The sequence below is a fragment of the Pelagerythrobacter marensis genome (assembly GCF_001028625.1).
GTDB lineage: Bacteria > Pseudomonadota > Alphaproteobacteria > Sphingomonadales > Sphingomonadaceae > Pelagerythrobacter > Pelagerythrobacter marensis.
The window spans coordinates 1-108,661 of record NZ_CP011805.1; the positions used below are offsets into that span (position 1 = coordinate 1).

117 protein-coding genes, 3 tRNA genes and 1 riboswitch (1 of these 121 cut by a window edge) are annotated in these 108,661 nt (G+C 64.6%); of the genes, 61 read left to right on the plus strand and 59 right to left on the minus strand.

The window, feature by feature from the left end:
• Window positions 1-294: 294 nt before the first annotated feature.
• Together dnaA and AM2010_RS00010 are read left to right on the plus strand one after the other, a co-directional pair.
• A complete protein-coding gene (dnaA, locus tag AM2010_RS00005; RefSeq protein WP_338047404.1) occupies window positions 295-1,704 on the plus strand; it encodes a chromosomal replication initiator protein DnaA in 1,410 nt (469 codons plus the stop codon).
• Window positions 1,705-2,002: 298 nt separating this feature from the next.
• The gene (locus AM2010_RS00010; protein WP_047805343.1) at window positions 2,003-2,782 is read left to right on the plus strand and encodes a HesA/MoeB/ThiF family protein; all 780 of its coding nucleotides are present in this window, start codon (window positions 2,003-2,005) and stop codon (window positions 2,780-2,782) included.
• A 144-nt stretch (window positions 2,783-2,926) separates the two neighbouring features.
• Here the strand turns inward: AM2010_RS00010 and AM2010_RS00015 are convergent, their stop codons facing one another.
• Both AM2010_RS00015 and AM2010_RS00020 read right to left on the minus strand, forming a co-directional pair.
• Complete coding sequence (locus tag AM2010_RS00015; protein WP_047805344.1) at window positions 2,927-3,226, minus strand: GIY-YIG nuclease family protein; 300 nt, start codon at window positions 3,224-3,226, stop codon at window positions 2,927-2,929.
• 46 nt (window positions 3,227-3,272) lie between these two features.
• Complete coding sequence (locus tag AM2010_RS00020) at window positions 3,273-3,971, minus strand: NAD-dependent deacylase (RefSeq protein ID WP_047807531.1); 699 nt, start codon at window positions 3,969-3,971, stop codon at window positions 3,273-3,275.
• 35 nt (window positions 3,972-4,006) lie between these two features.
• Between AM2010_RS00020 and dapB the strand changes: the two genes are divergently transcribed.
• Both dapB and nth read left to right on the plus strand, forming a co-directional pair.
• Window positions 4,007-4,762: a 4-hydroxy-tetrahydrodipicolinate reductase gene (dapB, locus tag AM2010_RS00025; RefSeq protein WP_047805345.1), complete on the plus strand. Its 756-nt coding sequence runs from the start codon at window positions 4,007-4,009 to the stop codon at window positions 4,760-4,762.
• A 25-nt stretch (window positions 4,763-4,787) separates the two neighbouring features.
• Entirely contained in the window at window positions 4,788-5,453 is a 666-nt protein-coding gene (nth, locus tag AM2010_RS00030) for an endonuclease III (RefSeq protein ID WP_047807532.1), read from the plus strand.
• A 231-nt stretch (window positions 5,454-5,684) separates the two neighbouring features.
• Here nth and dapE read toward each other — a convergent pair whose 3' ends face one another.
• Window positions 5,685-6,830 (minus strand): succinyl-diaminopimelate desuccinylase, encoded by a 1,146-nt coding sequence (gene dapE, locus AM2010_RS00035; protein ID WP_047805346.1) that lies wholly within the window; start codon window positions 6,828-6,830, stop codon window positions 5,685-5,687.
• A 53-nt stretch (window positions 6,831-6,883) separates the two neighbouring features.
• On the opposite strand from dapE, the gene AM2010_RS00040 reads away from it, so the two are divergent.
• A complete protein-coding gene (locus AM2010_RS00040) occupies window positions 6,884-7,351 on the plus strand; it encodes a cupin domain-containing protein (RefSeq protein ID WP_047805347.1) in 468 nt (155 codons plus the stop codon).
• 9 nt (window positions 7,352-7,360) lie between these two features.
• Here the strand turns inward: AM2010_RS00040 and AM2010_RS00045 are convergent, their stop codons facing one another.
• From AM2010_RS00045 to AM2010_RS00085, 9 genes are all read right to left on the minus strand, one after another.
• Window positions 7,361-8,257, minus strand: coding sequence for a S1/P1 nuclease (locus AM2010_RS00045; RefSeq protein WP_047805348.1), 897 nt, complete (start codon window positions 8,255-8,257; stop codon window positions 7,361-7,363).
• The gene (locus tag AM2010_RS00050; RefSeq protein ID WP_047805349.1) at window positions 8,218-8,883 is read right to left on the minus strand and encodes a glutathione S-transferase family protein; all 666 of its coding nucleotides are present in this window, start codon (window positions 8,881-8,883) and stop codon (window positions 8,218-8,220) included. Before AM2010_RS00050 ends, AM2010_RS00045 begins: the two co-directional genes overlap by 40 nt.
• 128 nt (window positions 8,884-9,011) lie before the next feature.
• Window positions 9,012-9,926 (minus strand): RDD family protein, encoded by a 915-nt coding sequence (locus AM2010_RS00055; protein WP_047805350.1) that lies wholly within the window; start codon window positions 9,924-9,926, stop codon window positions 9,012-9,014.
• Window positions 9,923-10,999, minus strand: a complete 1,077-nt coding sequence (locus AM2010_RS00060) for a stage II sporulation protein M (protein ID WP_047805351.1) — start codon at window positions 10,997-10,999, stop codon at window positions 9,923-9,925. Before AM2010_RS00060 ends, AM2010_RS00055 begins: the two co-directional genes overlap by 4 nt.
• The gene (locus AM2010_RS00065) at window positions 10,996-12,324 is read right to left on the minus strand and encodes a DUF58 domain-containing protein (RefSeq protein WP_047805352.1); all 1,329 of its coding nucleotides are present in this window, start codon (window positions 12,322-12,324) and stop codon (window positions 10,996-10,998) included. The genes AM2010_RS00060 and AM2010_RS00065 overlap by 4 nt, the downstream gene beginning before the upstream one ends.
• A 31-nt stretch (window positions 12,325-12,355) precedes the next feature.
• On the minus strand, window positions 12,356-13,312 hold the full coding sequence (locus AM2010_RS00070; RefSeq protein ID WP_047807533.1) for an AAA family ATPase: 957 nt from the start codon (window positions 13,310-13,312) through the stop codon (window positions 12,356-12,358).
• A 2-nt stretch (window positions 13,313-13,314) separates the two neighbouring features.
• Window positions 13,315-14,610, minus strand: a complete 1,296-nt coding sequence (locus AM2010_RS00075; protein ID WP_047805353.1) for a DUF4350 domain-containing protein — start codon at window positions 14,608-14,610, stop codon at window positions 13,315-13,317.
• Window positions 14,607-15,272: a DUF4129 domain-containing protein gene (locus AM2010_RS00080; RefSeq protein WP_047805354.1), complete on the minus strand. Its 666-nt coding sequence runs from the start codon at window positions 15,270-15,272 to the stop codon at window positions 14,607-14,609. The genes AM2010_RS00075 and AM2010_RS00080 overlap by 4 nt, the downstream gene beginning before the upstream one ends.
• A gap of 57 nt (window positions 15,273-15,329) precedes the next feature.
• The gene (locus AM2010_RS00085) at window positions 15,330-16,238 is read right to left on the minus strand and encodes a prephenate dehydratase (protein ID WP_047805355.1); all 909 of its coding nucleotides are present in this window, start codon (window positions 16,236-16,238) and stop codon (window positions 15,330-15,332) included.
• 123 nt (window positions 16,239-16,361) lie between these two features.
• On the opposite strand from AM2010_RS00085, the gene AM2010_RS00090 reads away from it, so the two are divergent.
• On the plus strand, window positions 16,362-17,024 hold the full coding sequence (locus tag AM2010_RS00090) for a c-type cytochrome (protein WP_047805356.1): 663 nt from the start codon (window positions 16,362-16,364) through the stop codon (window positions 17,022-17,024).
• Window positions 17,025-17,064: 40 nt separating this feature from the next.
• Here the strand turns inward: AM2010_RS00090 and AM2010_RS00095 are convergent, their stop codons facing one another.
• Window positions 17,065-17,730 carry an RlmE family RNA methyltransferase gene (locus tag AM2010_RS00095; protein ID WP_047805357.1) on the minus strand — a complete coding sequence of 222 codons (666 nt, stop codon included), beginning with the start codon at window positions 17,728-17,730 and terminating at the stop codon, window positions 17,065-17,067.
• Complete coding sequence (locus AM2010_RS00100; protein WP_047805358.1) at window positions 17,730-18,890, minus strand: Ppx/GppA phosphatase family protein; 1,161 nt, start codon at window positions 18,888-18,890, stop codon at window positions 17,730-17,732. The genes AM2010_RS00095 and AM2010_RS00100 overlap by 1 nt, the downstream gene beginning before the upstream one ends.
• Before the next feature lie 179 nt (window positions 18,891-19,069).
• Here AM2010_RS00100 and AM2010_RS00105 point away from each other — a divergent pair.
• The 9 genes from AM2010_RS00105 to AM2010_RS14500 all read left to right on the plus strand — a co-directional run bounded on the left by AM2010_RS00105 (window position 19,070) and on the right by AM2010_RS14500 (window position 26,109).
• Window positions 19,070-19,143: transfer RNA gene (locus tag AM2010_RS00105), tRNA-Gln, on the plus strand.
• Between the two features lie 158 nt (window positions 19,144-19,301).
• Complete coding sequence (locus AM2010_RS00110; RefSeq protein ID WP_269084057.1) at window positions 19,302-20,465, plus strand: tyrosine-type recombinase/integrase; 1,164 nt, start codon at window positions 19,302-19,304, stop codon at window positions 20,463-20,465.
• Between the two features lie 97 nt (window positions 20,466-20,562).
• Complete coding sequence (locus AM2010_RS00115; RefSeq protein WP_047805360.1) at window positions 20,563-21,264, plus strand: hypothetical protein; 702 nt, start codon at window positions 20,563-20,565, stop codon at window positions 21,262-21,264.
• A 152-nt stretch (window positions 21,265-21,416) separates the two neighbouring features.
• Window positions 21,417-21,602, plus strand: coding sequence for a MerR family transcriptional regulator (locus tag AM2010_RS00120; RefSeq protein ID WP_047805361.1), 186 nt, complete (start codon window positions 21,417-21,419; stop codon window positions 21,600-21,602).
• Window positions 21,603-21,605: 3 nt separating this feature from the next.
• Complete coding sequence (locus tag AM2010_RS00125; protein WP_150115299.1) at window positions 21,606-21,953, plus strand: hypothetical protein; 348 nt, start codon at window positions 21,606-21,608, stop codon at window positions 21,951-21,953.
• A 279-nt stretch (window positions 21,954-22,232) separates the two neighbouring features.
• Window positions 22,233-23,135: a DUF7146 domain-containing protein gene (locus AM2010_RS00130; RefSeq protein ID WP_047807534.1), complete on the plus strand. Its 903-nt coding sequence runs from the start codon at window positions 22,233-22,235 to the stop codon at window positions 23,133-23,135.
• Window positions 23,132-24,634, plus strand: a complete 1,503-nt coding sequence (locus tag AM2010_RS00135; protein WP_053043803.1) for a DUF3987 domain-containing protein — start codon at window positions 23,132-23,134, stop codon at window positions 24,632-24,634. Before AM2010_RS00130 ends, AM2010_RS00135 begins: the two co-directional genes overlap by 4 nt.
• Window positions 24,635-25,100: 466 nt before the next feature.
• Window positions 25,101-26,015, plus strand: a complete 915-nt coding sequence (locus tag AM2010_RS14085) for a hypothetical protein (protein ID WP_053043805.1) — start codon at window positions 25,101-25,103, stop codon at window positions 26,013-26,015.
• Window positions 25,954-26,109 (plus strand): hypothetical protein, encoded by a 156-nt coding sequence (locus tag AM2010_RS14500; RefSeq protein WP_420834963.1) that lies wholly within the window; start codon window positions 25,954-25,956, stop codon window positions 26,107-26,109. Before AM2010_RS14085 ends, AM2010_RS14500 begins: the two co-directional genes overlap by 62 nt.
• 223 nt (window positions 26,110-26,332) lie before the next feature.
• Here the strand turns inward: AM2010_RS14500 and AM2010_RS14090 are convergent, their stop codons facing one another.
• Window positions 26,333-27,145, minus strand: a complete 813-nt coding sequence (locus AM2010_RS14090; protein ID WP_150115300.1) for a hypothetical protein — start codon at window positions 27,143-27,145, stop codon at window positions 26,333-26,335.
• Window positions 27,146-27,280: 135 nt separating this feature from the next.
• Window positions 27,281-27,649, minus strand: a complete 369-nt coding sequence (locus AM2010_RS00155) for a PH domain-containing protein (protein WP_047805364.1) — start codon at window positions 27,647-27,649, stop codon at window positions 27,281-27,283.
• A 388-nt stretch (window positions 27,650-28,037) separates the two neighbouring features.
• On the opposite strand from AM2010_RS00155, the gene AM2010_RS00160 reads away from it, so the two are divergent.
• A complete protein-coding gene (locus AM2010_RS00160) occupies window positions 28,038-28,505 on the plus strand; it encodes a Panacea domain-containing protein (RefSeq protein WP_047807538.1) in 468 nt (155 codons plus the stop codon).
• Window positions 28,489-28,863, plus strand: a complete 375-nt coding sequence (locus AM2010_RS00165; protein ID WP_047805365.1) for a hypothetical protein — start codon at window positions 28,489-28,491, stop codon at window positions 28,861-28,863. The genes AM2010_RS00160 and AM2010_RS00165 overlap by 17 nt, the downstream gene beginning before the upstream one ends.
• Before the next feature lie 23 nt (window positions 28,864-28,886).
• Here AM2010_RS00165 and AM2010_RS00170 read toward each other — a convergent pair whose 3' ends face one another.
• From AM2010_RS00170 to AM2010_RS00185, 4 genes are read right to left on the minus strand one after another with little or no spacing between them, the layout of a single operon-like run.
• Window positions 28,887-29,459 carry a hypothetical protein gene (locus AM2010_RS00170; RefSeq protein WP_236699471.1) on the minus strand — a complete coding sequence of 191 codons (573 nt, stop codon included), beginning with the start codon at window positions 29,457-29,459 and terminating at the stop codon, window positions 28,887-28,889.
• An 11-nt stretch (window positions 29,460-29,470) separates the two neighbouring features.
• Window positions 29,471-29,743: a hypothetical protein gene (locus tag AM2010_RS00175; RefSeq protein ID WP_047805366.1), complete on the minus strand. Its 273-nt coding sequence runs from the start codon at window positions 29,741-29,743 to the stop codon at window positions 29,471-29,473.
• On the minus strand, window positions 29,743-30,081 hold the full coding sequence (locus tag AM2010_RS00180) for a hypothetical protein (protein WP_047805367.1): 339 nt from the start codon (window positions 30,079-30,081) through the stop codon (window positions 29,743-29,745). The genes AM2010_RS00175 and AM2010_RS00180 overlap by 1 nt, the downstream gene beginning before the upstream one ends.
• Window positions 30,078-30,482, minus strand: a complete 405-nt coding sequence (locus tag AM2010_RS00185; RefSeq protein ID WP_150115302.1) for a hypothetical protein — start codon at window positions 30,480-30,482, stop codon at window positions 30,078-30,080. Before AM2010_RS00185 ends, AM2010_RS00180 begins: the two co-directional genes overlap by 4 nt.
• 178 nt (window positions 30,483-30,660) lie before the next feature.
• Between AM2010_RS00185 and AM2010_RS14485 the strand changes: the two genes are divergently transcribed.
• The 4 genes from AM2010_RS14485 to AM2010_RS00195 all read left to right on the plus strand — a co-directional run bounded on the left by AM2010_RS14485 (window position 30,661) and on the right by AM2010_RS00195 (window position 32,491).
• Complete coding sequence (locus AM2010_RS14485; RefSeq protein ID WP_338047427.1) at window positions 30,661-30,858, plus strand: helix-turn-helix domain-containing protein; 198 nt, start codon at window positions 30,661-30,663, stop codon at window positions 30,856-30,858.
• 48 nt (window positions 30,859-30,906) lie between these two features.
• The gene (locus tag AM2010_RS00190) at window positions 30,907-31,122 is read left to right on the plus strand and encodes a hypothetical protein (protein ID WP_047805369.1); all 216 of its coding nucleotides are present in this window, start codon (window positions 30,907-30,909) and stop codon (window positions 31,120-31,122) included.
• A 137-nt stretch (window positions 31,123-31,259) separates the two neighbouring features.
• The gene (locus AM2010_RS13860; RefSeq protein ID WP_082132743.1) at window positions 31,260-31,610 is read left to right on the plus strand and encodes a thermonuclease family protein; all 351 of its coding nucleotides are present in this window, start codon (window positions 31,260-31,262) and stop codon (window positions 31,608-31,610) included.
• 167 nt (window positions 31,611-31,777) lie between these two features.
• On the plus strand, window positions 31,778-32,491 hold the full coding sequence (locus AM2010_RS00195; protein WP_150115303.1) for a hypothetical protein: 714 nt from the start codon (window positions 31,778-31,780) through the stop codon (window positions 32,489-32,491).
• Between the two features lie 64 nt (window positions 32,492-32,555).
• Here AM2010_RS00195 and AM2010_RS00200 read toward each other — a convergent pair whose 3' ends face one another.
• Window positions 32,556-32,909: a hypothetical protein gene (locus tag AM2010_RS00200; RefSeq protein WP_160325580.1), complete on the minus strand. Its 354-nt coding sequence runs from the start codon at window positions 32,907-32,909 to the stop codon at window positions 32,556-32,558.
• 552 nt (window positions 32,910-33,461) lie between these two features.
• Here AM2010_RS00200 and AM2010_RS00205 point away from each other — a divergent pair.
• The 6 genes from AM2010_RS00205 (at window position 33,462) to AM2010_RS14250 (ending at window position 40,876) form a co-directional block, all read left to right on the plus strand.
• Window positions 33,462-34,064, plus strand: a complete 603-nt coding sequence (locus tag AM2010_RS00205; RefSeq protein ID WP_047805371.1) for an SOS response-associated peptidase — start codon at window positions 33,462-33,464, stop codon at window positions 34,062-34,064.
• 157 nt (window positions 34,065-34,221) lie between these two features.
• Window positions 34,222-34,356, plus strand: coding sequence for a plasmid mobilization protein (locus AM2010_RS14505; RefSeq protein ID WP_420834979.1), 135 nt, complete (start codon window positions 34,222-34,224; stop codon window positions 34,354-34,356).
• A complete protein-coding gene (locus AM2010_RS00210) occupies window positions 34,353-34,763 on the plus strand; it encodes a hypothetical protein (protein ID WP_150115306.1) in 411 nt (136 codons plus the stop codon). The genes AM2010_RS14505 and AM2010_RS00210 overlap by 4 nt, the downstream gene beginning before the upstream one ends.
• Window positions 34,764-35,080: 317 nt before the next feature.
• Window positions 35,081-35,794 (plus strand): hypothetical protein, encoded by a 714-nt coding sequence (locus tag AM2010_RS00215; protein ID WP_160325582.1) that lies wholly within the window; start codon window positions 35,081-35,083, stop codon window positions 35,792-35,794.
• Window positions 35,791-40,668: a thermonuclease family protein gene (locus AM2010_RS00220; RefSeq protein WP_047805374.1), complete on the plus strand. Its 4,878-nt coding sequence runs from the start codon at window positions 35,791-35,793 to the stop codon at window positions 40,666-40,668. The genes AM2010_RS00215 and AM2010_RS00220 overlap by 4 nt, the downstream gene beginning before the upstream one ends.
• A 55-nt stretch (window positions 40,669-40,723) precedes the next feature.
• Window positions 40,724-40,876 carry a hypothetical protein gene (locus tag AM2010_RS14250; RefSeq protein ID WP_160325583.1) on the plus strand — a complete coding sequence of 51 codons (153 nt, stop codon included), beginning with the start codon at window positions 40,724-40,726 and terminating at the stop codon, window positions 40,874-40,876.
• Between the two features lie 151 nt (window positions 40,877-41,027).
• Here AM2010_RS14250 and AM2010_RS00225 read toward each other — a convergent pair whose 3' ends face one another.
• Window positions 41,028-41,552 (minus strand): MarR family winged helix-turn-helix transcriptional regulator, encoded by a 525-nt coding sequence (locus AM2010_RS00225; protein WP_047805375.1) that lies wholly within the window; start codon window positions 41,550-41,552, stop codon window positions 41,028-41,030.
• A 124-nt stretch (window positions 41,553-41,676) separates the two neighbouring features.
• Between AM2010_RS00225 and AM2010_RS00230 the strand changes: the two genes are divergently transcribed.
• On the plus strand, window positions 41,677-42,102 hold the full coding sequence (locus tag AM2010_RS00230; RefSeq protein WP_201784058.1) for a DoxX family protein: 426 nt from the start codon (window positions 41,677-41,679) through the stop codon (window positions 42,100-42,102).
• Window positions 42,095-42,307: a DUF4287 domain-containing protein gene (locus AM2010_RS00235; protein ID WP_047805377.1), complete on the plus strand. Its 213-nt coding sequence runs from the start codon at window positions 42,095-42,097 to the stop codon at window positions 42,305-42,307. Before AM2010_RS00230 ends, AM2010_RS00235 begins: the two co-directional genes overlap by 8 nt.
• Window positions 42,308-42,352: 45 nt before the next feature.
• On the opposite strand, the gene AM2010_RS00240 is transcribed toward AM2010_RS00235, so the two are convergent.
• The 5 genes from AM2010_RS00240 to AM2010_RS00260 all read right to left on the minus strand — a co-directional run bounded on the left by AM2010_RS00240 (window position 42,353) and on the right by AM2010_RS00260 (window position 49,919).
• The gene (locus tag AM2010_RS00240) at window positions 42,353-43,660 is read right to left on the minus strand and encodes a PepSY-associated TM helix domain-containing protein (protein ID WP_047805378.1); all 1,308 of its coding nucleotides are present in this window, start codon (window positions 43,658-43,660) and stop codon (window positions 42,353-42,355) included.
• 11 nt (window positions 43,661-43,671) lie between these two features.
• Entirely contained in the window at window positions 43,672-44,235 is a 564-nt protein-coding gene (locus AM2010_RS00245) for a hypothetical protein (RefSeq protein WP_047805379.1), read from the minus strand.
• On the minus strand, window positions 44,235-46,331 hold the full coding sequence (locus AM2010_RS00250) for a TonB-dependent siderophore receptor (protein ID WP_047805380.1): 2,097 nt from the start codon (window positions 46,329-46,331) through the stop codon (window positions 44,235-44,237). Before AM2010_RS00250 ends, AM2010_RS00245 begins: the two co-directional genes overlap by 1 nt.
• A gap of 237 nt (window positions 46,332-46,568) precedes the next feature.
• Window positions 46,569-47,555 (minus strand): DUF6607 family protein, encoded by a 987-nt coding sequence (locus tag AM2010_RS00255; RefSeq protein WP_047805381.1) that lies wholly within the window; start codon window positions 47,553-47,555, stop codon window positions 46,569-46,571.
• 18 nt (window positions 47,556-47,573) lie between these two features.
• On the minus strand, window positions 47,574-49,919 hold the full coding sequence (locus AM2010_RS00260) for a TonB-dependent hemoglobin/transferrin/lactoferrin family receptor (RefSeq protein ID WP_338047405.1): 2,346 nt from the start codon (window positions 49,917-49,919) through the stop codon (window positions 47,574-47,576).
• 225 nt (window positions 49,920-50,144) lie between these two features.
• Here AM2010_RS00260 and AM2010_RS00265 point away from each other — a divergent pair, with 225 nt between their 5' ends.
• A complete protein-coding gene (locus AM2010_RS00265; protein ID WP_047807542.1) occupies window positions 50,145-51,080 on the plus strand; it encodes an LOG family protein in 936 nt (311 codons plus the stop codon).
• Here the strand turns inward: AM2010_RS00265 and thiD are convergent.
• The 3 genes from thiD to glmM are packed head-to-tail and all read right to left on the minus strand — an operon-like array spanning window position 51,035 to window position 53,435.
• Entirely contained in the window at window positions 51,035-51,853 is an 819-nt protein-coding gene (thiD, locus tag AM2010_RS00270) for a bifunctional hydroxymethylpyrimidine kinase/phosphomethylpyrimidine kinase (protein WP_047805382.1), read from the minus strand. The two genes, AM2010_RS00265 and thiD, sit on opposite strands and share 46 nt — an antisense overlap.
• Window positions 51,850-52,074 (minus strand): DUF1272 domain-containing protein, encoded by a 225-nt coding sequence (locus AM2010_RS00275; protein WP_047805383.1) that lies wholly within the window; start codon window positions 52,072-52,074, stop codon window positions 51,850-51,852. The genes thiD and AM2010_RS00275 overlap by 4 nt, the downstream gene beginning before the upstream one ends.
• 23 nt (window positions 52,075-52,097) lie before the next feature.
• Entirely contained in the window at window positions 52,098-53,435 is a 1,338-nt protein-coding gene (gene glmM / locus AM2010_RS00280; protein ID WP_047805384.1) for a phosphoglucosamine mutase, read from the minus strand.
• Between the two features lie 80 nt (window positions 53,436-53,515).
• On the opposite strand from glmM, the gene AM2010_RS00285 reads away from it, so the two are divergent.
• Both AM2010_RS00285 and AM2010_RS00290 read left to right on the plus strand, forming a co-directional pair.
• Window positions 53,516-54,775 carry a dicarboxylate/amino acid:cation symporter gene (locus AM2010_RS00285; RefSeq protein ID WP_047805385.1) on the plus strand — a complete coding sequence of 420 codons (1,260 nt, stop codon included), beginning with the start codon at window positions 53,516-53,518 and terminating at the stop codon, window positions 54,773-54,775.
• A gap of 81 nt (window positions 54,776-54,856) precedes the next feature.
• Window positions 54,857-55,468, plus strand: a complete 612-nt coding sequence (locus tag AM2010_RS00290; protein WP_047805386.1) for a superoxide dismutase — start codon at window positions 54,857-54,859, stop codon at window positions 55,466-55,468.
• A 73-nt stretch (window positions 55,469-55,541) separates the two neighbouring features.
• Here AM2010_RS00290 and AM2010_RS00295 read toward each other — a convergent pair whose 3' ends face one another.
• From AM2010_RS00295 to AM2010_RS14100, 3 genes are all read right to left on the minus strand, one after another.
• Window positions 55,542-56,717, minus strand: coding sequence for an AI-2E family transporter (locus AM2010_RS00295; RefSeq protein WP_047805387.1), 1,176 nt, complete (start codon window positions 56,715-56,717; stop codon window positions 55,542-55,544).
• Window positions 56,718-56,783: 66 nt separating this feature from the next.
• Window positions 56,784-57,395 carry a sigma-70 family RNA polymerase sigma factor gene (locus tag AM2010_RS00300; RefSeq protein WP_047805388.1) on the minus strand — a complete coding sequence of 204 codons (612 nt, stop codon included), beginning with the start codon at window positions 57,393-57,395 and terminating at the stop codon, window positions 56,784-56,786.
• Entirely contained in the window at window positions 57,395-57,571 is a 177-nt protein-coding gene (locus tag AM2010_RS14100) for a NepR family anti-sigma factor (RefSeq protein WP_156178703.1), read from the minus strand. The genes AM2010_RS00300 and AM2010_RS14100 overlap by 1 nt, the downstream gene beginning before the upstream one ends.
• 255 nt (window positions 57,572-57,826) lie before the next feature.
• On the opposite strand from AM2010_RS14100, the gene AM2010_RS14445 reads away from it, so the two are divergent.
• A complete protein-coding gene (locus AM2010_RS14445) occupies window positions 57,827-59,494 on the plus strand; it encodes a CHASE domain-containing protein (RefSeq protein ID WP_269084054.1) in 1,668 nt (555 codons plus the stop codon).
• A 41-nt stretch (window positions 59,495-59,535) separates the two neighbouring features.
• Here the strand turns inward: AM2010_RS14445 and AM2010_RS00310 are convergent, their stop codons facing one another.
• From AM2010_RS00310 to AM2010_RS00320, 3 genes are all read right to left on the minus strand, one after another.
• Window positions 59,536-60,330, minus strand: coding sequence for a response regulator (locus AM2010_RS00310; protein WP_047805390.1), 795 nt, complete (start codon window positions 60,328-60,330; stop codon window positions 59,536-59,538).
• Window positions 60,331-60,683: 353 nt separating this feature from the next.
• Window positions 60,684-61,115 carry a response regulator gene (locus AM2010_RS00315; protein WP_047805391.1) on the minus strand — a complete coding sequence of 144 codons (432 nt, stop codon included), beginning with the start codon at window positions 61,113-61,115 and terminating at the stop codon, window positions 60,684-60,686.
• Between the two features lie 139 nt (window positions 61,116-61,254).
• A complete protein-coding gene (locus AM2010_RS00320; protein WP_047805392.1) occupies window positions 61,255-62,412 on the minus strand; it encodes a hypothetical protein in 1,158 nt (385 codons plus the stop codon).
• Between the two features lie 159 nt (window positions 62,413-62,571).
• Here AM2010_RS00320 and AM2010_RS00325 point away from each other — a divergent pair, with 159 nt between their 5' ends.
• The gene (locus tag AM2010_RS00325; RefSeq protein WP_047807543.1) at window positions 62,572-63,672 is read left to right on the plus strand and encodes a fatty acid desaturase family protein; all 1,101 of its coding nucleotides are present in this window, start codon (window positions 62,572-62,574) and stop codon (window positions 63,670-63,672) included.
• A 92-nt stretch (window positions 63,673-63,764) separates the two neighbouring features.
• On the opposite strand, the gene AM2010_RS13615 is transcribed toward AM2010_RS00325, so the two are convergent.
• From AM2010_RS13615 to AM2010_RS00350, 6 genes are all read right to left on the minus strand, one after another.
• Entirely contained in the window at window positions 63,765-64,052 is a 288-nt protein-coding gene (locus AM2010_RS13615) for a hypothetical protein (RefSeq protein WP_053043812.1), read from the minus strand.
• Window positions 64,053-64,120: 68 nt separating this feature from the next.
• Window positions 64,121-65,218 carry an LPS export ABC transporter permease LptG gene (gene lptG, locus AM2010_RS00330; RefSeq protein ID WP_047805393.1) on the minus strand — a complete coding sequence of 366 codons (1,098 nt, stop codon included), beginning with the start codon at window positions 65,216-65,218 and terminating at the stop codon, window positions 64,121-64,123.
• Window positions 65,219-65,227: 9 nt separating this feature from the next.
• On the minus strand, window positions 65,228-66,481 hold the full coding sequence (locus tag AM2010_RS00335; RefSeq protein WP_201784059.1) for an LptF/LptG family permease: 1,254 nt from the start codon (window positions 66,479-66,481) through the stop codon (window positions 65,228-65,230).
• A gap of 75 nt (window positions 66,482-66,556) precedes the next feature.
• Entirely contained in the window at window positions 66,557-66,952 is a 396-nt protein-coding gene (gene clpS / locus AM2010_RS00340) for an ATP-dependent Clp protease adapter ClpS (RefSeq protein WP_082132744.1), read from the minus strand.
• 210 nt (window positions 66,953-67,162) lie between these two features.
• Complete coding sequence (locus tag AM2010_RS00345) at window positions 67,163-67,990, minus strand: phasin family protein (RefSeq protein WP_047807546.1); 828 nt, start codon at window positions 67,988-67,990, stop codon at window positions 67,163-67,165.
• Between the two features lie 232 nt (window positions 67,991-68,222).
• Complete coding sequence (locus AM2010_RS00350) at window positions 68,223-70,082, minus strand: PHA/PHB synthase family protein (RefSeq protein WP_047805394.1); 1,860 nt, start codon at window positions 70,080-70,082, stop codon at window positions 68,223-68,225.
• A gap of 142 nt (window positions 70,083-70,224) precedes the next feature.
• Here AM2010_RS00350 and AM2010_RS00355 point away from each other — a divergent pair, with 142 nt between their 5' ends.
• The 3 genes from AM2010_RS00355 to AM2010_RS00365 all read left to right on the plus strand — a co-directional run bounded on the left by AM2010_RS00355 (window position 70,225) and on the right by AM2010_RS00365 (window position 72,809).
• Complete coding sequence (locus AM2010_RS00355; protein ID WP_047807547.1) at window positions 70,225-71,430, plus strand: LL-diaminopimelate aminotransferase; 1,206 nt, start codon at window positions 70,225-70,227, stop codon at window positions 71,428-71,430.
• 134 nt (window positions 71,431-71,564) lie between these two features.
• A complete protein-coding gene (locus tag AM2010_RS00360) occupies window positions 71,565-71,939 on the plus strand; it encodes a winged helix-turn-helix domain-containing protein (protein ID WP_053043814.1) in 375 nt (124 codons plus the stop codon).
• Window positions 71,940-72,002: 63 nt separating this feature from the next.
• The gene (locus AM2010_RS00365; RefSeq protein ID WP_082132939.1) at window positions 72,003-72,809 is read left to right on the plus strand and encodes a crotonase/enoyl-CoA hydratase family protein; all 807 of its coding nucleotides are present in this window, start codon (window positions 72,003-72,005) and stop codon (window positions 72,807-72,809) included.
• A gap of 28 nt (window positions 72,810-72,837) precedes the next feature.
• Here AM2010_RS00365 and AM2010_RS00370 read toward each other — a convergent pair whose 3' ends face one another.
• Entirely contained in the window at window positions 72,838-73,647 is an 810-nt protein-coding gene (locus tag AM2010_RS00370) for an acyl-CoA thioesterase (RefSeq protein ID WP_338047406.1), read from the minus strand.
• 144 nt (window positions 73,648-73,791) lie between these two features.
• On the opposite strand from AM2010_RS00370, the gene AM2010_RS00375 reads away from it, so the two are divergent.
• The 7 genes from AM2010_RS00375 (at window position 73,792) to AM2010_RS13865 (ending at window position 81,633) form a co-directional block, all read left to right on the plus strand.
• Window positions 73,792-73,865, plus strand: a tRNA-Cys gene (locus tag AM2010_RS00375).
• Between the two features lie 60 nt (window positions 73,866-73,925).
• A tRNA-Thr gene (locus tag AM2010_RS00380) sits at window positions 73,926-74,001 on the plus strand.
• 191 nt (window positions 74,002-74,192) lie between these two features.
• On the plus strand, window positions 74,193-77,270 hold the full coding sequence (locus AM2010_RS00385) for a TonB-dependent receptor domain-containing protein (protein ID WP_082132746.1): 3,078 nt from the start codon (window positions 74,193-74,195) through the stop codon (window positions 77,268-77,270).
• A 55-nt stretch (window positions 77,271-77,325) separates the two neighbouring features.
• Complete coding sequence (locus AM2010_RS14105) at window positions 77,326-77,793, plus strand: hypothetical protein (RefSeq protein WP_047805396.1); 468 nt, start codon at window positions 77,326-77,328, stop codon at window positions 77,791-77,793.
• Window positions 77,794-78,018: 225 nt separating this feature from the next.
• Window positions 78,019-78,495, plus strand: a complete 477-nt coding sequence (locus AM2010_RS00395) for a hypothetical protein (protein WP_047805397.1) — start codon at window positions 78,019-78,021, stop codon at window positions 78,493-78,495.
• 256 nt (window positions 78,496-78,751) lie between these two features.
• Window positions 78,752-81,376 carry a TonB-dependent receptor gene (locus tag AM2010_RS00400; protein ID WP_150115308.1) on the plus strand — a complete coding sequence of 875 codons (2,625 nt, stop codon included), beginning with the start codon at window positions 78,752-78,754 and terminating at the stop codon, window positions 81,374-81,376.
• A gap of 71 nt (window positions 81,377-81,447) precedes the next feature.
• Entirely contained in the window at window positions 81,448-81,633 is a 186-nt protein-coding gene (locus AM2010_RS13865; protein WP_082132747.1) for a DUF1289 domain-containing protein, read from the plus strand.
• On the opposite strand, the gene AM2010_RS00405 is transcribed toward AM2010_RS13865, so the two are convergent.
• The 11 genes from AM2010_RS00405 to AM2010_RS00455 form a co-directional block, all read right to left on the minus strand.
• Entirely contained in the window at window positions 81,617-82,390 is a 774-nt protein-coding gene (locus AM2010_RS00405; RefSeq protein ID WP_047805399.1) for an ABC transporter ATP-binding protein, read from the minus strand. The genes AM2010_RS13865 and AM2010_RS00405 overlap by 17 nt on opposite strands.
• Complete coding sequence (locus AM2010_RS00410; protein ID WP_047805400.1) at window positions 82,387-83,370, minus strand: FecCD family ABC transporter permease; 984 nt, start codon at window positions 83,368-83,370, stop codon at window positions 82,387-82,389. Before AM2010_RS00410 ends, AM2010_RS00405 begins: the two co-directional genes overlap by 4 nt.
• The gene (locus AM2010_RS00415; protein WP_047807551.1) at window positions 83,367-84,242 is read right to left on the minus strand and encodes an ABC transporter substrate-binding protein; all 876 of its coding nucleotides are present in this window, start codon (window positions 84,240-84,242) and stop codon (window positions 83,367-83,369) included. The genes AM2010_RS00410 and AM2010_RS00415 overlap by 4 nt, the downstream gene beginning before the upstream one ends.
• A 168-nt stretch (window positions 84,243-84,410) precedes the next feature.
• Window positions 84,411-84,622, minus strand: a riboswitch (cobalamin riboswitch).
• 37 nt (window positions 84,623-84,659) lie between these two features.
• Window positions 84,660-85,379: a sigma-70 family RNA polymerase sigma factor gene (locus AM2010_RS00420; RefSeq protein WP_047805401.1), complete on the minus strand. Its 720-nt coding sequence runs from the start codon at window positions 85,377-85,379 to the stop codon at window positions 84,660-84,662.
• On the minus strand, window positions 85,376-87,529 hold the full coding sequence (locus AM2010_RS00425; protein ID WP_047805402.1) for a flagellar biosynthesis protein FlhA: 2,154 nt from the start codon (window positions 87,527-87,529) through the stop codon (window positions 85,376-85,378). Before AM2010_RS00425 ends, AM2010_RS00420 begins: the two co-directional genes overlap by 4 nt.
• Entirely contained in the window at window positions 87,526-88,392 is an 867-nt protein-coding gene (locus AM2010_RS00430; RefSeq protein WP_047805403.1) for a lysozyme family protein, read from the minus strand. The genes AM2010_RS00425 and AM2010_RS00430 overlap by 4 nt, the downstream gene beginning before the upstream one ends.
• A gap of 100 nt (window positions 88,393-88,492) precedes the next feature.
• On the minus strand, window positions 88,493-88,834 hold the full coding sequence (locus AM2010_RS00435; protein WP_047805404.1) for a hypothetical protein: 342 nt from the start codon (window positions 88,832-88,834) through the stop codon (window positions 88,493-88,495).
• A complete protein-coding gene (gene flgM / locus AM2010_RS00440; RefSeq protein ID WP_053043817.1) occupies window positions 88,831-89,121 on the minus strand; it encodes a flagellar biosynthesis anti-sigma factor FlgM in 291 nt (96 codons plus the stop codon). The genes AM2010_RS00435 and flgM overlap by 4 nt, the downstream gene beginning before the upstream one ends.
• Before the next feature lie 62 nt (window positions 89,122-89,183).
• On the minus strand, window positions 89,184-89,687 hold the full coding sequence (locus tag AM2010_RS00445; RefSeq protein ID WP_047805405.1) for a flagella basal body P-ring formation protein FlgA: 504 nt from the start codon (window positions 89,685-89,687) through the stop codon (window positions 89,184-89,186).
• 72 nt (window positions 89,688-89,759) lie between these two features.
• Window positions 89,760-90,188 carry a hypothetical protein gene (locus tag AM2010_RS00450; protein WP_047805406.1) on the minus strand — a complete coding sequence of 143 codons (429 nt, stop codon included), beginning with the start codon at window positions 90,186-90,188 and terminating at the stop codon, window positions 89,760-89,762.
• Window positions 90,185-90,922, minus strand: a complete 738-nt coding sequence (locus tag AM2010_RS00455; RefSeq protein WP_236699472.1) for a MotA/TolQ/ExbB proton channel family protein — start codon at window positions 90,920-90,922, stop codon at window positions 90,185-90,187. Before AM2010_RS00455 ends, AM2010_RS00450 begins: the two co-directional genes overlap by 4 nt.
• 101 nt (window positions 90,923-91,023) lie before the next feature.
• On the opposite strand from AM2010_RS00455, the gene AM2010_RS00460 reads away from it, so the two are divergent.
• Genes AM2010_RS00460 through AM2010_RS00520 form a run of 13 tightly spaced genes read left to right on the plus strand, consistent with a single transcriptional unit; the run spans window position 91,024 to window position 100,600 of the window.
• Window positions 91,024-91,371 (plus strand): flagellar basal body rod protein FlgB, encoded by a 348-nt coding sequence (locus tag AM2010_RS00460; RefSeq protein WP_047805407.1) that lies wholly within the window; start codon window positions 91,024-91,026, stop codon window positions 91,369-91,371.
• Window positions 91,372-91,385: 14 nt separating this feature from the next.
• Window positions 91,386-91,778, plus strand: a complete 393-nt coding sequence (gene flgC, locus AM2010_RS00465; protein WP_420834964.1) for a flagellar basal body rod protein FlgC — start codon at window positions 91,386-91,388, stop codon at window positions 91,776-91,778.
• Entirely contained in the window at window positions 91,775-92,059 is a 285-nt protein-coding gene (locus AM2010_RS00470) for a flagellar hook assembly protein FlgD (RefSeq protein ID WP_047805409.1), read from the plus strand. Before flgC ends, AM2010_RS00470 begins: the two co-directional genes overlap by 4 nt.
• Before the next feature lie 20 nt (window positions 92,060-92,079).
• On the plus strand, window positions 92,080-92,892 hold the full coding sequence (locus AM2010_RS00475; RefSeq protein ID WP_047805410.1) for a flagellar hook-basal body protein: 813 nt from the start codon (window positions 92,080-92,082) through the stop codon (window positions 92,890-92,892).
• Between the two features lie 49 nt (window positions 92,893-92,941).
• Entirely contained in the window at window positions 92,942-93,682 is a 741-nt protein-coding gene (locus tag AM2010_RS00480) for a flagellar basal body rod protein FlgF (RefSeq protein ID WP_047805411.1), read from the plus strand.
• A 39-nt stretch (window positions 93,683-93,721) separates the two neighbouring features.
• Window positions 93,722-94,510, plus strand: a complete 789-nt coding sequence (flgG, locus tag AM2010_RS00485; RefSeq protein WP_047805412.1) for a flagellar basal-body rod protein FlgG — start codon at window positions 93,722-93,724, stop codon at window positions 94,508-94,510.
• Window positions 94,511-94,518: 8 nt separating this feature from the next.
• A complete protein-coding gene (locus AM2010_RS00490) occupies window positions 94,519-95,214 on the plus strand; it encodes a flagellar basal body L-ring protein FlgH (RefSeq protein WP_082132749.1) in 696 nt (231 codons plus the stop codon).
• Window positions 95,215-95,222: 8 nt separating this feature from the next.
• A complete protein-coding gene (locus AM2010_RS00495; RefSeq protein WP_047805413.1) occupies window positions 95,223-96,320 on the plus strand; it encodes a flagellar basal body P-ring protein FlgI in 1,098 nt (365 codons plus the stop codon).
• Complete coding sequence (locus AM2010_RS00500) at window positions 96,317-96,628, plus strand: rod-binding protein (protein WP_047805414.1); 312 nt, start codon at window positions 96,317-96,319, stop codon at window positions 96,626-96,628. The genes AM2010_RS00495 and AM2010_RS00500 overlap by 4 nt, the downstream gene beginning before the upstream one ends.
• A 3-nt stretch (window positions 96,629-96,631) precedes the next feature.
• The gene (flgK, locus tag AM2010_RS00505; protein ID WP_047805415.1) at window positions 96,632-97,960 is read left to right on the plus strand and encodes a flagellar hook-associated protein FlgK; all 1,329 of its coding nucleotides are present in this window, start codon (window positions 96,632-96,634) and stop codon (window positions 97,958-97,960) included.
• A 4-nt stretch (window positions 97,961-97,964) separates the two neighbouring features.
• Window positions 97,965-98,873, plus strand: a complete 909-nt coding sequence (locus tag AM2010_RS00510; protein ID WP_047805416.1) for a flagellin N-terminal helical domain-containing protein — start codon at window positions 97,965-97,967, stop codon at window positions 98,871-98,873.
• Between the two features lie 27 nt (window positions 98,874-98,900).
• Entirely contained in the window at window positions 98,901-99,764 is an 864-nt protein-coding gene (gene motA / locus AM2010_RS00515) for a flagellar motor stator protein MotA (RefSeq protein WP_047805417.1), read from the plus strand.
• A complete protein-coding gene (locus AM2010_RS00520; protein ID WP_047805418.1) occupies window positions 99,764-100,600 on the plus strand; it encodes a flagellar motor protein MotB in 837 nt (278 codons plus the stop codon). The genes motA and AM2010_RS00520 overlap by 1 nt, the downstream gene beginning before the upstream one ends.
• A 33-nt stretch (window positions 100,601-100,633) precedes the next feature.
• On the opposite strand, the gene AM2010_RS00525 is transcribed toward AM2010_RS00520, so the two are convergent.
• From AM2010_RS00525 to AM2010_RS00540, 4 genes are all read right to left on the minus strand, one after another.
• Window positions 100,634-101,482, minus strand: coding sequence for a PPC domain-containing protein (locus AM2010_RS00525; RefSeq protein WP_047805419.1), 849 nt, complete (start codon window positions 101,480-101,482; stop codon window positions 100,634-100,636).
• A 78-nt stretch (window positions 101,483-101,560) separates the two neighbouring features.
• On the minus strand, window positions 101,561-101,863 hold the full coding sequence (locus AM2010_RS00530; protein WP_047805420.1) for a polyhydroxyalkanoic acid system family protein: 303 nt from the start codon (window positions 101,861-101,863) through the stop codon (window positions 101,561-101,563).
• Window positions 101,863-102,603 carry a hypothetical protein gene (locus AM2010_RS00535; RefSeq protein WP_047805421.1) on the minus strand — a complete coding sequence of 247 codons (741 nt, stop codon included), beginning with the start codon at window positions 102,601-102,603 and terminating at the stop codon, window positions 101,863-101,865. Before AM2010_RS00535 ends, AM2010_RS00530 begins: the two co-directional genes overlap by 1 nt.
• A 7-nt stretch (window positions 102,604-102,610) precedes the next feature.
• The gene (locus AM2010_RS00540; protein ID WP_047805422.1) at window positions 102,611-103,825 is read right to left on the minus strand and encodes a toxic anion resistance protein; all 1,215 of its coding nucleotides are present in this window, start codon (window positions 103,823-103,825) and stop codon (window positions 102,611-102,613) included.
• Between the two features lie 146 nt (window positions 103,826-103,971).
• Between AM2010_RS00540 and AM2010_RS00545 the strand changes: the two genes are divergently transcribed.
• Window positions 103,972-105,519 carry a TIGR00341 family protein gene (locus tag AM2010_RS00545; protein ID WP_082132750.1) on the plus strand — a complete coding sequence of 516 codons (1,548 nt, stop codon included), beginning with the start codon at window positions 103,972-103,974 and terminating at the stop codon, window positions 105,517-105,519.
• 9 nt (window positions 105,520-105,528) lie between these two features.
• Here AM2010_RS00545 and AM2010_RS00550 read toward each other — a convergent pair whose 3' ends face one another.
• Window positions 105,529-107,283 carry a fatty acyl-AMP ligase gene (locus AM2010_RS00550; protein WP_047805423.1) on the minus strand — a complete coding sequence of 585 codons (1,755 nt, stop codon included), beginning with the start codon at window positions 107,281-107,283 and terminating at the stop codon, window positions 105,529-105,531.
• Between the two features lie 135 nt (window positions 107,284-107,418).
• Here AM2010_RS00550 and AM2010_RS00555 point away from each other — a divergent pair, with 135 nt between their 5' ends.
• The 3 genes from AM2010_RS00555 to AM2010_RS00565 all read left to right on the plus strand — a co-directional run.
• Window positions 107,419-107,988, plus strand: a complete 570-nt coding sequence (locus tag AM2010_RS00555) for a regulatory protein RecX (protein ID WP_047805424.1) — start codon at window positions 107,419-107,421, stop codon at window positions 107,986-107,988.
• 13 nt (window positions 107,989-108,001) lie between these two features.
• Window positions 108,002-108,493 carry a DUF192 domain-containing protein gene (locus AM2010_RS00560; RefSeq protein WP_047805425.1) on the plus strand — a complete coding sequence of 164 codons (492 nt, stop codon included), beginning with the start codon at window positions 108,002-108,004 and terminating at the stop codon, window positions 108,491-108,493.
• Window positions 108,494-108,554: 61 nt separating this feature from the next.
• Window positions 108,555-108,661, plus strand: the beginning of a protein-coding gene (locus AM2010_RS00565; RefSeq protein WP_047805426.1) for an NADH:ubiquinone oxidoreductase subunit NDUFA12. The gene runs 292 nt beyond the window's last position; only the first 107 of its 399 coding nucleotides appear in the window; the start codon lies at window positions 108,555-108,557; its stop codon lies beyond the right edge, outside the window.

Sequence of the window (108,661 nt, forward strand, 5' to 3'; positions counted from 1 at the left end):
CCGAGTCAACTTGTTTATTTCGGATTTTTTGCAGGGCCGCCTCTTGCGACTCACGCGAACCCCTTCAATAAGGGGAACTTCGGCACGGGGCGGGACAGCTGGTGCCTCTAAAAGCATTGGTCGCATGTCATGCAGCGCGGGAGGAAGGCGATTCCCGGGCGGGGGCAGGCTTTGTCCAGTGCACGTGATCATGGTGCCGGCCCCTATGTGGGGGATCGGGAGCGACAAGGCGGGATAATGGCGAGTAAAGTCGGCGAAGCGAGCGCTCGGTCTGGGAAGGGACAAGGGGATTCGATGGAAGATCTTGAAGCGGTAAACCTGGCTGCGGATTGGTCGGACATCAGCCAGGGTCTGCGAAAGGATCTGGGGCATCAACTCCACAGCCAGTGGATCAGGCCGATCCAGCTTGGCGGGTTCTGCGAAGACACCGGCACGCTCGACCTCTATCTGCCGACCGAATTTTCGGCCAACTGGGTTCAGGACCGTTTTGCCGACCGGCTTTCGCTGGCGTGGAAGATCGCCCGCAGCGAAGTGCGCAACGTGCGGATTTCGGTCCATCCCGGACGGCGCAAGCTGCCCGATCTCAGCCTGGGCGGCGACGGGCACCGCGCGGCCAACGATGCCGATTCCTCGATGATCGCGGTTGCGGCGGGCACCATTGGCGAACAGGGTTTCACATCCTCCGTCGGGCTCGACCCTTCGCTGACGTTCGCCGCATTCGTGACCGGCGAATCGAACGTGCTCGCCTGCAATGCGGCGCAGCGCATGGCGGCGAACGAGGAACCGCAGTTTTCGCCCCTCTATCTCAAGGCCGCGACCGGGCAGGGCAAGACGCACCTGCTCCACGCGATCGGCCATGCCTACCTGTCGAGCCACCCGCGTGCGCGGATCTTCTACTGCAGCGCCGAACGCTTCATGGTCGAATTCGTCCAGGCACTGAAACAGAACCAGATGATCGAATTCAAGGCGCGGCTGCGCAGTTTCGATCTGCTGCTGGTGGACGATATCCAGTTCATCATTGGCAAGGCGAGCGCGCAGGAAGAACTGCTCTATACGATCGACGCGCTGCTGGCCGAAGGCAAGCGGCTGGTCTTTGCCGCCGATCGCGCGCCGCAGGCATTGGACGGGGTCGAACCGCGCCTGCTCTCGCGCCTGTCGATGGGCCTCGTCGCCGATATCGCCCCGGCTGATATCGAGCTGCGCCGCTCGATCCTCGAATCGAAGCTGACGCGCTTTGCCCCGCTTTCGGTGCCGGAGGATGTGATCGATTTCCTCGCCCGCACGATTACGCGCAACGTGCGTGAGCTGGTCGGTGGGCTGAACAAGCTGGTCGCCTATGCCCAGCTGACCGGGCAGGAGGTGTCGCTCCAGCTCGCCGAAGAGCAGTTGACCGATATCCTCTCGGCCAATCGCCGCCGGATCACGATCGACGAGATCCAGCGCACCGTGTGCCAGTTCTACCGCATCGACCGCGCCGAAATGTCGAGCAAGCGGCGCGCCCGCGCCGTGGTCCGTCCGCGTCAGGTGGCGATGTATCTGTCGAAGGTGCTCACGCCGCGCTCCTACCCCGAAATCGGGCGCAAGTTCGGCGGGCGCGATCATTCGACCGTAATCCACGCCGTCCGCCTGATCGAAGACCTGCGCCAGCGCGACGCCGACATGGACGGCGACGTGCGCAGCCTGCTGCGACAGCTCGAGAGTTGAGGAATTTCTGTGGTTCGAGCGGCCATCCGGCCGCTCGTCCTCGCGGCTGCTGATCCCTTCGGTCGGGCCGCTGTGGTCGGCCTTGCGGTCCGCTGATCGCGAACCGATCCATCGCGATACCGTGTTGGCGAGGAAGGGTTCGGTCGGCGACCAGCCGACTGCAAGCGCGACTGCGCGCCCGCAGCGACCGAAGGGAGCAAGGATAGCCGAGGCCGCGGATGCGGCCGCCGGCGCTTGAGGCGTAAACAAAGAACACCCCCGCTTGAGAGCGGGGGCAAACAGTGCCAACAGCCTCCTCATGGCTCTGCCCCCCGACCGCATCGACCGCTTCGCGCGACACATCGTCCTGCCCGAAATCGGCGGGGCCGGGCAGGTCGCGCTGGCACAGGCGCATGTGGCGCTGGTGGGCCTGGGCGGGATCGGCAGCCCGGCGCTGCAATATCTCGCGGGGGCCGGGGTCGGGCGCTTTACTCTGATCGACGACGGGCGGGTGGAGCGGTCCAATCTCCAACGCCAGACGATCTATGCCGAACGTGACGAGGGGCATGGCAAGGCCGTGTCGGCACGCCGTTGGCTGGCCAATTTCGACCAGGCGATCACGGTCGAACTGGCCGACCGCCGGGTCGAGGCGGATACGGCCCGCGCGGCGATCGCCGGGGCCGATCTGGTGCTCGACGGCACCGACAACTTCGCCACTCGCCTGGCGATTTCGGATGCCTGCGTCGCCAGCGGCATTCCTCTGCTCTCCGCCGCGGTCGGGCGGTTCCAGGGGCAAGTCGGCGCCTTCGCCGGCCACCTGCCGGGGGAGGCATGCTATCGCTGCTTCGTCGGCGATGCTTTCGATGCCGACGATTGCGACACGTGCGCCGAAGACGGAATGCTGGGCGCGATGTCCGGCTGGACCGGCACGTTCGCGGCAATGCAGGCCGTGCGCGTGCTGCTGGACGGCAAAGCTGCCTTTGGCGATTCGCAGTGGGGCCAGCTGCACCTGCTCGACGGCCTCAAGCCCGCAATGCGCAGCCTCAAGATCGCGAAAGACCCGGCATGCCGAGGCTGCGGCACACCGCCGGACGCCTGATCTCGCACCGATCCGGTCATGCCCTGGATCCCCGCCTTCGCGGGGATGACAGGCAGGTGTGGTTCGACGATCGTTACTGCGTACCGTTGCTGAGTTTGTCATTCCCGCGAATGCGGGAATCCATGGCCCGCCCTGCCAATCGGTTCAGCGGTTCAGGTCATGCCAAAGGTCGCGCCAGTCCGGATTGCCGGCCTCGATCAGCGCGATCTTCCACGCACGGCGCCATTTCTTCAACGCCTTCTCGCGCGCAATGGCCTCATGAATATCGCTGAACGGTTCGAGATGGACCAGTCGCCTCACCCCGTATTGCCGCGTGAAGCCGGGAACCCTGCCGCTCCGGTGCTCCTCGATCCGTTCGGCAAGGCGGGACGTGAGGCCGATGTAGAGCGTGCCGCGCTTCTGACTCGCAAGGATGTAGACCCAGCAATATGGCTCGTCGGTCATGCCCTGGATCCCCGCTTTCGCGGGGATGACAGGCTATCGGCGGATGTCACCCCAGCATCTCGTCCACCCAGGCCGGGACCAGCTCGCTTGCCGGGCCGAGGCGGGTTTCGTCGAACCAGGTTGAACCCTGGCTGCGTTCGAGGTTGAGTTCCAGCGTCTGCGTGCCCAGTTCGCGCGCGTCGCGCACGAAGCCTGCCGCCGGATAGACCGCACCCGATGTCCCGACGGATACGAACAGGTCCGCCGACCGCAAGGCGCCGTAGATCCGCTCCATCCCGTAAGGCATCTCGCCGAACCAGACGACGTCGGGCCGCAGGGCCTGCGCGTCGCAGGCGGGGCAGGGCGGTCGGTCGATCAGCGGGCCGGTCCAGCGCGAGCGCGCGTCGCAGGCCGCGCACCAGGCATTGAGATGGGTACCGTGCATGTGCAGCACCCGCCGCGCGCCGGCGCGTTCGTGCAGGTCGTCGACGTTCTGTGTCACGATCAGCAGCTCACCCGGCCACTCGGCATCGAGCCGCGCCAGCGCCGCGTGCGCGGGGTTGGGTTCCTTTTCCTGAATCGCGGCGCGCCGCATGTCGTAGAAGCGCAGCACGAGGTCGGGATCGCGGGCGAACGCTTCGGGCGTGGCGACGTCTTCCACCCGGTGCTGTTCCCACAGGCCCCCGCCGCCGCGGAAGGTGTCGATCCCGCTTTCGGCGCTGACGCCTGCGCCGGTGAGGATGACGATGTTGCGAATGTCTGCCATGGCGGCCATGAAGCACGCGGTTTCGGGGAGGCGCAATGGTACGCATCGGCATTATCGGCAGCGAAGGGCGCATGGGGCAGGCACTGGCCCGCGCGGTAACGGACGGCGGGCACGAACTCGCTGGCGGGATTGACCGCGGCGGCGACCCGGCGGCGCTGGCCGACCGCAGCGACGTGCTGGTGGATTTTTCCGCCCCCGTCGCGCTGGAGGCGAACCTGCACGCCGCGATCGGCGCGGGCATTCCGATGGTGATCGGCACCACCGGGCTGGAGGATCGCCATCACGTCGCGATCGACAATGCCGCGCGCCAGCTGGCGGTGCTGCAGACGGGCAATACCTCGCTCGGCATTACCCTGCTCGCGCGGCTGGTGCGCGAGGCGGCGGCCAGCCTCGGCCCCGAATGGGATATCGAGATCGTCGAAATGCACCACCGGATGAAAGTCGATGCCCCTTCGGGCACGGCCCTGCTGCTGGGCGAGGCGGCGGCGGCCGGGCGCGGGATTGAGCTTGCCGGCAACAGTGAGAGCGGGCGCGACGGCCACACCGGCGCGCGGCAGCAGGGGGCGATCGGCTTTGCCGCGCTGCGTGGGGGCACGGTCGCGGGCGAGCACAGCGTCATCGTTGCGGGGGAGGAAGAACGCCTGACCCTTTCGCACAGCGCCGAAAACCGGATGATCTTCGCGCGCGGGGCGGTCAAGGCGGCGCAATGGCTGATCGGGCGCGATGCCGGGCGCTATGCGATGGACGACATCCTCGCGCCGGACCCCGCTCCCGCCGCCACTGGCGCGTGACCGGGCCGGGGACCGCGTCCGTTCGATGACCAGGGACCAGATTTTCGAGTTCTTCCGCCGCCTGGCAGAAGACAATCCCGCGCCCGAAACCGAGCTGGAATATGGCAATGCCTACCAGCTCGTGGTTGCGGTCGCGCTGTCGGCCCAGGCGACCGACGTCGGGGTGAACAAGGCCACCCGCCGCCTGTTCGCCCAAGTCGAGACGCCCGAACAGATGCTGGCGCTGGGCGAGGACGGGCTGAAAGCGCATATCAAGACCATTGGCCTGTTCAATTCCAAGGCAAAGAACGTGATCGCCCTGTCGCGGATGCTGGTGGAGGAATACGGCAGCGAAGTGCCCGACCGGCGCGAGGACCTGGTCCGCCTGCCCGGGGTCGGGCGCAAGACGGCCAATGTCGTGCTCAATTGCTGGTTCGGGCAGGAAACTTTCGCGGTGGACACGCATATCCTGCGCGTCGGCAATCGCACCGGCCTCGCCAGCGGCAAGACGCCCGAACAGGTCGAGGCGAAACTGGAAAAGCGCGTCCCCGCGCCCTTCCGCCTCGGCGCGCACCACTGGCTGATCCTCCACGGCCGCTACGTTTGCAAGGCGCGCACGCCCGAATGCTGGCGATGCCCGGTGGTCGACCTGTGTTCGTTCCGCAAGAAAGTGCTGGAGCCGCCCCCCTCGCGCCGGAAAGCCGCAGGGTAGGGGCGCAGTTTGCACGGCTGAGGAATCGTCGCCCTGGACGCTTTTCGGGGCTCATTCCTCCTCCCGCGCTATAGGTGCCGGGCTGCACGATGGATGCTGAAACAAGTTCAGCATGACACGGGGGGCGGTCAGGACCAGCCCGCGCGCGATCCCCCGCGCAGGCGGGGGCCTCAGGCCGCAGGCGCTGTACCCGATAGCCCGAAGCCCCCGCCTTCGCGGGGGCGGGCCAGCTTACCCCGCGCGAATATGGAGCGCGGCCAGCGCGATGCGGGCGTAGATGCGGGACAGGGCGTGGAGATCGTCGACCGCCACGGCCTCGTCGCGCTTGTGCATCGTCGCGTTGCACAGGCCGAATTCGATCACCGGGCACAGGTCTTTCAGGAAGCGCGCGTCGGAAGTGCCCCCGCTGGTTGAGGCTTCGGGCTCGATACCGGTTTCGGCCGCGATCGCGCTGGCGACGAGCCGCGAGAAAGCGCCCGGCGGGGTCAGGAAGGGCTCGCCCGAAATCACCGGCCGCGCCGCGCCGCCATGCCGTTTCGCGATGTCCGAAATTGTCTCCGCCAGCGAGGCGCCACTGTGCCGATCGTTGAAGCGGATCGAAATGCGCGCGGTGGCCTTGGCCGGGATGACGTTGTGCGCCGGGTTGCCGACTTCCAGATCGGTGATCTCGATATTCGACGGCTGGAACCAGTCGGTCCCTTCGTCCAGCGTCAGCGCGTCGATTTCCGCCAGCATGGCGACCAGGCGCGGTATCGGGTTGTCGGCATTCTGCGGATAGGCGACGTGGCCCTGTGTTCCCTCCACCTCCAGCCAGATGTTGACCGATCCGCGGCGCCCGATCTTCATCATGTCGCCCAACCGGTTCACGCTGGTCGGCTCGCCCACCAGGCACAGGTCGGGCCGGATGCCGCGTTCGCGCATGAAGGCAATCAGCGCGCGCGTGCCGTGGATCGCGGGGCCTTCTTCATCGCCGGTGATGATGAAGCTGATCGTCCCCGCTTCGGGCGGGACGGCGACGACCGCCGCGACCATCGCCGCGATCGCCCCCTTCATGTCCACCGCGCCGCGGCCATAGAGCAGCTCGCCGCCCGGCGCGTCGCGCCTTTCGGGGGCAAAGGGGCCGCTGGTCCAGCCATCGCCCGGCGGCACGACGTCGAGATGGCCGGCGAAGGCGAAGTGGCGTGAGCCGGGCGGCCCCTCGCGCACGGCGAACATGTTTTCCACCGGGCCATCGGGCGCATCGCCGGCGATGAAGCGGTGGACGGCGAAGCCCAGCGGCTCCAGCATCGCCTCCAGCACATCGAACACCGGCCCGGTGGCGGGGGTGACGCTGGGGGCGGCGATCAGCTTTTCGGCAAGCAGGCTGGCGTCTGTCATGGCAGGCGGAGTAAACCACCCCGCGCGCACTGACCAGCCACCGGAGACGGCCCATGCCCCGAATCGACCTCGACGCCCTGCCGCAGACCAATGCCACCGGCTATCCCGCGCCGCATGATCGCGCGGTCGAGGGGCGCTGGTATCGCCGGCTCGCCCCGGCCAGCGGGCTGACGGCGATGGGCGCGAGCCATGTCGTGCTGAAGCCCGGGGCATGGTCGTCGCAGCGCCACTGGCACGCGGCGGAAGACGAACTGCTGGTCATGCTTTCGGGCGAGGCCGTGCTGGTGGAGGACGAGGGCGAGACCGTCCTGCGCGCAGGCGATGTCGCGGCCTGGCCGATGGGGATGCGCAACGGGCATCACCTGCAGAACCGGGGGGCGCAGGATTGCGTGTTCGTGGCGATCAGCGCGGGCGACCGTGCCGCCGATCGCGGCGAGTATCCCGATATCGACATGGTCTTCGCCTCCGAAGGCTATGCCCGCAGGGACGGCACGCCTTACGACGCGAAACGCACGCCCTAAGCGGCACCTTCAGGGAATGCGGTCGAGCTTCCCGGGCGCGAACGCGGCATCGAGCAGGTCGGCGATCCGCAGACCTGCCTGGGCCACGCGGCGCTGCGCCACGGGGACCGCCGCAACGATGTCGTCCTGCGTCAGCGCGGTTTGATCCGGCAGGTCGCCATCGCAGGGCGCGCGGTCGAACGCGTTGGGATAGACGAAATCGCGCGCGATCTGCCATGATTCGCGCCCCCAGTCGGCCGGCTGCCCGCCCGCCAGCGCCTGCCGCTCCGCCGCGGTATAGCGCCGCACCAGCGGCGGTTCGGCCGCCGTGATCGCGCGTTCGGCCAGCGCGGTGTCCCAGATCGAATGGAGGTTGAGGCCAGGCACGATGCCATAGGCGGTTTCGCGGTCGTTGCCGCCGCGATCGTCCTTGTCGCCCGAATGGAGCGGCATGTGCACGTCGCCGGCGAAATGGACCATGAAGGCCAGCGCTTCCAGCCGGACGTTCGCGGGCAGGCTCTCGTCCGACAGGATGCGGAAATTGCGTTCGACCTGCGCGGTCACGCAGTTGCCGCTGGGGCAATTGGCGCGGGCATCGTAAGGTTCGCACACCGGCGCGGTGCGATAGTGCCAGGCGGCGGTATAGCCCCAGCGCCAGTAATCGCGCCGCACGCAGTCGGGCCAGGTCGAGGCGTCGGCCAGGTCGCGGATGCGGCATTCGGGCGTGCCCAGCTCCGCATCCTGCGCGACGAGGCGCGCGATCGCCGCGCGCGTTTCGGGCGAGACATTGGCCAGCGCCACCTGCGCCGTCGTCCGGTGGCCGTAATAGCCCCACGCACCCGCGACTTGCGGGGCCAGCGCGGCGACCAGCAGCGCGAGCGCCGCGATCAGACGCGCGGTGCGGTTTCGTACTGTTCGATGATCCATTGTTCGTCTTCCGCCCCGGCGACCCACGCCTGCAACCATTCGTGTTCCCACATCGCCTCCATATAGGCGCCGGCGAAGCCGGGGACCGCGATCCCATATGTGATGAAGCGCGAAACGAGCGGGGCGTAGAACACGTCCGCCGCGCCGAAGGTGCCGAACAGGAACGGCCCGCCCTGGCCGAACCGCGCGCGCGCCTCTGCCCAAAGCTGCAGTACGCGCACGATATCATCGCGCGCGGCGTCGCTCAGTTGCACGCCATCGAACCGCTTGCGCACGTTCATCGGGCATTCGCTGCGCATCGCCATGTACGAACTGTGCATTTCGGCGACCATCGACAGCGCCATGCCGCGCGCGGTATCGTCCTTGGGCCAGAAGCGTTCGCGCCCGACCTTGTCGGCCAGATAATCCATGATCGCCAGGCTGTCCCAGATCACGGTTTCGCCGTCCCACAGCACGGGGACCTTGCCCGACGGCATGATCTCGCCCGATTCGCGCTTGAGCGCGGCCCAGTCGTCGCCGCCGATATTGACCGTCAGCTCCTCGAACGAGAGGCCCGACTGCTTGAGCGCGAGCCAGGCCCTGAGGCTCCAGCTCGAATAGTTCTTGTTGCCGATAATCAGCTTCATGCGCGCCCACCTTGCTTGCCGCGCGGAACTAGGGGCTTGGCGATGGCAAGTCGAGGGCGAAGCGGTGTGTGGCACCGTTCGGATTCGTTTTCATTCGGGTCGGTGCCGCTTCAGCCTTGCGACAGCGCCTAGCCGAACTTGTCCGCCTTGCGCTTGCCGAAGCGCATGTCCCCCTCCAGCCGGGCGCGCAACTGGGAATAGAACGCTTCGAGAAAAGCCCGTTCGTCGCCGTGCCCGGGGTTCCAGCCGATCTTGCGGCAGATCGCTTCATGCACCGATGCCAGGGTTTCCGGCTTGTCGTCGCGCAGGACGCGTTCCAGCGTCTGCAATTCGTAGGTGCCGTATATCGACAGCTCCGCATCGCCGAAGCGGTATTCCGCCCCGGTGACTGCGCTGGCCCCTTCGCGCGCCGCGCCTTCGGCCGACAGCGCACCGGCCAGCTTGGCCCGCGGCGCTTCGACCACCCATGTGCCCGCGATCAGGTCGCCGGCGCGCAATGCGTCGCGATTGAAGCAGGGAAACAGGACGAAGATGAGGAACCACGCCGCTGCGGCCAGCCCGGCCATGCCCATCGCGCCGCTGGGCGCGTTGAGCAGGAAAATCAGGGGCAGGAACAGCTCGATATCGCGCAGGAGGTTGCGCGCGACCACGGCCTCCGGCGTCAGGCGTCCGCCGCCTCGCGCAGCGACGCGGATTCCGGCGGCACGCTTGCCCAGCGTCGCGCCGCGCGGCCCCATTTCCAGGATCATGAAGTATCCGTTCCACAGCAGGAACCAGAACAGAATCCAGAACACCGCAAGGAACTCGCTGGCACCGCTCATTTCGGCGAATTCCCCGCGGAAAAGGCCGCCCGCGATCCAGACCAGCGCCAGCGTGACTCCCAGCCCGACGACGAACATGATGACGAGGTCGAGGATCAGCGCACCCGCCCGCGCGCTGCGGCTGGCGACGGTGAACGGCAGGGCGATCCCTTCGGGCGTCACCACATCGCGCCGGCGTTTCGTTCGGTGGGCCAGGTGGGGGGCCGTCCGTGCAGCGGTCATGCAGCGTCCCCGTGTCCCGTGCCCGTGGCGCGCTCGCGGCCATAGGCGAAGAAATAGGCGAGCCAGAACAGAAGCATCGTCACACCGATCAACAGCCGCCCTTCGGTGCCGAGCAACTGGCGGGGAAAGGCCTCCAGCACGGCGGCGGCAATCAGCATGAAGACGACCCCGACCACAACTTGCGCCCCGCGGCGCCCGCTTTCGGCCGCCGCGGCCAGGATCGAGCGGTCGCCGGGAAAGGCCATCGATCGCCCGATATGCAGGCCCGCCGCCCCCGCCAGCAGGATCGCGAACAGCTCCGTCGTTCCGTGAACACTCAGCCAGGCGGAGAATTCTAGCGTCAGCCCAGCGTCGTGATACAGCCACAGCATTGCGCCCAGCAGCGCCATGTTGTGCATCAGCAGCATCAGCGATGGGATTCCGAAGGCGAAACCCAGCGCGAATGCGAGGATCGCGACCCCGGCATTGTTGCTGAACAGATAGGCGGCGAAAGCCGACAGGCCCTGCGCATCCTTTTCCACCTGAAGGCTTTCCAGCAAAACCTCCCGGCTGGCGCCCGGAACCCGCGTATCGGAAAAGCCCGAGGGGACGAGGGCATAGAACCATTCGCTATCGCGCGTGACCAGCAGCCAGCCGACGATCGTGCCCGCGACCATCACCGCCAGCGCGACGCAGATGTCGAGCCAGATCGCCCTGACCGCGCGGCTTAATCCGCCGCCTAGGAACTGGCGCAGCCAGGCGATGAACCCCTGACGCGGGCCATAGACCTGGAACCAGGCGCGCTGGACCAGGGCATCGAGATAATCGAGCGTTGCCGTGTCGAGCGAGGTTTCGCGCGCGACCGCAAGGCTGGATGCCGCCGTGCGGTAGAGCGCGGGCAGGGCCAGCACGTCATCGTCCGACAGGCCGCGCAGCCGCCCCTTTTCCATCCGCGTGACGATGGCGTCGAGCCGGCGCCAGTCCCCCTCCCGCTCCAGCCGGAAACGGTCGGAACGCAGGGCCGCCGCCTCGACATCGGCGGGCGGCGCCACTTCGGCGCTGGAAAACAGGGTCTTGAGTATCGGGGCCTTCATCCAATGGCCTCCGCCCGCTTGATTTCGAGATACCGGTCGATCAGGCGATAGCTGATGCGGTTCCAGGGCGCTTCGATAATATCGACCCCCATCTGGCGCAGCCGTTCCAGCACCAGCGCGCGCTGGCGCAGCAGGGTATCGGCGGCCACCGCCGTGGCCAGCGCATCCAGCGTGTCGGGCTCGGTGCCGGACAGGCCGGCGAGATCTTCGTCCTCCATCGTCACGAACAGCACCAGATGCCGGTCGACCAGCCGGCCGATGCTTTCGATCATCAGTTCCGCCCCGGTCGGGTCGGTGAAGTCGGAAAAGAGCACGATCAGCGATCGGCGCTGAAGGCGCGAGGCGAGCGTCGCCAGCGCCAGGGTGAAGTTCGGTTCCTGCGCGTGATAGTCCAGCCCGGCGGCGGCCCGCTGGAGCCGGTGGAAATTGCGCGAATCGCCGATGAAGGGCGTCGACAGTTCGGGCCGCTGGGCAAAGCCGAACAGGGCCACCCGGTCGCCGCCCTTCAGCGCGACATAGCTGGCGGTCAGCGCGGCGGTCACCGCCCGGTCGATGCGCGGCAGACCGCCCACGGCCTCGCACATCGCCTGCCCGCAGTCGAAGGCGAAAACGATCTGGTTGTTGCGTTCGCTTTCGTTCTCGCGCGCATAGAGGCGGGTGTGGCGCGCGCTCGCCTTCCAGTCGATCCGGCGGCGATCCATGCCCGGTTCGTATTCGCTCAGCGCCTCGAACTGCGTGCCTTCGCCGCGCAGGCGGCGGGCGATCAGGCCGAACTGGGCATCGCGCAGAAACGTCTGGAGTTCGGGGCTGCGCACCGGCGCCAGATCGGGCCAGACGCGCACTTCGTCGTCCAGCGGATGATCCGCCTGCCGCGCGCCCAGCCCGAGCGGGCCGGTCCAGCGCAGCCAGACCCGGCTGACTGCCGCCGTTCCCCGGCGCGAAGGCGTAACCTCCGCCGATCCCTGCCACACGCCGGTGCCCTGCGCGACCGGCGCGGCGAAACGCACGCTTCCCGCCGGGTCCAGCCGCGGGTCCAGCGCCAGTGCAATGTCGACCGGTGCCTGCGATGCCCGCCCGGAAATTTCCGCGATGGCCAGCAGGGTCAGCGGCTCGCCCACTTCCGCATCGGCGGGAACGTGGATGCGCCAGTCGATCAGCCGCCCGGCCAGAACCCCGTCGAGCAGGACGATCACCAGCAGCGCCGCCCCCGCGGCGGGCGCCACCACCCACGCCTGGGGCGCGGCGGCCGCGATTACGATCGCCAGCGGGGCCGCCAGCGCGGCCAGCAGGGCGGCGCGCGCGGTGGGGACGATCGGAAACGTCACCGTGCGCCCCGACCCGGTTGGCAGGGTTTGCTCACCGCGGCGCCTCGGTATTTTCGACCAGTTCGTTTACGAGTGTTTCGACTTCGCGCCCTTCGATCTCGGCTGCGGGGCTGAGCACCAGGCGATGGCGCAGAACGGCGATGGCGAGGGCCTTCACATCGTCCGGCAGTGTATAGTCGCGCCCGTCGAGCGCCGCCCGCGCCCGCGCCGCGTTGGCGAGGATGACGGCAGCACGGGGGGAGGCGCCGCTCGACAAGTCGCCGCTTTCGCGCGTGGCCCGCACCAGCCGCACGACGTAATCGACGATCTCCTGCGCCACCGTCACGCCTTTCAGCGCGGCGCTGGCCGCGCCCAGCTTCGCCGCGTCGGTCACCGCCGTAACGCCGAACTCCGCCGGACGCGGGGGGCCCTGACGTTCGCCGAAACGGGTAACGATCGCGGCCTCTTCCTCTGCGCTGGGGTAAGGGACGAGGAGCTTGAACATGAACCGGTCGAGCTGCGCCTCGGGCAGGGGATAGACGCCCTGGTTCTCGATCGGGTTCTGTGTCGCCACGACCATGAACCGGTCGGGCAGGGCGTGCGTCTCGCCATCCAGCGTGACGCGCCGTTCCTGCATCGCCTCCAGCAGCGCGGCCTGGGTCTTGGGCGGCGTGCGGTTGATCTCGTCCGCCAGCAGAAGATCGCAGAAGATCGGCCCGCGCGTCAGCGTGAACTGGCTGGTCTGGAAGTTGAACAGGTTGGAACCCAGGATATCGCCGGGCAGAAGGTCCGGCGTGAACTGTATCCGCCCGTAGTCGAGGCCGAGCGCATTGGCGAAACACTGCGCCAGGAACGTCTTGGCGGTGCCCGGTGGCCCCTCCAGCAGGACGTGCCCTTCGGCAATCAGGGCGACCAGCAGGTGATCGACCGTTTCTTCCTGGCCGACAATCGCCTTGCCCACCTCTGCACGGATCGCCTGCGCCATTGCGCGGACATCGTCGAGCGTCATCGTCATCGGACCAGCTTCCTTTCGAGAGACTTCAGCGCGCGCGCCGCGCGCAGGATTTCGTGGGGTTTCCGCGCCTCGTGCAGCGCAGCGGAGAGCGCGGCGAAAGACGGTGCATCGGGCACGCGCCGGGCAATCGCGCGGTCGAGCGTTTCATCGTCCGCCCGGCGCAAGTGCAGGGCGGCGGCGATCCGCTGGCGGGCACCCTCGACATATGGGCCGGTCAGCAGGTGCAGCCGCCGCGTGCGCAGGGTGAAGGCGGCGCTGTTCGCGACCAGCCGCCTCTTGCCGAACGCGATCGCGCGCGCTTCCGCGAACGGCGGGCCGAAACGGCGGAAGGCGCGCCAGGCGACGACCGCCATCGCCATCAGCAGGCACAGCGTGGCGGCGATGAACGGCGGTTCGAAAGCCAGCGTGAGGAGGTTCTTGCTCCGCCCCAGACCATTGAACGTGAGGTCGAATACGATCGAAAGATTCTGCCCCTCCATCGCGATATCCACAAGCTCGCGCGCCATCAGCGCGCGATCGCGGTCGGCCATCGCGTAATTGTTCAGCAGGTCGGGATCGGCGACGACGATGACGCCCCAGCGGCTGTGGTCCAGCCCCTCCGGGTCAGCGGGCCGCAATCCGGCTGCTTCGTCGAGCACCGGGTAATAGCCTTCGTCGTCGTAATATCCGGCAAGGATGGTGCCATCGCTCGCGCTGACCAGCGGGATCATGGTCGCGTTTGCGATCGTCTGGACGTTGTCCGGGTCCGGCATCGCCCCGCGCCGCGAACCCCATTCCCAGTCGAAACCCTGCCTGCCTTCCAGCGGCCCCCTTTCGATTTCGGTGGCATATTGCCCTGCGAACTGGTCGATCCATCCGGGCTTGCCGGCACCGCCCAGAATGACCCAGCCTTCTTCCGCCTCGACCGGCAATTGGGCCGGCGCCTGAAAGGCATACCATTTCGGCAGGACCAGCAGCGTCGGCCCCAGGTGACGCCTCTGATCGATCAGGTCCGCGATCTCTTCCCCATCGGCCCCGTGCGGCGGGGTCAGGATCAGCAGGCTCTCGTCGTCGAGCGTCGCTTTGCTGCGCGACAGGGCGATTTCATGGCCGTCGCTTTCGAGCATTTCGACCAGGGCGGCATATCCGGTGAGCCCGCGCGACGCGGCATGGCCGCCGCCATCGTTTTCGCCGCTCGACGTTTCGCCCGCGCCGATGAAATAGAGCGTCGCGACGAACGCCAGCGCCCCGAACAGCAGCATCCCCAGCACGACCCGCGGATTGAACGTGGCGTTCGCCGGAGCGGCCGTCATTCTGCACCTGCCAGCGGTTCGAGTGCGAAACGGGCATAGGCCTCGCGCGCGGCCTGCCAGTCGTCTTCGCCCAGGCTGTGCAGCGCGAACAGGCTGCGTTCCACCCGCTCTGCAATCGCGGCGAAGGCCTGGCGCGCCGCGCTGGGCAGGGCGGCCAGGGCGGCCAGTTCGCGCGCGGTGCTGGACGGTTCCACCCAATCGGGCCGGGCAGCGGCGATCTGCCCCACGCTACGCCTGAGAAGGAGGTGCGTTGCCTGATCGTAATGCCCCTCCGCCGCCAGCCGGTCGGCATCTTCCAGCAGCGCGAGCGCCTCTTCACGTTGGGGCGTCCAGGATGGTTCTGCGCCGTTATCCGCGCCCGGCGAACCGCGATCGAACGCGGGAGCGAGAAGGCGCCAGAGGAGATAGCACAGCAGCGCAATCGCGATCGCCAGCAGGACCCATTTGAACACCGGCCACGACATGCCGAGCGCCCGCCCGACAGGGGCGAACAGGTTACTCAGGAACTGGAGCACGCTCTCCAGCCATTCCGGCGGCGGATCGCGTTCGGGAGAAAATTCGAGCGGGGCGTACTGGATCGTCTCGTCCGCGCGCACGCTTTCCCAGGCGTCCTGCGCCGGTCGCTCGCCGGCGTTCGCGATATCCCCTGCCGAAGTGGTCACCGGGGATGTGGTGGCAGGTCGCGCCGGGGCGTGCAAGTGCGCAGGCCCATTGGCAGGTCAGCCGCGCGGGCGGCCCTGGCGATAACTGCCGAGCAGACGCAAGGCCTTGCAGTGAAAGGCAAGTTCTTCCAGCGCGCGGTCGACCGACGGATCGCCGGGCGCCCCGACGATATCGGCATAGAACATCGTGGCGGCAAAGCTGGCACCCTGCTGATAGCTTTCCAGCTTGGTCATGTTCACGCCATTGGTGGCGAAGCAGCCGAGCGCCTTGTAGAGCGCGGCGGGCACGTTCTTCACCTCGAACACGAAAGTGGTCATCGCCGTATCGCCGTCGAAGGCCGCGGGGTCGAGCGGCGCGCGCGACAGGATCACGAAACGGGTGGTGTTGTCGGGCGCGTCCTCCACCCGGTCTTCCACCACCTGCAACCCGTACAGTTCCCCGGCGAGGCGCGGGGCGATGGCGGAGAGCCGGGGATTGTTCTTCTCCGCAACGAAGGCCGCGGCACCTGCGGTATCGGCATGGCTCAGCGGCACGATCCCCCGCTCGCGCAGGAACAGCCGCGACTGGCCCAGCGCCTGGGGGTGGCTGTACGCGGCCTCGAACGGGCCGAAGCTGCCATCTTCGTTGGGTACCGCCATCAGGGCGTGGGTGATGCGCATGAAATGTTCGCCCACAATCGAAAGCCCGCTGTGCGGCAGCAAGAAATGGATGTCCGCCACCCGGCCATGCTGGCTGTTTTCGATCGGGATGATGGCACTGCCCGCCCGGCCATCCTTCACTGCCTCCAGCGCGTCTTCGAACCCGAAACAGGGCAGCGGCAGATGGTCGGGGGCTGCCTCGCACGCCGCACGATGGGAATTGGCGCCGGGGGCGCCCTGGAACGCAATCGCGCGGCTCGGGTCCTGCGCGGCGGCGGCGCGCATCTGCTCGACCATGGCGAGCGCGGGAGTGGGAAAGCTGTGCATAGCGGGGCAGCGCGTAGACCGGCGCCGGGGGCACGGCAAGACATATGGCTTGCGCTTGCCGGGGGTGCCGACTAGAGCGGCGCGCGAAAACCGCCACAACCGTATTCCTCGGATTTTTGACGCATGACCGATCGTTTCAACACCGCCGCCGGATGGGTGCTCTTCGCAGGGATCGTGGGCCTTGGCCTGTCGAGCGTGAGTTCGCGCTACTTCGCGGCTCATTCCCCGGAAGAAGGGGGCTACCCGATCGAAGGTGCCGCGGAAGACGGTGACGGGGGCGAAGAAGCGCTCGATATCGGGGCGCTGCTCGCCAATGCCGATGCGACGATGGGCGAAGCGGCGGCGACATCGCGCTGCGGCACCTGCCACACCTTCAATTCGGGCGGAGCGGACGGGCAGGGCCCCAACTTGTTCGGCGTCATGGGCACGCCGATCGGCCAGCACGCACCCGGCTTTGCCTATAGCGAAGCGCTGTCCGGCCACGGCGGATCGTGGACGTATGAAGACATGTTCGCATGGCTGGAAAGCCCGCGCTCTTTCGCGCCCGGCACGAAGATGAGCTTCGCCGGCCTTTCCAGCCCCGAAGACCGCGCCAATATCATCCTCTACATGTACCAGAACGGCGGCGGCCCGGCTCTGCCCGAACCGCTGCCGGAAGAAGAGGAAGCGCCCGAAGGCGGCGAGGCTGCCGAAGACGCGGAAGCCGCTGCCGTTGGCGACGCCGATACGCCGGAAGCGGACATGACCGTTCCGGGCGACGATCAGACCAACCCGGTCGGCGAATAATAATTCCCTCGTAACAATTCGGGGGCGTTCCGCCGCGCGGTTAACCGCGGCCCTTGAACCCCTGCGCCACGACGTACCATTCCGACGAACCCTTGCGGCTTGCGGGCGGTTTCGCGTGCTTGACCGTGCGGAAATGCTTCTTGAGCAGCGCCAGCAGCTCGCTATCGGTGCCGCCCGCCAGAACCTTGGCGACGAAGGCCCCGCCTTCGGCTAGGTTTTCGACCGCGAACCAGGCGGCGGCCTCGACCAGGCCCATCGTCCGCAAGTGATCGGTCTGCTTGTGGCCAACGGTGTTGGCCGCCATGTCCGACAGCACCAGATCGGGCTCTCCATCGAGCGCGGCGGTCAGCGCGGCGGGTGCCTCGTCGGCCATGAAATCCATTTGCAGGATCGTGACGCCTTCGATCGGCTCGACTTCGAGCAGATCGATCCCGACGATCGCCGCCCGCGGCGTCTGCCGGCGCACGGCCTGGCTCCAGCCGCCCGGCGCGATTCCCAGGTCGACGACCCGGCGAACGCCGCGCAGCAGCCCGAATTTCTCGTCCAGCTCGACCAGTTTGTACGCTGCCCGGCTGCGGAACCCGTCGGCCTTCGCCTGCCGGACGTAAGGATCGTTGAGCTGGCGTTCGAGCCAGCGGGTGGACGACGCGGTGCGCCCGCGCGCGGTCTTGACCCGCTTGTCCGGATTGCGGCCTGAACGCGCCATCAGCCGCGCGCCTGCCGGCCGGCCGCGGCTGCGGTTTCGGAGGCCATGAGACTGCGCAGAATGCCCTCGCGAATGCCGCGATCGGCAACCCCCAGTCGCTCCGCCGGCCAGATGTCCAGAATCGCCTCCAGTATTGCGCACCCGGCAACCACCAGTTCCGCCCGGTCGTTGCCGATACAGGGCAGCCCGCCGCGTTCCCGGGGGGACATCGCGGCCAGCCGGGCGCTGACAGCGCGCATTTCGGTGGACGGCACGATAAGGCCATCGACCGCGCGCCGATCATATTGCGGCAGTTCCAGGTGCACGCTGGCCAGGGTGGTCACGGTGCCGCTGGTGCCCAGCAGGCGGATGTCGGTGCCGGTCGCGGCGACCGGTGCGATCCGTTCGGCAAAGGCTGCGAAGCTCTCCGAAACGACCCGGCGCATCTCGGCATAACGGGCGCTGCGCACTTCGCTTTCGCCTTCGACCCGGCCGACCGTATCGGTCAGCGAAACGACGCCCCAGGGCACGCTCTGCCAGTCGAGAATGCGCGGAACGCGCCCGCCCGGTTCGATCAGCACGAGTTCGGTCGAACCGCCGCCAATGTCGAATATCACCGCCGGGCCTGCGCCGTCTTCCAGCAGGACATGGCAGCCCAGAACCGCCAGCCGCGCCTCCTCCTCGGCAGAAATGATATCGAGCACGATCCCCGTTTCCCGCCGCACCCGTTCGATAAAGTCTTCGCCGTTGACCGCGCGGCGGCAGGCTTCGGTTGCGACTGAGCGGGCGAGGTGGACGTTGCGCCGGCGCAGCTTGTCGGCGCAGACATGCAGCGCACCCAGCGCGCGGTCCATCGCCTCGTCGCTCAGTCGCCCGGATTTGGCGAGGCCTTCGCCCAGGCGGACGACGCGGCTGAAGGCGTCGATGACGGTGAAATTCTCGCCCGAAGGGCGGGCGATCAGCAGGCGGCAGTTGTTGGTGCCCAGATCCAGCGCGGCATAGGCCTGGCGGCGATGCGGCTGCCCCTGACGGGAATCGCCGCGACGCGCCGGGCGCTTGCCCGGGGATTTCTTGTCGGTCGGCGCGGGGCGCTTGTAGCGGAAATCAGCTACTTTGCCGGACGTCTTGCCCTTGTGCGCGCCTGATCTCCTGTCTTTGTCCGGCGGAGAAAGATCCGCCATAATCCCAATGCTTTCTTTATCCTCCCGCGCAAGATCGCGCGGGGACCTGACACGATGCTAGCGCGCGCGCGAGGTGGGGGCAAGCGCGGCACCGGGCCGGTCATGAAGGGAGCACGCACGGGCTTGACCTGAGTGGCGGGTAAAACTAGATGCGCCCCCTCGCGAAAGCACTCGCGCAATGCCCCGTCGTCTAATGGTAAGACTACGGACTCTGACTCCGTCAATTGAGGTTCGAATCCTCACGGGGCATCCAAACTCTAGTTCTCCGACATTCGCCATCCTTCGCTTGGCCCTAGGGATTCCGCCGAGGTTCTCAACATGTTCTTCGCTGGCGCTCGTTGACATTCGCCCAAAGTCGCGAGATATTGTGGGAGTGATTGAGGGAGCGCTCCCCTGCCTAAGCTAACTGCCCTGAAGATCAAGAATGCTAAGCCCGGTCGTCACGGCGACGGCGAAGGCCTTTATCTGTTGGTGTCACCGACCGGCGCAAAGTCCTGGGTGCTGCGTGTCAGCGTTAAAGGAGGGAAGCGCCGGGACATCGGGCTCGGCGCTGTGTCCGACCTCTCGCTGGAGGAAGCGCGGGAAAAGTCGCGCAAGCTTCGCAAGGTGGCCCGCGTCGGTGGTGATCCTATCGCTGCCCGTGATAAGCGGGAAACTGCGCCCCCGTCCTTCAAGGAAGCCGCTCAGGCGGCGCACGAAGCATTGTCCCCCGGCTGGAGCGACCGCCACGCAGGCGCTTTCCTCTCTACGCTCAAACTGCACGCCTTCCCCAAGATCGGCGGGCTGCGCGTGGACTCCATCGACGAAAAAGATTTGCTCACTGTCCTGTCGCCCATGTGGTCGCGGACACCCTCGGCAGCGCGCAAGATGCGCCAGCGCCTCGGGGTGGTTCTTGACTATGCGAAGGGGATGGGATGGCGCTCGACCGGCGCGCCTCGCGATGGCCTGCGTCCGCTGCTGTCCCGGCAGGCCAAGGCGGGCAACTTCGCCTCTATGCCGTATCAGGAATTGCCGCCCTTCGTCTCGAAGCTGGAGGTTGGCCCGGAAACGATGGGTCGCCTCGCGCTGCTGCTGACGATCTACACCGCCGCCCGGCAAGGCGAGACGCGGCAAACGCTGTGGTCCCACATCGACCTTGAGGCGGGGGAATGGCGTCGGCCCGGCTCGATCATGAAGAACGGCGAGCCGCACATGGTCACACTCTCCCCGCAGGCCTTGGCTGTCCTCGAAAGGGCAAAGGCCCTGCGGACCTGTTCGCGTGATAGCCTTGTGTTTCCCGGCAAGGGTGGTGCGCCTCTCTCCGATATGACGCTGGCGAAGATGGTTCGCCCTCTTGGCTACACCGTCCACGGCTTTCGCTCGACGTTCCGCACTTGGGCCGCCGAGCGTATGCCAAGCGTGCCGGAAGCGGTGTCGGAAGCGGCCCTGTCGCATACGATCCCCGACAAGGTGATACGCGCCTACAACCGCGCGAAGTTCAAAGATATGCGCCGAGCGCTGCTTGATGCTTGGGGGCGCTATGCTGCCGGGCAGTCGGGCGATGTGGTCCAACTCCCGCTTAGGCTGGGAGCATGACGGGCGGGGCGGCTAGGGTAGCTCCCGAACGGTCGGCTTCCGCCCGACCCGCCGCCCCGCTTTCATTTGCTGCGGAAGCCCTACGGAGGGGCTGATTATGGATTTTGAGTTGATCGAACGCGAGGCCCGCCTTGATGGTGAGGTATGGCTTCGGGAGTTTGCCGAGGCGAAAACGCGCGAAGCGCGGGTGTCCGCGGCGCGGCGGGCCCTGTCCTATTTGATCGAGGCCGCATGTGCGAAGGCTGGCCCTGACGTTCTGGCTGCAGCTTGGGGTGAAAGCCCCGCCGAGACGGACGATAGGGCACGTCTTGAGTGCATGGCGGATCGCGTGGAATTGTTCGCGCCCCCGCCAGCCGCTGTTCCGCAGGATCGCCTTTCCCTCTTGTCGCTGGCGTCGGAGCTTCGGGCCATTGCCCTAGGAGATAAGCCGCAGATAGTCGCGCCCGCCCCCTACCACGGCCTCAAGAACAACAATGCGATACGGTTGGCCAAACACAGGCTCCGGGCGCTTCAATGGGATGCGTTCCTAGAAGCCAACGGCAACAAGCCCTTTGAGCGGCATAACGCCGTGTCGTCTGCCTACGGGCAGGACTGGACGACGATCAAAGCATGGAAGGCCGCTGTCGTGAACGCTCTTGGTGAGCAAGAGCTTCAAGTGGCGATGAAGGTCGCGTCCTGCCGTGTCAGGCATCCCAATCGAGCATTCCCATACTCGACCGGAGAGGAGGCGCTGGCCGCGCTGGCCCTTGATGGTCAGGACTTCAAGGACGAAATGCGGCGACAATTCGTAGTGGTATGAAAAAACCGTCGCCCCCGTTTTTACTAAGACAAAAGTGAGCCAATTTCAAAAGTAATAGAGCCTCTGTTTGATTGGCAAGTGCGTGGCTTATTCGCCTACTTACTCTGTCACCCGCTGGCCTTCGCGGCCACTATGGTGACGGAGAATAAGAAATGGAACCACTGGCTTTAGCACCCAAGGATGCCTTCGCCGCAATCGGTGTGGGCGTCACCAAGGGATACGAACTCATCAACGCTGGCGAGCTTCAGACGTTCAAGATCGGGCGCGCCACCCGCGTAACCACTGATAGTGTTCGGGCATACGTCGCCCGCTGCGTCGAACAGCGCGAGGCCGCGTGAACGGTGGTCTGCATCAGAGATGGTTATTCGGCCAGCCGTAAAGGCCGAAGCCGTCCGATCCTGACCTTGAAGACGGGATCGAACGGCTCCGATAAGAATGCTCTGCTTGGCGGCGAGGAGCAACGCGAAGATAGCGGAGATCGCAGCGAATTACAACGCTTCGAAGATGCGTTGTGGGATGCGCGGAACCGCTGGGACATATCCCGCCGCGCCCTTCCTTCCGATGCTGACGGATGGGTTCGTGGGGTCGGTTTGTTCGGGCGGGGACGTATCAAGCCCGCCGATGCCGACAAGCTGCTTCGGCGGGCGTTCGCTGCTCTCGACGACGAATTCCAGGCAGGTGCAGCATGAGTGGCCTGGATCCCCAAGCCCGCGCCCGGCTTGCTGCTGCACTCGGCCCGCTGGCGGCTCACATGGCCGTCGCTCCCAAACATCGCCCTCTGCCTTTCTGGCGCGGAGGCGAGAACAAGCATCAACGTCTAGCCCGCTGCTTGCTGCAAACGAACTTCAGTTGGAGGCGATGCGACAATCTTTTTCTGCGCCAAGCGGTGAACGATCCAAACCCTTCGCGTGAAAGCAAACTTCGTCTCGCGGCGCTGCGGCACCGCTTCTGGCATCGGGGGGCCGTACATGATTGACATAGAAGCGGTGAAGCAAGCTCACTGCCTGCCGGAAGTTGTCGGGGCCGTGGTGAATCTCCAGCGCGTTGGGCGAGAGTGGAAGGCCTGTTGTCCGCTCCATAACGACCGTTCGCCATCCTTCACGATCTTTGACGATGGCAAGCGGTTCCAGTGTTTCGGGTGCGGCGCCAGCGGCGACGTCCTCGACTTCATCAGTGCGCTGCATGGTGTCGGACTGCGCGAGGCCGCTGAGATGCTGACCGGCGGGGAACTCCCAAAGGTCGAAGTCATCCGCCTGCCGCCTACCGACGACGCGAGCGACCGGGTGGAGGAAGCCCGCTCGATCTGGCGCGCTTCCGTGCCGGTGGAAGGGACCCCTGCGGAATCCTATCTGCGATGGCGGGGCATCTCTATCCCAGCGCCCCTGAGCGTCCGCTACAGCGTCCTTCCGTATGGAAAGCGCGGTCGCCCCCTGCCCTGCCTCGTTTGCTGCGTATCCTCGCCTGAGGGACCGCTCCAGGGCATTCAACGGACCTACCTAGCTGCCGACGGCCGGGGAAAGGCTGACGTTCCTGCGCCAAAGCTGAGCCTGGGGCGGGTGTCGGGCGGTGCGATCCGGCTCGCTCCGATCGCCAACAATATAGTGGTTTGCGAAGGTCTCGAGGACGGCTTGTCTCTCCGTCAGGAACTCGGGGTGTCGGTCTGGGTCGCCGCTGGCTCTGCCATGCTGCGCTCGATGCGCTTTCCCGATCCTGTGCGGGAAGTCGCGGTGGGCGGCGACAACGATAATGCAGGGCGTGAAGCTGCGGCCAAGGCTGCGGAAGCGTTCGCGCTACGGGGTTTGGCCTCTAGCGTGTTCTTTCCACCTGTACCGTTCAAGGATTTCAACGATAACCTGAGGGGGCGCACATGACTGTCGCGACCATGCAAGAGGCGTTCGCGAACGCCGAGACAATCGACCTGTGGCCGGTTCCCGATATGACGCTGGTGGACAACGGGCGGCGTCCAGCCGTGCCGATGCCTTCCCAGCTATTTGGCCCGGCGTGGTCGATAATCGAACAGGTGGCGGAATCCACTGCGACGGCTCCAGATTACGCGGCCATTGCTTACCTGTCGGCTGCAGCCAGCGTGATAGGCGGCAAGCGGCGTGTGTCGCCCTATGGGATGGATTGGACCGAGCCCTGCATTTTGTGGTGTGCCGCTTTGGGCGATCCCAGTTCGCGCAAGTCCGCCCCTCTCGACATGATGACGAAGCCGCTGTGGGCGATCCGCCAGGACGCGCGCGAGGACTACGACGCGGCGCGCCGGTCCTGGCAGGCCGATTGCGAACGAGCGAAGGCCGAGCGCTCGAAGTGGCAAGAGGAAGTCAAGAAGGTGGCCGGCACAACGGAGCCGTGTCCCCCGATGCCAGTACTCGCGGTCGAACCCGAGGAACCGCACGAACGTTGCCCGATCATATCCGACGTTACCCCAGAAGCGGCGGTGTCGGTACTGGCTGGCAACCCGCAGGGGGTTCTTTGCTATAACGATGAACTGGCTGGGTGGCTGGAGTCGTTCGACAAATACACCAGCGGCGGACGTCCGTTCTGGCTATCGGCTTACGGCGGTCGGCCCCATAGCGTCACGCGCAAGGGCTCTGGTTCGGTCCATGTGGACTTCTGCGGGATCTCGGTTCTCGGCTCAATACAGCCCGACAAGATCGTTCCGCTGATGGGTGGGGCGAATGATGGTTTGGTGCCGCGTATCATCTGGGCGTGGCCGGAGAAGATGCTGCCGCGTCGTCCAAGCGAACGGGTGAATACAACGAGGCTCGAAGCGGCTTATCAACGTCTCGAGATGCTCGGGTGGGGGACGGATGCGGAGGGCAAGCAAGCGCCTGTCGTACTGCCTCTGGCGCCGAGCGGTGCGACCATGTTCGAGAAGTGGGATGCGGAGAATAGCGCGACCTCAGGCGACGGGGGCAATCTCAACGAAGCGTTCGTGGGCAAGATGAGCGGTGCGGTCCTGCGGCTGGCGCTGGTTGCGGAACTCACCGGCTGGGCATTCAACGGCGGCGAGGAACCTCACGTAGTGTCCGACGCCTCGCTGGCCGCTGCAATCAAATGGGTCGAGGGCTACGCAAAGCCGATGGCGGCGCGGGTTTATGGCGATGCCGCAGTGCCGGAAGCGGAGCGCAACGCTGCGCTGCTCGCGCGCTACATTCGCCGTGAGCGACTGTCCCTTGTGAACCTGCGCGAACTGCGCCGGTCACCGCACAAGCCGCACCTCAAGCCGCTCCAGCCCAAAGGCGCGCTCGAGGACGCGGTGGAACTACTGGAAAACGCTAGTTGGCTGCGCCCCGAATGGCACCGCGAGGGCGGGCCTGGACAGCCTCGGAAAGACTACATCGTCAACCCGAAGGTGCTGAAATGAGCGGCTGGCGGGAAATGGCCGAAGAGGCACTGAGAGTACAGGACACTAGGGACATTAGGGACAAAAACCCCCCTCGGGGGTCTCATAACGGGAATAATGTCCCCATTGTCCCTAATGTCTCGCCTCCGCTGTCTACTCTCAAACTATGGCGGGCCTCCCTTTTGACGCTCCATCCATGCCAGCTGCGCGAGAATTTCGACCCCTCCCGATGGCGAGTGCTGGTCGATGCGTCGCAATGGTGGCTCGAAGGATTCGGTCAAGCAGCGGCGGCGTCGGGCTGGTCAACGGGCGATGTGTTCGGGCTGCATCCTGAGATGCCGGGATGCGGTGGCCTGATTGACCGGCTCGGGGAGAACCGATCGCTAGTCATGGATGGCGACCGGGCACGCTGGCGGGCTTGGGGTGTCGTTTCACAATACAACCGCACGGCCGGTGAGGGCTTGCGCCCGTTCTGGGAGGTATAGCAATGACGCAAGTGAGAGCGACGAAGGGCAAGGCAAAAGGACGGGGCGCGGCTGATAAAACAGCCAAGAAACAGCCGCGACGCAAGAGCAACCTTGTCGGAGATTGCGCACCGGGCGAAACACCGACTGCCTACCTCGTTTGGGGCGATGGCACCGACGAAGAGATAGCGGCCAATTTCGCGGAGCGGGTTCCCGATTGGGAAGACTGGAGCGAGCGAGAAAAGCGCGGCGCGGTCGAGTTGATGCGGGCGTACTGGGACCATCCCGTAGCACCCACGTTGACCGTCGAGCGCGGTGAATCAGGCGTTCGGCTGTTGCCTGGCGCGGGAAAGGCAACGATCCAAGTCCTGCGGCAAGCGGAGACGTTCGCGACCAACTCGCAAGACCTGATCGATGAACGGGTGAGCAGCCTCGCGACCCATCACGGCAACAAGGGAGGTGCGATAAGCCAAAACTTGAATGCCTCGCTGGCATTCATTCGGGGCGGCGCGGCGCAAGACACGGTGCAAAGCGCGTTGCTCACCCAGATGGCGGCAACACACGATGCGGCGATGGCAGCGCTTGCCAAGGTCGGAAAGTCGGAGTTTGTCGACCAGATGACAGCGTTCGGGAACATCTCGACGAAACTGCTCAACCTCTATGCCCGCCAGGCGGAAACCTTAGCCAAGCTCCAGCGAGGCGCGGAGCAAACTGTGCGGCACGTTTACGTCGATGCGCGAACCCAGACCGCATTCAACTACCCCCCTCCTGCAACAGAAAGCCGGACACAAGCCCATGAACAACATGAAGGCGGCCCATGCGGCCCCGCGATGCTTGGCTACGACCCGTCGTGGAACGGCTTGCCAGCGACCCGCCATGAAAGGGAAGAAGCGCTGCAACCTGCACGGGGGCAAATCGACGGGAGCGCCCGGAAATAGAAACGCTTACAAGCACGGGCGCTATTGCTCGGACACGTTGGCCCTAGAGAGGATGCTACGGGTAATTCTCGCGAATGCGTCGGCGGCCCTGTGACCGCGCCAGCCTCTGTCTACGCGAAAACCAACAAGACCGCACTTGCAATCCACAAAAGACCGGAAGCAGGCCAACTCTATGCTAATGGCGTTTTCGTTGGGTGCAAACTTCGGGAGGGGTAAATGCAGAAGCGCAATTGGGCGATTTGGCTCTAGTGCACGATCGCCGCGCTAGTTGCGGCCAGCGCCAGCCATTGGCTCGGGCGGCTTGATCACCTCCAGAGTTACGGTGTGAGGTGCAACGAATCGCCAGTACAGCGATGGAGGGTCTGATTGGCAGCAGCCTCGTAAGCGCGTCCGTAGCAGATATTCGCCTCTTCAAGCGCCGGTGCAATCACATCGTCTCGTCGTTCGCAGGCGGTAACAGCGTTCGCGTCGGTTCCATCCCGGCATTGCTCATTCAAGACTTGCCACTCGCTGATCAAGGCCAACTCGGAAGCGGTCCATTCATCGGTGCTGCTGGCTGCCGGGACAGAGCTTGGCTGCAACTCCGGCGGACGCGATCGCGTCGGCTTCACTAAGCTTGCGATCTCTAACTCACCGTTAAGGGCGTCGGCAAACGCAGCACCGATTATTGAACTCTCATTGTAACCAACCTGCGTTCCATCTTCATAGGTAATCACGCGGCACGGGCTGCGGCAACTTGAGCGCCCTGTGATGGTGCCATTCGGCATAACGCGAGCCAGAACATGTTTACCGTCGTTTTCGCCGAGATAGGCAAAGGTCACCACGTCACCGGCAACCTTTCCGGTTTTGCGGTCCTCCTCGGAGACCGCTGCGATGTAGGAATAGAAGACGCCATCTCGCTCGTCATAGTAGTGCGAAGGTCGCGGCGGCTCATATTGAACTGGCGGCGCGGTTGGCTCCGGTGCAATCACTGGCGCCGGTAGAACCGGATCGGTAGGTCGCTCGTAATCACCGTCTCGGTCCTCAGTGTCTCCACAGCCCACTATCAGCGCGACAGCCATCAGCCCGCAAAGTCCTGCCGCCCCGCCCGAACGGCAGGGTTGGACGATGAATTTGCTCAATCCGTTCATTGCGATTCCTCACTTCAGGGACACAATATCGGTTGAAGGCCTCTTCGAAATAAATCGTCCAGCGGCTCGCCGATAAAATGTAGGCATCGCAGCGGGGCAACAACTCTGCAATGATGGACCGCGTAGTGGCAAACATTACAACACAAACCCCGCGATCAGCCGCGCGATCTCAACCACGTTGGTTTGACCTGTAAATTCGAACTTCACCCGCCCCAAGCCAGAGAAGTACATCTCCAACTCGGAATCGAGATCGAACGATCCCGCTGTCTCCACGGAGAAGACGACGATTTTGCTGTAGGGCAGCGAGGTGAAGTCCCTCTTCTTGCCCGTAATCCCCTGAACATTCACGGCGATGATGCGCTTGTCTGTGAAGACGACGCCGTCTCTCAAAGCCTTGAACGCACCGATGATCTTCTCACCCGGCAGTAGCAGATCGCCGACGCGTGCCGAGTACTCGTCGTTCTGCTTCAGCTTAAATACCGAGCCATTCTGGAAATCGATCATGCAGCCCTTCCTCCTCGTGGCAGAATGACGCGAGAAGCGGCTGGCGGTCAAGAAGGCATAAAGAACCCCGCCGAAGCGGGGTGGAGGAAGCCCGCCAAGGGATCGGGGGCGGCTGGCTGACGTGCTCTGATGGCATGTGGTTGTGGGAGTGCAGCACGGCGATCCCCCTTGGCCCGCCGTGAGCGGATGAACCTGCGGAGAGTCCGTTCGTACCCACGTTGCGCCGCGTGCGTCCATCTCTGCAGGTTGGAGCGGGTTCGGAGGACTCCCGGAGTGTCCGTGAGGCCGATCAAGCATGCGAGTTGCCAAACGGACGATTGCGCTTTGAGCGTCAAGCCAATTTGACGGAATCCTCTCGTTTTCTTATATGTACCGAGAGGAGGCGACCATGGCATACGATGCAGCAACTGTCGCCAATCGTTTTATCGAGTTGGCGGAAAATGATGGTGGGCGACGTTTGACGCCGATGCAGCTCATCAAACTGTCCTACATGGCTCACGGATTTTCACTTGCGATCAAGAACCGCCCTCTGCTCGACGAAGCGGTGGAGGCGTGGCGATATGGCCCCGTCATTCCCAGCCTGTACCGAAAGTTGAAGAGCTTCGGAAATGGAGGCGTCGATAAGCGGATTTCGCGCTTTTTCTCGTCCGAAACGCTGGCTTCCGAAGATACCGAACTCATCGACGCCGTGTACCAAAAGTACGGTAAGCTGACAGGCGGCCAACTTTCGTTTCTCACCCACAAGCGTGGCACGCCGTGGGATGAGGCGTACCGTCCGAACGAGTATGGCGTTGAACTAGATGATGCCGCTATCCGCCGCCATTACGCAGACCTGTTACGTGGCGTCGCCGCCTGACGGCCAGCTCCCCGATCTCCCCGCGCCCGATCTTGAGGGCTTCGAAGAGGATTCCCTTTCCGGGCGGGAGGAGAGCGAGTGGAAACGGCTAGATGAACTCAGCAAGGCGAGGCACGATAACGCCCTCGCCATCCACAAAACCATAAAGTGGCTAATCCCCAGCGCACTGATATTGGGCTTCATTGGATTTGCTGCGTTGTCCAGCGTGTACGTGGCCCATCTTCTGCTGCCAAACGAGCGCCGGTGGCTGACGCCTGATGAAGTGCAGCATATTCACAGCATGATCTTCAGCGGTGTGGTTGGTGGGGCTATCGCCCTGCTCGCAAAAATGTACCTCGGAGATGTGAAGAAGGATTAGTACTCACTCTGGCGGTGTCGCGATCACAATACCATCGCCGCCGATATCGCATCCATCAGCGTCGAGATCGGCACCGGCACGCTCGTTGAGCGATACCCCGGATTGAATGCCTGACGCTGCCCGTACTGCTCGATCCAGTGCCGACCGTTCATGCGCCAGGCGCGCTGTAGAGGCACCACAGGCAGCAGATAACACCTTCGGGTCGGCGCGAACGCATAGGCGATGAAATCGCAGGCCAACGGCTTCTGGATCCAGCCGGGCTTGCGCCGCTCTTCGTCGCTCCACCGCTCCAGCAGGATATCGGGCCAAGCGTTCGTGCGGACCTTCTCGTCCACGGTAAAAACCCGGCCGCAGGCGAGCGTTAGAATGCGATCGATGCCACCACGCTGCGCCCAGCCATCGTCACGAACGGACACAGCACTGACGAGAGTGGGGAAGGCGCGGCGGTAGATCTCCATCCACCACGGCGCTTCGGAGTACTGGTTGGAAAGCGCGAGGCTCGCATGGAAGTCGTGTGTTTTCAGCGCTGAAGGAAGGCGCCCCGGCAGGGTGGCCGGGGCGCTCTGGAGTGGCAATTCGGATTGGGCGTCAATCAAAACGTACCGCGTCAGTGCTCGTGGTCGCTGATCGGACAACCGGGGTAGGCGTAAGAGTTCCCGTGGAGAGTAAGCACCGGCTGACCAGTGTTGATACCGTCCTCATCGCATTGCCCAAAGGGGTCATCATCTTCGAAGTCGGCATCCCCATCTATCTCATCGAGCCTGTCGATAAGAGACTCCACTAAGCCTTCCAGCGCGTCACGCGACAGGCGCGGAATTGCATCGGACAGGAGGCTTAGTGGGAGAGCAGACGTCACCTGCACTTTTGGATGCGTCACCATCAAGCCGCCCCCTCTGTTGCTAGTCTCTCATTGTGATCGACGGGTAGGAGCCGCTTTGCATCAAGGGCGAGTATGGCGATTGCCTCCTGTGCACACCACCAGCCGTCAGCGATGTCCCAGTCATCAATAAGTTCCAGCTTTGCCCGAACATCTGCAAGGCACCCGGCCGGCGTTAGGAGGCAGGCGTCGAGCGCTGCGGCATGCTTGTCATTCAATTGATCAGTTACCGATTCGGGTTCGCCGCTGGCATAAGCGAGGTCCATCTGTGCGCGAGCGACCGTGCGCCTTCGTATGAGGTCATCCCAAACAATGCGATTGGGGAGATCGTGCGCTGTCATGACACTTCCCCCAATTCGCGAAGCGATCGAATCGCGGTGAGTATTAGACGGACATTCCAGTCGAAATCCGTTTCGCGATCGAGGAAATAGCGAAGGTCGCAATTGCAGGCAGCAGTGTCGTCATCACGACGTCCGACCATGTGTAGAATTGCCAACCAAAGAATTAGTTCGATGTCCTCCGGAGTGGTCGCGAGGCTAGCTTGCAGGACGCTTTCAGCTGCATCCATTGCATTGATCTGCTCCAACTCTGCTGGCGTGTGCATGCCAACAACAGGACCATCATCCAAGGGTAGCGCATTATAGGAGAGCCTTGCCTTCCTGTAGCGCTTCCATGCTATGGATATCGCGATGTCGTTCTTCGCGGCTTTCGCGGCCACAGGTGTGGTGGTAGGTGCATTCATAGTCGTGTCCCTTCGTCAATAAGGGTGTCGATCAGACCGGGCATTTGGGGTGGCATCCCCATTGCTCGGTCGCCTCGGCATACGGCCTTGGTGATACAATTTGTCTCACAAGGCGGACGGTTGCGTCAACCCCCTTTGTGATATAAATCGTCTCAAGATGGACGGTGTGCAATCGAAGATGGCAAGAGCTGCCCTCGGGTGGTCAACTCATAAGCTGGCTGAGATGGCGGGAGTGGGACGCGCCACTGTGGTGCGGTTCGAAGAGGGCGAACCAGTGGGGCCAAAAACACGCGAAAAGATAGAAATCACCCTGATAGATGCGGGGGCGCAGTTCCTGCGACGATCCGGGCGGCTTGGGGTGACAGTACCCGAATAGGGTGAACGAGATTGTCACGAGATTCGGAAAGGTGCTAGTTTGCCTTCAATGACGATCTTCGAACCTTTCGCGTTTGCCGCTGCCGTCGCTGCTATTGTGGCGGCCCAATTCTGGTGGGCTGTGGCAACGGTCGCGGGCAAACACGCCGGCGACGCTGTTCGGGTCAATAGGAAGCTCCACAACGCTGCCGTCATGACCGCGTTGGCACTCGGACTGGCCGCAGCCTCCGTGTTCGTTCTCCCAGCTGTCGGGCTGTTTTACTAGGACGTTAGGGACAATAGGGACAATATTGCCGCCCGGACCCTTCTCAGCTCGGAACAACGCGCAGAGGATCGGCACGACACTTATTCATTCGGCGAGTACGGTCTTCCAGTTGACGATCTCGGGCCGTACTGAGCGCAATGCTCTTCGCTGCAATCGCTCTAACCCTCTGTCCACCAACGGGTGTCCGCATCACCTGCGTTCACGACGGCGACACCTTCATCGTTGAGCGCGAACGTATCAGGATAGCCGATATCGACGCGCCCGAGTTAAACGGGAAATGTTCATTGGAGACTGCACGCGCCCGGAAGGCGCGTGACCGGCTGCTTACTCTACTCAACGCAGCGCCCTATAAGATCTACCGGCAAGGTAAGGACCGTTACGGTCGCACGCTGGCTATCGTAACGAACGATGGTGGCTCAATTGGGGACCAGCTGGTTGCGGAAGGATTGGCGAGAACCTGGGCAGGTCGGCGCGAGAGTTGGTGCTGATCGGCGAGACCAGTGTGACGAAAAATCATGTGAAGATTGGAATGACTTGGATTTGCATACCAATTTACACGTCGCATTTGTCCAATTCTGAATTTTCTACTGGCATTTTGGTTGAGATTTGCAGATATTGACTTTGCGCATGGGGGCGCATTGAACTGGGGGACAGCATGAGGATTCTTTTGTTGGCAGCGGCGACCGCCGTTGTTGGGATGCCTGCGATGGCGCAGGTCAATCAGTCAGCAGTACCGGTCCAGGCGCTCCGCGCCCCGCCACAGCCCAAAACTGTTCTTCCGGCGGGGACCGAAATTCCACTGAAGATGACGCAGGACGTCACGACCAAAGGTCGGGGCTGGGAAGAAGGCGATCAGTTCAATCTGGCGGTCGCAGCACCGGTAATGCTGGGCGATTTCGTGGTCATTCCGGCGGGGACCAAGGGAGTGGGCCGAATCACTTGGCTCACCAGCCGCGGAGCATTTGGTAAATCCGGTAAGATGGATATCGAGCTGGAATACCTGGAGCTGAGCGGTCGTCGGATCAATATCGACGGGACATATCGCCAGGAAGGCGATGGCGCGACTCTGGCGACGGTCGGCGGGGTCATTGTGGCAGGTCTGTTCGCCGGGTTCATCACCGGGAAAAGTGGCACGATCCCGCAAGGCCGTGAACTGACGGCGACGCTTGAAAGCGATCTGCCGGTTGCTCTGCCCGAGGGCGCAAATTTGGCACCAGTGCCGGTTCAGGCGACCTCAGTTGCGCCTGTCGAGGCTTCGGACGAGGCAGAGTTGGTTACCGAAGCCGCTGAAAGCGTTTCGACCGAAGTTGCTGAGATAGACGACAGCAATGCTGCCGTTGAGGAACCGGTCGAACCGAATCCAGAGTGATCGGTTCGAAGATCCTGGCCCGTCATGGGGCGGGCCAGTGAAATTGAAGCTCGATCTTTTCCTGCTAGTGGCGCTCGCCGTGGTCAGCTGCCTCACGCTGATCGCGTACGTCGTCCGTCTGCTGACCGAATAACGTAGGGGTTTCGGCACCTGGCGACTCTCCGCTCACGAACAACGGAAGCAGCGGGCGCGCCATGTCCTCAGACCTCGGCTCGCGCATCAACTCGTAGCGGCGCAGCGACGCAAACACGCGCTGCACAATTGTCTCCACCGCCCGGCCGCGATCGAACTTCCCGGCAAACGCGTTGCGCAGCACATAGTTGGGCGCGGTGGTCACCGCGATGTGCAGGGCGGTCTCGATTTCTTCGTCACTGGCGCGAATCATTTCCATCCGCCAATGAGAACAGATGCGGAACAAATGTGCAAGTCCAGCATTGCGATTGGAAGACGATATCGCGGGCACGATATAGCCAGCGGATCAGTCCCAACCCAAATGACTGACAATAAGGTCAACTGTGCAGAAGCTCTCTGAGCAATGCGCCGACGCGCGCATTTGTCGCTAGACACGGAAGGTGCGTTCAGAGAAGAAGCCAAAATACCAGGACCTGATGGACTGTGTTCTAGAAAGAGAAATAGTACTATCGTCAAGGGAGGAAGACTATGGACGCCCTAAAGTCGGTCGCTTGGCTAATATTTTCAGTAGGCGGCTTGTGGATTGGACAGAAAATTGGAGTTGCCCTGGAACTTCCATCGCTTTTGATCTTCTGTCTCATGATGATATTTGCCTTCGGTGGATTTATGTTGGCTTTGTTGACGATGCATCGACTTTAGGGGGGGGGCGCTCGTTACGCTGCGGGCACCTCAGGTTGATCGCCCGGCCGCGAAGCGAAATCTGCGGTCAGCGTCCGGCGAGCACGGTCGTATCGCGATATCCGTAGCGGCCGACCCACGATCACGATAAGCTGCCGCCATGTGCAATCTCTATCGGATCAAAAGCTCGAACGCCGAGATCGCCGGCCTGTTCGACGTCGAGGCTACTGCAGGGAACGCCGCCGAGGAAGTTTACCCCGGCTATCCCGGTCTGGTGGTGGCCGAGGGCCAGCTGCGCTCAATGGTTTGGGGATTTCCGCTGGTACTCAAGAGCAAGAAGACCGGCCAGCCACTCAAGCCCAAGCCGGTGAACAACGCGCGGACCGACAAGCTCGACAGCTTCATGTGGCGCTACAGCTTCGAAGAGCGGCGCTGTCTGATCCCGCTTACCGCCTGGGCCGAGGCCGAGGGGCCCAAGGGCGCCATGACCCGCACCTGGATGAGCCTGCCGGATCAGCCGGTCTTCGCCGTCGCCGGGATCTGGCGCGCGAGCGAGGAGTGGGGTGAGTGCTATTCGATGGTGATGACCGATGCCGCCGACGCGGCCGCCGAGGTGCACAATCGGATGCCGGTGATCTTGCGGGCCGATGATTATGATAGGTGGCAGCGCGCGGCACCAGATGAGGCTCGGGCGCTGTGCGTGTCGTATGGCGGCAATGTCGCGATCGAGCGAACGGCTGATAAATGGAGGCGTGACTCGTAATCATGTGTCTGTGCATCAGAGAATGACCGCCGGACAGAAACGTCAGAATCATCTCCACCAGGGCGTAGGCAGGAGATCAAAACACGAACATTAATTGACTTTCTTTAGAACATGTGATACGGACGCAGCACACATCGTCGGGATGACAGAGGTGATGATGCAGGACGTTCACGTATCTTTTCGGGCCAGTTCCGCTGTCGTGGCGGAGTTGGCCCGGCGCGCCGAAAAGGCGGGCTGTTCAGTGTCCGAGTACCTGCGCGCTGTGGTGCGCGAGAAGGTGGGGCTCCAATGAGGGCCGCATTCAATCCATTTAGGCATCTCGGTGCGGCTGCTTCAGGAGATATCGAAGCACAGCGAACGCTCGCTGAGCGCGGGATTGAACTCGCTATAGCGCAAGGCGATCTACTCACAGCGATGGACTCTGCAGTTTTCGCCCGACTCGCAGCTGCGCAGGGCTCGCGCGACGACAAGGGGCGACTGCTCTCGATTCTGGCATTGGCAAGCTCCCTTACTTCTGAGGACGAGAGGGACTTACGCGAAAGCCTTGCGGCCGAATGCCTCGCGCTCGTCTCGCTCCTGGCCGATGACGGCGAGGAATTTGCAGATCAGTTTCTGCTCAGCATAGCGGAGCATTCGTCGCCCACCGCTGTCGAGCTTTCCAAACATTTGCGAGCCGCGATGCTCGATAAGGGGGAATAATGCACCAGCTAACGCAGGGCGCCCAACACGATCCCATGCTTGCAGCGCCCTTTCGCAGGACCAAGCCTGGCCTCTTCGGCTCCAGAAGGAAGAGCCCCAGCAAATACCTTCAGTTGCCTCAAGGGCAGGACGGCCAGCCGGTAGTCCCGGGTCCGATTAGCGGGTTCGGCGGCGGAACGTGGAATCTCGATGGCAGCCCGGCAACCGCGTCCGATGGTGCGTCGCCCATAAAGCAGCCGAGTGCACACCCGTCACAAGACGCCGGCAACATCGGAATGGATAGCCCGACGCCGAGGAGCGGTCCGCTTGGTGGTTCGATGCGCCAGCCGTTCGACTACGAACGGGCGCTTGAAGTCCTCAGGGGCGATCAGCGCAAGCCGAAGGCGTGGCAATACGCGCTTGCCGCTGTGGGCGATGCTCTGGCGATGAACAGCGGCTACCGACCTTACGCGGTCCAGAATCTCACCGCCGCGCGCAACGAGCAGGCTCAGCGCCAGCGCGAGGCTGCCGCGCAAATCCTCGGCTGGCAGTATAACGACTACGCACGCAACCAGGAGGCGGACCTTCGAGCGGCAGCCCCGTTCTCCAGCGGTCGGGATCGGGTGCAATTCGATCCGGCCACCGGCCAGTCGCGCATCATCCACGATGGTGCCGAGGACTTCCAGACCTATGCCGATGAGCTTGGCCTTGCACCGGGGAGCGAGGAATACTTCAAAGCCGTCGAGGACTATGTTCTCCGCTCGGCTGGGCCGTCGGCCTTCGAGCGCGATGTGCAGTTGGACGATCACCGAACCGGCAACGATGCCGAGCTTGAGCGCATCCGCAATGGCTTCCGTGTGGGTCTCGAGCAGCTACGTCAGACCAATCGCCGGGGAATGGTCGATTACCGCAATACTAACCCAGCCCCTCCCCGATCGCGGATGAAGGCTGGGTCTAATTCGGTTGTTACAGTTAAGACCCCTGCGGAAGCTGCGAAGCTTCCTAAGGGCACGAAATACCGTGGCCCCGATGGGGTGGTGCGCCAACGATGAGTGATCCCTGGCCGGGCCGCTTTGTCGAATCCCCCGAGCCGAACTGGCCCGGCACGGTCGTGTCGCCCACCCCTACTCCTTCCCAGACGCGCAAGCGCCGTCTCTTCGGTGCGCCGCCGAGAACGCCCGCGCCACTCGATAACGCGGCGGCAACCGATGGCGACACGATTCGGGCTGGCGATTTGCGCGTGCGCCTTCTGGGCGTCGATGCTCCTGAGTTGAAGCAACAGGGTTTCGACAGGCAGAGCAACCCCGTTCCCATTGGTGAGCAGTCGCGCGACTACTTACAAGGGCAAATCTCCAACACGAGCACGGCGCGGCTCGATGATGTGATAAGCATGTCATGGGGCCGTCCCGTCGGCCCTGTCTCGCTCGATGGCACAGACGTTGGGATTGGCTTGATCCGGTCGGGCAATGCTCTTGCCGCGCCCGACTACTTGGAGAGCGATCCCAGCCGCCGATTCGATTACATGCAGGCCGAGCGGCTGGCGCGTGTGAATAAGCTCGGCCCGATGAACGATACGATGGCACAGAACCCCGCAGACTTCCGTAAAGGCGAGGCTCCGCGTCAGACAGTTGCGCAGTTCTTTGATACCCCTACTCCGTTTCAGGGGATGAGGCCGGAGGCCGAACGGCAATATCTCAAATTGCTCGATAGCGCGCCAGCAGTGGACATTGCGACTTTCGCGAAATCGCAAGGGCTGAGCCTGGATCCCGACTACTTGTCGTCGTGGGTCGAGGATCGGGACAAGCGCAAGGCGAGGGGCCTGCCATACACTGTTGCGGCGCGTTACAGTGAAACACCATTAGCAACGCTGGAACTTGGCGATGGCGCGATGGGTGCCGGCGTGCGTGGGTATGCCGAAGGATTCACGGCCAGCGCATTGGGTGAACTTGGCGCGGTGGCCGATACGCTCGGTGGCACGCAAGGCCGGGAGAATGTCTGGAACAGCGACCGTCGCCTTGCCGATATTTGGGCCAACAACGAATATCAGAATGCGTCCATCCTCCGGGGCGACGAAAACGCACACCCGACAGCTTCCATGGTAGGGCAAATTGGCGGCGCTCTCACTTCGGGCTTCGCCATCCCCTACGGGCAAGGCGCTCGCACCGTCCCCCAACTTGCCCGCGTGGGTGCCGTATATGGCGGAGCCGAAGGCTTCATGGGGACCGATGGCACCGTGCCCCAGCGTCTCACTGGAGCAGCCATAGGGGCACCTGCTGGCGCAATCATCAACGCGGCTGGAGGCAAGGCGCTCGAAGTCGTTGCACCGGTGATAGGGCGTGCTGTGGGCGCTGTACGGGGTCGTCTGGGTCGAGAAGCTTCCCCGAGCGCAATCGCTGCCGAGGACACGACGCGCGGCGCCATTCACGCGGCTCAGTCGGACGAAGCGAGGTCGGGGCATGTGGTGAATGCCGATGCGGCAGCGCTTGCTAGATCCAGCGGTGAATCCCCGACTGTCGCGGATGCGGACTGGCCCGGCGAGGTAGTCGATCTACGCGCGGTAACGATGGATGCCGAACCCGACGCCTCGCTGTCGATGCTGGTGCACCCGCTTGAAGCCGCCCGCCCGACGCGCCTCGACGATCCCCTGAACGACGCTCAGCGCGTGGCCGCTGCTGCCAACGTCCAACCGCGCGACGTGCTGCCACTACCTGCGAACACGCTTGGCGGGGTAGAGGAAGCCATTGCCAAGGATGCTGGGCGCTTCGTTACGGTTAAGGCTCCAAACGAACGCGCGGTACTTTCCCGCACCACGATCAAGAACCACAATGGCGCGTCGGTCCCCAAGGTCGGGCCTATGGATATGGTCGGCTGGCTTCGCACGCGGGGCGGCTTGGTCGATCAGGGCGGCGAACTATCAGCAATGGGCATTCGGTCTAACGCGGCTCGCAAGGGTATGGATTTTGTCGGGCAGGAAGTCCGCTTCGGACCGATAGTCAACGAGAACGGCCTAACGCTCGACGACGCGGCGTTTCAAGCGTGGGAAGCGGGGTTCTTTCCCGATCACCTAGAGCGCCCAGACGTGAACACGTTCCTTAATGCCCTGCGCGAAACTTATGAAGGAACGCGCGGGCGTCGGTTCCTGCCTGACGATGTGCCCGAGGTCGAACGCTACTATGGGGTGCAGGGAGAGCGCTATGATCTGGAGCAGCGCCAAGAGGAAGTCGGCGGACCGGTCTATGACGACGCAGCGGCTCTTGCCGACGAACCCCTGCCGTTCCCGCCTGTCGAGGCTTATGATGATTGGGCGGGAGTCAACGCGATCCAGCAAGTCGGCAATATCGACGTAACCAAACTGGACTCTCCGCAGGACATCAGCCGCGCGCTGAAGGCGACCGGCGACATAATGGGCGGTTTCGACGCCTCCACGCGCGGAAGGATCACCCAGGCTGAAACCGGACGGCTCGCGTCTGACCTGAACATGACGCCCGAGCAACTGCTGTCGCGCCGCAAGGGGCAGGCGATGAATGCAGAGGAAGCGCTGGCCGCGCGCCGCATCCTCGCGAAGTCGGGCAACGAATTGGTCAACCTCGCCAAGCGCGTGAAGCAAGCGGGCGACTATCCCGATGGGGAGTTGTTGGCGCAATTCCGTCAAGCGCTAGTGCGGCACTCGGCAATTCAGGAACAGGTTGCTGGTGCGACCGCAGAGGCCGGGCGAGCGCTCGGGCAATTCCGCATGGCTGCCGACAGCCGAGAGGTTCGGCGCGATGTTCTTGAGGCATTCGTGCGTGGCGGCGGTGGGCAGGATCAACTTGAGGAAGCAGCCAACGTGTTATTGGATGCGGTCGAGATGGGACCGGGCAAGTTCAACGCCGTCGCGGAGAAAGTCGCAAAGCCCAAGTGGCGCGACAAGATCGCGGAAATCTACATCAACTTCCTCCTTTCGTGGCCACAAACGCACGCGGTCAACATCACGTCGAACACGCTCACATCGCTGGCCCAGATCCCCGAATTTGCGGTGGGCGCTGCCATCGGTGGCGTGCGCCGGGCGGTGTCGTCGAGCGCGATCGACCGTGTGACGGCCTCCGAGGTCGGTGCGCGTGCCTTTGGCCTCCTGCAGGGTGCAAAGGAAGGCGCTCGTATGTTCGCAAAGGGTCTGCGGACAGGCGAGGCTTCGGACTTCGCCTCGAAGGTCGAGGGCGACCAGTATCGCGCCGTCGATGGGCTCAAAGGCGAAGTGCTGCGGCTGCCGACGCGCTTTCTTACGGCGGAAGATGAGTTCTTCAAGGGCGTGGCCCGTCGCATGGAATTAAACGCACAGGCGGTTCGGCTGACGAACAAGGAAGGTTTGAAAGGCGAGGCGGCGACCCGCCGTATCGCCGAGCTTACCGCCAATCCGACCGACGTCATGTTGGAAAAGGCGCTCCATTATGGCCGGTATCTGACCTTTCAGCAAAAGCTAGGCCCGTTGGGAAGCAAGATCTCGGGGATTACAAACGATTCGCTGGTGCTGAAGGCTTTCCTGCCATTCGTCCGCACACCTACCAACTTGCTCAAGTTCGCAACCGAACGTTCACCAGCCGCACCGCTACTCAAGGAATGGCGGGCCGACTTCGCGGCTGGTGGGGCGCGCCGGGATATGGCTATCGCTCGGGCCTCCATTGGGACCGGGTTCGGGATTGCGCTTTACGAGGCGGCGCAGAGCGGCTTGATTACCGGCTCACCGCCCTCCGATCCGAAGAAATCCCGCCTTCTCTATGCTGACGGCTGGAAGCCCTACAGCATCAAGCTTGGTGACACTTACTATAGCTACAAGCGGCTCGATCCGTTCTCGACCACGATTGGTGTAGCGGCGGATATGGCAACGCTGCCTGAGGGTATGAGTGAGCGCCAGCGCGAGGATAAGGCGCTGCTGCTCACCGCCTCGATTATGGGCAACCTCGCCAGCAAGACGTGGTTATCCGGTCTTTCGGATTTGGTCAGCGCCCTGCACGAACCTGACCGTTACGCGGACAACATGATGCAGCGGCTCGTCGGCTCATTCCTCGTCCCGAATCTCGTTGCAGGCACCGCCCGCACGATGGACCCTGTGGCGCGTGAAACCGAGACGCTGGGGGAAGCCTTGCAATCGAGGCTGCCGGGCCTGAAGGACGATCTGTTACCCCGCCGCGATGTGTGGGGGCGGGAGATACGCAGCCAGGGTGGAATGGGACCTGATTGGCTCTCGCCAGTCTGGGTCTCCGAACAGTTGAACGATCCGGTGAACAGCGAGCTTCTGCAACTCGACTACGCGCCTGGCTATCCTTCCAAGAAGGTCGGCGGTCGCGAGCTGACGCCTGAGGAATATGACCGTTACAGCGAGCTTGCCGGCAAAGCGGCTCACGAAGCCCTCGGCTATCTCGTTGTGTCGTCCGACTGGCAGAGCATGGACGATGCGGCACGGGTTAAAGCTGCGCGCAAGATCGTGGCCGCTGCTCGCCGAGGTGTCAGGTCGAAGTTGTTCAATGACAGCACGGCAGAGGCGGACGATTGGCCGGGCGAGCCTGTGGACGGCGATGTATGGTCAGGTGATGTCGTCGAGCCTGCCGCATCTGCCGAACAATGGCCGGGCAAGCCGGTTGCCAGCCGCGACGTAGTGACGGACCTTAGACAGCGCATTCCGGGTATCCGGTTTACCTCGGGCTATCGTTCGCCTGAGTACAACGACAGCCTGCGGGCTAAGGGTTACAACCCGGCGAGGAACAGCGAACACCTGTCCGGCGCGGCGCTCGATATGCTTCCGCCTGAGGGCAAGTCGCTCGGCTGGCTGCAAGCTCAGGTCCGGCAATACGATCCAAACGCGCGGCTGCTCGTCCATGATGGTCATCTCCACGCGGGATTCGATGACTACTACAACGCACCGCTGCTCGGCGGGATGGCGGGCCGGTGAGAAAAAATCCAATGAAAAGGGCAATAATGTCCCTAGTGTCCCTAGTGTCCTGACTTTGCCGTCCTTCCTTGAGGACGGTGATAGGCTGCTGGAACCGGAGTGGGACGCCTTCGATTTGCTGAGCTTTCCGCACAAGTCCGCCCGGCCTGACGACGAAGCCGATCTCGATAGCTGGGATCGTGGATTTTCAATCACGTTGTGGGAGTAAATGAGGGAGCGCGGAAACCATTACGCCAGCGAATGCTAGGAGTTGTGCCATTTTCCGCCCTTACGATGGATTCTCACGGGGCATCCAGCTTTCCCACCAGTAGACCGAACGATCCGCCCCGAACGCGGTCGCTGCCGGCGTCATCACGACACTAGAGCCGCTCGCTGTCGTTCGCCTTCTGCGCATCGAGCGCCGCGGAAATGTCCAGCGCAAGGCGTTCGAGCCGTTCGGTGAGATCGCGTGTCTCCTCTTCGGACAAGCCCGACAGCAGTTCGCGCTCGACCGCCATGTCTTCGCGAAACGCCGCTTGCGCCAGTGCGCGCCCCTCTTCCGTCAGTTCGACCGGCAGGCTGCGTTTGTCCTTTCCGGCGTCGGTCCGCCGGATCAGCCCGCGCTTGCCCAGACGATCCAGCCGGGCCGTCAGTCCGCCCGAGGATATCATTAGCGAGCGATAGAGTTCGGTCGGGCGCAGCCGGTAGGGCGGGCCCGATCGCAGCAAAGTCGACAGCACGTCGAATTCGCCGGTGTCGATCCCGTGCTGGGCGAATACGGCCTCGATCGATGGCCTCACCTGCAGGGTAATCCAGCGAAGGCGGCCGAGTATCGCCATGCCGGTGGTGTCGACGTCGGGCAGTTCGCGGCGCCATTGTTCGATCCGGGCAGCTAGATGGTCCATAAAACTCTCTTGACAGCAAGATAACCTGGAAATATCTCGATGGCGAGATACACTTCGTTTCAGGAAAGGCCAATGCCATGATCTGTTCGAATCGCCACCAGGCGACGATGCAATGAATGGGCGCATGGTATTGACCGGGCGCGTGCTGTCCGGGCTGGCGATCGCGTTCCTGCTGTTCGCGTCGGTCCTGCCCAAGCTGGCCGGAATGCCGGTCGCGTCCGAAACGCTGCAGGCGCTGGGCTGGGACGGCCGGCACGCGCTGCTCATCGGCCTGATCGAACTTGCCTGCGTGATCCTCTATGCCATTCCCCGGACCAGTGTGCTCGGCGCCGTGGTCACTACCGCTCTGCTCGGCGGGGCGATCGCGACCCAGATGCGGGTCGGCAGTCCTCTGTTCACGCACACCTTGTTTGGCGTCTATCTCGGCCTGCTGATCTGGGGCGGCCTGTGGCTAAGGAATCCTGCGCTGCGCGCGCTGTTTCCGGTGGGGCACAAAGCCTCCGATGCCTCGCGAGGCGACGCCGCACCGGGGGAGGGTGCCCATGCCTGACCCATCGCCCAAAGGGCCAGCCTCCTACTTCCCTTCGATTGAGAAGAAATACGGCCGCCCGATCACCGAATGGCAAGCCATTGTCCGCGAACACCTGCCCGCGAAACACATGGAACTGGTTGCGCTGTTGAAAGACCGGCACGGCATGGGCCACGGCCACGCCAATGCCATTGTCGCCTACACGCTGAAGCGGGATCGCAAGTAGCGCTCCGATAGGGCCGGGCCGGCGGCCCATCCCCCGTCGCTTCGGTCAGGCCGCGGTTTCCGGCGCACCCTCCCGCCGTCGGCCCGCCAGTGCGATTGACCCGCCGATCCACGCCGCCAGGCCGATCCAGAAGATCGCTGCGAAGGGGGCTTCGTTTCCGATGATGGCGCGCGCGGCGGCGGTTGCGACCAGGGCAACCGGGGTGCCGACGATCACACCGGTCCAGGCTGCGCGCAGGCGGGGTTCCTCGATCCCGCGGCGGCGGCGCTTGCCTAGCCAGATATAGCTGCCGGTCGCGCAGATCGCCGTCAGCGCGGCACCCAGGGCGACATAGGCGATCTTGACCCAGACCCCGCCGAAGTTGCCGAAGTGCAGCTTGTACGTCGAAGCGGCGGCCTGCTGGCCCAATGCCCCGTCGGCCATGCCGGTCGTTCCCTGAAACGCGCCTTCGCTGTCGAATGCGTAGTATTCGCCGAAGATCAGCCGCCGTTGATGATCGCCGATCATCTGCACGTGTTGCCCGGCGGTGAGCGGATCGTGGACGACGGCATAAGTCAGGCGCACGTCAGGGTATTCGCGCGCCATGTACTGCAGCGCGGCGGCGACATCGGGTGCGGCGGCCGGTGCCGGGTCGGGCGGGCCTTCCTCCCCGAACACGGGCGCATAGACGGCTTCGACATCGCCGCCATAGGCGCTTTCGGCGAGGCCGTATGCGGTTACCGTCGCGAGCCCGATCAGCGCGCCGGTCAGCGCGATTGCGATGCCGAAGGGCAGGGTCCAGACGCTCAGCCGGTTGTGCCAGTCGGTCAGGCCGACCCCGGCATTGTTGCGCGCGCGAAGGCGGAAGGCGTCGCGGAAGATGCGCGGATGCGCGATCACGCCGGAGAGCGACAGCGCCAGCATCATCACGCCGAATATGCCGACAATCGTGATGCCGACCAGCGAAGGCAGGTTGAGCGTGTAGTGGAGATGGACGAGGAAGTCGTTCCATTCGATCATCTCGGGCATGGCGATCCTGCCTTCGCGATCGAGGTGGAAGGCCTGCGTATCGGTGGTGACGGTCGCGCGGGGCAGTTCCTCCACCGGAATGTGGACATAGAGGTGGGTCGTCGGCGCAAGACCTTCCTGCGCCTCGCGCGCGAGCACGGCCTCGACCCCGCGCTGGACCGCCTCGGGCGCGATCTCCGCCATTTCGGGTGCGTTCGGCTGTTCGAGGCGCTGCATCTCGACATAGAAGACCGCGATCGTTCCCGTCAGGCAGAGGATATAGAGGATCGCACCGGCCAGCAGGCCCACGGCGGCATGGGCGGACAGTGCGCGTTTGACCGTGCCGGGTTCGATGCTGGCGCTCATCCTGTGGTTCCTCAAATAAATGTCGTAAGCGCGGGCGCGGCCGCAATCGCCAGAATGGCGAGCTGTCGCCTTCTGCGGGCCGTCATCAGCAGCATGAAGACGATGACAGTCCATGCAATCGGCGATGCGAGCAGGGCCAGGACATTGGCGTCCGCTTCGCCTGCGCCCAGTGCGGCGGCACCCCAGCGCACCCCGATCGCGAAGCAAACCGCCGCGGCGAACCCGGTCAGAACGACCAGCGCGAACGTCAGCAGCCGGCGGCCGAGGTGCAGCGGCGCCCTGCCATCGGGCATTACATGGGCGCGGCGGCTGGACGCACGCTCGCGCCCGCGCGGCGATTGCCACGCTTCCCAGCCCAGGATCGCGCAGGCAGCGCCCATTGCCCACAGGGAGACGACGGCGATCCCCCATGCACCGGCGAGCGCGCATCCGACCGCCACCGCCGCGGCGATCAGCGCCCAGCCCAGGCCGTTGAGCGCGCCCGAGCGCCCGGGCCGGCCCCACGAATATCGCAGCACGATCACCGCGACGACCGCGAGAGCCGATCCCGCTGCAAGAAGCCCCCCGCCGCCCATCAGAAGTGGTAGCTGACCGTGCCGAACACGTTGCGTTCGCTGCCCATGAAGCAGTCGCCGCGCGCGAGGCAGGCGGAGTAGTAGCGCTTGTCGAACAGGTTGGTTGCGTTGATCGCGAAGCTCCACCGGTCGATGCTTAGCTCGGCGAAGGCATCGACGAGGGTGAAGGCGGGCGTCACGATCCCATCGGGGAAGGCAGGGCCGAACGAGCGGTTCTTGCCGACGTGGCGCACCCCGCTGCCGATCAGCAGGGAGGCATCTTCGGACAGGGCGAAACGCCTGGTGCCCCACAGCGAGGCGTTGAATTTGGGCACATTGTCGAGCTGCTGACCAGTGCCCTCGATCTCCGCCTCGTTATAGCTGAGGTTGGCGATCAGGTTCAGGTCGCCCGGCAGCGCGGCATTGCCTTCGAATTCAACACCCTTGGAAACGACGCCATCGACCTGGATCTTGTGATCCTGATTGTCCGAATTGGGATCGTCGATCGGGCGGCCGCTTTCCTCGATGCGATAGCCGGTCACGGTGACGATGATCGAATCGAGCGGGTGGAACTTGACCCCCGCTTCGAACTGACGCCCCGTCTTGGGCGTCAGAGCGGCACCGCTGCTGGTGATGCCGGATACCGGTTCGAAACTTTCGGTATAGCTGAAGAAGGGCGAAACGCCGTCGATCACTTCGGCAATCACGCCGGCGCGGAAGCTGGTGGCGCTGGCGTCGTACTGCTCGACCCCGGCGGCGTGCGATTCGGCGAGGTCGTGGCGCACGCCGAGGACGAGAGAGGCCCGGTCGAACAAACGGACCTGATCCTGCAGGTAGAACCCGATCTGCTCCTGCTCGATATCGGACGATGTCGTCGGCTGCGGCAATCCGCCACCGTAGTCGGACAGGGCATTGTAATCGATATCGTAGATGTCGATCATCTCGAACCCGAACCCGCCGGTCTTGCGCACGCGGTTCCAGCTGTAATCGACCCCGGCCAGCAGGACGTGTTCGACACTGGCACCGGTGTTGAAATCGACCTGAACGTTGTTGTCGGAAGAGAAGATTTCCATCCGCGCCACGCTGCCTTCGGAATAAAGGCCGATCATGCGCTGGTCGGGATCGAGATAGGGATTGGCCGGGTTGGAATAGCTGTTGGCGTAATGCGTGAAGTAGGTCACGTCGCTATCGATGTAGCGCGCCTTGAGGTTGAGCTGCACCGCCTCGCCGAAGCGCTGTTCGAACAGCGCGGTGCCTTGCAGCAGGCGGCCGTCGTAGCGGTCCCAGCCCGGCTTGCCGACGAACAGGTCGTTGGGCAGTTTCCCGTTGGGGTTGGGCAGGATCGTGCCGACCAGCGGCAGGAACTGCGAGGTCGAACCGCTGTCATCCTCTTGGTAGAGGCCGATCAGCGTCAGCTCGGTATCGGGCGAGGGCGCGAATGTAACCGAGGGGGAGATCATCGCCCGGTCGTCCGCCACGAAATCGGTCTGTGTCCCCGAATCGCGCAGCCGCGCGACGACGCGCCCGGCGATCGTGTCGGTGAGCCCGCCGGTCACGTCGGCCAGCACTTCCTTGCGATCGTGCGATCCGTAGCGGACCGAAAGCTCGCCCCCGCTCTCGAATTCGGGGCGCTTCGAAACCAGGTTGATGATGCCGCCCAGCGATCCCTGTCCGAACAGGACGGAGGCCGGCCCGCGGACCAGTTCGACCTGGTCGAAATTGTACGGGTCCGAACGGATGCTGGCGTAGTAGCTGAACACGTCGCGCATCCCGTCACGGAACTGCAGCGCGTTGATCCCGCGCACGAAAGCACCGTCCACGCGGCTATCGGGGCCGTAGGGATTGGCGGTCACGCCCGACACGTAATTGAGCGTATCGCTGACTGAGATCGCGCCCTGGGCCAGATAGAGTTCGTCGTCGATCACCGTGATCGGCTGCGGGGTTTCGATGATCGGGGTGTCGGTCTTGGTCGCGGTGCTGCTTTCCCCGCGCGCGCCGGTGACGACGATCTGCCGCGGTTCGGCGGCGTCGAACGCGGCATCCGCAGCGGCTTCAGCGAAGGCGGGGGTGGAGGCCAGCGCGGTGGCGCAGAGCAGCGGGAAGCGCACGAATCGCATGAAATTTCCTTGAAGTTCGAATTTGGCGGTCAGCTAATGCGAAGTAATCGCAATTGCAAGTACTGTGTTCCATGAGGGTGAGCCCGCCGGACCGCCTTGCATGATCGCATGTCGCCGGTGCCCGTTGGGGGCGCGAATGGGGGAGAATTGGAGGATGGTGGGCGGCGCGCTCCCCGTGGCGCGCCGCCCGGTTCTCGCCGCCCGTCGGAAGCGGCGGCGAAAGGGGAATCCGTCAGGTTACCGGGTGTGCGTTTCGATCAATCCGATCGCTTCTTCGATCGCGGCGCTCTGTGAGACTTCGCCATCCTGCAGCGCGCTGCCGAGTTCGAGCAGCCGCCCACTGATGACGGTACCGGCCTGGGCCTCTTCCTCCAGCGCGATCCCGCCCTTGCGCTCGGCCACTTCGGCCCACTTGGCGCGGACCGCCGCCCAGTAGTCTTTGGTGGCCGCCCAATAGGCATCCGCCGCCGCCACATCGTAGCCGTCGAAGCGGGTATATGTGTTGAGGACATATTCCTGCACCACCGGTTCCAGCGCCTCGGCCGACCCGGCGGCGGGTTTCATCTTGGTGTTGTCCTGCCAGTGAATCCACCCGGTCGGGGTCAACTGGTGGCGGTTGATCGCGGCATAGCGATCGTAAACCGGATCGCGCACGGCATCGCGCCGGGCGAGCGGGCGCCACGTCCAGTTCGACCGCCAGCGGCGAATGCCGTGGGTCGTTTCCCATTCGCCCCATCCGGCGTAGCGCGGGCTGTCGTCGACCTGATAGACCGTCTGCGACCAGCGCCCGTTACGCATCCGTTCCGGCACATCGACCCATTGCCAGCGGTCGGGGCCGGTGTAGGCAAGGATACGGGCCGGTTCGTATTCCCAATCCTGCCGCCAGTGCTTGATCACGAACGTCTCGCCCTCGTGCTCGGCCACCAGAAGATGCTGGAGCACGATCCGCGTGCCGGTATCCTCGATCACGCGAACCGATTCGTGGCCGCCCGAAATCTTGCGGTCGAGCGGGGTGTAGTCTTCGACCCAGGGCGTCGATTCCTGCATGTCGAAGCGCACTTTGTAATCGCCCGCCATTGCCAGGATTGTCGCCCGATCCTGTTCGTACATGGCGGTTTCGACCGCTTCGCCGCGATCGGCAATAGGCCCGTCGGCCAGCGCGGGTGTCGTGGCGAGTGCAATGGCAAGCAGCGCTGCGCCGAAGAATGTTCTGGTCATGGTCATGATAGGTCCCCCTTGGTTCTAGAAGCGATAGCTGAGCGACACGCTCGCGTTGCGGCCGGGCCGCGTGTAGGCATCGACGTTCGCCGGCGGGACGAAGGTCGAAGGATCGTTGTCCGATTGCACCAGCGACAATCCGCGCACGTCGCTCCAGTACGTGTGTTTCTCGTCCAGCAGGTTGAACACGCCGGCGCGCAGCTTCAGCGCATTGGTCAGCGCGACGAAGGCCGTGGCGTCGAGGACGGTGAACGCGCCGGGGCGATAACAACCATTGGTGCAGACACCGTCGGTCTCGCTGCGTTCCTTGCGCGCGTGGTGCGATGCGATCAGTTCCGCCCCGAACCGCCCGGCAGGCTCGCGATAGCCGAGGCCGATCACCAGGTTCAGTGGGTCGATCGTATCGAGCGGGCGGGGTTCTTCGTCGGGCAACAGAATGTCGCCATCGGCATAGGCAATCGCGAAACGGCCGTAGAGGCCATTGTCCGCCCTGTAGCTTGCCCGCGCTTCGATCCCCTCGATTTCGACCCGGTGGTAATTTACGAACTGGTAGATCGCCGGATCGGCTGGCGTGAACGAGCCGCTCACGACCTGCTGGCTGATGAAATCGTCGTAATCGGCATGGAATGCAGTGACCGAAAGCGAGGCGTGGTCCCCGGTCAAGCGAATGCCGCCTTCCCAGCTCTCGCTTCGTTCCGGCCCCAGCTCGGGATTGGGGGCGGAGATATAGCCGTAGGCGAGATTGCCGAAGTAGTTGTTGACCTGGCTCGGCGTGGGCGCGCGGAACCCCTGCGCATAATTGGCGAACAGCAGCACATCGTCCGCCAGCCGCGCGGTCACGCCCAGCTTGGGCGAAAGGCGGCTGTCGCTCTGCGCCGCGCCGGCGAAATCGGGCAGCAGCGGGTCGTCGGTCGGGTCGAGATCGTAGAAGTCGAACCGTAGCGCGGGGAAGACCGTCAGTGCGCCATCGAACAGCGCGATCTCGTCGGCCAGGAACACGCCGCCCAGCAGGAAATCCGTCACCGGGAAGGCGCGGGTGGGGAAGACTTCGCCCGCGGGCGGCTCGGTCCCGTCGCGCAGCCCCTCCTGCCGGGTCACGCTGATGTCGCCGCCGAAGGCGAGCGTGTGCGACAGCGGGCCGGTGCCGAATGTGCTGCGCGCTTCCGCCGCGGCGCCGTAAACGCGGTTTTCGAAGGTGTTCAGCCGTTCGCGATCGGGGCGCGGGGTTGCGCCGGTGGGCGACCGGTCTTCGTCGGTGAACTGCACATCCTTGCCGTCCTGGAAATAGGCGGCGACATGGGCGTAATCGATCGTGCCATCGGCGGCATACGTCCAGTCGATCGAAATGCGGGTGCGCTCGCTTTCGTCGCGCGCGGTCAGATCATCGACGATCCAGCTCGGCGCGGGGCCGAACAGGAAGGCGGGGCCCTGCCCTGAAAGGATGTCGCTGAAAACTTCGGTTTCCAGATATTCGCCGGTCAGGCGCAGGCGATGCGCGCCGCGTTCCCACACGAGCTTGCCGAGCAGGGCGTTGGATTCGCCGTCCTGCGGGTTTGGCCGGGTGCGTGCTTCGCCAATGCCGCCGATGACGCCGGCATTGTCCAACTCGCTGAAATCGCGCCGGGTATAGGCGAGCAGAGCGGAAACATCCCCGGTCCTGCCGGCAATCGCCGCGGTTTCGGCGAACTCCTCGTCCTCGCTCGAATAAGATGCGCGGACGAACCCGCCGAATGATTTACCCGTCTCGATCAGGTCCACCGGGTCGCTGGTGGTGAAGCTGACCGCCCCGGCCAGACCGTCGCTGCCGTAAAGCGCGGAGGCGGGGCCGCGCAGGATTTCGACCGATTTGACCAGCGACACGTCGGTATAGCCGCCACGGCCCGAATCCTGCGCCCCGAAGGCGAATCCCTGCGGTGTGCGAATGCCGTCCACCTGGATCAAGACGCGGTTGCCGCCGATCCCGCGGATCGCGAAATCCTCGTTCCGCGCGCGTCCGGTCGCGCCCAGCGCGGCGCCGAAGCGGGCAGGGGCCCGCCGAACCGTGACGCCGGGCTCGTAGCGGACCAGATCGCGAATATCGGTGGTTATGGTATCGGCGATATCCTCGGCGGTGATGACGGTGACCGTCGCCGGTGCCTCGTCGATCGCGACCGGCGTGCGCGTCGCCGAAACCACGATATGGCGATCGCCCGGCAGTTCGGCGGCGGCATCGTTGGCCGCGGCGCTGGAGGCGGCGTCTTCCGCCAGGGCCGGAACGCTGCCCGCAGCCAGCACCATCGCTGCCAGTCCTGCCGACGTCCGCAGCGCCCGGCGCGCAGCTCCGCGTCGTTCCCCGATGCTGCGCCGCGCGCCGCCCACCCGATAAGTCATACAATCGCCCTGTTGTTGATACTGATAATGACTCGCAGTAGAATCAATATCAGCGCGACGTCAACCGCGTTCGGTGGGCCGTGGCGGATGAATTTCATAATGTGCGGAAATGGCGGGCATATTTCCCGATGACCGGCCATGCCCGCCGGATAGGGGGACATTCTGCGCGTGCTGGATCCATCGCAGGCATTGCCGCTTTGCGGCGGGCACTTTATGGCGCTGGCGATGAACGACGAACACGAAGCCCGGGGCGAACGCGATCTCGCCGATCGCAAGTTCTATCCCGCTGACGAGGAAGCCGCGTTTTCCGACGCGGCGATGCCCCAGACCCCGCAGACGCGCCACCCGGCCTACAAGCTGGCGTTCCGCGACACCGACTTCCTGCTTCGCGACGAGCTGCGCCCGGTGCGCTTCCAGCTCGAACTGCTGAAGCCGGAAATGCTGCTGGACGAGGCCGGCGTCGGTTCCACCCTGGTGATGTACGGTTCCGCCCGCATCCCTCCGCCCGAAGCGGTGGACGAAGCGCTGGCCGGTGCGAAGGATCTGCCGGACGGCGAACGGCGCGTGGTCGAAAACCTCGCCAAGAAGGCGAAATACTACGGCGAAGCCTACAAGCTGGCGAAGATGGTCAGCGAAAAGTCGATCATCGAAAGCGGCAAGCGCCAGTTCGTCATCTGTTCGGGAGGCGGGCCGTCGATCATGGAAGCGGCGAACAAGGGGGCCAGCGATGCGGGGGCGGAATCGGTTGGGCTCAACATCGTCCTGCCGCACGAGCAGGCGCCGAACCCCTACGTGACGCCTTACCTGTCATTCCAGTTCCACTACTTCGCGCTGCGCAAGATGCATTTCCTGCTGCGTGCCAAGGCCGTGGCGGTGTTCCCCGGCGGTTTCGGCACGTTTGACGAGTTCTTCGAACTGCTGACGCTGATCCAGACGGGCAAGATGAAGCCGATGCCGATCCTGCTGTTCGGCAAGGATTTCTGGAACCGCGTGATCGATTTCGAGGCTCTGGCCGACGAAGGGACTATTGGCCATAAGGATCTGGAACTGTTCCGCTGGTGCGAGACGGCGGACGAAGCGTGGGAGAAGATCGCCCGCTTCTACCAGATCGATGGTTACGAGGCGGATCCGTCCGAAGAAGGGTCCCCCCGCACCGCCTGATGGCCGAGCGGGCCGTGTCCCGCGCCGAAGCCGGGGGCCTTGCGCAATGCCTCGATCACGAAGCGCCGGCCGAGCCGCACTGCGTGATCGAGCGGCTGACCGTGGCCGAGCAGCGTCGCGATCGCGGATGACAGGGTGCAGCCGGTGCCGTGGGTATGGCGCGTGTTGATCCGGGCGTCTTCGAACGAGGCGAAATCGCCACTCGTATAGATCAGCCGGTCGATAACGCGGTCGCCCGTGTCGTGCCCGCCCTTGGCCAGAACCGCGCAACTGTGATCCTGAGCCAGCCGGTGAGCCGCCGCGGCAATCTCGTCCGGCGTGGTGCAGGCCATTCCGGTCAGCGCGGCCAGTTCGGGCAGGTTGGGGGTGGCCAGCGTCGCACGGCGCATCAGCGCGGCGAAGGCTTCGATCGTCGCGGCATCGGCCAGCACCGCACCGCTGGTGGCGACCATTACCGGGTCGAACACCACGTGCCCTTCGAACCCGGTCAGCACCTCGGCAATTGCGTTGGCCGTCTCGGGGGAGCCGAGCATCCCGATCTTGATCGCATCCGCGCCGATGTCGTCCAGACAGGCTTTCGCCTGGGCCACGACCAGTTCGGGCGATAGCGTTTCGACGGCCTGCACGCCGGTGGTGTTCTGCGCCGTGATCGCGGTGATTGCGCTCATGGCGTATCCGCCCAGCATCGTCGCGGTCTTGATGTCGGCCTGAATCCCGGCGCCCCCGGAGCTGTCGGAGCCTGCGATGGTGAGTATGCGGGGAGGGGCCTTCACTGGCGGAACCTGCGTTCTGTGCCCGGCGGATTTTTGGCGTGCAGCGCCTTCGCCCGGGTCGGGCGATCCATCAGTTCGCCGCCGCAGTTCGGGCAGCGATCATCCAGCGTTTCCGCACAGGCCGCGCAGAACGTGCATTCGAAGCTGCAGATGAACGCGCCGGGCGCTTCGGCGGGAAGATCCGCACCGCACCGTTCGCAATCGGGACGCATTTCGAGCATGGCGTTCTGCGCTTTCCCGGCCGTCAGGCCGCGTCCTGCACCGCGGCGCAGATCCTGTCCACGACCTGTTCGACCTGGGCCGCATCGTCGCCTTCGGCCATGACCCGGATCACCGGTTCCGTGCCCGACGGGCGGATGACGAGGCGACCCTTGCCGGCAAGCTCGGCCTCCGCATCGGCGATGCAGGCCTTCACACTTGCGGCATCGAGCGGGGTGCCACCCGAATAACGCACGTTCTTCAGCAGTTGGGGAACGGGTTCGAACTGGTGCAGCAACTCGCTGGCCGGCTTGCCGGACCGCACGAGGCTGGCAAGCACCTGAAGCGCCGCCACCGTGCCGTCGCCCGTAGTGCCATGATCGAGCAGGATCATATGGCCCGACTGCTCGCCGCCCACGTTGAAGCCGCCCTGCCGCATCCGTTCGAGCACGTGGCGATCACCGACTTTGGTGCGTTCGAGCGTCAGGTCCTGATCGGCCAGGCACCGTTCCAGCCCCAGGTTGGACATGACGGTGGCAACGACGCCGCCCCCGCGCAGCGCCTGCCGGTGGGCAAGACGGGTCGCGATCAGCGCCATGATCTGATCGCCGTCGACCGTGCGGCCCCGTTCGTCGATCACGATCAGGCGGTCGGCATCGCCGTCCAGCGCGATCCCGATATCGGCATTCTCCCGCACCACGGCGGCGCGCACCGCCTCCAGCGAGGTTGAGCCGACGCCATCGTTGATATTGGTCCCATCGGGTTCGACGCCCAGGGTGACCACATCGGCGCCCAGTTCCCAGATGGCCGATGGCGTGACCTGGTAAGCCGCGCCGTGTGCGCAATCGACCACGACCTTCAGATCGTCAAACCGGATTTCGTTCGACACCGATTGCTTGACCGCATGGATATAGCGGCCGCGTGCATCCTCGATCCGCCGGGCACGACCGATCAGCGGGGCGGCGACCAGCGGCGGCTCGCTTTCCAGCAGCGCCTCGATCGCCAGTTCGTCTTCATCCGAAAGCTTGAACCCGTCGGGGCCGAACAGCTTGATCCCGTTATCTTCGAACGGATTGTGGCTGGCCGAAATCATCACCCCCAGATCGGCCCGCATTTCGCGGGTTAGCAGGGCAATCGCCGGGGTCGGCAGCGGCCCGGTCATGATCACGTCCATCCCGACGCTGGTGAAGCCGGCGACCAGGGCGCTTTCCATCATATAGCCCGAAAGGCGGGTATCCTTGCCGATCACCACGCGATGACGATGGTCGCCGCGCAGGAAATGGCGCCCTGCCGCCTGGCCCACACGCATCGCCGTCGCCGCCGTCATCACGCCGTCGTTCGTGCGCCCGCGAATTCCGTCGGTACCGAAAAACTTGCGTGCCATGTTCGAATTCTATCTCCAGAGCAATTTGCCACGCGCTTCTGGCGCGGTTAGGCCGCAAAGGAAAGGGGACCCGCGAACGGATGGCCGTCGAAAAGGCAGACTCTGACGAACTTCTGGCGATCCGGCTGCCGGTCTGGTGGACGTTTGGCGGGCTTGTCGCCGGCCTGTTCGCCGGCCTGGCCCTGGCGGGGACAGAGGCGCTGGACCCGGTTCTGGCGGTGACCGAGCCGGCAGGCGCACTATGGCTGCGCGCCTTGCAGATGACGATCATCCCGCTCGTTTCCGCACTGCTGGTGATCGGCATCGCGCAAATGGTTCAGGCCGCGCGGGCTGGGCGCGCGGCGCGGCGGATGCTTGGTTGGGTATTCGCGGTTCTGCTGTTTTCCGGCATTACGGCGGCGCTGTTCATGCCCCTGCTGCTGAGCATGTTCCCGATCCCGCCTTCGGCCGGGACCCTGCTGGAAACCGGATCTATCACGCCGCAGCAGGTGCCCGGGCTGGCCGACTTCGTCACTTCGCTGATCGCCCCCAATGTGATCGCTGCGGCGGCGGAAACGACAATGCTGCCGCTGACGATCTTCTTCGCGCTGTTCGCGGTCGCCGTGGCGCGCCTGCCGGGCAATCAACGCGATACGCTGCTGAACGTGTTTCGTGCGCTGGCCAATGCGATGCTGACGATCATCGGCTGGGTTCTGTGGATCGCGCCGCTCGGCGTTTTCGCGCTTGCGCTGGGGGTTGCCTCGCGCGCGGGCGGGGGTGCCTTCGCGACCCTGGTGCATTACATTCTGGTCGTGTCCGCAATGGGGGCGATCGTGCTGCTGGCCGGTTATGCGCTGGCCTGGTTCGGCGGCGGAATTGCGCCGCTGCGCTTTGCCAAGGCGATGATCCCGGCACAGGCGGTGGCGGTTTCGACCCAGAGCTCGCTCGCCAGCCTGCCCGCCATGCTGGCAGTCGCCCGGCGGCTGGGCGTGCGCGAGAGCACGGCCGACTTCGTCCTGCCCCTCGCGGTGGCGATCTTCCGCGCGACCAGTCCGGCGATGAACCTGGCGGTGGCGATATATGTCGCCACGCTGGCCGGGGTAGAACTGACGCCGGCGACGCTCGGGGCGGGGATTGCGGTGGCGCTGGTCATTTCGGTCGGTTCCGTCAGCCTGCCCGGATCGATCAGCTTCGTGATTTCCATCGGGCCGATCGCGCTGGCCATGGGCGTGCCGATCGAACCGCTGGCGCTGCTGGTCGCGGTGGAAATGCTGCCCGACATCATGCGGACCCTCGCCAATGTCACTCTGGATGTGGCAGTAGCGGCGGCGACAGATCGCCCGGAAGAGGAATCCGTCTAGAACATGCAACTCATGGCCCGCCCGCGCGTTGGTCGGGCAAGCCCGAGATTTTTCAACACTGGACCTTAGGGGAACCAATCCATGGCCTTCAAACTGATCGACCTGCCATATGCCAGCGACGCGCTCGCGCCCGCCGTTTCGGCCGAAACGCTGAGCTATCACCACGGCAAGCACCACCAGGCCTATATCGACAAGACCAATGCCGCGATCGACGGCACCGACCTTGCCGACAAATCGCTGGAAGATGTCGTTGCCGCGGCGCGCGGCAGCAACCAGGGCCTGTTCAACAATGCTGCGCAGAGCTGGAACCACGGGTTCTACTGGCATTCGATGGCACCGGAAGGTGGATCGCCTTCGGACGAGCTGGCTTCGCTGATCGACGACGCCTTCGGTTCGCTGGACGATCTCAAGGCCAAGCTGGCCGAACGCGGCGCCGGCCACTTCGCCAGCGGCTGGGTCTGGCTGGCGGAAAAGGGCGGCAAGCTCTCGATCGAGGAAACGCACGACGGCGACACGCTGGCGGATCAGGATTTCAACCCGCTGCTGACGATCGACGTGTGGGAACACGCCTATTACCTCGATCACCAGAACAAGCGCCCCGAATACCTCGATCAGGTGATCAAGGGTAAGCTGAACTGGGGATTTGCTTCGGAGAACCTGGCGCGCGGCGAAACCTGGAAATACCCCGGCTGATCCTTCGCCGGATTGCAAGACAGGGAAAGCCCGCCTGCGCATTCGTGCGCGGCGGGCTTTTTTCTTTCGCGGATCAGGTCGGTTCTTCTTCCTGGCCCAGTTCCATCAGATTGGTCGCGAACAGCGGCTCGCCGAAAATGAACCCGACCAGGTTGGGCCGGCCCACGTGGTCGAAGAACGCGGTGAGCATCAGCAGGATCGGCACCGACAGAAGCGCGCCGAACACGCCCCAGATCCACGAGAAATAGCTGAGGGCGATGAGGATCATCACCGGGTTCATGGTGAAGCGCGCGCCCAGGATCGACGGGGTGACGATATTCGATTCGACCGTGTGCAGCGCGAGATAGGCCGCCGCCGGAATGATCCCGAGCAGGACGGTATCGCCGGTCCCGATCCCGAACAGCGCGAGCAGCGCGGTCATCGCCAGCGGCCCGATATAGGGCAGGAAATTAAGCAGCGCGGCGAGGCCGCCCCACATCACCGGCGCTTCCACCCCCAGCGCCCAGGCGCCGAGCGCGACGATCACCCCGATCCCCGCATTGATGCACGAAACGGTCAGGATATAGGCGGCCACCCGATCCTGCACCTCACGAAGGACCCGCGCAGCCTTGATGCTGGTGCCGAAGCTGGCGCGATCGAACAGCAGGTGGCGGCGCAGGCGCACACGCGCTTCGATCATGAAGAATGTCATCAGGAAGGTCAGCAGCACTTCCAGAACGACGCTGGGCGTGGCGAAGGCGAGCTGTTCGATCACCGACGGGCTGGCCAGCACGACCTCTCGCGCGCTCGAACGGCCCATCAGGTCGGCCAGGCGTTCGTTCGCCATTGCAACCCAGGCGAATTCGTCGCGCAGTTCGCCAAAACGGTGCGCGACCTGATCGGCCATTGCCGGGAGGCTGTCGAACAGCGCGATCGCGGGTTGGAGGATAAGGGCCAGCGCCAGCATCAGCACGCCGAAAAACGCGCCGAGAGCGACGAGAGAGGCAAGGACGTTGGGCAAGCCCCAGCCGGCCAGCTTGTCCGCCAGCGGGGAAAGAATGATGGTGAGGACCAGCGCGGTCACCAGCGGCAGGAAGACGACCGAGCCGATCGAGAGGACGAAGGGCAGCGCGAGGAACAGGCCCAGACCGATCAGCAGGACGAGCGCGGAAATCAGGCGCAGTTCCTGCTCGGCAAAGGCAGCGCGGGTCGTTCGCCGCGTGGCGCGTCCTTCGGTGGGGGCGCGGGGGGCAGATGGCCTGTCGGTCATGCGGATGTCGGGTCCTGTCTGCGCGATGCGTCGGCATAGCCGCGCAGTGCGGACGCTAGCAAGCGGTTAGCGGATCGGCGAAGACTCGCCGCGACCGGCCGCGACATCGTCGAGTTCTTCCAGGATCGCGCGGTGCGCGGCATCATCCCCGATCGCACGGCGCGGGATCGAACCATCCTGGAGCATGGCGTTGAGCGAAGCGCGGGCGCGGCCCACGCGGCTCTTGATCGTGCCGACGGCGCAACCGCAGATCGTCGCCGCTTCTTCGTAGGAGAAGCCGCCCGCGCCAACCAGCAGCAAAGCCTCGCGCCGTTCGGGCGGCAGGGTCAGCAGGGCGCGGTGCATGTCCGACAGATGGATCGGCTCTTCCTGACCGGCGGGCTGGGTCAGCAGGCGTTCGGCAACATTCTCGTCGTACTCGCCGCGGAACCGGTTGCGCCGCATATCGGTGAGGTAAGCATTGCGCAGAATCACGAAAGTCCAGGCGCGCATGCTGGTTCCTGGTTCGAACCGTTCCTGCGCGGCCCATGCCTTCAGCAAGGCTTCCTGCACCAGATCATCGGCCATGTCCGGCCGGCCGCACAGCCCACGTGCGAACGCGCGCAGGTGCGGCACCACTTCGGTCAGCTCTCGCTTGAAATCGGCCTTTTCGGAAGCCGTCCGTTCAGGGCGAGTCATCAGGATTTGTCGTCCAGCTTCGAGAGAAGCTCCTTGAAGCTGTCGGGAAGCGGTTCCTCGACAACCGAATCATAGAGTTGGCGCAGGCCGTCTGCCCAGCCTGGATTGTCGCGATTGGCGGCCTTCGCATCGCCTTTTCCGGTTTCCCCCGTACGCCGATCCCCGTCAGTATGCATGTACTCTCGCAATCCTTCGAAAAATACGTAAAACCCCGGCGGGGCCCTAGAACCCCCGCGGGGATTTTTCCAGTTTTCCTACTTGTGCTCTCCGCGAGGGAACGAAGGCACGACTGCTTGGTTCCCGAAACTAAGCGGGGTGCCCGCCAGTGTGTTGAATAGTTCGGTGGAGTGCGGCGCAGCCTGATGCCAGTTCAAGCGTCTCGACGGGGGAGAAGTCGCCGATGGCTGGTAGAATATCCGCGTGCTGCGCCGGTGACCATCTTCCTGCTGATCGCCGCGATCACCGCGCTCAGCGTTTTCGCGATCGAGCGGGGTGAGGCGCAGCGCGAAGCCGCCGGGCTGAGTGATCGCGCACGCGCAGTCGCTTCCGCGCTGGAGCGGCGTTCCAGCGCCAATGCCGCCTATCTCCGGGCGGGAGCGGCCATGTTTTCGGCTGTCGATCGCGTCGACGAAGCGCTGTTCGATCGTTTCGTGGCCGAACTCCAGCTCGATTTCGACTATCGCGGAACCGAGGGCATTGGCTGGGCGCAGAGCCTGCGCCCTTACGAACTCGACCAGTTCCGCGCCGGCGCCAACGATCCCGGTGATTCCGCCGAACCCGATGCTTCGGCGGTCGAGGGGCAGGCGCCAGTGGAAGCGGCGGCTGCGACCAATCCGGTTCGGATATGGCCGCGACCGACCACGATGACAGGCCGGGTCGTCCCGGTCACGTTCCTGCGGCCTGAAAGCGATCGCAATCGCCAGATGCTGGGGTACGACATGTTCTCCGACCCCGCGCGCCGGGCCGCGATGGAGGAAGCCGAAACGACTGCGCAGCCGACCGCGAGCGGCAAGGTCCAGCTCGCCTATCGCGACGCGGATCGAGCGCCTGGCTTCATCGTCTATATGCCGGTTTTCCGCGGCGAGGCCGGCCGCCGGGTGCGGGGATTTATCTATAGCCCGTTCAATGCGGAGACGTTCCTCGCATCGGCCCTGGACCTGGCCGACGCCGGCGAGCGGGGGGTCAAGCTCTACGACGGGGAAGCAACGCCCGATCGTCTGCTGGCCCAGATCGCGCCGGCATCGGGCGCGGGCAATTCGGTCCAGCAACGGATCATGATCGCCAACCGGCCGATGGTGATCGAAGTGGCATCGCCTGCATCCTATTCGCTTTCCGCATTATCGATGGTCACGCTGCTGTTCGGGTTGCTTGTGGCCAGCCTTCTTCTGGTCGTCGCCCGCCTGGTGACCCAGCAAACGCGAGAGGACCAGCTGAAGCTCGATTGGCTCGAAGAACAGGATTCGATCCGCAATTCGCTCACGCGCGAGCTGAACCACCGGGTCAAGAACACGCTGGCCAACATCCTTTCGATCGTCGCGCTGACCCGACGCCGGTCGGAATCGCTGGACGAATTTGCCGATGGGCTGGATGGACGCATCCGGGCAATTTCCGCGACGCACGACCTGCTGACGCAATCGGAATGGGGTACGACCCCTGTGCGCGAAGTGATCGCGGCCGAGATGGCGCCGCACGCGCACGATTCAGGGGCGGACTTTACGGTCGAGGGCCCTGACGTCGAGCTCGCGCCCGGTGATGCCCTGACACTGGGGCTGGCCATTCACGAGCTGGCGACGAATGCGTCGAAGTATGGCGCGCTGAGCGTGCCGGAAGGGCGCGTTGCGGTCACCTGGGAGCTGGAAGGCACGAACGTGGTGCGGATGGAATGGGTCGAAACCGGCGGGCCGCGCCTGTCCGGCCGCCCGGAATGGCGCGGCTTCGGCCTCGACCTGATCGAAAAGATCGTCGCCCACGAACTGAACGAGAAGGTGGAACTGGAATTCCCACCCGAAGGGGTTCGCTGCACCCTGCGTGTCCCAGTCCGCCGGCCCAGCGAATTTGCCATTCGCGCGGCGCGGCGCAGAGAAGAGGCCGCGCGCTAGAAGCACGCGGCCTTTCCCTTACTCGTCGAATTTGTGGCCGGTCAGCTCAGCGGTTGGCTGGAATTGAAGAACAGCGCCTGGCTGATCGCCGTGCGCACTGTCGCTTCCTTGAACGGCTTGGTGACCAGATACGTCGGTTCCGGCCGGTCGCCGGTCAGCAGGCGTTCGGGGTAGGCGGTGATGAAGATCACCGGCACGCTGCCGAGCGCGAGAATGTCGTCCACTGCGTCCAGACCGGAAGACCCGTCGGCAAGCTGGATGTCGGCCAGCACGAGGCCCGGCGTGCGTTCTGCGACCACTTCCTGCGCCTGCGTGCGCGTTGCAGCGGTGCCGCAGATCTCATGGCCGAGCGACGTGACGAGATCTTCGAGCTGCATCGAGATCAGGGGTTCATCCTCGATGATCAGCACGCTGGTGCTCGATTCGCGGTCGATTTCCTCCACCGCTTCCTGAACCAGCTTCTCCACCGATCCGCTGTCGATATCCATGATCTCGGCCGTCTGGTCGATGCTGAAATCTTCCAGCGTCGTCAGCAGCAGAGCCTGGCGATTGAGCGGGGTAATGGCGCTTAGCCGGTCGTGCGCCGCACTTTCGTGCGCGCCAGCTTCGGGCCCGTCTCCGGCCGTTTCCAGATAGGCGCTGGACCAGACTTTGTTGAATGCACGATATAGCGGCACGCGACCTTCGCCGAGCGAGGCCTTGAGCGCATCGTCGGCCAGCGCGGCTTCGAGTGTTTGGCGCACGAATGCGTCGCCGGTCGACTGTGATCCGGTCAACGCGCGGGCGTAACGACGAAGGTACGGCAGATTGTTGGCAACCTGTTCTCCAAGCGGCATGAATTCCCTTCCCTAGAAGTGAGGCGTCGCTAGAACGCACGCGTGTAAAGTTGGTTCCAAAGGCTGCGCTTGGTGAACGACAAGTACCTGTCGCGCAAGCGTTTGAAGGGGGCGCCGCCCTCAGGCCAAACGGGTGCTAAAAAAATTTTGCATGGGCTGGGAACCAGCATTTCCGCCAAACATTATCCCAATGTCACCGCCGAGACCCCCCTCCCGTCCAAGCGGCAGGTGATACGATCCCGAAAGGCCTCCGCTCCAACCGAGCGGAGGCCTTTTTTCTTGCGCGCCCCTTTTTCTTGGGTGGAAGGGGGGCAGGCAATGCGGAGGCTGTGACCGCCTTGCCTGATGGCGGCTCAGCCGGCCGCTTTCCGCAGCCGAGCCAGCAGTCCGCGCCGCGCCGGGGTGCGGATCGCGCGCACCAGATCGCGCGGATCATAAGGCTTTTCCAGAATGGCGCCGAGTTCGGCCACCTGAGGTGGAATACGTTCCGGCGCGCCAGTCGAGAAGATGATCTGTGGTGGCTGCGGCCCGACGCTGCTGACCAGTTCGGCAATGGCCCAGCCATCATCGCGGTCGGCGAGATGCACGTCCAGCACGATCACATCGGGCCGGGTGCGTCGCAGCGCCGCGAGCGCGGCATCGGTGGTGTGGCAAATCTCGACCTGGCGCGCACCAGCGTCGAGCAGTTCAGCCTCTATCGCGAGCGACAGAATAACGTCATCCTCCACCACGAGCACGTGGCCGAGTGCGTGCTGTGCTGCGTTATTCCGGGGTGTTCTGCTCATGCTCACTTCAACCGACGCCGGCGCGATTACGCCTGATGCGAAAACGGCGGGTGCGGCGTGCCAGTTCCCGGCGCGCGTCGGTTCCGCCCGGCGGGTGGCGCGCGGGCAACAGTTTTGCCGCCGGATTGCAGGGGGCGGGTTAGAGAGGCTTGCGATAGATCGCGTATTCGCGGTTGATCTCGCTCTCGATCGCATCGGCGATGGCGACCATCCCCTGGTTATCCTCCAGGATCCAGCCGATCTCCCCCCGCTGCGTGCCGTTCGCCTTCGTCGTATCCTCGCGGATTGCGCTGATCATCATGCAGGCGAGCTGGCTGGCGAGGCGGGAATTGTGAAATTCCTTCAGCACGCCCATCAGCGGCACGCGCGCCACGCGCGAACGCGGCCTGCGCAGCCAGCGCAACATCGTGATCCAGCCGAAGGGAAACAGCTTCCCGCCGATCCGGGCCAGCGGCTCGTTGACATCGGGCAGGGCCAGCATGAATGCGACCGGCTTGCCGTCCAGTTCCGCAATCCGGGTCAGCTCCTCGCGGATCAGCGGGCGCAGCTTCTTCGCGCCATAAGCGATCTCGCGCTCGGTGAAGGGGACGAAGCCCCAGTTCTTTGACCAGGCATCGTTGAGGATATGCAGCACGGTGCGCACGTCCTGGGTATAGTTCGCATGGTCCACCGGGCGGATATTGATCCGCGGGTTGCGCTGCCCCGATTTGACAATCCGGCGCACCAGTGGCGGGAAATCCTCCGACACGTCGAGCGCATAGGTATACAGTCGCTTGGCGACTTCGTACCCGGCGTTTTCGATATAGGCGCGATACTGTGCCGGATCATGCCCCATCAGCACGGTGGGCGGCTGATCGTGCCCGGCGACGAGAAGCCCCGGCTCTTCCCACATCGAAAGCGAGATCGGCCCGAGTACGCGGGTCATGCCCTGTTCGCGCAACCAACTTTCGGTAGCGGCGAGCAGAGCCTTCGCGACGCTTTCGTCGACGGCATCGAAATAGCCGAAAATCCCGGTGCCGGGGCCAAAGCCCTGTTCCGGCGGCATCTCCAGCATCAGGCGGTCGATGCAGGCGGCGATACGGCCCACTGCCTTGCCCCCGCGCCGGGCGATGAACAATTGCACCCTGGCATGGTCGAACAGCGGGTTCTTCGCCGGATCGAGCAATTCCATCTGTTCACCGCGCAACTGCGGCACGGCGTTGGGCGTTTCGGCGGAAAAGCGGCGGCCAAGGTCGACGAAGGCGGTGCGCCCTGCCTTGCCGTCAACGGCGTCGATCACTACTTCGGTGTCTGTCACGGGCTATCCTGTTCAGCTTGGGTTAGCCCTGTCGGTGCTTGTCGCGCCTTGTCAAGCGACAGCGATACGCCGCGTCCGATGATGAACCGCCCGGTGTTGAACCGATTGTTCCGTCGGCGGTCAATTTGCTGTAGGCGCATTCTCCCGGGAACCATGACCATGAACGTGCAACAGACCATCGACCCTGCCGCCGCCTCCGCGCCGCCGGCCGCTCCGCGTGCCAGGGTCGCGATTGCGGACGACAAGGCGATGCTGCGCGCGGCGCGCGATCTGACCAAGGATATCGCCACTGCGCGACCGGCGATCTACTGGACCGACACGCTGCTGTCGGCTGGATTGGGCTATGCCGCACTGGCGGGCGCGATCCTGGTGGACAGCGTTCCGCTTGCCATCGCGCTTGGCCTGGTTGCCGCGCTCGCGCTCTATCGCGCGCTGCTGTTCATCCATGAGCTGTCGCATATTCACCGGGACGCACTGCCCGGATATCGCCTGGCGTGGAACGTGCTGGTCGGCGTTCCGGTGCTGACCCCGTCGTTCATGTACGAAGGGGTTCATACGCTTCATCATGCCCGCACCCGTTACGGCACGGTGGAAGACCCCGAATATCTTCCGTTGGCGCTGATGAAGCCGTGGAGCCTGCCGCTGTTCGTGGCCGTGGCCCTGCTGGCGCCGCCGGCGCTGCTGTTCCGCTTTGCCGTGCTGGTTCCGCTGGGTGCAATTCTGCCGCCGGTGCGCAAGCTGGTGTGGGAGCGGTTCTCCGCCCTGTCGATCAACCCCGATTTCCGCCGCCGCCCGCCTGAGGGGGAACTGCGCAAGCGGGTGTTCTGGCAGGAACTGGGGGGCAGCTTGTGGGCGATCGCGCTGATCGGCAGCACGTTTGCGATCGGCTGGCGACCGCTGCTGATCGCGCTCGCGGTGCTCTCGCTCACCGCAGTGCTCAACCAGTTGCGCACGCTGGTCGCGCATTTGTGGGAGAACGATGGCGAGCCGATGACGGTGACTGCGCAGTTCCTCGATTCGGTCAATGTCCCACCGCCGGGCTGGGTGGCGGAGATATGGGCACCGGTCGGCCTGCGCTATCACGCGCTGCATCACCTGTTGCCGAGCATGCCCTATCACTCGCTGGGCGAGGCGCACCGCCGGATTGCGGCCCATCTGGGAGGGGAATCGACCTATAGCGCTGCGAACCATCCGGGCATGGTTCCGCTGGTCCTGCGCATCGCGCGCAGCACGATGGGCCGGGGCAGAAGCGAAGCCTGACGCCAGGCGTCGCTAGCGGATAGCGACATCAGGGCCGCCCCTCCGGCTGGAGAGGCGGCCCTTGCCTTGCCGGTCATCGGGTTCTGGTGCGATCAGTCGGTTTCGACCGTCAGCGATGGATCGCCGTCCACGTCCGCGCGAACGCGGGTGTCGCCATCGCCGATGTCGGCTTCCACACCGTTCTCGTCCAGGGTCACCGTATCGCCGCCTTCGCGGGCTTGCCGCTCTGTGACGATGGTGGTTTCCTCGGTGACGGGAACGACGGTTTCTTCCACCATCGTTTCGGTTTCGGCGTCGGTCGGCGTCGGTGCATTGGCCTCGCTACAGGCACCGAGCGACAGTGCAGTCGCGGCGAGAGCGGGCAGGGCGAGCGTCTTCATGGCGATTCTCCTGGAATTGCTGCCTGGGCGAAAGACTCGCTGGCGGCGCGCAAGTTCCAGTCCGCGCGCTATTCCTCCGTGCGGATCAGGACGGTTTCGCCGACCAGCAGAAACAGGAAGAACGGTGCCCAGGCCGCGAGCAAGGGCGGATATCCGCCGAAGCTGCCCATTGCCAGCGCGGCATTGTCGATCACGAAATAGGCGAAGCCCAGCGCCATCGCGATGATCGCGCGCAGGAACAGCTGGCCCGATCGGGCGAGGCCAAAGGCGGCGATCGCGCCGAGCAGCGGCATCAGGAAGGCCGAAAGCGGCCCGGAAAACTTGTGCCACCACTTGGCCCGCAACTCGTCGGTCTGACGCCCGCTTTCCTCGTAAGCGGCGATCGAGCGATAGAGCGGCACCACGCCCAGCGTATCGGCAACGACGCTTTCCAGCTCTATCTGCGCCGGGGTCAATCCCTCGGCGACGACCAGATTGTCGAGCTGGGTCGTGTCCGCTGTGGCAACGTCGAAGCGTTCCACCTGCTCCAGCCTCCAGCCGGGCGCGGCATAGCTGGCCGTCTGCGCCCGTGCCTGTTCGATCAATGCGCTGCCCTGTCCGCGCCGATACCAGGTCACCCCGCGCATGCGGATATCGCCGCCTTCGCCCCACAGCGAAGCGGCGGTGAGCACGTCGTTCCCGTCGGTGAAATAGACGTTGGCGCGCACACCCGAATCTTCGGGCACGGCCCCGAAATCGTTCGCTTCCCACGCCTTCAGCGTCGCGGTGGCGCGGGTGACGACCACTTCGTTGAAAGCGAAGCTGACTGCCGAAACACCCGCGGCGGTCAGCAACAGCGGGGCCAGCACCTGATGTGCGGAAAGCCCGGCGGCCTTCATCGCGATCACCTCGCTGTTCTGATTCAGAGTGACCAGTGCGATGATTGTCGCCAGCAGGACGGAATAGGGCAGGAAGCGCGCGGCGATCTGCGGCACGCGCAAGGTGACGTAAGTCCACAGTTCGCCCTGGCCATTGCCGGGGGCTGCCAGAATCTCGCCGCTGGTGCTCAGCAGGTCGAGCATCATCAGGACAAGCACCAGCACCGCCAGCATGGCCACGATCCGCACGATGAACAGCTTCGCCAGATACAGCGTCAGCGTGCGCGAGGGGAAGAAATCGAGCTGCATTGCCGGGCCTTATTCTGCCGGGGCCATTTCGCCGGGACGCGGCGGGCGCCGACGGCCGAACAGCTTGCGCAGCCGCTCCGCCAGTTTGGCGAAGGCGGTTTCCAGCGCGCCGATCGGCTGGCCGCCGGGGACATAGGCGACCTTGTGATACATCCACACGATCAGCACGGCGAAGGCGGCAAAGGGGACCCATAGCGCCAGCACCGGATCGAACCGGCCGAGCGCGGCGATATCCTCCCCATACTGGTTCACCTTGTGATAGGCGACGACCATTACGATCGATATGAATACCCCAAGTGCGCTGGTCGATCGCTTGGGCGGGATTGCCAGCGCGACCGCCAGCAGCGGCATGAGCGCCATCATCACCACCTCCACCATTCGGAAGTTGAAGCTGGCCTGGCTGGCATCGCGCTTGGCCTGGGTGGTCGTGTCGCTCCATCCGATCTTGAGCAATTCGGGCAGGATATATTCGCGTTCCGCATCGCCGCGCGCGCGGAAGGCGTCGATCTGCGGCAGGTCGATCGGCAGGTCGTGCCGTGTGAAGCTGAGGACGCGCGGCGTCTGGTTGCCGGTGTCCTGCACGATCGTGCCATCGGTCAGCCGCAGGATGATCGTATCGGGGCTGTCGCTGGTGGCGAGAAAAGCGCCCTCTTCGGCAGAGATCGAAAGGACCTGCCCTTTCTCGTCCGCGACCCGCGCGAAGATGCCCTGCAATCGGCGCCCCTCATCCTCGCTCGCTTCGATCCGCAGCGCCATCCGGTCGGCCAGCGTGGTGAATTCACCCACCTTGATCGAGGCGCCGAGCGCGCCAGAGCGCAGTTCGTATTCGAGCTGCTCGTAGTAATAGCGGCTGACCGGTTGGACGTAGAAGACGAGCGCGACGTTCACCGCCATCAGCACCGCAGTGATGATATAGGGCACACGCAGCAGGCGGCCATAGCCGAGGCCAACGGCGCGCATCACGTCAAGCTCGCTGGAAGTCGCCAGCTTGCGGAAGGCGAGGAGAATGCCGAGCAGAAGGCCGAGCGGAATCGCCAGGCTGGCGTATTCGGGGATCAGCGCGCCCAGCATCTTGAACACCACACCCACCGGCCCGCCTTCGACCGCGACGAAATCGAACAGGCGTAGCATCTTGTCGAGCAGCAGCAGCGACGCAGCGATCGCGAAGACGCCCAGCATCGGCAGCATTACCAGCCGGAAGATGTAACGGTCGAGGGAGGGGATCGATTTCAGCAAAGGTCCGGCTCGAAAGGGTTCGTCCATGCCCTAGCGCGAAATGTGCGCCCGGTCATGCCCCAACGGCGCGGGCCGAGCGATGCCGGCGAACCGCCCGATCGTTCAGGCCTTTTCCAGCGTGCACTGCAGCGGATGTTCGTTCTGGCGGGCGAAGTCCATCACCTGGTTCACTTTCGTTTCCGCCACTTCGTAGGGGAAAATCCCGCATACACCGACCCCGCGCTGGTGAACGTGGAGCATGACCCGTGTGGCCTGTTCCATGTCCATGCGGAAAAACCGCTTGAGACACATGACGACAAATTCCATCGGGGTGTAATCGTCGTTCAGCATCAGAACCTTGTACTGGCTCGGCTTCTGCGGTCGGGTCCGGGTGCGGGTGGCGATGCCGACCTGGCCTTCGCCCTCATCCCCATCCGTTCCATCGCCCGGCGAATCGCCATCGCCCGCGCACAGCGGGCGCAGGGATGTCGTCTGCGGGGGATATCGGTCGATCGGCATGAGACAGTGAATATCGTATCGCATTCGGCATTCGCAAGTGGTGGGTGGCCAGGCATCTATCGTATCTGGCGGTTGCAAGGCGCTTAACGCCTGCCCTCGCCACCGCAAAGCGAAACGGGCCGGGCAGCGCGATGGCTGACCGGCCCGTGCCGTATTCATCGTGCCGCCCCTGTCCCGAGCACTCGGCGCGGGCGGGGGTGCGGCAGGCGATCAGGCCGCGGTGCGGACCTTTTCCATCGCCATGCTGACGCGGCTGGAAAGCGGCGCGGCGACATCACCGGCGAGCTTGACCCAGGCTTCGGTCGCTTTCGAAAACTGCGCGACGGTGGCGTCGAAGTTGCGGCTGGCGATCTGGCCCTGGAGCTGGACGAAATCGGTCGGCGACTTCACGGCGGCGAATTCCTTCGCATCCGAAGTCATCGTTTCGACCGCGGACTTGCCGTCTTCGACTGCAACTTTGGTCAGATCCTGAAGGCCGGCGGCAAAGATCTTGCCCGATTCGACCATCGCTTCGAGATTGCCCTTCGAGAATTCGCGCGCCTCGACGGCGTATTCGGTGCTCTTCTCGTAAGCGGTCTGTGCGCGGGTCTGAAGCTCGGCCAGGCCTTCCTTCATCTGCGCGGCGTAATCGGTGCTGGTCTGGGTCTTGGACATATTGGTTTCCTTCGAATGGGTGCGGGCCGCGATTTTCGGTGCCGCCTGCTTGCGAACGGCGGCTTTCTTCGCGGTGGGTTTCTTCACGGCAGTTTTCTTCGCCACGGTCTTGCGCGCGGCGGCTTTCTTCACGGTCGAAGCTTTCGGCTTCGCAGATTTGCCGGCCGGCGCCTTTTTCGACGGGGTCGCGGCTTCAGTCTTATCGGCTTCGGTCTTCATGGCAGTAATGGTCTCGGTATTGGCGGGTGCTGCGGCCTCGGCGGTGGAGGGGCCCGTCGTTGCGGGTGCCGCATCATCCGTCTTCGCATTGCCCTGGCGGGTCACGGCTTCGGCGTATGCCTTCTCAGCCGCTGCGTCGTTCTTGGCTTCATTCTGCGTTGCCATCACGATCATCCTTGCCTGCGGGTATTATGCCCGGCCTATGCGTCGGTTATGTTGCAGTGCACAAATTAGGTGAGCCAGGTCGAAAGTCAAGTAAATTTTGTGCAGTGCAGCATAAGGCGCAAACTACGCGGCGAGGGGCGCGGCGGGCCGCACGCGCGGCGGTTGATCCGGGGGAGAATCCGGACGATGACGTTTAGCCAATCATCGCGGCAGGTTATTATTTCAGAGCGGTTCAGCGCATCTTGACGTAGCGGCCCGGTGCATCCTCGATCACCTTGTCGCCCCGGCCGCCGGGCTTGCGCTTGCCCTTGGCCGGCACTCTCGCATCGTCGCGCTGCTGCAGCCATTCGAACCAGTGGGGCCACCACGAACCGGGATGTTCGCGCGCGCCCTCCACGAACGCTTCCAGCGATGGTGCGGCGCTGTCGCCGGTCCAGTATTGGTACTTGTTCGCCGCGGGCGGGTTGACCACGCCGGCGATATGGCCCGAACCTGCCAGCACGAAAGTGGTATCGCCCCGGAAATGGCGCGTGGTGCGCCACACGCTTTCAGCCGGGGCGATATGATCGTCCCGCCCGGCCTGGACGAAAGCCGGCGTTTCGATCCGGGCGAGGTCGATCGGGGTTCCGTCGGCTTCGAGCGCATCGGGTACGACCAGCTTGTTGTCACGATAGAGATCGCGCAAATAATCGCCGTGCCATTTCGCCGGCAGGTTGGTCACATCGCCGTTCCAGTGCAGCAGGTCGAAAGCAGGATAGTCTTCGCCCAGCAGGTAGTTGTTGACGACGTAGTTCCAGATCAGATCCTTGCCGCGCAGTGCGTTGAACGTGGCGGCCATATAGCGCCCGTCGAGATAGCCGTCGGGCGATAGCTTGCCGATCATTTCCAGCTGCGTGCCGTCGATGAAGCTGCGCAGTTCCCCGGCCTTTTCGAAATCGACCTGCGCGGTGAAGAACGTCGCACTGGCGACTTTGTCCGCTTCGCCCCGGCGCGCCAGGATCGCCAGCGTGGCAGCCAGCGTGGTGCCCGCGACGCAATAGCCGATCGAATGGACAGCGGGGACGTCCAGTCGCGCTCTCACATGGTCGATCGCGTCGATCTGGGCGCGGATGTAGTCGTCCCAGACGACATCCTTGGTGCTCGCATCGGCCGATTTCCAGCTGACCACGAACACGCTCAGCCCCTGATCCACGGCCCATTTGATGAAGCTCTTCGCGGGCGTGAGATCGAGGATATAGAACCGGTTGATCCACGGGGGGAAGATGACCAGTGGCACGGCCAAAACATCGGGGGTCGCCGGGTTGTACTGGATAAGCTGGTAGAGCGGGGTTTCATGCACCACCTTGCCGGGCGTGGCGGCAAGGTTCTCGCCCAGAGTAAAGGCCTCGGCATCGGTGTGCGTCAACTGGCCGCGTTGCAGGTCGGCAATCAGGTGCTGCATCCCCTTCACCAGATTCTGTCCCGAGGTTTCGACCGTCCGTTTCAGCACCGCCGGATTGGTGGCAATGAAATTGTCCGGGCTCATCGCGTCGAGCATAGCCTGGGTGGCGAGGGTCAGCTGGCCTTTCTGCTCTTCGGGAACGCCGTCGATCTCCTTCGCGGCGCGGGTGAAATGGTCGGCCAGCATCAGATAGGTCTGATGCAGCAGCAGGTAGGCGGGATGCTCGCGCCAGGCAGGATCGGAAAAGCGCCTGTCCTGCCGGGGGAGAGCGGGTTTTTCCCGATCATCCTCGCCAGCGCTTTCGCCGCCTGTGTTCAGCATCGCGCCGGCCAGATTCTGCCATAGCTCCATCCCGTCGGCCATCATGCGCTGCGCGGCGGCGGGGTCGAACGGGGCGGAGCGGGCCCAGCCTTGCGCCATCTGCATCCAGTGCGCCGGATCGAGCGGATTTGCGGGATCGCCGCCGCCGGCCATCCGTTCCTGCACGAAGTCGAGCCACATCGTGCGCAGTTGCTCGGCCGCTTCGGTCCACTGGCCCAGGTCCGCTTCGGCCGGGTCGTTTACGGTGCCGGCGAACCGCCCGAACATCTCGCGCATCGCCTCCGCCTGCATGTCGAACAAGGTTGCGAATGGGTCCTGGCGTTCCGGCATTATGCGCTCCTTCGAAGTCGCGATTGGCGGCACAATAGCCAAAAGCGCATTTCACCGCGACCGCTATTCGGTTACGGTTTCGCATCAGCGTTGCCGAAGCGGGACCGGGGGTGGTCCCGCACGCCTTTTTGAGATGAGGTCGATGGATACCGAATTCTACCGCATGAAGCGCCTGCCGCCTTACGTGATCGCCGAAGTTAATTCGATGCGGCACGCGGCCCGGCGCGCGGGGCGGGACATCATCGACCTGGGCATGGGCAATCCCGACCAGCCGCCGCCCGCCCATGTGATCGAGAAACTGTGCGAAGTCGCGGCCAAGCCCGATGCTCACGGCTATTCGCAGTCCAAGGGCATCCCCGGCCTGCGCCGCGCCCAGGCGAATTACTATGGCCGGCGTTTCGGCGTCGATCTCGACCCCGAAACCGAAGTGGTCGTGACAATGGGATCGAAGGAAGGGCTGGCCAGCCTCGCCACCGCGATCACCGCGCCGGGCGACGTCGTGCTGGCGCCGAACCCGAGTTACCCGATCCACACCTTCGGTTTCATCATTGCCGGGGCGACGATCCGCTCGGTTCCGACCACGCCGGACGAGCAGTATTTCCGCAGCCTCGAAAAGGCGATGTATTTCACCGTACCGCGGCCCAGCGTGCTGGTGGTCAACTACCCCTCCAACCCCACGGCGGAGGTGGTCGACCTGGCTTTCTACGAGCGGCTGGTGGCCTGGGCGAAGGAGAACAAGGTCTGGATCCTGTCCGACCTTGCCTATTCGGAACTCTATTTCGACGGCAACCCGACCCCTTCGATCATGCAGGTGAAGGGCGCGAAGGATGTCGCGGTCGAATTCACCTCGATGTCGAAAACCTATTCGATGGCCGGCTGGCGGATGGGCTTTGCGGTCGGCAACCGCGATCTGATCGCGGCGATGAGCCGGGTGAAGTCCTACCTCGATTACGGAGCTTTCACTCCGATCCAGGCGGCCGCCTGCGCTGCATTGAACGGGCCGCAGGATATCGTGGAGACCAATCGGCAGCTCTATCACAAGCGCCGCGACGTCATGGTAGAGGCGTTCGGCCGTGCGGGGTGGGATATCCCCGCGCCGCCGGCGTCGATGTTCGCCTGGGCTCCCCTGCCGTCCGCGCTGAAGGAGATGGGCAGCCTCGAATTTTCCAAGCAGTTGTTGACCCATGCCGATGTCGCCGTCGCGCCCGGTGTCGGCTATGGTGAGGAGGGCGAAGGCTATGTCCGCATCGCGATGGTCGAAAACGAACAGCGCCTGCGCCAGGCCGCCCGCAATGTGAAGCGTTACTTCGGATCGCTCGGCATCAATGCGGCGGCCGGCACCGGCTGAGGTGCACCGCCCGATTGCTTCGGATCGGACCTAGCCGGCGTTGACGGCTCAATCGTCCACTTTCTAGCTCTGCCGCCGCGAAGCGCGCGATGGGGAGGGTCTATGCAAAGCCGGTATTGGGCATGATGTTGCCCATGGAAGAAGGGGAACCGGCGCCGTTGCCGCGCACGATCAGGGCAGGGCCTGCGCTGCTCGACATGTTTCATCGCGATGCGCGGGTGGATGCGCGCTGGCTGGGCCTTCACCCACGCGAATTCGCCGTTTTGTGGCATCTCGCCGAACGGGCGGGCGAGCCGGTCACCCGCCGGCAGCTTCTCCGTCACGTCTGGCGGCTCGACTTCGATCCGCTGACGAACCGCGTGGCGGTTGCCGTGTGCCGGATCAGGGCCTGCCTGCGCGCGGCGGGGGTGGACGGCCTGATCGCGACCATTCCCGACCGCGGCTATCTGTTGCGGGTTGCCAACGAAGCGCTGGACAGCCCCGAATGCTTGCGCAACGATGCCGCCTGATATGCGATGCCGGTGCGCAAACCGGATCGACCGAACACAGGTACGAGAAGGGCGGGGATGACCATGAAATTTCGCGAGAACGAGCGGGTGTCGATCGAACTGGGCGAGGACGGCGTCGCGCAAGTGCGGCTGACACGCCCCGACAAGATGAACGCGCTCGATCCCGACATGTTCGCCCGCATCATCGAAGCGGGTCAGGCATTGCACGAGATGAAGGGCCTGCGCGCTGTCGTCCTGTCGGGAGAAGGGCGGGCATTCTGCGCCGGGCTCGACCTGTCGAACTTCGGCAAGCTGCCCGATCCCGACGCCCCGCCGCTGTCCGCGCGCACCCATGGCAATGCGAACCTGTTCCAGCAGGTTTCCGTGCAATGGCGCAAGCTGCCCGTGCCTGTGATCGCGGCGGTCCACGGCGTGTGCTTCGGGGGCGGGATGCAAATTGCCAGCGGGGCGGATATCCGCGTTGTCGCGCCCGACACACGCATGGCGATCATGGAAATGAAATGGGGCCTGGTGCCCGACATGGGCGGCTTCGCGCTTTGGCGCGGGCTGATCCGCGACGATGTGCTGCGCGAACTGGTCTATACCAACCGCGAATTCAGCGGCGAAGAAGCGCTGGACATGGGCCTGGCCACGCATGTCGACAGCGATCCGCTGGCCCGCGCAACTGCGATTGCGCAGGAAATCGCGAACCGCAGCCCGCACGCGATTCGCGGGGCCAAGCGGCTGTTTGCGGCGATGGCCGATCGCCCAACCGATGAAATCCTGGTCGAAGAAAGCATCGAACAGCACAAGGTCATGCGCACGCCCAATCAGGTCGAGGCGGTGATGGCCGGGATGGAAAAGCGCGCGCCGAAGTTCGCCGACGTCTGATCGCCGGCCCGAATCGGCGCAGGTGGCATCAGCCGAAAATCGCCGCCGCCTGCATCGCGTCGAGGACCTGCTGCCCATCGGCATTCCACAACCGCAACCGTTCGGAGGAATAGCCTTCGTCGGCGTGCTGGCTGGCGTTTTCCGACAGCCACCAGCCGTCGCGCGTGGCGGGCGCGGTGCCGAGCAGGTTGAACGACCAGTTGATCGAGCTGACCGGCCCCTGCCGTTGCATCGCGCGCATCGCGCCGGGCGGCAGGACATCGCCCATCAGGATCAGTTCGGATATCGGGTCCAGCACATCGCGCTCGGTCAGCCGGGCCCATCGCCGCACCACCGGCGCGCCCGGGCCGCGTTCTTCCTGCGCCCGGCGCAGTTCGAAATTGTTGCGAATGAAGGCTGGCCCCGCATCGACCATGACAGGTTCGGCCCCCTCCGGCCCGCCGGGCCAGTCTTCGGGGCGGGCGGAGGGATGGACGGCATTCGGCTCGCGCGCCGTGCCGAACAGCCACATTGCGGTGAGTGCACATTGGCCGCCGACCCAGATCTCGCTGCGGACCTGGGCCACGTTGCGGCCCTGGCGCACGATCTCGCGCCGCAGTTCGATCTCTCCGCCAATCGGGGCGATGAAACCGATCTGTGCAGCGCGCAGTGGCGGCAAGTCGGGAAAGGCGCGAATCGCCGCCGTATAGGCAACCAGCCCCAGGGCACCGCCATAAAGGGTGCGCCCCTGCATCCAGGCGTCGGCCTGCGAGAGATTGGCGGGACCGCCGGCGGCGGTAATGGGATCGATCAGGCTGGCAATGCTCATGCCCGGCAGCTTTACGTATTCGTCAGGCATGGTCCAGACTGACGTAACGTAAGGTCGCCGCCACGCGGGATCGCCGGGAGCGTTCTACGAGCAAGGCACCTAACCGATTGCCTTGGCGCGACCGAGCCGCTAGGGGGCCGCTTCCTTTTGCATTCCGCCGATGCAGGGGGACGAGGCCCGATGGCGGAGTGGTTACGCAGAGGACTGCAAATCCTTGCACGCCGGTTCGATTCCGGCTCGGGCCTCCACTCTTCGCGAAGCAGGGCATTGCGGGCCACCCGCAGTGCCGATAAAGGCCCGCGATCAGTGCCGCTTTAGCTCAGTTGGTAGAGCACATCATTCGTAATGATGGGGTCACGTGTTCGAGTCACGTAAGCGGCACCATTCGCTTCTCCCTCCTCTTGTTTCCTATCCGATTCGCGCTGCCGCCGGGCGGTGCGCGCGAGGATTCCGATCCAATTTCGAGTAACTGCACCCGCTACATTGACATCAATGTCAGTTAAGCTACAGATGCTGCGGGAACAAGGAACGACGAATCCGAAAAAGGATTCGCGGTCGACAAGGGAGAGGACATCATGCGGATTGCCCGTAGTTGCTATTGTGCCTGCAGTTTTCTGGCTCTGATCGCGGGGGGCGGATCGGCCGCCTTGGCGCAGGAAGGGGAGGCGCAGGCGTCACCTTCTGCGGAGGCGCAGACGCCCGCAGATGCCGTCAGCGGCCCGGTGATCATCGTCACCGCGCAAAAACGGGTGGAGCGGCTGATCGACGTGCCGATCGCGATCACCGCGCTTTCGAACGAGGCGCTGGACGATTACAAGATCGAAGGCGGATCGGAACTGCTGCGCGCGGTGCCCAACGTCAACTTCTCGAAAAGCAATTTCAGCATGTACAACTTCTCGATCCGCGGGATCGGGACCAAGGCGATCTCGGCATCGACCGACCCTGCCGTGGCGGTCAGCTTCAACAACACTGCGCTGATCCGTAACCGGCTGTTCGAATCCGAATTCTTCGACATGGAACGGATCGAGGTGCTGCGCGGGCCCCAGGGCACGCTCTATGGCCGCAACGCCACGGCGGGCGTGGTCAACATGATCCCGGCGCTCCCCGAGTTCTCGGAATTCAGCGGACGCTTAAGGGGGGAAGCCGGCAGCTACGATACCCGGCGCCTCAGCGGCCATGTGAACGTGCCGTTGGGCGATAGTCTGGCCGTGCGCGGAGCGGCCATGATGACGAAGCGCGACGGGTACGATTTCAACACTTTCACTGGCAAGCGGGTGAATGGGCGCGACTTGTGGTCAACCCGCCTCTCGATCGGGTTCGAACCGAGCGACAACTTTCGCCTCAACGCGATCTGGCAGCATTTCGAGGAAGACGATGACCGCTCGCGCACCGGAAAGCAGCTCTGTGCGCCCGATCCGGGGCCGGCCGAGATCGGCGGCGTCCCGACCGACTCGGGTATGCAGGGGAACGTCAGCCGGGGGCGTCTGAGCCAGGGCTGCCTGCCGGTCTCGCTCTATGACGACAGATCGTATGGTGCTCCGAACGGTAACTCGTTCGTATTCATCACCGTTCCGCAAGAGGTGATGGCGCAGGGGATCGATGGGCGGGTGTTCCCGTTGGTGCAGTCGGTACCATTCCTCCTTCCCGGCGATCCCTATGCCGGGATCACACAATCGCGAGATCTGCGCGAGATTTCCGCCGCCATCGACCCGATATTCCGCGCCAACAACGATATTTTCCAGCTCAACATGGAACTGGACTTGACCGAGGGACTGACGTTCTATTCGCAGACGACCTATGCGGAAGACAGCTACTATTCATCGCAGGATTACAGCCGCTACGTTTCTGCGCCAGTGTTCAATGACATTGGCGACAATCTGACCGACATATTTGGAAATCCGGTTCCCGATGGCTGGGACCCTTATCAGGACGGACAATTCTGCGATCCCCAACTCGGTTGTTCTGACCGGATTTTGTCGCGCGATCTCAGTCATTCGGAAAATAAGCAGTGGTCGCAGGAATTTCGCCTGCAATCCGATTTTTCAGGGCCGGTGAATTTCAGTTTGGGCGCGAACTATTTGAATTTTGAATCGAAAGACAATTATTATGTATTCAATAATTTGTTCACATTGATTGCTCAATATCACTATAACCGTGGCAATGGTTATACTTTGGATCCGTGCGAACTCGGATTTGAAGGGTATGAATGCGTCTATATCGACCCTAATCCGCTGGAGAATGTCAACAATCAGGGACACAATTACTTCCTCAGTCAGAACGGGGTCGAGATCGAATCCTGGGCTGCGTTCGGCGAACTGTATTGGGACATCAACGATCGGCTGAAACTGACGGCCGGCCTGCGTTATACGCGGGACGAGAAACTGTCCGACCAGATCCCCAGTCAGACATTACTTGGCGGTGGACAGGAAGGTCCCCTGCCCGGCGACAGTTCCGGCGGACGTGTGAACAGCGGATATCCCGCGCTGCCGGATATCGAACAGAGGTGGAGCGAGTTTACCGGTCGCCTGGCGTTGGACTGGAAGCCCGATCTGTCCTTTACCGACGATACGCTGGTCTATGCCTTGGCCTCGCGCGGCTACAAGGGCGGGGGGACCAATCCGCCGCGGGTCGATTTCAACCCCGACGTGGTGCAGTATCAGCCACTGCCGCAAACGTTCGAACCCGAATATCTGAACGCCTTCGAAATCGGGATGAAGAACAGCTTCGCAAATGGGCGCTTCACTCTCAACGCGGCGGCGTTTTACTACGATTATACCGACTATCAGGTCTCGCAGATCGTCGATCGTATCGCCTATAACGAGAACTTCGATGCATCCAGCATGGGCCTCGAATTCGAAGCCGCGTGGAGCCCATCGCGGGCGTTCCGTCTGAATGCGACGCTGGGTTATCTGAAGACGCGTATCGCCGACGGTGAGCGGTCGATCGACGTGACCAATCGCACCCAGGGGAATGAGGACTGGGTCGTGCTGCGCCCCTGGTTGCAGGTGCCATCGAACTGCATAGCTCCCCGGGAATTTGTCGAGAAGATCTATCAGAATCCGTTCCATCAGTTCGGCATTACACCGCAGGCTTTGATGGTGCTGTGCCCGGGGTCGAACCGCGTCGGCTCTTTCAATCCCGATGCGCCGCAAAAGGGCTTCAATTATCCGGCCGTCTATGGTTTCACTTACGACCCGTTCGCACCTTACAATCCGGACACGGTCGGTCTGAATATCGCTGACGGCGGCAGCGGTGCGCCTAACGCCGGTCGAGGTTTCTATGCCGACCTCTCGGGCAACGAACTGCCCAATGCGCCGAACATGACCTTCAATATCGGTGCGCAATATACCTTCTTCATCGACGATGGGGATTGGGAACTGACGTTCCGTGGCGACTACTACCGCCAGTCGGAAAGCTTCGCTCGTATCTACAACACCGAGTACGACCGGCTGAAGGGGTGGGACAATGTGAACGCCGCGGTCACCCTGTCCCGTCCGGATGATCACTTCACGATGCAGCTTTACGTCAAGAACCTGTTCGACAACGCGCCGATCACGGACTTCTTCACCAACAGCGATGATCTGGGCCTGACCACGAATGTCTTCACGCTCGATCCGCGCATCATCGGATTTAGCGCGACGGTGGGATTCTGATCAGTCTTGGTAAGAGGATCAACGTAAAACATACTCAGAAGGAGAGATAAAAGTGATGAGGATTCCGTTCTTTCTTGTTGCTTTCGCAAGCGCCTGCGCGAGCTCTACAGTACAGGCAGATATGTGGTCGCCGTCAGGTAATTGGCAGATGTCCGGCTGGGCAATGGTTTCCAAAGGACTTACTGCGCAGTGCCCAATGACAATCGATTTCGCTGTACCATCTCCAGGTTCAACAGCGTCTGCGACACCTAGCTTCTTTGGGCCTCATTGCTTCTTTTTCATGGAGAGGCCCTATCTCGCGGAATTGCAGCCTGATGGAACGACGCTGACACTGCATGATGTCGTGATGGTCGGGATCAGTTCGGGTGGTTGTTCTGGCGACCTGAGCGGGCAATGGGATAACGTTGCCAAAACACTGACGATTGATACCATCGTTCCGACAGACACACCTGGCACAGATGACTGTTTTATTCAGGCAGTGTTGACGCTGAATAGTCCTTCCGCCGGCTCCATCGTACCCTAACTACGTCGCCTGGCACGCCTGTATTCGAGGCTGCGATCGTTACGAAACAGGGGATCATTCCGAAAGCGGACCAGAACATATGGCTGGAAGCTAAATGACTGCGGGCTCATGGGCAGCATCTATTGCAATTACTAACATTGATGTTAACGTAAATGTGCTTGGCCCGAATCGGTCGAGTCGCCGGAAACGGTGTTCAACGAGAACTGAAATCTGAGGAGAGGAACTATGAAAAAGACATTGGTTGCACTCGCCGCCACAGCCGCGCTCTGCACAGCGACTTCGGCCAGCGCAGACACCTGGTCGCCTTCCGGAAGCTGGCAGATGTCGGGAACGGTCGCCGTGCAGAAGGGCATAAGCCTCAACTGCCCGCTGACGATCAACGCAACGGTGCCTTCGGGCGGCGCGACTGCTTCAGCCACTCCGTCGTTCAGCGGCTTTCCCTGCGGAACGATCACCTTCAACGGCACACCCTACCTCGCGGAACTGCAGCCGGACGGCACAACGCTCACTCTGTTCAACGTTTCGGTGAACACCATTACGTCGGGCGGGTGCTCGGGCGATATCAGCGGGCAGTGGGACAACAGCGCCAAGACGCTGACCGTCAACACCACGCTGCCGGAAACCGCGCCGGGCACCGGCGACTGCACCATTGCCGGTACACTGACGCTCAATTCGCCGTCGGGCGGTTCGATCACTCCTTGATCGTTCGACGGGAAGGTCGCGACCCTGGCCTGGGCCGCGGCATTGGTGGCGGCGTAGTAGACCGCCACTCTCCTGAACTCATGCGCCTGTCCAGCGCGTGAGGCCTTCACCAGGCCCAGACTCGTGCCGCGGCCCTCAACCGGGCTGCGGCACCACTTTTTTGTTGCGGCGCCCTTACCGGCGTCGCCCTTCGGGTCTCAGTGTATCGGTGGCCGACCGTGGCGATTAAAACTGCAATAGGGCATGACTGGCCCGTATGAAGCGACCGGCAGCGCCCCCCAACCCAGGCGGCACCACTGGTGCTGGCGTACGCGGCGCGGGGGCCGTGGTGCGGTATGGGGGCGGCCTGGCCGTCGCGCTCGCCATCATCCTCCCCCTCCATCCGGCTTCGGCAACCGCCACTGCCAGGGATCGGGATAGCGCCAGCAGCGCCTCGGCTGCGCCAGACGAAACGGGCGACAGGGCCGGCAGGGATGCGGACATCGTCGTCACCGCGCCGCGCTATGGCGAAGCGGAGGTCGCCGCCGAAACCGAAATCGCGGAGGATGAAATCGCTTCGCACGGGGCCGGCACCATCTCCGAACTGCTCGAACGTCTGGGCCCGCTGATCGACCCGTCGGGGGAGGAACCGGTGATCCTCGTCAACGGGAAGGACGTTGGCTTCGACCGGTCGATCCTCGCCTATCCGCCCGAGGCGTTGCAGCGAATGGGCGTGCTCGAACCCAATGCCGCCGCCCGATACGGCCATCCGGCAGGCAAGCGGGTGGTCAACCTCGTCCTCAAGAAACGGTTCGCGAGCCGCAACGCGGAACTTGCCGCGCGGACCCCTACGCGCGGGGGGCGTCACGGCGGCGATCTCGGCGTCGGGCAGGTCGCGATTTCCGGCCCGACGCGATGGAACGTCCAGGGCCGGGTCTCCTACGACAGCGCCCTGCGCGAAAGCGCGCGCGACGTTCAGCGCGGAACCGTGGACCTCGTTGGCTACATCGCCGCGCTGGACGGCGGAGAGATCGATCCGGCCCTGAGCGCGATCGCGGGTGAGATCGTGACGGTTGCGCCGCCGCCCGACCCATCCGATACGGGGCAGCCCGCGCTGGCCGATTTTGCCGGGGTGCGCGACCCGGCATCTGTGGTCGAGGCGGCCCGTTTCGCCAGCCTCCTGCCGGCACAGCGCACTCTCAGCCTCAATCTCGGCGCGAGTCGGCGGCTCGGCGCGTTCAATGCCTCCGTGAACCTGACGGCGACGGCCAGCGACAGCACCGACCGACGCGGTTTGCCGCACATTTCGGCTGTCCTGCCGGCGGCGAACCGGTGGTCACCCTTCGCAGGCGATGTCGCGCTGGTTCGTCCGCTGGCGGGTGACACGGCCCTGCGCAACGAAAACGACACCCGATCGCTGAGCATCTCCGCAACCCTGTCAGGCCGCATCGTTGGCTGGCGCACCAACGTCTCCGCCGTGTATGGCCATAATCGCGGTCGCAACCTGCGAGAGCATGGAGTCGATCTGGAACAGGTGCAGAGTGGGCTGGACGACGACGCCGGTTTCAATCCCTACCGCCCGTGGTCGCGCAGCCTGCTTTCGGCGACACGCAGCCGGTCGGACAGCGATAACCTGAGCGTCCGGCTCAACGCTGCAAAGCCGCTGTTCGAACTGGCCGCCGCCCCCGTCAACGCCACCCTCACTCTGGATGCGATGAACAGCCAGAGCCGTTTCACGCCGCTCGACCGCCTCGGCAACGCCCAGCCCGGCGGTACCCGCACGACCTACCGGCGCGGTGGCGGCGAACTTGCGTTGAGCATACCGCTCGCCCGGCGGGACGAAACCGGGCTCCTCCCGCTCGGCGACCTTTCGCTAGACCTCGCGGCGGGTGGCCAGGCCAGTTCGGGTAGCGCTTTGCGCAGGCAGTACAGCGCAGGCTTCACCTGGTCTCCGGTAGCGTTCGTCCGGCTGCGCGGGAACTTCGAACATCGCGAAACCGCCCCGTCGAATGACGATCTCGGCGCTCCGCGTGTCGAAACGGTGAAGCGGGTGTATGATTTCGTGCGACAGGAAATCGCCGAACCCATCTGGATTACGGGCGGCAATCCAGCGCTCGATCGGGGGAGTCAGCGCGCGCTGTCGCTGTCTGCCCAGCTCCGCCCGCCAGACAGTCGGGCGATCACGGTCGACATCCGCTATCGCCGGAACGAGGGGCGGGGGGGGATTGCCCCCTTTCCCGAATTGACGCCGGTGACGGAGGCCGCTTTCCCGGAACGGATCACTCGCGACGGTGCCGGGCGGCTGGTCGCTGTCGATGCGCGGTCAATCAACATCGCGCGCAGTTCGCAAGCCGAGCTGGTGTCGGGGATAAGCCTGCGCCTGCCCGATCCTGCCGGGGCATCGGGCCTCCGTGCGACGCCGGGGCGCGATCCGCTGCGCTATACGCTATCGGTCAATCACACCTGGAAGCTGGAAAGCGAGCTGCTGGTCCACTCGGGCGCACCCCTGATCGACCGACTGGCGGAAACCGGCCAGCCACGCCACGCGCTCTCGGCGCGCGCGACCATAGGGCGCAAGGCGCTGGGCGCGAACCTGCAGGCGACGTGGAGCAGCCGATCGCGTGTCAAAGCCTCTGCCGCCGCGTCGGCCGGTTCAGACTTCCTTTATCGCCCCCCGGTGACCGTCGATCTCGGCCTGTTCGTGGAGCCGGGCGCCCTTTCGTCCAACCCCGACGATGCCGGATGGCTGGCCAACCTCAGGCTGTCGTTGGACGTGGACAATCTGTTCGACAGCTATCGCCGCGTGACACTGTCCGATGGCAGTGTCCCGCCCGGCTTCGCCCGTTACGAAGTCGACCCGCTCGGGCGGCTGGTGAAGCTAGCTGTTCGCAAGCGGTTCTAGCGCGCCGATGCAAGTGCGGCGAGGCGAAGAAAGGATTGCAATCGCAGGCCGGGATCGCGCACGGGGCGGGGATGGACGAACCGGTTGCCTCCCCCTGTCGCAATATCTGCCGCCTCTCCACCGAGGGAACGCTGTGTGAAGGATGCGGGCGGACGCTAGACGAGATCGGCCGTTGGCAGGCCGCGGAAGAGGCGGAGCGGCGAGAGATCGCGCGGGCTGCGGCGGCGCGTCTGGCCAGTTTCAGGCCGGGCCGATAACGCTCAGCGTCAGCGTGCTCTCGCTCCGCTCGATCTTCGCCGCGATGCCGAAGACATCGGCCAGGCGCGCCGCAGTCATCGTCTCTTCCACCGTTCCATTGGCGACGATCCGCCCGTCCTTCATCCAGATCAGGCGGTCGGCATAGCGCGCCGCCAGGGGCAGGTCGTGAACCACGGTGAGCACCCCGCGCCCCTCGTGCGCGGCATGGGCGAACAACTGCGCGACCTCGTGCTGATATCGCGGGTCGAGCGCGGCCACCGGCTCGTCAGCGATCAGCAGCGGAGCTTCGGTCGCGAGCGCGCGTGCGAGATGGACACGGGCCAGCTCTCCGCCCGAAAGTGTGTCAGCAGCGCGGTCCTCGAACCCGGCAAGGCGGCAGGCGGCGATGGCGCGCGCGACCGCCGCGCTATCCTCGGCAGCCAGACGGCCGGGCGCGGCACCGTAAGCGAAGCGGCCGAGAGCAATCACGTCGCGCACCGGCATCGGCCAGGCAAGTGGGCGGGTTTGCGGAAGATGGGCGGCCTTGCGCGCGCGCGCCACAGGGGAAAGGGTGCGAACATTCGTGCCGTCGATCAGCGCCTCCCCCACGTCGGGAGCGAGCAGGCCGAGCGCCAGCCGCAGCAGGGTCGATTTGCCCGAACCGTTGGGGCCGATCAGCATCGTCAGCTCGCCCGGCTCCAGCCGGAAGCTGGCATCCGTCACCAATGGTTTCCCCTGGGCGTGATACGTAAGGCCGTGCGCTTCGAGAACGCTCATCGTACCAGCCTCCCCCGCGCGGCGATCCACACGAAGATCGGCGCGCCGATCAGCGCGGCGACGACACCAAGACGCAGCTCAGCGTCGGTCGGCAGCAGCCGCACGCCGATATCGGCGAGGACCAGCACCAGCGCGCCGAGCAGTGCGGATGGCACCAGCAGTCGGGCCGGATCGTGGCCGACGAGCGGGCGCACCAGATGCGGCGCGACGATCCCGACGAAGCCGATCGCACCGGCCAGCGATACTGCCGCACCGGTCGCTAGCCCGGCGCCGAGGATCGTGGCCAACCGCTGACGCCGCAGGTCGAGGCCGATCCCCTCGGCGGCTTCCTCCCCCAACGTCAGCGCCGCCAGCCCGCGCCGGCTGACAAACAGGATGGCGGCACCAACGAGAAGGAAAGGCGCCGCATGCGCGAGATCGACGAAGCTGCGGTTGGCGACAGTGCCCAGCGTCCAGTTGATCATGTCCGCCAGGGTGAAGGGGTTGGGGGCCAGGTTCATCAGCAGCGCCATGAGCGCGGCGGAAAAGCTCGACAGGCCGATCCCTACCAGGATCAGCGTTACCGCCGATCGGGCGCGCAGCGCGGCAAGACCGACCAGAATGGTCGCGGCCAGCGCGCCGGCCACGGCGGCGAGGGGGAGGACCAGCGCCCCGGCCCCGGCAAGGCCGAAGAACAGCACGAAAGTCGCGAACAGTGCGGCCGTCGCGGAAACGCCAAGGATGCCCGGTTCCGCCAGCGGATTGCGCAACAGGCCCTGCAGCGCCGCGCCGCTCATGCCCAATGCCGCGCCGACCATTGCCGCGGCCAGTGCGCGGGGCAGGCGGATCTGCCAGACGACCAGAATGTCGCCCGGCTCGCCGTGGAAACCGAGCGCGGCGAACACTGCCGCCGGTGGTAGCGCAACCGAACCGAGCAACAGGGCGAGGAAGATCGTACCTGCCAGCAGGGCGGCCAATGCCAGATTTACCCGTGCCGTCATTGGGAAGCCTCGCGCCGAACGTCGGCCAGCGCCTCGATCGCGTCGACAAGGAACCATCCGCCGCAACTGGTCCAGGCCCCCTCCAGCGCCACCACAGGGCGCTGCGCCAGCTGCGCGCGAGCGACCGGGTGGCGTGCGGCGCTCCACAGGTCCGTGTCGCCCATCGCCCCGTCATAGAACGCGGCTGCGATCACATCGGGCCGCTCGTAGGCGAGCCGTTCGAGGGGCAGGGGGTTCCAGCCGGGTCGATCCTGAAAATTCGCCAGTCCGGCGCTGCGCAGAACCTCATGAACCAGAGTGCCTTCGCCAGAGGTGACCCCGCCCGGCGTCATGTAGAGCGCGGTGAGCGGGGCGTCCGCGGGGGTGGGAAGCGCGGCGAGCCGGCGATCCATCTTTGCTGCGACGCGCTGTCCCTCGTCCCCGGCGCCGAGTGCGTTCGCCATGCGGACCACTTCCTCTCGCACTTCGGCGATGGTCTGGGGAAAGCCGATCTGCACCACCGGAATGTCGAGATCGTCGAGGAACGATACGATGTCGGGCCCGCCGCCATAGGACCGGACGACCAGATCGGGCCGCAGCGCGACGATCTCCGCCGCGCGCGGGCGGACGGCGGGAAGTCCGTGTGCGTGATCGCGCATGTAGGAAAAGCGCTTGCCGGCATCGGGCGACAGCGCGGCGATCGCCTGCCGATCGGCGAACCGAAGCACGTATTGGTCGGCGCAGTAATCGAGGCTGACGATCCGCAGGGGCCGGCCATTCCCGGCCTCGCCCGGCGTGGGCGCAGCGCAGCCGGCAAGGGCGATTGCCGATATGATCGTCCAAAGGATCGACGCGGGGCGCCCGGGGCGTGGGAGGCGCGGTGGGCCTGGCATTGTCGGCGATCCCGAAACGGCGGCCTTGCGGGCGGGATGCCGGTTCCCCGCACGGCCTTGGACAGTCTTGGCCCGCCGGGCATGGAACCCGACGCCGGTAACCCGGCCCATTGCTGTCGATTCTGCGGGAAACCCGGTTTCCCGTCGGCTGGAGCTGACCCGGCTCCCCGGACGAACGACGCGACGGCAGGTCTCCTGGCTTGCGGATCGACGCCCTGGGCCGTCTTCCCGGCGGCATTCGCGCAAATCGCGAAGCGCCAGTGACGTGGTGGCCCGGGGCTCCCCACTTACAGTTGCGGGCACAGCGCCGGCATTGCACCGGCTTCCCTCTTCGCCGCGCGCGCTTTCGCCCGCACGGAACCGTCGCCGCAGTCAGTGCGGCGCGTGCGCGTGCTTGTCAATCTCCGGTGCGGGCCGTCAGATCCGGTCCATCGCCGTGCGCATCTTCGCCAGGGCCGCTGCCTTGAGCTGATGCACACGCGGCACGCTGACTTCCAGGACCGCGGCGATTTCGGACAAGTTGAGTTCCTCGACGAAATAGAGCTGGATCACCAACTGGTGCCGCTCGCCCAGGCTCGAGAGCGCTGCGATCAGGCTTTCGCGGTCTTCCTGCTGCAGGACCTGCCGTTCCGCATCGGGCTCGGCGGAGGCGAAGGCCCCGTCGGATTCCGAATAGCATTCATCGAGCGAGGCGATCCGGGTTTCGGCCAGATCGTGTTCGAACTGAAGAAATTCCTTGATCGTCATGCCGAGCGCCTTGGCCAGATCGGCTGCCGCGGGTTCGCGATCGAGCGACCGGCGCAGCTTCGCGCGCGCGATCTCGAGCTGACGGCGGCGGCTGCGCGCCCCGCGCGTATCGGGGGAGGCGCTGCGCAGCAGATCCACCATCGCCCCGCGCACACGCAGCTTGGCATAAGCGGCGAAACCGTCGTCGCTGGGCGAATCGTGCTTCTGCGCGCATTCGGTCAGCGCGACCAAGCCCGCCTGCATCAGGTCTTCGACGTCGACCGTCGGGCCGCCGCTGCCCGATAGATGCCAGGCGAGCTTGCGGACCATCGGCAGGAACCGGCTCACCCGGTCGCCGACGCTGCCGCGATAGGCTTCCGCCACGGCGAACTGGGTATGATCGAGTTTCATGCGGCCATCGCCTCCGTTCTTATCTGCGGGCCCTGTGCGGGCTGCTCCGCCTGTCCGGCGCGCGGTTCAGGCTGGGCCGGTTCGGCCTGTGGAGCGGATTCGCCTTCGCCTCCGACCACCGCGATCACGTCGATCGGCTGGGAGACGGGAAGTTCGTTGATCGACAGGACGGCACAGCCGGGCGCGCGCAGGCGCAACAGGCTCGCCAGTGGGCGGCGGGCGCGCGGCTGCACGATCAGCGCGGGGGTGCCCGCAGCTGCCGGTCGTTCTGCCAGGATGGCGGCGATCCTTTCGCCGATGGATCGTGCCAGGTCCGGCTCGATCACGATCGTGCCGCTGGTCGGGTCCTGCATTCCGCCCACGACCATTTCCTCCAGCTGGGCAGCCAGCGTGATGACTGGCAGACGCTGGTCTGGCGGACAGAGACTGCCGACCAGCATAGGGCCGAGGTCGGCACGCAGCATGTCGACGAGCTTTTCATGCTCGGTGGTCTGCTGGGCCGCCTGCGAAAGGCTGGAAAGGACGGGGATCGGGTGGGCGAGGGTGATCCCATCGGCCAGCAGGGCGCGCAGCAGGCGGGTAATCGCGGCCAGCGACAGTGGTTGCGGCGTGATCGTTTCCACCAGTTGCGCGTTGCGATCGCGAACCATGTCGAGCAGTTCGCGCACCTGATCGGGGCCGAGCAGTTCCTGCGGCCTTGCGGACAGGAGCTGGTTGACGTGCGTGGCGACCACGCTTTCCGCATCGACCACCAGATACCCTTCCGCCACGGCGAGATCGCGCGCCGCGGGTTCGATCCAGATCGCGGGGCAGCCGAAGCTGGGGTCCAGCGTCGCCTCGCCCGGAATTTCGGCCAGGCGGCCGGCCTCGCCGGTGTCGATGGCCAGCATCCTGTCGGCCTGAAGCTTGCCGGTGCCCAGCGGTGCCCCGCCCAGCGTGACGCGGTAGGAATCGGGCGCCAGATCGAAACTGTCCTTGATGCGAAACTGTGGCACGACGAAGCCGAAGGCCTGGCATAGCTGGCGCCGCAGGCCCGTCAGCCGGGCGACCAGCGGTGCGCCGCGCTTCTCGTCCGCCAGGTGGACCAGGCCGAAGCCCAGCTCGACCGTGACCAGCGCCTGTTCCGACACATCGCCAATCGCGATGCGGGTGGGATCGGGCGCGGGTTCCGGCTCTTCCGCGGGAACGAACTTCTTGCGCTTGCTGAGCATTCGCCAGAGCGCGAAGGCCCCTGCGGATAGGGGCAGGAAGACCGATTGCGGCATGGCCGGGATCATGCCCATCGCGGCCAGGATGCAGGCGACTGGAAGCCAGATGCCTGGCTCGGCCAACTGGCCGCCGATCTGGCCGGTGAGATCGCGCGAGTCGGCCACGCGGGTGACGATCACCGCCGCGGCGATCGACAGCAGCAGCGCCGGGATCGACGCGACCAGCGCGTCGCCCACCGCCAGCGTGACGTAAACCTGGCCCGCTTCGCCCGCAGTCAATCCGTGGGTCGCCATGCCGAGCACGAAGCCTGCGATGATATTGACCAGCAGGATCAGCAGCGCCGCGATCGCGTCACCCTTCACGAACTTGCTGGCGCCATCCATCGAGCCGTAGAAATCCGCCTCGGTCGCGATTTCGCGCCGGCGGGCCTTGGCCTCGTCAGCCGTCATCAGCCCGGCGGCCAGATCGGCGTCGATCGCCATCTGCTTGCCGGGCAGGGCGTCGAGCGTGAACCGGGCCGAGACTTCGGAAACGCGGCCTGCGCCCTTGGTCACGACGACCAGGTTGATGATCATCAGGATCATGAAGACGAACAGGCCGACGGCAAAGTTGCCCCCGATCAGGAAGGCGCCGAAGGCCTCGATCACCTTGCCTGCCGCGGCTTCCCCCTCGTGCCCGTTCATCAGCACGACACGGGTGGAGGCGACGTTGAGCGCGAGACGCATCAGCGTCGCGAACAGGAGGACGGAGGGGAAGGAGGAAAAGTCGAGCGGCTTTTCCGCATTCATCGCCGCCATCAGTACCGCGACCGAAAGCGCGATGTTGAGCACGAAGAAAAGATCCAGCATCCCCGCCGGGATCGGTACGACCATCAGCACGATGACCGCGAGAATGCCGACCGGCAGCGCCATCGAAGGGGCCAGGAAGTTCCGCCAGGTCATAGCCCGAACGCCCTGAACTTGCCGTAAGCTTCACCCACCTGCCGCGCGGCACGACCGCCCAGCGCGCCCGATCCGCCAAAGGTCGCCTGAAGCGTTTCGGCCATGGAGGGCCGGGAAGGTGCAGCTTCCGGCTCGGCCGCGAAACTGCGCCGGGCATGGTTGAACGCTGCCGCCGGGGTGGCGGGCGTGTAAGCGCCGGTTCCGCCTGCGATGATCGGGGGCGCGATGCCGCCGCCTTCCTTGGCGCGTTCGACTTTGCCGCGCACCAGTTCCATCACGTCGTCCACCGAGCGAGGTCGCCCACCCTGATAGAAGATCGCGGCATTGGCCTGTGCCGCCTTGGGGAAGAGCGATGCCGCCGGGGTTAGAGGATTGTCGCGCAGCGCGCCGAGAAAGCTCTTGGCCCCGCCAGCGCCGAGAAAATGCGCGAGATAGAGTTCGGCATGGTCGGGTTCGCGGCCCAGGAAGCCGCGCAGTTCGCCCGCATTGTCGCGCGCCAGCTCCGCCGCCATGAGCGACGACACGTCGGGATCGAAGCGCAGCGCCATGATTTGGGAGCGCATTCCCGAATCGCCGACCGTCGCCCGGCCGCCGTTGCGCGTGATTGCCGCTTCCGCCCAGTCGAGCCCGTGCGTGCGGCCATGGCGGTCGAGCGTTTCGAGCCAGGTCGAGGATATGAACTGATAGAGGCCCGAAGCGCTGGAGGTTCGCGCGCGGGCATCGGGTTCGAGGTTGGATTCGATTTTGGCCTGCGCGAGCAGATAATCGAAATCGACCCCGGTTGCGGCAGAGGCACGGGCGATCGACGCCTGGACGGCGTCACCCTGTGCCGGGCTGCGCTGAACTGATGTGACCTCTGGCAAGATTGCCCCCGGATTGGCTGAACTCGCCAGAGGTTAAGCAAGAGGTGTGCCAGAACTGATTTCCCCGGTCGCGCCGATGCCGCAAATGCACCGCGGGGGATCAGGCGGAGTAGGGAACTTCGCGAGAAACGGCGGGCCGGCCCGAGCCATAGAGGCTGATCCGCCCGGCAAGTGCGCCAAGCCGTTCCTCGACATTGGCGGCGATCAGGTTGCGGATCTTGCGGTTCACGGCGTTGAGCCGCGCGACCGCGTCCAGCAGGCCGCGGCATTCGTCGTCGAGCGGGCCTTCGGCCTGGCGCTCGATCGCTTCGCACAGTTCCAGCTTGCCGTCGGACGACCGCATGATCGAATCCAGATCGAGACCGGCAAGAGCCTGCCGCTCGTCTTCCAGAAGGGCAAGCATTTGCCGCAGGGTGTCGCGCAAGGGCCGTTCGGTCGTCATTTCGTGCTCCTCGGCAGGAAGCCCGCCGCGATCATCGCATCGGCGGTCTTGCGCGGGTCAAGAGGATAGGTGCCGCTGTTCAGCGCCTGGCGGATGGCGTCGACCCGTTCGTGATCGACGGGCGCATCGCCCTTCGCCAGCGCGACGGCGGCGAGCGCGGTTGCACCGGCCTGATCGGCCTCATTGGCCGCCGGCCTGACCTGTTCCGGCTGCGCGACGGGAGAGGCACCGCGCGTCCTTAGCCGCGCCGCGATCCCGTTTGCCGCCTGCATGTCGATCCGATCCATCGGTCCGCTCCGTTGCTGTAGCGGGACTGATAACGGCGCCGGCGCGCGATGTTTAAGGGGGGTTACGGCAAATCTATGCCGACCCGGCCGGGCTGAATCACACGGGCGCGAACGGCCTCGCGCTTTTCCCCGGCGGGCCGCACGCGAATCCACTCGCCGACCGCTCCGCCCTCCAGCGCCTCGCCCTGGCGCGACACGGTGAAACCGCTGCCCTGGATTGCGATCGACACCGATTCCCCGCGAGAGATCACCGGCTCCGCCTTTGCCGCAGTGGCTTCCGCCGCAGCGACCGGCACGAACAGGCGCCATCCGCCCGAAACCGGACAGCGGACCAGCACGGTGCGGTTGCCGCTGCCGTACCATTCCAGCGCGATCGGGGTCGGGCATTGCGTCAGTTTCAGCCGGCGGTCGACCGGCAGTTGTGCGCCGCCGCGGCTGCCCTGCGGCGAACCGGTGAAGCGTTCGACCTCGCGGTCTATGCTGGAAAGATCATGGAATCCGGCGGCCAGGGCCGGGGCCGTGACGGCAATTGCGCCGGCGGCGAGAATTGTCCGAATGGGTCGCATGGCATCACCTTTCGCTGGGCGCATTGCGCGCCGTGTTCGCGTGAGCCCTTGCAATCGTCGTGCCAGACCAGCCTAGCCGGGCTGACGCCCATCGAAATCGAGCACGACCATCAGGTCATTCTCTCCCGCCGGTTCGATCACGATCCGCGCGCTATGCCCTTCGTTCTCCGCCGTTCGGGCTAGAGCCAGCGCGGCGGTGGCTGCCCGTTCGCTGCCGGCAGGGGTGTGGCGGGCGATAATGGTGAGGTTCTGGCGTGGGTCGCGCGGCTGTTCCGCCAGCCATTCGTCCAGCGGCGGAGCGTTCGGGGCGATGCGGTAGATCGCAATCGGCTCCCCAGTTGCGGGCAAGGCCGGCACGGAAGTTTCCGCTGGCAGATCGGTGGCGGCATCGGCATCCGCTTCGGGCCGTTCGGCCATGGCGGCTGCGGTCACCATGAACAGGATCATCGCCAGATCGGCCAGCGTGGTTTGCCAGCCGCCGCGAATGGACGAACCGATCATGCCGCTGCCTTCTCGTCCATGTCCCGCTTGGACGGCGCACCTGGGATGGAGCGTTCGACTGCTGCGGCAAGCCAGGCGATCAGATCTTCCCGCTCGCTTTCCTCTGCCCGGGCGCGGCGCGCGATCGCGCCGGCGAGGGGGCTGAATACGAAGTTGGCAAGCACGAGGCCGTAGAGCGTGGTGATCACCGCCGTCCCGATCGAGCGGGCATAGTCACCGCCCGCAGCGGCGGAAAAGCCGCCCAGTGCCACCAGAGTGCCGACCAGCCCGAGCACGGGGGCCAGCTCCGCCGCTTCGGCCAGAACGCGGCCTGCCGTTTCGGCGGCGTTCCGCCGGCGGGCACTATGCCGCTCATGCTGGTCGTGCAGCGCCTTGATCGAGCGGTGACGGATGAGAGCATCGCTGAGATCGTCGAATTCGCCATCGCCGAAACTGTGCGGTTCCGCCCGCAGAATGCCGTCTTCGCAGATTTCGCGCACTTGGGCGGCCAATTCGGCGCGCACGCGGCCACTGTCGAAAGGGCGGGTCGGCAATTGCGTCAGGGCGATCAGGGCTGCGCGCGCGTCGCGCCAGCCGCAGCGCAGCAGGGTGGCGGCGAGTGTGCCGCCGAAAACGATCGCCAGCGAGACGGGATCGAGCAATTGCAGGGCGTTCATCGAAATCTCCTCGAACCGAAAGAACGCCAGCCGGGCCGTGCCATTCAGCCCCCGGCGGACATTTGCCGCATCCGGCAAGCGCTTGCCGCCTTTTCCTGCCGCATCCCTGAAAATCCTGCCGCAGGGCGAAACTGGCACGCTCTTTGCTGAAAGGGCCACGAACACGTCAGGAGACTGTCATGAGCGAAGGCCTTTTCGGAATTCACGGTGCGGCGCTGGAAATCAGGGCGCAGCGCATGGGTATGCTCGGATCGAACATCGCCAATGCGGCGACACCCGGATACAAGGCGCGCGACATCGATTTCGCCGCCGCATTGGAAGCGAAGCTGGGCGGTGCGGGCGACGATCGCGCGATCGGATCGGCCACGCGCTACCGCGTGCCGGTGATGCCCAGCCTCGATGGCAACACCGTCGAAATGGCGACCGAACAGGCCGCGTTCGGCGAAAACGCCGTCGCCTATACCGCCACGCTGGGTTTTCTGCGCGGCCGGGTCGAAACTCTCACGCGCGCGATCAAGGGCGAGTGACGATGTCCGGCCCGATGACCCTTTTCGAACTCGGCCAGCGCGCCATGTCCGCCCAGATGGTGCGGATGAACGCGGCTGCATCCAACCTCGCCAATGCCGGCAGCGTCGCTGCCAGCGAGCAGGAGGCTTACCGCCCGCTGCGCCCCGTCTTCGCAGAGCAGCTCGATGCCGCCACGGGGATGAGCACGGTGCGCGTCGATGGCGTCTATCGCGCCGATGTCGCGCCGGTGCGCCGGCATGAACCGGGCCATCCGCTCGCCGACGAGAACGGCGATGTCTGGGCCTCTCCGGTCGATGAGAATGCCGAGATGGTCGAGATGCTCGAAGCATCGCGCCAGTACCAGAACATGATCGAGGCGCTTTCTACCGCCAAGCAGCTGATGCTCGAAACGATGAGGATGAAATGACCAACGTAGCAGCCACTTCAGGCACTGCCGCCACGATGGCCGGTGCCAGCGCGGGGCGCGATTACGCCTCGCTCGGCCAGGCCGATTTCCTGCGCCTGCTGACCGTTCAGGTGCAGCAGCAGGACCCGTTCGACCCGGTCGATAACAAGGAGATGCTGGCGCAGATGGCCCAGTTCTCCTCCCTCTCCGGAATCACCGAGATGAACGAAACGCTGCAGGGCATTTCGGGAAAGCTCGATGCTCTCGCGGCTGCCCAGGCGGCCCCATCCCCGACCGAATGACGCACAGGAGCACCTAACCCATGTCTTTCTATACTTCGCTGAACGGCCTGAAGAATTCGCAGACCGAGCTGGGCGTCATCGCCCACAACATCGCCAACGTCGAAACCAACGGCTTCAAGAAGGGGAATACCCAGTTCGCCGACATCGTGGCCGGATCCGCCCAGTCGGACCCGCGCATGATCAAGGGGATCGGCGCGACGGTGGAAGGTATTACCCAGAACTTCGGCCTCGGCCCGATCGAACAGACCGGCGGAGCGCTCGACATCGCGATCACTGGCGACGGCTTTTTCGCCATGCGTTCCGCCGACAGCGGCAACACGGTCTATACCCGCAATGGCGCATTCGGCGTCGACGAGGCGGGCTTCATCACCGATGGTGGCCCCAATCGCCTGCAGGTCTTCCCGACCGATGCCGATGGCAACATCACCGGGACCACGCCGATGGACGCGCAGATCGCGCCGACCAATGCGGCCGGTGCCGAATACGTTGGCGTCGTCGTCGGGGCGGATGGTGTGGTGTCGGCGTCCTATGCCGATGGTTCGACCGAGGCGGTTGGCAATGTCGCGCTGGCTTCGTTCATTACGCCGACGGGTCTGAAGCAGATCGGCTCTTCCAACTGGGAAGCGACCGGAATTTCCGGCCAGGCCAATTACGGTGCACCGGGCACGGGCCAGTACGGATCGCTGATGTCGGGTTCGATCGAACGTTCGAACGTGGACATTGCGGAAGAACTGGTCGGTCTGATCACTGCCCAGCGCAACTTCCAGGCCAACGCCAAGGCGATCGATACCGCAACCCAGATCTCGCAAACCGTGATCAATCTGCGGAGCTGATCGGTCGCCGCGCACGCCGTGACCGGCCTTTCCCGAACGGAGAACCTCGATGGACCGCCTGATCTATACCGCGCTCAGCGGCATGAACGCTTCGATGGAGCGCCAGCGGGTAATCGCCAGCAATATGGCGAACGCCCAGACGGTCGGCTTCCGGGCGGAGCTGATCGACCAGCGCCCGGTGACCATCGACGGCGAAACGTTGAACGTTCGGGCCATGCAGCGCGCCGAAGTGCGCGGCGCCACCATGACCGCGGGCGAAATGGTTCGGACCGGGCAAGAGCTGGATCTGTTTATCCAGGGCGATGCCATGATGGCGGTGCAGGCAATGGACGGCAGCGAAGCCTATACGCGGCGCGCCGACCTGTCGATTTCGCCCACTGGCGCATTGGTCAACGGCGAAGGCCGGCCGGTGCTGGGCGATGCCGGGCCGATCACGGTGCCACTGGGCGCACGGGCGACGATTGCGCCCGATGGCGTGGTCAGCGTGACCGATCCCGCCGCGCCCGATCAGCCCCCGGTCGAAGTGGGGCGGATCAAGCTCGCCGGATGGCAGGGCAGCCCGATTTCGAAGGGGCTGGACGGCCTCTTCCGCGTGGAAGGCGGGGGCATTCTGCCGGCCGATGCCGAGGCGCAGGTGATCACCGGCGCACTGGAACAGTCCAACGTTAAACCCACCGAGGTGCTGGTCGAAATGATCGATGCGCAGCGCCTGTTCGACATGCGGAGCAAACTGATCGCGACCGCTCGCGATTGCGATCAGTCCGGCGCGCAACTGATGCGCCTGGGCTGAAGCACCCGCCGAAGAAATCGCTGACGAAAGGAACAGCCAATGCCAACTTCCGCTCTTCAGGTGGCCCGCACCGGGCTCGAGGCGCAGGACTCGCGGATGCGCGTGATCGCCAACAACCTCGCGAACGTCGGCACGACCGGCTTCAAGAAGGACCGCGCCAATTTCGCAACGCTCGCGTACCAGGACGCGCGCGTCGCCGGGCAGCGATCTTCGGGCGAGACGGCCTATGCCACCGGGCTCAACCTCGGCACCGGCGTCGCGGTTCAGTCGACCAGCCAGATCGTGACCCAGGGCGCGCTCAACACCACGGGCAATGCGCTGGACCTTGCGCTTGATGGCGACGGGTACTTCCAGGTCGAACTGCCCGGTGGGCAGCTCGGCTACACCCGCGCGGGCAATTTCACCCGCTCGGGCGAAGGGCAACTGGTGACCCAGCAGGGATACATCGTGCAGCCCGCAATCACCGTGCCCGAAGGGGCCTCTTCAATCTCGGTATCCCCGGACGGCATCGTTTCGGCGATGGTCGCGGGGGATACGGAACCGGCAGAGCTGGGTCAGCTTCAGGTGGCGAGCTTCGCCAATCCGGGCGGCTTGCGCGCGATCGGCGACAACTTCCTGGTCGAAACCGCCGCCAGCGGGGCGGCGCAGCTCGGCGCCGGCGGGGAACTGGGCCGGGGCAATATTCGCCAGGGCATGCTCGAAGCCTCCAACGTCAACATCGTGGAGGAGCTGGTCGACATGATCGAATGCCAGCGCGCCTACGAAATCAATTCGAAGATGGTCTCGTCGGTCGACGAGATGCTTCGCAACGCCAACCAGACGCTGTGAGCTACGCCATGAACCGGACACTTTCCAACCGAACCATCCCGGGGATCGCCCTGCGTTCCGCCCCGCTTGCTGCCTGCGCGCTCGCGCTTGCCGCTTGCGGCGGGGGCGAACGTGCTGCGGGCTTCCAGGCTGCTTTGCCGGCCGCTCCGGCCCCGCTCGCAGCGGCGCCCGCCAATGGCGCGATCTTCCAGCCGACCGGCGGCTTCACCCCGCTTTACAACGGCAATCGGGCCAGTCGCGTCGGTGATCTTGTCACCGTGGTGCTGATGGAACGCACGCAGACCAGCAAGTCCGCGAGTTCCAACACCAAGCGCGACGGCGGCTTTTCTTTGACCCCGCCCAGTGTGGGCCCGTTCTCGTTCGATCCGAACGTCCTTAATTCCTCGGGCCAGTCGTCGTTCAAGGGGCAGGGCGATGCCTCGCAGACCAGCGTCTTCAGAGGGGATATTACCGTGACCATCGCCGAAGTCCGCCCCAACGGCACGGCGCTCGTCCGTGGCGAGAAGGTCATGGAACTGAGCCAGGGCGAGGAGTGGGTCCAGCTTTCGGGCATCGTTCGTCTGTCGGATATCGATCAGGACAACCGCATCGCTTCCCACCGGATCGCCGATGCGCGGATTGCCTACGCCGGCAAGGGCGCGGTGCAGCGCGCAAGCCGCGAAGGCTGGCTGTCGAAGTTCTTCAACCTCGTGACACCGTTCTGAGGGACGCCATGACCCGGATCATCCTTCTTGCCCTCGCGGCATTCGCGGCTCTTTTCCCCGCGCCGGCATCGGCCGAGCGTGTCCGGGATCTGGGCACATTCCAGTCGGTTCGTTCCAACCAGTTGACCGGCTACGGCATCGTCGTCGGCCTCGACGGGACGGGCGACGACAACTTCGCCTATGTCACCCAGGCCATGCGCGGGGTGTCCGATCGTTTCGGGTTGCAACTGCCGCCCGGGGTCAATCCGGCGCTGAAGAATGCGGCGGCGGTGATGGTGACGGCAGACCTGCCGGCCTTCGCGAAACCGGGCCAGCGCGTCGATGTCACCGTATCCGCGATCGGCAAGGCCAAATCGCTGCGCGGCGGCGCGCTGATCCTCACCGCGCTCTATGGCGCCGATGGCCAGATCTACGCGATGGCGCAGGGCAACCTAGCGGTCGGCGGCCTGGGCGTTACCGGCCGCGACGGATCGAAACTGACCGTCAACGTGCCGACCGTGGGGCGCATTGCCGACGGGGCAAGCGTCGAACGCGCGGTCGCCACCGGGTTCGAGTCATCCGATGTCCTGCGCTGGAACCTCTATCAGGCGGACTTTCTCACCGCGACGCGGGTGCGGGATGCGATCAATGCGCGCTTTCCCGGCATGGCCCAGGTCGAAGACGGCGTAACGCTGGCCCTGCGGCTGCCCTATGGCGCCAACGAGCGGGCCGGGATCATGGCCAATATCGAGATGCTCGACATCGACCCGGCCGAAGCGGCTGCGCGGGTGATCGTCAACAGTCGCACGGGCACGGTGGTGATTTCCAGCGCCGTGCGCCTTGCACCCGCTGCGATCAGCCACGGCAGCCTTGTGGTGCGGATCGACGAAAATCCTACGGTGGTACAACCCGGCCCGTTCAGCCGCGGCGAAACGGCCGTGGAACAGGACAGTGCGATCGACGCCTATCAGGATGGCAATCGGGTGACGATGCTCAATCCCGGCGCATCGCTGGCGGAACTGGTCGACGGGCTCAATATGCTCGGCCTGTCACCGCCCGATCTCGTCGCGATCCTCGAAGCGCTCAAGCAGGCGGGATCGCTCAAGGCGGAAATGGTGGTGATATGACCGACGCAATCACCCTGTCGCAGGCCAACCCGGCCATCGTTTCGGCCAATGCGCCGGGCGGGACGGAGCGCGAACGGCTGGCCGAAGCGGCCCGGCAATTCGAAGCGATCTTCGTGCGCCAGATGCTCGCCGCTGCCGACAAGACCGATTTCGGCGGAGACGACGTTTTCGGCAGCAGCGGAGAAGAAACCTTCCGCGAAATGCGCGATGCGCGGTTTGCCGAACTGGCTTCGGGCACCGGTGCGCTGGGCCTTGCTGCCACTATCGAGGCGCAACTCGCGCGCTTCGTCGGACCGGGGGAGAGCTAGACCATGGCGTCCGACCTGCTTTCCATCGCAGCCAGCGGCGCGCGCGCGGCGCGCGCGGCGCTCGACGTTACAGCGCAGAACATCGCCAATGCGTCGAGCGACGGCTATGTCCGTCGCAGCGCGCGCATGTCGGAAGTTTCGGCCGCCGGCGGGCAGGGCCGGGTCGGCGACATATCGCTTTCGGGCGCGCGCATTTCGGGCATTCACCGCAATGCGGACATGTTCCGGCAGGCGGAAGTCCGCCGGACCGGCAGCGATCTGGCGCGCGCCGATACCGAGCTGCGCGGCCTGGAAAATATCGAGGCTGCGGTCGAACAGTCCGGCATCTACGATTCCATCGTCGAGTTCGAGGCGGCGCTGCAGCAGCTTTCCAGCGATCCGGGCAACCCGTCGCTCCGCGCGGCCGTGCTGGCCGGCGCGGATACGCTGGCCAACAAGTTCAACATTGCGGTCGATTCGCTCGACGCTGCTGGCGAAGGGGTGCGTTTCGACGCCGCGGCCTCCGTCGAAGAAGCGAACGGGATCGGCCAGGAACTGGCCCGCGTGAACTTGCGCCTTTCGCGGGCGGGAGAAGGCAGCAGCGACCGTGCCAGCCTGCTCGACCAGCGCGACTCCCTGCTCGAAAAGATGAGCGGGATTGTCGATATCTCCACCAGCTTCGCTCCGGACGGTGCCGTTACCGTTACCGCCGGGGGTGCGACGATGGTGGAAGGCGGGCAATCGGCAGCGCTGACGATGACGAGCGCGCCCGACGGCACGATCGCTTTCCAGCTGGGCGGCGCTGCCATCGCACCGACCGGCGGTTCACTTGCAGGCGCAGCGCTGGCGCTGGATTCGGCGACCGGCGTTCGCGCACGGCTCGACACCCTGGCAGATCAGGTGGCCGGAACCGTCAATGCGGCGCAGGCAAACGGGGTGGCTTTCGACGGCAGCCCCGGTCAACCCATATTCGCCGGTAGCGGCGCCGCCGGCATCCGGGTCGTTGCCACGCAGGGCAGTGCGATCGCGACTGCCCCTGCGGGCTCGCCTGCGGGCAGTCTCGACGGATCCAATCTCGCTGCCCTGCGCCAGGCACTGGACGGTGCTGACGTCGCCGGATCGGCCAACGGGCTGCTGTTCGACGTGTCGAGCGCGGTTTCGGGCCGCCGGGTCACGCGCGACGCGCTGGACGCGATCGCATCCTCTGCACGCATCTCGCTGGAACAGCAGGCCGGCGTGGATCTCGATACCGAGGCCGCGAACCTGATGCGTTTCCAGCAGGCATTCCAGGCGTCTGGCAGGGCGATGCAGGTCGCCAGCGATATCTTCGACACCATAGTGGGACTGAGGTGAAGCCATGATCAGCCTTAGCACCTCCGCATTCTACGAGCGCGCAACGCGCCAGGTCGGCACGCTGCGGGCCGAGGCGGAAAAGCTGCAGGAACAGATGGGCACCGGACAACGTCTGTCGCGCTCTTCCGACGACCCTGTGGCCGCCGCCCGGCTGCGCACGCTAGCGCGGACGGAACGGCTGACCGAGATTGATCAGAGCAATTCGGATGTCGCATCGAACGATCTGGCGCTGACCGACGATGCGCTGGGCTCGCTCGCCAATCTGGTGATCCGGGCGCAGGAACTGGCGACCCATGCGGCCAGCGAAACGCTGAGCACCGAACAGCGTGCCTCCATCGCGACCGAGATCGAGAATCTGCAGGATGCCGCTCTGCTGATTGCCAACGGACGCAACAGCGCGGGTCACGCGCTGTTCGGCGGGCAGGCGACCGGCGCGGCGTATGAAACCGGGCCTGGCGGGATCGCCTATATCGGCACCGCCAGCAAGGACGCGGCCGATCTGGGCGATGGGCAATCGGTCATCCCCGGACTGACCGGGCCGGAAGTTTTCGCCTTCGAGGTCGACGGAACACCGACCGATTTCTTCGCCGTTCTGGGCGAACTCGCCACCGGCTTGCGCGCTGGCGTCGACCAGACGGGGGCGAGCCGCACCGCGCTGGACGGGCTTGCCGCAGGGCTGGAGAAGGTGACCACCGCCCAGACCGTGGTCGGCGCGCGGATGGGCTGGATCGAAGTAATGAACGATCGCCGGACCACGGCGTCGGAACGCGTGGCGGACGAGCAACTTGCCGTCGGCGGCGCCGATCCGGCGGAGACCATGATCCGGCTTCAGGAAGTGACCACCGTACTCGAAGCGAGCCAGGCCAGCTTTGTCCGGCTCGCCGGGCTGTCGCTGTTCGACATGATGCGCTGATACGAAAGCAACAGGGGTTCTAGGTAAATGTACGCTGCAATCGGTATCGTCGTCCTGCTGGTCATGGTGTTCGGGGGCTTCGCCCTCACGGGCGGTGCACTGGGCCCCGTGATGGAGGCTGTGCCGCACGAAATGATGATCATCGGCGGTGCAGCGATCGGCGCCCTGATCGCCGGCAATTCGCTGCACGAGCTGAAGGCCATCGGCACTTCGTTCGTGAAGATATTCAAGGGGCCGCGCCATTCGCGGCAGGACCATATCGACGCCATCGCGCTGACCACCAGACTGATGAAGCTGATGCGGACCGAAGGCCCGATCGCGCTGGAAAGCCATGTGGAGAACCCGCAGGATTCGGAAATCTTCGCCGAATATCCCAACCTTCTGGCCAATGGGCCGCTGATCGCGCTGATCTGCGACACGCTGACCCTGCTGGTCGTGTCTTCCGGCACGCTGGAAACCCATGCGGTGGAAGACGTGATGGACAACGCGATGAAGACGCAGTTCCACGAAATGCGCGAACCGCAGCACGCCTTGCAATCGCTGGCCGACGCGCTGCCCGCGCTGGGCATCGTCGCGGCCGTGCTGGGCGTGGTCAAGACGATGGGATCGATCGATCAACCGCCTGCGGTGCTGGGCGGCATGATCGGTTCCGCGCTCGTCGGCACATTTCTGGGTGTGCTGCTTGCCTATGGCGTGGTCGGCCCGCTGGCGAGCCGGCTGAAGCAGATCGTCGATCAGGACGAGCAGATATTTCACGCCGTCAAGCAGGTGATGATCGCCTCGCTCAACGGCTATCCGCAGCCGCTGGTTGTGGAAAGCGCACGTTCGGGCCTCGGCCATGCCTTCCGCCCGGGTCTGTCGGAACTGCTCGATAGCCTGAGGGGGCGGTAATGGCCGCTTCCAGCGGGGCAGGGCGCAACGATCCGGCGCCGATCATCGTCAAGAAGGTGACCGTCGTCGAAGGCGGCGGCCACCACGGCGGTGCGTGGAAAGTCGCCTATGCCGACTTCGTGACCGCGATGATGGCATTCTTCCTGCTGCTGTGGTTGCTCGGCGCGACGACCGAGGCGCAGCGCAAGGGCCTTGCCGACTATTTCACGCCCACGCTGGTAAAGCTGAAAGAACAGAGCGCGGGCTCCGACGGGTTGCTGGGCGGTGCCTCGCTGGTCGATCCCGACAACTATCCGCATCGTGCAGCGCAGACGGGGCAGCGTCCGATCACCGTGCCGCGTGATGCAGCGGGCGGGCAGAAGGAAGCGCTCGACCGCGTGCGCCGGATGCGCGAGCGGGTCGAAACGGAAATTGCCAGCGACCGCCGCTTGCGCCGCCTGATGCGTCAGGTGCGGATGATCGACACCACCCAGGGCGTGCAGATCGATCTGGTCGACGACGCCGATTTCTCCATGTTCGTGCTCGGCACTACCGTGCTGACGCCCGATGCGCGCAAGCTGCTGGATGTCATCGGAGAGGCACTGCTGCCAGAGCCGGGGAACCTGACCATTCGTGGCCACACCGATGCCTTACCGTGGAAAAACGGGGCCCAGGCAAACAACTGGTCGCTTTCGGCGGGCCGTGCGGAGGCGACCCGTCAGGCGCTGATGCGCAACGCCATCGGTGAACGGCGCTTCCTTCGGATCGAGGGTGTTGCCGACCGTGAGCCGCTGGTGAGCGATGACCCGCAGGACCCGCGCAACCGGCGGATCTCTATCCTGCTGACGGGCGGCTGAGCCGGATCGAAAGCCGCTGGAGAAATCAGGCCGTCATGATTCCTGCGCGATGCGCAGGGTATAGGCGCCCGTATTCCCCTGGCTGAGCGATCGCGCCCGCACGATATAATCGCCGCCTTCTTCGGGGGTGAATGTGAGGGCCGAGTTTCGTCCCTGACCGCCGTCGTCGTTGACTGCGAGTGGAGCGCCATTTCCGCGATCGTTCAAATGGCGAACTTCGAGGAAAGCATCGAAGTCGCTGCTGTCCAGAAACAGAAACACCTGTTTCCCGCCTTCGAAACGGAACTGATAATCGTCCACATGGACGCCGGTGATCGTTGCGTCGCTTGTTTCCAGCTCGCCGCGATAGTGATTGAGCGTCATTGTGCTGGCGTCGCTTGGCCGGGGGCGCAACGGCGCGGGCAGCGGCGGCAACTCGCGGATCGTCATGGTGTAGGAGCCGCTGCTGTCGTTCACGGCGGTCACGCGCAGCCGGTGGCGCCCGCTTCGCTGCGGCATGAATTCCAGATAGGCGTTCGTGCCATCGCCGCCGTCGTCGTCTTCCGCCAGCTGTTCATCGTTGTCGTCGGCGAAAGACAGGCGCAGCTTCGGGTCGAAATCGTCGCTTTCGACGTCGATGGCATAGCGTTTGCCAGCCTCCAGCGTCGCGGTCTTCACCTGATAGGGTCGGTTGCCGTCCTTCGGGCTTTCGTCGTTGAGCTGCCCTTCCATCTTCGGCCCGACCTGGCGCCCATCCCTCGGGGAGGCAGCGGCCCGTGCAGGTTCCACCGGCGCGGGCATCGCCATTTCGGTTCCTGATGTGGGAGCTGCGCCCACGGCAGGGGCGGCGACGAAAGACATTACCAGGCCGACCATGCCGGCGCGCCGATGAAAAGAACCCATTCCCTGCTCCAATCCGTATCCTGCGCGGACTTTGACCCTGATCGACCCACCCGCTGAGCCGTAGAAGTGGCTGTTTTATCAGCCTTTGTCGATCAGTTTCTGGCCCTGCTGACGGACCGCGCCCGCGATCATCGGTTCGAGGAAACCCAGCGCGAGCGGGAGGTCGACCTCGAACACCAGCTGGCCTTCCTCGATATCGACCCGCCCGTCGAGGTTCTGGCCCATGGCGCTGATCCGCATGGTCATGCGGTCTTCACTGGGCCAGTCGGTAACGACTTCTGCCACGCCGCCCGGAACGTGATCGGCGATTTCGTGGCTGCGGCTGCGCATCCGTTCGCGCACGGTTTCCCGCGGAAGATCGTGTGGGATCGCGACGCGCATCAGGCATCGTCCTTTCCGGCACCTTCGCCGTAGCGATAATCGAGATAGCGGTGGCGCACCGCCAGATCGTCAAGCGCGCCATCGGCGAGCTGTCTGGTGACCGAATCGATCTCGCGGCTGATCCGGCCCAGTCCTTCGGCCAGTTGATCGTCGGGCGTGGCCCCGGCGCGCTTTTCCCCGCGCAGATGAGCCGGCACCTTGCGGTAGGAATCGATCATTTCGGGCAAGTGCTCGCCCACAAGCTGGCGCACATCGCGCACCGCCGGATGTTCCTGATCGACGGTTTCGAGCTGGAGGCCGAGCGCATCGAGCTGAACGCCGAGATCGTCGACGATCTTCGCCGCCGGCGGGGGCAGGGCGGGGCGCTGGTGTTCCAGCCACAGTTCGGTCCGCCCGACCAGTTCACGGGCATTGCCCTTGTTGAGTTCGGCCCGCCGGGGGACCTTGATCTTCGGAAAGCTGGCGAACACCCCGACCGCGATCACGACCGCAAGAAATGTCAGCATGATCCCGGCAAAACCGATCCCGTCGACGATCAGACCCGCGACCATCGCCGCTGCGACGATCCCGCCCACGGCCAGCACTATGCGCTTGATCTTGCCGACCAGATGCCGGGTCTTGAGATCGGCCGATCCACGCCCGATCGAGGCGCGGCGGTGATATCCGCCGGCGCGGTTTTCGGCCAGGGATCGACTGGCGTTGGCGAGGATGGCGTCGCTCTGGGGTGTCGTGTCGGGCATCGGTGCGTCAGCTCTCCAGCGTCAGCAGCGAGGGTTCGGACGATCCGACTTTCGCCTGGGCCTGCGCCTGCCCTTCGGCCCGTGCAATATAGCCTTTCGACTTTTCGACTTCCTGATTCAGCGCGGTCACCGTCTGCTTCATCGAATCGAGCGCACGCAGCTTGAACGTATCGACCTCGTCCATCGTGTCGTAGATGTTCTGGAAGGCGCGCTGCAGCGTTTCCAGCGGGATCGTGCTCGACGCGGCCTGTTCGTGGATCTTGCCGGTCTGTTCGCGCAGCATCGTGCTGGTCGAATCGATGATCCCGGCGGTCGTGTCGTTGAGCGCGGTAATCTGCTGCAGCACCAGCCGCTGATTGGTCATCGCCTCGCTGACGGTCACCGCCGTGCGCAGCGCGCCGACCGTGGTCGTGCTGGCGCGGTCGACGCCCTTCACCAGTTCGACGTTGTTCTTCTTCACCAGGTCGAGCGCGAGATAACCCTGCACGCTCACCGCCATCTGCGTCAGCAGATCTTGCGTGCGCTGGCGGACATAGAACAGCGCAGTCTCGCGGATCGCCTTGGCCTTGGCCGGATCGGTCGCGTCGAGTTCGTTGGCCTTGTCTTCCAGCCGCTGATCGAGCGATTGCGAGATATGGATCATCTGTTCCAGATTGCCCATCGCTTCCCACAGCTTGGCACGTTCCACATCGATCGCGGCGTTATCCATCAGCAGTTCGTCCTTGCCGTTGCCCAGCTTGGACAGAACCTCCTGAATGTGCGTCTGCGCGCTTTGATAGCTGCGGAAATAATCGTTCAGCTTGTTGCCGAAGGGGATAATGCCGAGCAGCTTCTTCGGCCCCGTCAGCTTGCCGCGGCGCGAGGGATCGAGTTCTTCCACCGTGCGGCGCAGTTCGGCCAGATTGGCGCCGACGCCTTCGTCCTTGTCCATTGCGCGGATCGGACGGTCGAGGAAGCGATTGGAATGTTGCGAAGCCGCCATGATTTCCTTGCGGCCCATATTGGTGATCTGGTCGACCTTGGTGCCGAATTCGGGCGAATTGGCGTCCACCGAAACGAGATCGGCGACGAAAGCATCGACTTTCTCTTCCAGCTTGGATTTTTTCTCCTCGCTCACCGGCACAAGGCCGGCGGCCTTTTCCGGCGCGACCTGGGGCACCGGATCGGGCGGGGTCAGTTCCAGATCGGTTTCGGTCGCCGTGGCGGTCTGATTGGTGGCCATACCTGCTTTTCGCTCCTCACGGGCCACATGTCCGGCCCATCGCATAGTGTATTAATGGCGTAAGACACGAAATTCAACAATCGCGCCGGATGCGGTCCCGCGAATGTCGGCTTTTTTCCTGCCATGGCAAGCGCTAAAGACCGCTGATGAACAGTGATACGACAGACGGGAAAAACACGCCTGCCGGGCACGTTGCGGCGGCTGTCAGGAACCCGCAATGGTCGTTTCTGCGCGTGGTGGTGAGTTTCCGCCGCTGGTGGCGCGAAATGGTGGTCGAAACGGTCGAACAGGGCGAAGTGATCGCCCGGCGGCGCGAAGAATGCGCGCTATCCTCGCGCTATCTGTTCATGACCGCGATGTCGGCGGGAATCGCGGTGCTCGGCCTGCTGCTTTCGTCCCCCGCGGTGGTGATCGGCGCGATGCTGCTCTCTCCGCTGATGGACCCGATCATGGGGTTGGGCTTCGCGCTGGCGATCGGCGATTATCGCTGGCTGCGCCAGTCGGCCCGATCGCTGGCCTGGGGTACCGCGATGGCGGTGGGGCTGTGTTCGCTGATCGTGTTCATGTCCCCGCTGCAGGACATCACGCCGGAAATCGCATCGCGCACCCGGCCCAGCCTGTTCGATCTTCTGGTGGCGCTCTTCTCGGCTCTGGCGGGCGCCTACGCCATGATCCGGGGGCGCGAAGGGACGATCGTCGGCGTTGCCATTGCCACGGCCCTGATGCCGCCGCTGGCGGTCGTCGGCTTCGGCCTCGCGACCGCGAACTGGACGGTCTTCTGGGGCGCGCTGCTGCTCTATATCACCAACTTCGTGACGATTGCGCTCACCGTCTGGGCGATGGCGCGCCTCTATGGCTTCAGCGTCACCCTGACCGAGCGGCAATCGCGCTGGCAGAACTTCGTTCTCGGCGCGGTTTTCGTGGTTCTGGTCGTGCCGCTCGGTCTTTCGCTGCGCCAGATTGCCTGGGAAGCGACCGCCGCGCGGCAGGTTCGCACGGAGCTTGCGGACAATTTCGGCAGCGCGGCGCGTCTCTCTCAGCCCGAGATCGAATTCGATACCGATCCGATGCGGGTTTCGGCTTTCGTCTGGACCACCAGCCTGCAACCCGATGCCGAAGTGCGCGCCGAAGAAAGCCTTGCGCGTGTGCTGGGCACCCCGGTCGACGTGCAGCTTAAACAGTTCCTCGTGCGCGATGAACAAAGCGCCGAAGAAGCCCAGCTCGCGTCGGCCAAGGAAGCCGAGGAAGAGGCCGCGCGCGACCGGCTGGACGATCTGGCCGCGCGGCTGGCAGTCGCGGCGGGGACGAGCGAGGACGACGTTCTGCTCGATCGCCAGCGCCGCCGCGCTCTGGTGCGGGCCGAGCCGCTACCGGGCGCGAGCCTTGCGACTTATGCGGCGCTCGAACGGCGGATCGCGGCGACCGAACCTGAATGGCGGATCGAGCTGGTGCCGCCCATTGCAACGCTTCCCGCGATTGCTTTCGAAGGCGAGGAGCCCGACGCCGCCACGCGCGAGGCGATCACGCTGGCCGGCTGGACCGCGCGGCGGCTCAATCGCCCTCTGACCGTTTCCGGTCCTGAAGCCGATGTCGAAGCCGTCCGTGCGCTGCTGGCCGAACAGGGCGTGGAGGCCGGGACAGGCGAAGATGGCGGTACCCTGCGGCTTGCCTGGGGCGACCGCACGACCGAATGATTGGGGCGGTCAGGCCGCCTGCATCAGTTGTAGCGGCTGGATCTCCCCGGCGAGGTACAGGCGCTTCGCCTTCGCCCGGCTGAGCTTGCCCGAACTGGTGCGCGGCAATGTGCGCGGCGGGACCAGTTCGACGACGCAGTTCATCCCGGTGATCGAACGCACCTTGTCGCGGATCTGCTCGTGCAGGCGCACCCGTTCTTCCGGGTCGGACACGCGGCAATGGACCAGCACGGCAGGCGCTTCCTCGCCGTTCTCGGTTTCGACCGCGAAAGCCGCAATATCGCCGTGGTTGAAGCCGGGGAGCTGTTCCACCGCCCACTCGATATCCTGCGGCCAGTGGTTCTTGCCGTTGATGATAATCATGTCCTTCGCCCGGCCGACGATGAACAGATAGCCATTGGCCATGTAACCCATGTCGCCGGTGTCGAGCCAGACTTCGCCGTTTTCCTTGGCGACCAGGCAGTCGCTGGTCGCTTCCTCGTTGCGGAAATAGGAATGCATCACGCTCTTGCCCCGGCACCAGACCTTGCCGATCTTGTGATCGCCCTTGGCCTGGCCGTTCTCGCCCCGAATCTCGACTTCCATGCCGGGCAGGGGCTGTCCGCAGTTGACGATCGCGCGATAGCGGGCGGGGCGCGAGAAATCGGCGCGGGTGCCGGAAAGGCGTTCTTCTTCCACCAGCTCCACGCGAATGCCTTCGCCCGGCGGCATGACGGTGACCGCCAGGGTCGCTTCCGCCAGGCCGTACGACGGGGTGAAGGCCCCCGCGCTGAAGCCTGCATCGGCAAAGGCGTTGACGAAATTCTGCATCACGTCGGGCCGGATCATGTCCGCCCCGTTGCCGGCCGTGCGCCAGCGCGAAAGGTCGAACCGTTCGGCGACACTGCTCTGGCTGGAAATCCGGCGCGCGCAGATGTCGTACCCGAATGTCGGGGAATAGGAGAGGGTGTTGCCCTTGTTACGGCTGATCAGATCGAGCCACGCGAGCGGGCGGCGGGCGAAATGTTCGGTCTTGAGATAATCGACAGAGGCCTGGTTCGCGATCGGCGAAAGGAAACAGCCGACCAGGCCCATGTCGTGATACCAGGGAAGCCACGAAACCACGCGGTCGTTTTCGCCCAGATCCACTGCGGTCGCATGGCCGAACAGGTTATGTAGCAGCGCCTCGTGCGTCACCGCCACACCGGTGGGGAACCGGGTCGAACCGGATGAATACTGGAGATAACAGATGTCGTCCGGCTGCGCTTCGGGCAGATCGCAATCGGGCGCGTCCCGTTCGGCAAAGCTGTCCCAGTCGATCCCTTCGCAACCCTGCCGATCGGCGGCGGCCTGCGCCATTTCGGTGATTTCGGGGGGAAAGATCAGAACTTTGGGATCGCAGCTTTCCAGTTGTACCGCCAACTGGTCGATATAGCTTTCCTTGCCGCCGAAACTGGTCGGCAGCGGCAGCGGCACCGGCCAGGCACCGGTATAGACGCAGGCGCAGAACAGGGCCGCGAACTCCGGCCCTGTTTCGGCGACCAGGGCAACGCGGTCCTCTTTCCCTATGCCCGCAGCGACCAGCCGCCGGGCCATCGCCAGTGCATCCCGGCGCATGTCGCGGTAGGGGTAGGGCCGCTCAAGCGTGCCGCGCATATCGTGGAAATTGAGCCCCTTCTCGCTCTGCGCGGCGTAATCGATCGCCTCGTTAAAGGTCGCGAAGTCCGACCGGCGGCGCGGCAGAGCGCAGTCGTTCGGTGTCGGAATCTGGTTCGTTTCGGTCATGTCTGGAGGCGGTACCCGTCATTTGCGCGCAACATGGCGCGTGCATTGTCCCCTATAAGCGACGCTCTTTATCCCGTGCAGGGCGACGTTTCAAACTTTCCCATTTCCCAACGAGTGTGGCACGAATAAGGCCACATGGCCGACCACAGCATGAACAAGCGGCGGGAACGCCGTCCACCAAGGCCGCTCGATCCCCTGCGGATCGAGGAGCTTGCTCTTGGCTATGTCGCCCGTTTCGCCACCAGCACGGCCAAACTGGAAGCCTATCTGGTACGGAAATTGCGCGAACGCGGCTGGGAAGGGGACGAGCCGCCCGATCCCGCCGCAATTGCAGCGCGCTTTGCCGATCGCGGCTATATCGACGACGAAAGTTATGCCCGCAGCAGGGCCGCCGGGCTCCTGCGGCGCGGATACGGGGCGCGGCGGATCGACGAAACGCTGCGCAGCGCGGGGATCGACGATGCCTTGCGCGATGCCGTCGAGCCGGGGGAAGGTGCACGCCGGGCAGCGGCGCTGCGGTTGGCGCGCAAACGGCGTTTCGGTCCTTTCGCCCCCGAGTTACCGGACCGCGAGCGGCGCGAGAAGCAGATTGCCGCGCTCGTGCGCGCAGGGCATGGATTCGACATCGCCCGCGCTGTAGTGACGGCAGCAGGCGAGGATGAGGCGGAAGAATGGGCCGCCGAAGCCGCTGCCGAGGAAGATTGATAGAGGACTGCCGATGCGCCGCATGATTCCCGCTTTCGTCCTGGCGCTCGCCGCCTGCTCTCCGCAGGCCGGCGCCGGCGCTGCTGCCACTGCAGCGCCCGAGGGCGAAACGGCCGGGCTACGGCACCCCGTTTCCGGCCTGGAGATCGTCGAACTGGCGGTGGAGACGGACGAGGGGCGGCGCGAATTCGCCGTGGAAGTGGCGAAGACTCCGCGCGAACAGGCCCAAGGGCTTATGTTCCGCACGCAACTGGGGCCGAACGAGGGAATGATCTTTCCACGCGACCCGCCCGATATTGCGAGCTTCTGGATGAAGAACACGCCGCTCCCGCTCGATATCATTTTTATCGGAGAGGACGGGCGGATCATCAATATTGCAGCGCGCACCGTCCCCTACTCGCTCGAATCCGTGTCTGCCGTCGGTCTGACGAGTGCCGTGCTGGAGCTTCGCGGCGGTCGGGCGGCCGAATTGGGGATCGAGCCGGGCGACCGGGTGATATGGTAATGCACCGGCAGGACGATTGGGCGCTTGGCCACGCGGGCCGAATCGGCTAACCGCCCGCATCATGAAATTCCTGGCCAAAATCTTCACCTGGTGGAATGGCGCGACCATCGGCACGTTGCTGGATAGCTGGCGCCACGGCGAACAGGTCGGCACCGATGCGCAGGGCAA

Excerpts from the sequence above, each read along its gene's own strand:
- dnaA (WP_338047404.1), top strand. The coding sequence starts at position 295 with ATGGAAGATCTTGAAGCGGTAAACCTGGCTGCGGATTGGTCGGACATC.
- AM2010_RS00010 (WP_047805343.1), top strand. The coding sequence starts at position 2,003 with ATGGCTCTGCCCCCCGACCGCATCGACCGCTTCGCGCGACACATCGTC.
- AM2010_RS00015 (WP_047805344.1), bottom strand. The coding sequence starts at position 3,226 with ATGACCGACGAGCCATATTGCTGGGTCTACATCCTTGCGAGTCAGAAG.
- AM2010_RS00020 (WP_047807531.1), bottom strand. The coding sequence starts at position 3,971 with ATGGCAGACATTCGCAACATCGTCATCCTCACCGGCGCAGGCGTCAGC.
- dapB (WP_047805345.1), top strand. The coding sequence starts at position 4,007 with ATGGTACGCATCGGCATTATCGGCAGCGAAGGGCGCATGGGGCAGGCA.
- nth (WP_047807532.1), top strand. The coding sequence starts at position 4,788 with ATGACCAGGGACCAGATTTTCGAGTTCTTCCGCCGCCTGGCAGAAGAC.
- dapE (WP_047805346.1), bottom strand. The coding sequence starts at position 6,830 with ATGACAGACGCCAGCCTGCTTGCCGAAAAGCTGATCGCCGCCCCCAGC.
- AM2010_RS00040 (WP_047805347.1), top strand. The coding sequence starts at position 6,884 with ATGCCCCGAATCGACCTCGACGCCCTGCCGCAGACCAATGCCACCGGC.
- AM2010_RS00045 (WP_047805348.1), bottom strand. The coding sequence starts at position 8,257 with ATGGATCATCGAACAGTACGAAACCGCACCGCGCGTCTGATCGCGGCG.
- AM2010_RS00050 (WP_047805349.1), bottom strand. The coding sequence starts at position 8,883 with ATGAAGCTGATTATCGGCAACAAGAACTATTCGAGCTGGAGCCTCAGG.
- AM2010_RS00055 (WP_047805350.1), bottom strand. The coding sequence starts at position 9,926 with ATGACCGCTGCACGGACGGCCCCCCACCTGGCCCACCGAACGAAACGC.
- AM2010_RS00060 (WP_047805351.1), bottom strand. The coding sequence starts at position 10,999 with ATGAAGGCCCCGATACTCAAGACCCTGTTTTCCAGCGCCGAAGTGGCG.
- AM2010_RS00070 (WP_047807533.1), bottom strand. The coding sequence starts at position 13,312 with ATGACGCTCGACGATGTCCGCGCAATGGCGCAGGCGATCCGTGCAGAG.
- AM2010_RS00075 (WP_047805353.1), bottom strand. The coding sequence starts at position 14,610 with ATGACGGCCGCTCCGGCGAACGCCACGTTCAATCCGCGGGTCGTGCTG.
- AM2010_RS00085 (WP_047805355.1), bottom strand. The coding sequence starts at position 16,238 with ATGCACAGCTTTCCCACTCCCGCGCTCGCCATGGTCGAGCAGATGCGC.
- AM2010_RS00090 (WP_047805356.1), top strand. The coding sequence starts at position 16,362 with ATGACCGATCGTTTCAACACCGCCGCCGGATGGGTGCTCTTCGCAGGG.
- AM2010_RS00095 (WP_047805357.1), bottom strand. The coding sequence starts at position 17,730 with ATGGCGCGTTCAGGCCGCAATCCGGACAAGCGGGTCAAGACCGCGCGC.
- AM2010_RS00100 (WP_047805358.1), bottom strand. The coding sequence starts at position 18,890 with ATGGCGGATCTTTCTCCGCCGGACAAAGACAGGAGATCAGGCGCGCAC.
- AM2010_RS00115 (WP_047805360.1), top strand. The coding sequence starts at position 20,563 with ATGGATTTTGAGTTGATCGAACGCGAGGCCCGCCTTGATGGTGAGGTA.
- AM2010_RS00120 (WP_047805361.1), top strand. The coding sequence starts at position 21,417 with ATGGAACCACTGGCTTTAGCACCCAAGGATGCCTTCGCCGCAATCGGT.
- AM2010_RS00130 (WP_047807534.1), top strand. The coding sequence starts at position 22,233 with ATGATTGACATAGAAGCGGTGAAGCAAGCTCACTGCCTGCCGGAAGTT.
- AM2010_RS00135 (WP_053043803.1), top strand. The coding sequence starts at position 23,132 with ATGACTGTCGCGACCATGCAAGAGGCGTTCGCGAACGCCGAGACAATC.
- AM2010_RS14085 (WP_053043805.1), top strand. The coding sequence starts at position 25,101 with ATGACGCAAGTGAGAGCGACGAAGGGCAAGGCAAAAGGACGGGGCGCG.
- AM2010_RS14500 (WP_420834963.1), top strand. The coding sequence starts at position 25,954 with ATGAAAGGGAAGAAGCGCTGCAACCTGCACGGGGGCAAATCGACGGGA.
- AM2010_RS14090 (WP_150115300.1), bottom strand. The coding sequence starts at position 27,145 with ATGAACGGATTGAGCAAATTCATCGTCCAACCCTGCCGTTCGGGCGGG.
- AM2010_RS00155 (WP_047805364.1), bottom strand. The coding sequence starts at position 27,649 with ATGATCGATTTCCAGAATGGCTCGGTATTTAAGCTGAAGCAGAACGAC.
- AM2010_RS00160 (WP_047807538.1), top strand. The coding sequence starts at position 28,038 with ATGGCATACGATGCAGCAACTGTCGCCAATCGTTTTATCGAGTTGGCG.
- AM2010_RS00175 (WP_047805366.1), bottom strand. The coding sequence starts at position 29,743 with ATGGTGACGCATCCAAAAGTGCAGGTGACGTCTGCTCTCCCACTAAGC.
- AM2010_RS00180 (WP_047805367.1), bottom strand. The coding sequence starts at position 30,081 with ATGACAGCGCACGATCTCCCCAATCGCATTGTTTGGGATGACCTCATA.
- AM2010_RS00185 (WP_150115302.1), bottom strand. The coding sequence starts at position 30,482 with ATGAATGCACCTACCACCACACCTGTGGCCGCGAAAGCCGCGAAGAAC.
- AM2010_RS14485 (WP_338047427.1), top strand. The coding sequence starts at position 30,661 with ATGGCAAGAGCTGCCCTCGGGTGGTCAACTCATAAGCTGGCTGAGATG.
- AM2010_RS00190 (WP_047805369.1), top strand. The coding sequence starts at position 30,907 with ATGACGATCTTCGAACCTTTCGCGTTTGCCGCTGCCGTCGCTGCTATT.
- AM2010_RS13860 (WP_082132743.1), top strand. The coding sequence starts at position 31,260 with ATGCTCTTCGCTGCAATCGCTCTAACCCTCTGTCCACCAACGGGTGTC.
- AM2010_RS00195 (WP_150115303.1), top strand. The coding sequence starts at position 31,778 with ATGAGGATTCTTTTGTTGGCAGCGGCGACCGCCGTTGTTGGGATGCCT.
- AM2010_RS00205 (WP_047805371.1), top strand. The coding sequence starts at position 33,462 with ATGTGCAATCTCTATCGGATCAAAAGCTCGAACGCCGAGATCGCCGGC.
- AM2010_RS14505 (WP_420834979.1), top strand. The coding sequence starts at position 34,222 with ATGCAGGACGTTCACGTATCTTTTCGGGCCAGTTCCGCTGTCGTGGCG.
- AM2010_RS00210 (WP_150115306.1), top strand. The coding sequence starts at position 34,353 with ATGAGGGCCGCATTCAATCCATTTAGGCATCTCGGTGCGGCTGCTTCA.
- AM2010_RS00215 (WP_160325582.1), top strand. The coding sequence starts at position 35,081 with ATGCGCCAGCCGTTCGACTACGAACGGGCGCTTGAAGTCCTCAGGGGC.
- AM2010_RS00220 (WP_047805374.1), top strand. The coding sequence starts at position 35,791 with ATGAGTGATCCCTGGCCGGGCCGCTTTGTCGAATCCCCCGAGCCGAAC.
- AM2010_RS00225 (WP_047805375.1), bottom strand. The coding sequence starts at position 41,552 with ATGGACCATCTAGCTGCCCGGATCGAACAATGGCGCCGCGAACTGCCC.
- AM2010_RS00230 (WP_201784058.1), top strand. The coding sequence starts at position 41,677 with ATGGTATTGACCGGGCGCGTGCTGTCCGGGCTGGCGATCGCGTTCCTG.
- AM2010_RS00235 (WP_047805377.1), top strand. The coding sequence starts at position 42,095 with ATGCCTGACCCATCGCCCAAAGGGCCAGCCTCCTACTTCCCTTCGATT.
- AM2010_RS00240 (WP_047805378.1), bottom strand. The coding sequence starts at position 43,660 with ATGAGCGCCAGCATCGAACCCGGCACGGTCAAACGCGCACTGTCCGCC.
- AM2010_RS00245 (WP_047805379.1), bottom strand. The coding sequence starts at position 44,235 with ATGGGCGGCGGGGGGCTTCTTGCAGCGGGATCGGCTCTCGCGGTCGTC.
- AM2010_RS00250 (WP_047805380.1), bottom strand. The coding sequence starts at position 46,331 with ATGCGATTCGTGCGCTTCCCGCTGCTCTGCGCCACCGCGCTGGCCTCC.
- AM2010_RS00255 (WP_047805381.1), bottom strand. The coding sequence starts at position 47,555 with ATGACCATGACCAGAACATTCTTCGGCGCAGCGCTGCTTGCCATTGCA.
- AM2010_RS00260 (WP_338047405.1), bottom strand. The coding sequence starts at position 49,919 with ATGACTTATCGGGTGGGCGGCGCGCGGCGCAGCATCGGGGAACGACGC.
- AM2010_RS00265 (WP_047807542.1), top strand. The coding sequence starts at position 50,145 with ATGAACGACGAACACGAAGCCCGGGGCGAACGCGATCTCGCCGATCGC.
- AM2010_RS00275 (WP_047805383.1), bottom strand. The coding sequence starts at position 52,074 with ATGCTCGAAATGCGTCCCGATTGCGAACGGTGCGGTGCGGATCTTCCC.
- glmM (WP_047805384.1), bottom strand. The coding sequence starts at position 53,435 with ATGGCACGCAAGTTTTTCGGTACCGACGGAATTCGCGGGCGCACGAAC.
- AM2010_RS00285 (WP_047805385.1), top strand. The coding sequence starts at position 53,516 with ATGGCCGTCGAAAAGGCAGACTCTGACGAACTTCTGGCGATCCGGCTG.
- AM2010_RS00290 (WP_047805386.1), top strand. The coding sequence starts at position 54,857 with ATGGCCTTCAAACTGATCGACCTGCCATATGCCAGCGACGCGCTCGCG.
- AM2010_RS00295 (WP_047805387.1), bottom strand. The coding sequence starts at position 56,717 with ATGACCGACAGGCCATCTGCCCCCCGCGCCCCCACCGAAGGACGCGCC.
- AM2010_RS00300 (WP_047805388.1), bottom strand. The coding sequence starts at position 57,395 with ATGACTCGCCCTGAACGGACGGCTTCCGAAAAGGCCGATTTCAAGCGA.
- AM2010_RS14100 (WP_156178703.1), bottom strand. The coding sequence starts at position 57,571 with ATGCATACTGACGGGGATCGGCGTACGGGGGAAACCGGAAAAGGCGAT.
- AM2010_RS00310 (WP_047805390.1), bottom strand. The coding sequence starts at position 60,330 with ATGCCGCTTGGAGAACAGGTTGCCAACAATCTGCCGTACCTTCGTCGT.
- AM2010_RS00315 (WP_047805391.1), bottom strand. The coding sequence starts at position 61,115 with ATGAGCAGAACACCCCGGAATAACGCAGCACAGCACGCACTCGGCCAC.
- AM2010_RS00325 (WP_047807543.1), top strand. The coding sequence starts at position 62,572 with ATGAACGTGCAACAGACCATCGACCCTGCCGCCGCCTCCGCGCCGCCG.
- AM2010_RS13615 (WP_053043812.1), bottom strand. The coding sequence starts at position 64,052 with ATGAAGACGCTCGCCCTGCCCGCTCTCGCCGCGACTGCACTGTCGCTC.
- lptG (WP_047805393.1), bottom strand. The coding sequence starts at position 65,218 with ATGCAGCTCGATTTCTTCCCCTCGCGCACGCTGACGCTGTATCTGGCG.
- AM2010_RS00335 (WP_201784059.1), bottom strand. The coding sequence starts at position 66,481 with ATGGACGAACCCTTTCGAGCCGGACCTTTGCTGAAATCGATCCCCTCC.
- clpS (WP_082132744.1), bottom strand. The coding sequence starts at position 66,952 with ATGCCGATCGACCGATATCCCCCGCAGACGACATCCCTGCGCCCGCTG.
- AM2010_RS00345 (WP_047807546.1), bottom strand. The coding sequence starts at position 67,990 with ATGGCAACGCAGAATGAAGCCAAGAACGACGCAGCGGCTGAGAAGGCA.
- AM2010_RS00350 (WP_047805394.1), bottom strand. The coding sequence starts at position 70,082 with ATGCCGGAACGCCAGGACCCATTCGCAACCTTGTTCGACATGCAGGCG.
- AM2010_RS00355 (WP_047807547.1), top strand. The coding sequence starts at position 70,225 with ATGGATACCGAATTCTACCGCATGAAGCGCCTGCCGCCTTACGTGATC.
- AM2010_RS00360 (WP_053043814.1), top strand. The coding sequence starts at position 71,565 with ATGGAAGAAGGGGAACCGGCGCCGTTGCCGCGCACGATCAGGGCAGGG.
- AM2010_RS00365 (WP_082132939.1), top strand. The coding sequence starts at position 72,003 with ATGAAATTTCGCGAGAACGAGCGGGTGTCGATCGAACTGGGCGAGGAC.
- AM2010_RS00370 (WP_338047406.1), bottom strand. The coding sequence starts at position 73,647 with ATGCCTGACGAATACGTAAAGCTGCCGGGCATGAGCATTGCCAGCCTG.
- AM2010_RS00385 (WP_082132746.1), top strand. The coding sequence starts at position 74,193 with ATGCGGATTGCCCGTAGTTGCTATTGTGCCTGCAGTTTTCTGGCTCTG.
- AM2010_RS14105 (WP_047805396.1), top strand. The coding sequence starts at position 77,326 with ATGAGGATTCCGTTCTTTCTTGTTGCTTTCGCAAGCGCCTGCGCGAGC.
- AM2010_RS00395 (WP_047805397.1), top strand. The coding sequence starts at position 78,019 with ATGAAAAAGACATTGGTTGCACTCGCCGCCACAGCCGCGCTCTGCACA.
- AM2010_RS00400 (WP_150115308.1), top strand. The coding sequence starts at position 78,752 with ATGAAGCGACCGGCAGCGCCCCCCAACCCAGGCGGCACCACTGGTGCT.
- AM2010_RS13865 (WP_082132747.1), top strand. The coding sequence starts at position 81,448 with ATGGACGAACCGGTTGCCTCCCCCTGTCGCAATATCTGCCGCCTCTCC.
- AM2010_RS00405 (WP_047805399.1), bottom strand. The coding sequence starts at position 82,390 with ATGAGCGTTCTCGAAGCGCACGGCCTTACGTATCACGCCCAGGGGAAA.
- AM2010_RS00410 (WP_047805400.1), bottom strand. The coding sequence starts at position 83,370 with ATGACGGCACGGGTAAATCTGGCATTGGCCGCCCTGCTGGCAGGTACG.
- AM2010_RS00415 (WP_047807551.1), bottom strand. The coding sequence starts at position 84,242 with ATGCCAGGCCCACCGCGCCTCCCACGCCCCGGGCGCCCCGCGTCGATC.
- AM2010_RS00420 (WP_047805401.1), bottom strand. The coding sequence starts at position 85,379 with ATGAAACTCGATCATACCCAGTTCGCCGTGGCGGAAGCCTATCGCGGC.
- AM2010_RS00425 (WP_047805402.1), bottom strand. The coding sequence starts at position 87,529 with ATGACCTGGCGGAACTTCCTGGCCCCTTCGATGGCGCTGCCGGTCGGC.
- AM2010_RS00435 (WP_047805404.1), bottom strand. The coding sequence starts at position 88,834 with ATGACGACCGAACGGCCCTTGCGCGACACCCTGCGGCAAATGCTTGCC.
- flgM (WP_053043817.1), bottom strand. The coding sequence starts at position 89,121 with ATGGATCGGATCGACATGCAGGCGGCAAACGGGATCGCGGCGCGGCTA.
- AM2010_RS00445 (WP_047805405.1), bottom strand. The coding sequence starts at position 89,687 with ATGCGACCCATTCGGACAATTCTCGCCGCCGGCGCAATTGCCGTCACG.
- AM2010_RS00450 (WP_047805406.1), bottom strand. The coding sequence starts at position 90,188 with ATGATCGGTTCGTCCATTCGCGGCGGCTGGCAAACCACGCTGGCCGAT.
- AM2010_RS00460 (WP_047805407.1), top strand. The coding sequence starts at position 91,024 with ATGAGCGAAGGCCTTTTCGGAATTCACGGTGCGGCGCTGGAAATCAGG.
- flgC (WP_420834964.1), top strand. The coding sequence starts at position 91,386 with ATGACCCTTTTCGAACTCGGCCAGCGCGCCATGTCCGCCCAGATGGTG.
- AM2010_RS00470 (WP_047805409.1), top strand. The coding sequence starts at position 91,775 with ATGACCAACGTAGCAGCCACTTCAGGCACTGCCGCCACGATGGCCGGT.
- AM2010_RS00475 (WP_047805410.1), top strand. The coding sequence starts at position 92,080 with ATGTCTTTCTATACTTCGCTGAACGGCCTGAAGAATTCGCAGACCGAG.
- AM2010_RS00480 (WP_047805411.1), top strand. The coding sequence starts at position 92,942 with ATGGACCGCCTGATCTATACCGCGCTCAGCGGCATGAACGCTTCGATG.
- flgG (WP_047805412.1), top strand. The coding sequence starts at position 93,722 with ATGCCAACTTCCGCTCTTCAGGTGGCCCGCACCGGGCTCGAGGCGCAG.
- AM2010_RS00490 (WP_082132749.1), top strand. The coding sequence starts at position 94,519 with ATGAACCGGACACTTTCCAACCGAACCATCCCGGGGATCGCCCTGCGT.
- AM2010_RS00495 (WP_047805413.1), top strand. The coding sequence starts at position 95,223 with ATGACCCGGATCATCCTTCTTGCCCTCGCGGCATTCGCGGCTCTTTTC.
- AM2010_RS00500 (WP_047805414.1), top strand. The coding sequence starts at position 96,317 with ATGACCGACGCAATCACCCTGTCGCAGGCCAACCCGGCCATCGTTTCG.
- flgK (WP_047805415.1), top strand. The coding sequence starts at position 96,632 with ATGGCGTCCGACCTGCTTTCCATCGCAGCCAGCGGCGCGCGCGCGGCG.
- AM2010_RS00510 (WP_047805416.1), top strand. The coding sequence starts at position 97,965 with ATGATCAGCCTTAGCACCTCCGCATTCTACGAGCGCGCAACGCGCCAG.
- motA (WP_047805417.1), top strand. The coding sequence starts at position 98,901 with ATGTACGCTGCAATCGGTATCGTCGTCCTGCTGGTCATGGTGTTCGGG.
- AM2010_RS00520 (WP_047805418.1), top strand. The coding sequence starts at position 99,764 with ATGGCCGCTTCCAGCGGGGCAGGGCGCAACGATCCGGCGCCGATCATC.
- AM2010_RS00525 (WP_047805419.1), bottom strand. The coding sequence starts at position 101,482 with ATGGGTTCTTTTCATCGGCGCGCCGGCATGGTCGGCCTGGTAATGTCT.
- AM2010_RS00530 (WP_047805420.1), bottom strand. The coding sequence starts at position 101,863 with ATGCGCGTCGCGATCCCACACGATCTTCCGCGGGAAACCGTGCGCGAA.
- AM2010_RS00535 (WP_047805421.1), bottom strand. The coding sequence starts at position 102,603 with ATGCCCGACACGACACCCCAGAGCGACGCCATCCTCGCCAACGCCAGT.
- AM2010_RS00540 (WP_047805422.1), bottom strand. The coding sequence starts at position 103,825 with ATGGCCACCAATCAGACCGCCACGGCGACCGAAACCGATCTGGAACTG.
- AM2010_RS00545 (WP_082132750.1), top strand. The coding sequence starts at position 103,972 with ATGAACAGTGATACGACAGACGGGAAAAACACGCCTGCCGGGCACGTT.
- AM2010_RS00550 (WP_047805423.1), bottom strand. The coding sequence starts at position 107,283 with ATGACCGAAACGAACCAGATTCCGACACCGAACGACTGCGCTCTGCCG.
- AM2010_RS00555 (WP_047805424.1), top strand. The coding sequence starts at position 107,419 with ATGGCCGACCACAGCATGAACAAGCGGCGGGAACGCCGTCCACCAAGG.
- AM2010_RS00560 (WP_047805425.1), top strand. The coding sequence starts at position 108,002 with ATGCGCCGCATGATTCCCGCTTTCGTCCTGGCGCTCGCCGCCTGCTCT.